Origin of the sequence: Nocardioides sp. YIM 152315 (assembly GCF_029210375.1) — a bacterium.
Lineage (GTDB): Bacteria > Actinomycetota > Actinomycetes > Propionibacteriales > Nocardioidaceae > Nocardioides.
This window is the reverse complement of sequence record NZ_JARGER010000015.1, coordinates 1-113,155: the sequence shown is the minus strand read 5'-3', so window position 1 is coordinate 113,155 and position 113,155 is coordinate 1. Positions and strand designations below refer to the sequence as shown.

At 71.7% G+C, this 113,155-nt stretch carries 112 protein-coding genes (1 of these 112 cut by a window edge); 70 read left to right on the top strand and 42 right to left on the bottom strand.

From position 1 onward, the window contains the following. Positions 1–403: the end of a M1 family metallopeptidase gene (locus PZ894_RS04390; RefSeq protein WP_275742819.1), read on the top strand. Its footprint begins 1,049 nt before the window's first position; 403 of the gene's 1,452 nt are visible here — the last part of the coding sequence; its start codon lies off the left edge, out of view; it ends in the stop codon at positions 401–403. A gap of 1 nt (position 404) precedes the next feature. Here the strand turns inward: PZ894_RS04390 and PZ894_RS04385 are convergent, their stop codons facing one another. Together PZ894_RS04385 and PZ894_RS04380 are read right to left on the bottom strand one after the other, a co-directional pair. Then, positions 405–1,790 (bottom strand): FAD-binding oxidoreductase, encoded by a 1,386-nt coding sequence (locus PZ894_RS04385; protein WP_275743027.1) that lies wholly within the window; start codon positions 1,788–1,790, stop codon positions 405–407. Positions 1,791–1,798: 8 nt separating this feature from the next. Next, positions 1,799–2,272, bottom strand: a complete 474-nt coding sequence (locus PZ894_RS04380; RefSeq protein WP_275742817.1) for an Lrp/AsnC family transcriptional regulator — start codon at positions 2,270–2,272, stop codon at positions 1,799–1,801. 219 nt (positions 2,273–2,491) lie between these two features. On the opposite strand from PZ894_RS04380, the gene PZ894_RS04375 reads away from it, so the two are divergent. The 4 genes from PZ894_RS04375 to PZ894_RS04360 are packed head-to-tail and all read left to right on the top strand — an operon-like array spanning position 2,492 to position 6,650. Further along, a complete protein-coding gene (locus PZ894_RS04375; protein ID WP_275742815.1) occupies positions 2,492–3,742 on the top strand; it encodes a spermidine/putrescine ABC transporter substrate-binding protein in 1,251 nt (416 codons plus the stop codon). Further along, complete coding sequence (locus tag PZ894_RS04370) at positions 3,726–4,886, top strand: ABC transporter ATP-binding protein (protein WP_275742813.1); 1,161 nt, start codon at positions 3,726–3,728, stop codon at positions 4,884–4,886. Before PZ894_RS04375 ends, PZ894_RS04370 begins: the two co-directional genes overlap by 17 nt. After that, positions 4,886–5,788 (top strand): ABC transporter permease, encoded by a 903-nt coding sequence (locus PZ894_RS04365; RefSeq protein ID WP_275742811.1) that lies wholly within the window; start codon positions 4,886–4,888, stop codon positions 5,786–5,788. Before PZ894_RS04370 ends, PZ894_RS04365 begins: the two co-directional genes overlap by 1 nt. Positions 5,789–5,807: 19 nt before the next feature. Then, entirely contained in the window at positions 5,808–6,650 is an 843-nt protein-coding gene (locus PZ894_RS04360; RefSeq protein ID WP_275742809.1) for an ABC transporter permease, read from the top strand. 190 nt (positions 6,651–6,840) lie between these two features. On the opposite strand, the gene PZ894_RS04355 is transcribed toward PZ894_RS04360, so the two are convergent. After that, entirely contained in the window at positions 6,841–8,211 is a 1,371-nt protein-coding gene (locus tag PZ894_RS04355) for an aspartate aminotransferase family protein (RefSeq protein ID WP_275742807.1), read from the bottom strand. 121 nt (positions 8,212–8,332) lie between these two features. Between PZ894_RS04355 and speB the strand changes: the two genes are divergently transcribed. The 6 genes from speB (at position 8,333) to PZ894_RS04325 (ending at position 18,031) form a co-directional block, all read left to right on the top strand. Beyond that, a complete protein-coding gene (gene speB / locus PZ894_RS04350) occupies positions 8,333–9,334 on the top strand; it encodes an agmatinase (RefSeq protein ID WP_275742805.1) in 1,002 nt (333 codons plus the stop codon). Beyond that, positions 9,334–10,962, top strand: a complete 1,629-nt coding sequence (locus tag PZ894_RS04345; protein ID WP_275742803.1) for an amidohydrolase — start codon at positions 9,334–9,336, stop codon at positions 10,960–10,962. Before speB ends, PZ894_RS04345 begins: the two co-directional genes overlap by 1 nt. Positions 10,963–11,032: 70 nt before the next feature. Further along, positions 11,033–12,463 (top strand): gamma-aminobutyraldehyde dehydrogenase, encoded by a 1,431-nt coding sequence (locus PZ894_RS04340; protein WP_275742801.1) that lies wholly within the window; start codon positions 11,033–11,035, stop codon positions 12,461–12,463. A 188-nt stretch (positions 12,464–12,651) separates the two neighbouring features. Beyond that, complete coding sequence (locus PZ894_RS04335; RefSeq protein ID WP_275742799.1) at positions 12,652–13,860, top strand: saccharopine dehydrogenase C-terminal domain-containing protein; 1,209 nt, start codon at positions 12,652–12,654, stop codon at positions 13,858–13,860. Positions 13,861–13,918: 58 nt separating this feature from the next. Then, positions 13,919–14,449 carry a pyridoxamine 5'-phosphate oxidase family protein gene (locus PZ894_RS04330; protein WP_275742797.1) on the top strand — a complete coding sequence of 177 codons (531 nt, stop codon included), beginning with the start codon at positions 13,919–13,921 and terminating at the stop codon, positions 14,447–14,449. A 54-nt stretch (positions 14,450–14,503) separates the two neighbouring features. Beyond that, on the top strand, positions 14,504–18,031 hold the full coding sequence (locus PZ894_RS04325; RefSeq protein WP_275742795.1) for an ABC transporter ATP-binding protein: 3,528 nt from the start codon (positions 14,504–14,506) through the stop codon (positions 18,029–18,031). Positions 18,032–18,188: 157 nt separating this feature from the next. Here PZ894_RS04325 and PZ894_RS04320 read toward each other — a convergent pair whose 3' ends face one another. Together PZ894_RS04320 and PZ894_RS04315 are read right to left on the bottom strand one after the other, a co-directional pair. Beyond that, a complete protein-coding gene (locus PZ894_RS04320) occupies positions 18,189–18,554 on the bottom strand; it encodes a YciI family protein (RefSeq protein WP_275742793.1) in 366 nt (121 codons plus the stop codon). Positions 18,555–18,805: 251 nt separating this feature from the next. Further along, positions 18,806–19,696, bottom strand: coding sequence for a sigma-70 family RNA polymerase sigma factor (locus PZ894_RS04315; RefSeq protein WP_275742791.1), 891 nt, complete (start codon positions 19,694–19,696; stop codon positions 18,806–18,808). Between the two features lie 67 nt (positions 19,697–19,763). Between PZ894_RS04315 and PZ894_RS04310 the strand changes: the two genes are divergently transcribed. After that, positions 19,764–20,114: a DoxX family protein gene (locus PZ894_RS04310; protein WP_275742789.1), complete on the top strand. Its 351-nt coding sequence runs from the start codon at positions 19,764–19,766 to the stop codon at positions 20,112–20,114. A 12-nt stretch (positions 20,115–20,126) separates the two neighbouring features. Here the strand turns inward: PZ894_RS04310 and gabT are convergent, their stop codons facing one another. Further along, positions 20,127–21,446 carry a 4-aminobutyrate--2-oxoglutarate transaminase gene (gabT, locus tag PZ894_RS04305; protein WP_275742787.1) on the bottom strand — a complete coding sequence of 440 codons (1,320 nt, stop codon included), beginning with the start codon at positions 21,444–21,446 and terminating at the stop codon, positions 20,127–20,129. 30 nt (positions 21,447–21,476) lie between these two features. Here gabT and PZ894_RS04300 point away from each other — a divergent pair, with 30 nt between their 5' ends. The 3 genes from PZ894_RS04300 (at position 21,477) to ispG (ending at position 25,156) form a co-directional block, all read left to right on the top strand. Then, the gene (locus tag PZ894_RS04300; RefSeq protein WP_275742785.1) at positions 21,477–22,559 is read left to right on the top strand and encodes a 1-deoxy-D-xylulose-5-phosphate reductoisomerase; all 1,083 of its coding nucleotides are present in this window, start codon (positions 21,477–21,479) and stop codon (positions 22,557–22,559) included. After that, on the top strand, positions 22,559–23,911 hold the full coding sequence (locus PZ894_RS04295) for a site-2 protease family protein (RefSeq protein WP_275742783.1): 1,353 nt from the start codon (positions 22,559–22,561) through the stop codon (positions 23,909–23,911). The genes PZ894_RS04300 and PZ894_RS04295 overlap by 1 nt, the downstream gene beginning before the upstream one ends. Before the next feature lie 93 nt (positions 23,912–24,004). Further along, positions 24,005–25,156 (top strand): flavodoxin-dependent (E)-4-hydroxy-3-methylbut-2-enyl-diphosphate synthase, encoded by a 1,152-nt coding sequence (gene ispG, locus PZ894_RS04290; RefSeq protein WP_275742781.1) that lies wholly within the window; start codon positions 24,005–24,007, stop codon positions 25,154–25,156. Positions 25,157–25,222: 66 nt separating this feature from the next. On the opposite strand, the gene PZ894_RS04285 is transcribed toward ispG, so the two are convergent. Continuing rightward, complete coding sequence (locus tag PZ894_RS04285; RefSeq protein ID WP_275742779.1) at positions 25,223–25,828, bottom strand: hypothetical protein; 606 nt, start codon at positions 25,826–25,828, stop codon at positions 25,223–25,225. 37 nt (positions 25,829–25,865) lie between these two features. Here PZ894_RS04285 and PZ894_RS04280 point away from each other — a divergent pair, with 37 nt between their 5' ends. Next, on the top strand, positions 25,866–26,714 hold the full coding sequence (locus PZ894_RS04280) for a GNAT family N-acetyltransferase (protein ID WP_275742777.1): 849 nt from the start codon (positions 25,866–25,868) through the stop codon (positions 26,712–26,714). Between the two features lie 23 nt (positions 26,715–26,737). Here the strand turns inward: PZ894_RS04280 and PZ894_RS04275 are convergent, their stop codons facing one another. Together PZ894_RS04275 and PZ894_RS04270 are read right to left on the bottom strand one after the other, a co-directional pair. Then, the gene (locus PZ894_RS04275; protein WP_275742775.1) at positions 26,738–27,043 is read right to left on the bottom strand and encodes a hypothetical protein; all 306 of its coding nucleotides are present in this window, start codon (positions 27,041–27,043) and stop codon (positions 26,738–26,740) included. 3 nt (positions 27,044–27,046) lie between these two features. Further along, the gene (locus PZ894_RS04270; protein WP_275742774.1) at positions 27,047–28,381 is read right to left on the bottom strand and encodes a hypothetical protein; all 1,335 of its coding nucleotides are present in this window, start codon (positions 28,379–28,381) and stop codon (positions 27,047–27,049) included. A gap of 125 nt (positions 28,382–28,506) precedes the next feature. Here PZ894_RS04270 and PZ894_RS04265 point away from each other — a divergent pair, with 125 nt between their 5' ends. The 4 genes from PZ894_RS04265 (at position 28,507) to PZ894_RS04250 (ending at position 32,393) form a co-directional block, all read left to right on the top strand. After that, a complete protein-coding gene (locus PZ894_RS04265) occupies positions 28,507–29,031 on the top strand; it encodes a DUF6318 family protein (protein WP_275742773.1) in 525 nt (174 codons plus the stop codon). Next, entirely contained in the window at positions 29,028–29,759 is a 732-nt protein-coding gene (locus PZ894_RS04260; RefSeq protein WP_275742772.1) for a hypothetical protein, read from the top strand. The genes PZ894_RS04265 and PZ894_RS04260 overlap by 4 nt, the downstream gene beginning before the upstream one ends. Positions 29,760–29,910: 151 nt before the next feature. Beyond that, complete coding sequence (locus PZ894_RS04255) at positions 29,911–31,695, top strand: proline--tRNA ligase (protein WP_275742771.1); 1,785 nt, start codon at positions 29,911–29,913, stop codon at positions 31,693–31,695. Beyond that, positions 31,692–32,393: an HAD family hydrolase gene (locus PZ894_RS04250; RefSeq protein ID WP_275742769.1), complete on the top strand. Its 702-nt coding sequence runs from the start codon at positions 31,692–31,694 to the stop codon at positions 32,391–32,393. The genes PZ894_RS04255 and PZ894_RS04250 overlap by 4 nt, the downstream gene beginning before the upstream one ends. Before the next feature lie 166 nt (positions 32,394–32,559). Here PZ894_RS04250 and PZ894_RS04245 read toward each other — a convergent pair whose 3' ends face one another. After that, positions 32,560–32,994 (bottom strand): DUF4439 domain-containing protein, encoded by a 435-nt coding sequence (locus tag PZ894_RS04245; RefSeq protein WP_275742767.1) that lies wholly within the window; start codon positions 32,992–32,994, stop codon positions 32,560–32,562. A 138-nt stretch (positions 32,995–33,132) separates the two neighbouring features. Further along, positions 33,133–33,552 (bottom strand): hypothetical protein, encoded by a 420-nt coding sequence (locus PZ894_RS04240; protein ID WP_275742766.1) that lies wholly within the window; start codon positions 33,550–33,552, stop codon positions 33,133–33,135. A 119-nt stretch (positions 33,553–33,671) separates the two neighbouring features. Here PZ894_RS04240 and rimP point away from each other — a divergent pair, with 119 nt between their 5' ends. The 8 genes from rimP to PZ894_RS04200 all read left to right on the top strand — a co-directional run bounded on the left by rimP (position 33,672) and on the right by PZ894_RS04200 (position 41,758). Then, entirely contained in the window at positions 33,672–34,145 is a 474-nt protein-coding gene (gene rimP, locus PZ894_RS04235) for a ribosome maturation factor RimP (protein WP_275743025.1), read from the top strand. Continuing rightward, positions 34,145–35,116, top strand: a complete 972-nt coding sequence (gene nusA, locus PZ894_RS04230; protein WP_275742765.1) for a transcription termination factor NusA — start codon at positions 34,145–34,147, stop codon at positions 35,114–35,116. Before rimP ends, nusA begins: the two co-directional genes overlap by 1 nt. Before the next feature lie 66 nt (positions 35,117–35,182). Further along, positions 35,183–35,527 carry a YlxR family protein gene (locus tag PZ894_RS04225; RefSeq protein WP_345799136.1) on the top strand — a complete coding sequence of 115 codons (345 nt, stop codon included), beginning with the start codon at positions 35,183–35,185 and terminating at the stop codon, positions 35,525–35,527. Between the two features lie 123 nt (positions 35,528–35,650). Next, positions 35,651–38,422: a translation initiation factor IF-2 gene (infB, locus tag PZ894_RS04220; protein WP_275742763.1), complete on the top strand. Its 2,772-nt coding sequence runs from the start codon at positions 35,651–35,653 to the stop codon at positions 38,420–38,422. A 74-nt stretch (positions 38,423–38,496) separates the two neighbouring features. Next, positions 38,497–38,949: a 30S ribosome-binding factor RbfA gene (gene rbfA, locus PZ894_RS04215; protein WP_275742762.1), complete on the top strand. Its 453-nt coding sequence runs from the start codon at positions 38,497–38,499 to the stop codon at positions 38,947–38,949. After that, a complete protein-coding gene (truB, locus tag PZ894_RS04210) occupies positions 38,942–39,796 on the top strand; it encodes a tRNA pseudouridine(55) synthase TruB (protein WP_275742761.1) in 855 nt (284 codons plus the stop codon). The genes rbfA and truB overlap by 8 nt, the downstream gene beginning before the upstream one ends. A gap of 22 nt (positions 39,797–39,818) precedes the next feature. Next, positions 39,819–40,751 (top strand): bifunctional riboflavin kinase/FAD synthetase, encoded by a 933-nt coding sequence (locus tag PZ894_RS04205; RefSeq protein ID WP_275742760.1) that lies wholly within the window; start codon positions 39,819–39,821, stop codon positions 40,749–40,751. Then, positions 40,748–41,758, top strand: a complete 1,011-nt coding sequence (locus tag PZ894_RS04200) for a hypothetical protein (RefSeq protein ID WP_275742758.1) — start codon at positions 40,748–40,750, stop codon at positions 41,756–41,758. The genes PZ894_RS04205 and PZ894_RS04200 overlap by 4 nt, the downstream gene beginning before the upstream one ends. A gap of 27 nt (positions 41,759–41,785) precedes the next feature. On the opposite strand, the gene PZ894_RS04195 is transcribed toward PZ894_RS04200, so the two are convergent. The 3 genes from PZ894_RS04195 to PZ894_RS04185 are packed head-to-tail and all read right to left on the bottom strand — an operon-like array spanning position 41,786 to position 43,804. Then, positions 41,786–42,043 (bottom strand): HPr family phosphocarrier protein, encoded by a 258-nt coding sequence (locus tag PZ894_RS04195; protein WP_275742757.1) that lies wholly within the window; start codon positions 42,041–42,043, stop codon positions 41,786–41,788. Between the two features lie 37 nt (positions 42,044–42,080). Continuing rightward, positions 42,081–43,040, bottom strand: a complete 960-nt coding sequence (locus tag PZ894_RS04190) for a 1-phosphofructokinase family hexose kinase (RefSeq protein ID WP_275742756.1) — start codon at positions 43,038–43,040, stop codon at positions 42,081–42,083. Beyond that, entirely contained in the window at positions 43,037–43,804 is a 768-nt protein-coding gene (locus PZ894_RS04185; RefSeq protein ID WP_275742755.1) for a DeoR/GlpR family DNA-binding transcription regulator, read from the bottom strand. Before PZ894_RS04185 ends, PZ894_RS04190 begins: the two co-directional genes overlap by 4 nt. 89 nt (positions 43,805–43,893) lie before the next feature. Between PZ894_RS04185 and ptsP the strand changes: the two genes are divergently transcribed. Continuing rightward, entirely contained in the window at positions 43,894–45,573 is a 1,680-nt protein-coding gene (gene ptsP, locus PZ894_RS04180) for a phosphoenolpyruvate--protein phosphotransferase (protein ID WP_275742753.1), read from the top strand. A 101-nt stretch (positions 45,574–45,674) separates the two neighbouring features. On the opposite strand, the gene PZ894_RS04175 is transcribed toward ptsP, so the two are convergent. Both PZ894_RS04175 and PZ894_RS04170 read right to left on the bottom strand, forming a co-directional pair. Beyond that, a complete protein-coding gene (locus PZ894_RS04175; protein WP_275743023.1) occupies positions 45,675–46,271 on the bottom strand; it encodes a response regulator transcription factor in 597 nt (198 codons plus the stop codon). Beyond that, on the bottom strand, positions 46,268–47,440 hold the full coding sequence (locus PZ894_RS04170) for a sensor histidine kinase (RefSeq protein ID WP_275742751.1): 1,173 nt from the start codon (positions 47,438–47,440) through the stop codon (positions 46,268–46,270). The genes PZ894_RS04175 and PZ894_RS04170 overlap by 4 nt, the downstream gene beginning before the upstream one ends. 175 nt (positions 47,441–47,615) lie before the next feature. Here PZ894_RS04170 and PZ894_RS04165 point away from each other — a divergent pair, with 175 nt between their 5' ends. Next, entirely contained in the window at positions 47,616–49,775 is a 2,160-nt protein-coding gene (locus tag PZ894_RS04165) for an MMPL family transporter (protein ID WP_275742749.1), read from the top strand. 217 nt (positions 49,776–49,992) lie between these two features. Then, entirely contained in the window at positions 49,993–50,235 is a 243-nt protein-coding gene (locus PZ894_RS04160; RefSeq protein WP_275742748.1) for a DUF6458 family protein, read from the top strand. 20 nt (positions 50,236–50,255) lie between these two features. Here PZ894_RS04160 and PZ894_RS04155 read toward each other — a convergent pair whose 3' ends face one another. After that, a complete protein-coding gene (locus tag PZ894_RS04155; protein ID WP_275742747.1) occupies positions 50,256–50,981 on the bottom strand; it encodes a L,D-transpeptidase family protein in 726 nt (241 codons plus the stop codon). 172 nt (positions 50,982–51,153) lie between these two features. Between PZ894_RS04155 and rpsO the strand changes: the two genes are divergently transcribed. From rpsO to PZ894_RS04140, 3 genes are all read left to right on the top strand, one after another. Further along, positions 51,154–51,429: a 30S ribosomal protein S15 gene (gene rpsO / locus PZ894_RS04150; protein WP_275742746.1), complete on the top strand. Its 276-nt coding sequence runs from the start codon at positions 51,154–51,156 to the stop codon at positions 51,427–51,429. Between the two features lie 282 nt (positions 51,430–51,711). Next, positions 51,712–53,964, top strand: coding sequence for a polyribonucleotide nucleotidyltransferase (locus PZ894_RS04145; RefSeq protein ID WP_275742745.1), 2,253 nt, complete (start codon positions 51,712–51,714; stop codon positions 53,962–53,964). A gap of 86 nt (positions 53,965–54,050) precedes the next feature. Then, positions 54,051–55,316, top strand: a complete 1,266-nt coding sequence (locus PZ894_RS04140; RefSeq protein WP_275742744.1) for a pitrilysin family protein — start codon at positions 54,051–54,053, stop codon at positions 55,314–55,316. A 4-nt stretch (positions 55,317–55,320) separates the two neighbouring features. On the opposite strand, the gene PZ894_RS04135 is transcribed toward PZ894_RS04140, so the two are convergent. From PZ894_RS04135 to PZ894_RS04125, 3 genes are read right to left on the bottom strand one after another with little or no spacing between them, the layout of a single operon-like run. Then, positions 55,321–55,893, bottom strand: coding sequence for a hypothetical protein (locus tag PZ894_RS04135; RefSeq protein ID WP_275742743.1), 573 nt, complete (start codon positions 55,891–55,893; stop codon positions 55,321–55,323). Next, complete coding sequence (locus PZ894_RS04130) at positions 55,890–56,492, bottom strand: sigma factor-like helix-turn-helix DNA-binding protein (protein ID WP_275742742.1); 603 nt, start codon at positions 56,490–56,492, stop codon at positions 55,890–55,892. Before PZ894_RS04130 ends, PZ894_RS04135 begins: the two co-directional genes overlap by 4 nt. 55 nt (positions 56,493–56,547) lie before the next feature. Further along, entirely contained in the window at positions 56,548–57,063 is a 516-nt protein-coding gene (locus tag PZ894_RS04125; protein WP_275742741.1) for a class I SAM-dependent methyltransferase, read from the bottom strand. Positions 57,064–57,137: 74 nt separating this feature from the next. Here PZ894_RS04125 and dapB point away from each other — a divergent pair, with 74 nt between their 5' ends. Further along, positions 57,138–57,884 (top strand): 4-hydroxy-tetrahydrodipicolinate reductase, encoded by a 747-nt coding sequence (dapB, locus tag PZ894_RS04120; protein WP_275743021.1) that lies wholly within the window; start codon positions 57,138–57,140, stop codon positions 57,882–57,884. A gap of 121 nt (positions 57,885–58,005) precedes the next feature. After that, positions 58,006–59,556: a M4 family metallopeptidase gene (locus tag PZ894_RS04115; RefSeq protein ID WP_275742740.1), complete on the top strand. Its 1,551-nt coding sequence runs from the start codon at positions 58,006–58,008 to the stop codon at positions 59,554–59,556. Here PZ894_RS04115 and PZ894_RS04110 read toward each other — a convergent pair. The 4 genes from PZ894_RS04110 to PZ894_RS04095 all read right to left on the bottom strand — a co-directional run bounded on the left by PZ894_RS04110 (position 59,445) and on the right by PZ894_RS04095 (position 64,206). Next, positions 59,445–60,338: a DUF2306 domain-containing protein gene (locus PZ894_RS04110; protein WP_275742739.1), complete on the bottom strand. Its 894-nt coding sequence runs from the start codon at positions 60,336–60,338 to the stop codon at positions 59,445–59,447. The genes PZ894_RS04115 and PZ894_RS04110 overlap by 112 nt on opposite strands. Then, positions 60,335–60,568 carry a hypothetical protein gene (locus PZ894_RS04105; protein ID WP_275742738.1) on the bottom strand — a complete coding sequence of 78 codons (234 nt, stop codon included), beginning with the start codon at positions 60,566–60,568 and terminating at the stop codon, positions 60,335–60,337. Before PZ894_RS04105 ends, PZ894_RS04110 begins: the two co-directional genes overlap by 4 nt. A gap of 155 nt (positions 60,569–60,723) precedes the next feature. Continuing rightward, a complete protein-coding gene (locus PZ894_RS04100) occupies positions 60,724–63,522 on the bottom strand; it encodes a LuxR C-terminal-related transcriptional regulator (protein ID WP_275742737.1) in 2,799 nt (932 codons plus the stop codon). A gap of 72 nt (positions 63,523–63,594) precedes the next feature. After that, positions 63,595–64,206 carry an XRE family transcriptional regulator gene (locus PZ894_RS04095; protein ID WP_275742736.1) on the bottom strand — a complete coding sequence of 204 codons (612 nt, stop codon included), beginning with the start codon at positions 64,204–64,206 and terminating at the stop codon, positions 63,595–63,597. A gap of 101 nt (positions 64,207–64,307) precedes the next feature. On the opposite strand from PZ894_RS04095, the gene PZ894_RS04090 reads away from it, so the two are divergent. The 3 genes from PZ894_RS04090 (at position 64,308) to PZ894_RS04080 (ending at position 68,034) form a co-directional block, all read left to right on the top strand. After that, on the top strand, positions 64,308–65,318 hold the full coding sequence (locus tag PZ894_RS04090) for an NAD(P)/FAD-dependent oxidoreductase (RefSeq protein WP_275742735.1): 1,011 nt from the start codon (positions 64,308–64,310) through the stop codon (positions 65,316–65,318). Positions 65,319–65,395: 77 nt separating this feature from the next. Then, the gene (locus tag PZ894_RS04085; RefSeq protein ID WP_275742734.1) at positions 65,396–65,689 is read left to right on the top strand and encodes a hypothetical protein; all 294 of its coding nucleotides are present in this window, start codon (positions 65,396–65,398) and stop codon (positions 65,687–65,689) included. Positions 65,690–65,841: 152 nt separating this feature from the next. Next, positions 65,842–68,034: an MMPL family transporter gene (locus tag PZ894_RS04080; protein ID WP_275742732.1), complete on the top strand. Its 2,193-nt coding sequence runs from the start codon at positions 65,842–65,844 to the stop codon at positions 68,032–68,034. A gap of 229 nt (positions 68,035–68,263) precedes the next feature. Here PZ894_RS04080 and PZ894_RS04075 read toward each other — a convergent pair whose 3' ends face one another. Continuing rightward, positions 68,264–69,322 (bottom strand): zinc-dependent dehydrogenase, encoded by a 1,059-nt coding sequence (locus PZ894_RS04075; RefSeq protein WP_275742730.1) that lies wholly within the window; start codon positions 69,320–69,322, stop codon positions 68,264–68,266. 178 nt (positions 69,323–69,500) lie between these two features. Between PZ894_RS04075 and PZ894_RS04070 the strand changes: the two genes are divergently transcribed. Further along, the gene (locus PZ894_RS04070) at positions 69,501–71,465 is read left to right on the top strand and encodes a PTS mannitol transporter subunit IICBA (protein ID WP_275742729.1); all 1,965 of its coding nucleotides are present in this window, start codon (positions 69,501–69,503) and stop codon (positions 71,463–71,465) included. A gap of 4 nt (positions 71,466–71,469) precedes the next feature. On the opposite strand, the gene PZ894_RS04065 is transcribed toward PZ894_RS04070, so the two are convergent. From PZ894_RS04065 to PZ894_RS04050, 4 genes are read right to left on the bottom strand one after another with little or no spacing between them, the layout of a single operon-like run. Continuing rightward, positions 71,470–71,769: an AzlD domain-containing protein gene (locus PZ894_RS04065; RefSeq protein ID WP_275742727.1), complete on the bottom strand. Its 300-nt coding sequence runs from the start codon at positions 71,767–71,769 to the stop codon at positions 71,470–71,472. Beyond that, positions 71,766–72,458, bottom strand: a complete 693-nt coding sequence (locus tag PZ894_RS04060) for an AzlC family ABC transporter permease (RefSeq protein WP_275742726.1) — start codon at positions 72,456–72,458, stop codon at positions 71,766–71,768. The genes PZ894_RS04065 and PZ894_RS04060 overlap by 4 nt, the downstream gene beginning before the upstream one ends. Positions 72,459–72,494: 36 nt before the next feature. After that, complete coding sequence (locus PZ894_RS04055) at positions 72,495–72,713, bottom strand: hypothetical protein (protein ID WP_275742725.1); 219 nt, start codon at positions 72,711–72,713, stop codon at positions 72,495–72,497. A gap of 53 nt (positions 72,714–72,766) precedes the next feature. Next, positions 72,767–73,333 carry a GNAT family N-acetyltransferase gene (locus PZ894_RS04050; RefSeq protein WP_275742724.1) on the bottom strand — a complete coding sequence of 189 codons (567 nt, stop codon included), beginning with the start codon at positions 73,331–73,333 and terminating at the stop codon, positions 72,767–72,769. Positions 73,334–73,420: 87 nt separating this feature from the next. Here PZ894_RS04050 and paaA point away from each other — a divergent pair, with 87 nt between their 5' ends. The 7 genes from paaA (at position 73,421) to PZ894_RS04015 (ending at position 79,061) form a co-directional block, all read left to right on the top strand. Continuing rightward, positions 73,421–74,335, top strand: a complete 915-nt coding sequence (paaA, locus tag PZ894_RS04045) for a 1,2-phenylacetyl-CoA epoxidase subunit PaaA (protein ID WP_275742723.1) — start codon at positions 73,421–73,423, stop codon at positions 74,333–74,335. A 67-nt stretch (positions 74,336–74,402) separates the two neighbouring features. Further along, the gene (gene paaB, locus PZ894_RS04040; RefSeq protein WP_275742722.1) at positions 74,403–74,684 is read left to right on the top strand and encodes a 1,2-phenylacetyl-CoA epoxidase subunit PaaB; all 282 of its coding nucleotides are present in this window, start codon (positions 74,403–74,405) and stop codon (positions 74,682–74,684) included. 68 nt (positions 74,685–74,752) lie between these two features. Continuing rightward, positions 74,753–75,478, top strand: coding sequence for a 1,2-phenylacetyl-CoA epoxidase subunit PaaC (gene paaC, locus PZ894_RS04035; RefSeq protein ID WP_275742721.1), 726 nt, complete (start codon positions 74,753–74,755; stop codon positions 75,476–75,478). Continuing rightward, the gene (paaD, locus tag PZ894_RS04030) at positions 75,478–75,963 is read left to right on the top strand and encodes a 1,2-phenylacetyl-CoA epoxidase subunit PaaD (protein WP_275742720.1); all 486 of its coding nucleotides are present in this window, start codon (positions 75,478–75,480) and stop codon (positions 75,961–75,963) included. The genes paaC and paaD overlap by 1 nt, the downstream gene beginning before the upstream one ends. Before the next feature lies 1 nt (position 75,964). Beyond that, positions 75,965–77,023: a 1,2-phenylacetyl-CoA epoxidase subunit PaaE gene (gene paaE, locus PZ894_RS04025; protein ID WP_275742718.1), complete on the top strand. Its 1,059-nt coding sequence runs from the start codon at positions 75,965–75,967 to the stop codon at positions 77,021–77,023. Positions 77,024–77,036: 13 nt separating this feature from the next. Then, positions 77,037–77,813, top strand: coding sequence for a protein phosphatase 2C domain-containing protein (locus PZ894_RS04020; protein ID WP_275742716.1), 777 nt, complete (start codon positions 77,037–77,039; stop codon positions 77,811–77,813). Positions 77,814–78,056: 243 nt separating this feature from the next. Continuing rightward, positions 78,057–79,061 carry an aldo/keto reductase family protein gene (locus tag PZ894_RS04015; RefSeq protein ID WP_275742715.1) on the top strand — a complete coding sequence of 335 codons (1,005 nt, stop codon included), beginning with the start codon at positions 78,057–78,059 and terminating at the stop codon, positions 79,059–79,061. Positions 79,062–79,098: 37 nt separating this feature from the next. On the opposite strand, the gene PZ894_RS04010 is transcribed toward PZ894_RS04015, so the two are convergent. Further along, positions 79,099–79,686 carry a DUF3043 domain-containing protein gene (locus PZ894_RS04010; RefSeq protein WP_275742714.1) on the bottom strand — a complete coding sequence of 196 codons (588 nt, stop codon included), beginning with the start codon at positions 79,684–79,686 and terminating at the stop codon, positions 79,099–79,101. 135 nt (positions 79,687–79,821) lie between these two features. On the opposite strand from PZ894_RS04010, the gene PZ894_RS04005 reads away from it, so the two are divergent. From PZ894_RS04005 to PZ894_RS03970, 8 genes are all read left to right on the top strand, one after another. Then, a complete protein-coding gene (locus PZ894_RS04005; protein WP_275742713.1) occupies positions 79,822–80,622 on the top strand; it encodes a PspA/IM30 family protein in 801 nt (266 codons plus the stop codon). Between the two features lie 37 nt (positions 80,623–80,659). Then, the gene (htpX, locus tag PZ894_RS04000) at positions 80,660–81,571 is read left to right on the top strand and encodes a zinc metalloprotease HtpX (protein WP_275742712.1); all 912 of its coding nucleotides are present in this window, start codon (positions 80,660–80,662) and stop codon (positions 81,569–81,571) included. A 12-nt stretch (positions 81,572–81,583) separates the two neighbouring features. After that, positions 81,584–82,174, top strand: coding sequence for a hypothetical protein (locus PZ894_RS03995; protein ID WP_275742710.1), 591 nt, complete (start codon positions 81,584–81,586; stop codon positions 82,172–82,174). A 133-nt stretch (positions 82,175–82,307) separates the two neighbouring features. Continuing rightward, positions 82,308–83,483, top strand: a complete 1,176-nt coding sequence (locus tag PZ894_RS03990) for an efflux RND transporter periplasmic adaptor subunit (RefSeq protein WP_275742708.1) — start codon at positions 82,308–82,310, stop codon at positions 83,481–83,483. Further along, positions 83,480–84,202: an ABC transporter ATP-binding protein gene (locus PZ894_RS03985; RefSeq protein WP_345799135.1), complete on the top strand. Its 723-nt coding sequence runs from the start codon at positions 83,480–83,482 to the stop codon at positions 84,200–84,202. The genes PZ894_RS03990 and PZ894_RS03985 overlap by 4 nt, the downstream gene beginning before the upstream one ends. Beyond that, positions 84,199–85,425, top strand: coding sequence for an ABC transporter permease (locus PZ894_RS03980; protein WP_275742706.1), 1,227 nt, complete (start codon positions 84,199–84,201; stop codon positions 85,423–85,425). The genes PZ894_RS03985 and PZ894_RS03980 overlap by 4 nt, the downstream gene beginning before the upstream one ends. Before the next feature lie 27 nt (positions 85,426–85,452). Further along, positions 85,453–86,133, top strand: coding sequence for a hypothetical protein (locus tag PZ894_RS03975; RefSeq protein ID WP_275742704.1), 681 nt, complete (start codon positions 85,453–85,455; stop codon positions 86,131–86,133). Then, complete coding sequence (locus PZ894_RS03970) at positions 86,130–87,737, top strand: HlyD family efflux transporter periplasmic adaptor subunit (RefSeq protein ID WP_275742702.1); 1,608 nt, start codon at positions 86,130–86,132, stop codon at positions 87,735–87,737. Before PZ894_RS03975 ends, PZ894_RS03970 begins: the two co-directional genes overlap by 4 nt. Positions 87,738–87,789: 52 nt before the next feature. Here PZ894_RS03970 and nadA read toward each other — a convergent pair whose 3' ends face one another. Next, positions 87,790–88,974: a quinolinate synthase NadA gene (gene nadA / locus PZ894_RS03965; RefSeq protein WP_275742700.1), complete on the bottom strand. Its 1,185-nt coding sequence runs from the start codon at positions 88,972–88,974 to the stop codon at positions 87,790–87,792. 30 nt (positions 88,975–89,004) lie between these two features. After that, the gene (locus PZ894_RS03960) at positions 89,005–89,886 is read right to left on the bottom strand and encodes a GNAT family N-acetyltransferase (protein ID WP_275742698.1); all 882 of its coding nucleotides are present in this window, start codon (positions 89,884–89,886) and stop codon (positions 89,005–89,007) included. A gap of 34 nt (positions 89,887–89,920) precedes the next feature. Between PZ894_RS03960 and PZ894_RS03955 the strand changes: the two genes are divergently transcribed. Together PZ894_RS03955 and erpA are read left to right on the top strand one after the other, a co-directional pair. Beyond that, positions 89,921–91,003, top strand: coding sequence for a glycerate kinase (locus PZ894_RS03955; RefSeq protein WP_275742696.1), 1,083 nt, complete (start codon positions 89,921–89,923; stop codon positions 91,001–91,003). A gap of 61 nt (positions 91,004–91,064) precedes the next feature. Then, positions 91,065–91,427 (top strand): iron-sulfur cluster insertion protein ErpA, encoded by a 363-nt coding sequence (gene erpA / locus PZ894_RS03950; protein ID WP_275742694.1) that lies wholly within the window; start codon positions 91,065–91,067, stop codon positions 91,425–91,427. A 59-nt stretch (positions 91,428–91,486) separates the two neighbouring features. Here the strand turns inward: erpA and PZ894_RS03945 are convergent, their stop codons facing one another. Next, positions 91,487–91,696 carry a hypothetical protein gene (locus PZ894_RS03945; protein ID WP_275742692.1) on the bottom strand — a complete coding sequence of 70 codons (210 nt, stop codon included), beginning with the start codon at positions 91,694–91,696 and terminating at the stop codon, positions 91,487–91,489. A 143-nt stretch (positions 91,697–91,839) separates the two neighbouring features. On the opposite strand from PZ894_RS03945, the gene PZ894_RS03940 reads away from it, so the two are divergent. Beyond that, positions 91,840–92,823: a carbohydrate kinase family protein gene (locus PZ894_RS03940; RefSeq protein ID WP_275742690.1), complete on the top strand. Its 984-nt coding sequence runs from the start codon at positions 91,840–91,842 to the stop codon at positions 92,821–92,823. A gap of 4 nt (positions 92,824–92,827) precedes the next feature. Here PZ894_RS03940 and PZ894_RS03935 read toward each other — a convergent pair whose 3' ends face one another. Next, a complete protein-coding gene (locus tag PZ894_RS03935; protein ID WP_275742688.1) occupies positions 92,828–93,508 on the bottom strand; it encodes a helix-turn-helix domain-containing protein in 681 nt (226 codons plus the stop codon). 35 nt (positions 93,509–93,543) lie between these two features. Between PZ894_RS03935 and folE the strand changes: the two genes are divergently transcribed. Further along, the gene (gene folE, locus PZ894_RS03930; RefSeq protein WP_275742686.1) at positions 93,544–94,134 is read left to right on the top strand and encodes a GTP cyclohydrolase I; all 591 of its coding nucleotides are present in this window, start codon (positions 93,544–93,546) and stop codon (positions 94,132–94,134) included. Between the two features lie 2 nt (positions 94,135–94,136). Then, positions 94,137–95,300 carry an FAD-dependent oxidoreductase gene (locus PZ894_RS03925; protein ID WP_275742684.1) on the top strand — a complete coding sequence of 388 codons (1,164 nt, stop codon included), beginning with the start codon at positions 94,137–94,139 and terminating at the stop codon, positions 95,298–95,300. Here PZ894_RS03925 and PZ894_RS03920 read toward each other — a convergent pair. Continuing rightward, on the bottom strand, positions 95,293–95,526 hold the full coding sequence (locus PZ894_RS03920; RefSeq protein ID WP_275742682.1) for a sulfurtransferase TusA family protein: 234 nt from the start codon (positions 95,524–95,526) through the stop codon (positions 95,293–95,295). The genes PZ894_RS03925 and PZ894_RS03920 overlap by 8 nt on opposite strands. Continuing rightward, entirely contained in the window at positions 95,527–96,609 is a 1,083-nt protein-coding gene (locus PZ894_RS03915) for an aminotransferase class V-fold PLP-dependent enzyme (protein WP_275742680.1), read from the bottom strand. 246 nt (positions 96,610–96,855) lie between these two features. Between PZ894_RS03915 and coxB the strand changes: the two genes are divergently transcribed. The 5 genes from coxB to PZ894_RS03890 all read left to right on the top strand — a co-directional run bounded on the left by coxB (position 96,856) and on the right by PZ894_RS03890 (position 102,191). Continuing rightward, a complete protein-coding gene (coxB, locus tag PZ894_RS03910; RefSeq protein ID WP_275742678.1) occupies positions 96,856–97,647 on the top strand; it encodes a cytochrome c oxidase subunit II in 792 nt (263 codons plus the stop codon). Continuing rightward, positions 97,644–99,398 (top strand): cytochrome c oxidase subunit I, encoded by a 1,755-nt coding sequence (ctaD, locus tag PZ894_RS03905; protein WP_275742676.1) that lies wholly within the window; start codon positions 97,644–97,646, stop codon positions 99,396–99,398. Before coxB ends, ctaD begins: the two co-directional genes overlap by 4 nt. Further along, positions 99,398–99,796, top strand: coding sequence for a cytochrome c oxidase subunit 4 (locus PZ894_RS03900; RefSeq protein ID WP_275742674.1), 399 nt, complete (start codon positions 99,398–99,400; stop codon positions 99,794–99,796). Before ctaD ends, PZ894_RS03900 begins: the two co-directional genes overlap by 1 nt. A 122-nt stretch (positions 99,797–99,918) precedes the next feature. Beyond that, a complete protein-coding gene (locus PZ894_RS03895) occupies positions 99,919–101,130 on the top strand; it encodes an Ig-like domain-containing protein (protein WP_275742673.1) in 1,212 nt (403 codons plus the stop codon). Between the two features lie 128 nt (positions 101,131–101,258). After that, positions 101,259–102,191, top strand: a complete 933-nt coding sequence (locus PZ894_RS03890; RefSeq protein WP_275742672.1) for a hypothetical protein — start codon at positions 101,259–101,261, stop codon at positions 102,189–102,191. 42 nt (positions 102,192–102,233) lie between these two features. On the opposite strand, the gene PZ894_RS03885 is transcribed toward PZ894_RS03890, so the two are convergent. The 4 genes from PZ894_RS03885 to PZ894_RS03870 form a co-directional block, all read right to left on the bottom strand. Further along, positions 102,234–103,979 (bottom strand): cytochrome bc complex cytochrome b subunit, encoded by a 1,746-nt coding sequence (locus PZ894_RS03885; protein ID WP_275742671.1) that lies wholly within the window; start codon positions 103,977–103,979, stop codon positions 102,234–102,236. 2 nt (positions 103,980–103,981) lie between these two features. Further along, positions 103,982–105,061 (bottom strand): Rieske 2Fe-2S domain-containing protein, encoded by a 1,080-nt coding sequence (locus tag PZ894_RS03880; protein ID WP_275742669.1) that lies wholly within the window; start codon positions 105,059–105,061, stop codon positions 103,982–103,984. Positions 105,062–105,128: 67 nt separating this feature from the next. Further along, positions 105,129–105,995, bottom strand: coding sequence for a cytochrome c (locus PZ894_RS03875; protein ID WP_275743017.1), 867 nt, complete (start codon positions 105,993–105,995; stop codon positions 105,129–105,131). 42 nt (positions 105,996–106,037) lie between these two features. Then, the gene (locus PZ894_RS03870) at positions 106,038–106,685 is read right to left on the bottom strand and encodes a heme-copper oxidase subunit III (protein WP_275742667.1); all 648 of its coding nucleotides are present in this window, start codon (positions 106,683–106,685) and stop codon (positions 106,038–106,040) included. A 65-nt stretch (positions 106,686–106,750) separates the two neighbouring features. Between PZ894_RS03870 and PZ894_RS03865 the strand changes: the two genes are divergently transcribed. From PZ894_RS03865 to trpD, 3 genes are read left to right on the top strand one after another with little or no spacing between them, the layout of a single operon-like run. Then, positions 106,751–107,704, top strand: coding sequence for a cytochrome c oxidase assembly protein (locus tag PZ894_RS03865; RefSeq protein ID WP_275742665.1), 954 nt, complete (start codon positions 106,751–106,753; stop codon positions 107,702–107,704). Positions 107,705–107,714: 10 nt separating this feature from the next. After that, positions 107,715–108,131, top strand: coding sequence for a hypothetical protein (locus tag PZ894_RS03860; RefSeq protein WP_275742663.1), 417 nt, complete (start codon positions 107,715–107,717; stop codon positions 108,129–108,131). A 7-nt stretch (positions 108,132–108,138) separates the two neighbouring features. After that, the gene (trpD, locus tag PZ894_RS03855; RefSeq protein WP_275742661.1) at positions 108,139–109,173 is read left to right on the top strand and encodes an anthranilate phosphoribosyltransferase; all 1,035 of its coding nucleotides are present in this window, start codon (positions 108,139–108,141) and stop codon (positions 109,171–109,173) included. Between the two features lie 109 nt (positions 109,174–109,282). Here trpD and PZ894_RS03850 read toward each other — a convergent pair whose 3' ends face one another. Next, positions 109,283–109,561, bottom strand: a complete 279-nt coding sequence (locus tag PZ894_RS03850; protein ID WP_275742659.1) for an Lrp/AsnC ligand binding domain-containing protein — start codon at positions 109,559–109,561, stop codon at positions 109,283–109,285. Between the two features lie 29 nt (positions 109,562–109,590). Then, positions 109,591–111,399, bottom strand: coding sequence for a DEDD exonuclease domain-containing protein (locus PZ894_RS03845; RefSeq protein WP_275742657.1), 1,809 nt, complete (start codon positions 111,397–111,399; stop codon positions 109,591–109,593). 108 nt (positions 111,400–111,507) lie between these two features. Between PZ894_RS03845 and PZ894_RS03840 the strand changes: the two genes are divergently transcribed. Both PZ894_RS03840 and PZ894_RS03835 read left to right on the top strand, forming a co-directional pair. Continuing rightward, entirely contained in the window at positions 111,508–111,771 is a 264-nt protein-coding gene (locus PZ894_RS03840) for a hypothetical protein (protein WP_275742655.1), read from the top strand. A 10-nt stretch (positions 111,772–111,781) separates the two neighbouring features. After that, the gene (locus PZ894_RS03835) at positions 111,782–113,053 is read left to right on the top strand and encodes an NYN domain-containing protein (protein WP_275742653.1); all 1,272 of its coding nucleotides are present in this window, start codon (positions 111,782–111,784) and stop codon (positions 113,051–113,053) included. Positions 113,054–113,155 lie beyond the last annotated feature (102 nt).

Here is a 113,155-nt window from a genome sequence, read left to right as displayed (position 1 = left end):
GTTCTTCGAGTGGCGCTGGGCGGAGGCGACGACGGGCGCCTCGGGCGCCGACCGGCTGCGCGCGTCGTACGACGCGATCGCGGCCGACGACCCGTTCTGGACGGGTCGGGTCGCCGACCCGTGCCCGCGCGGCGTCGGCTGCGTCAACCAGATCTTCGCGTCCTTCGTCTACGAGCGGGGTGCCATGACGTTCCAGGCGCTGCGCAACCGGATCGGCGAGGCCGCGTTCTCCACGGTCCTGCGGCGCTGGGTCGCCGAGCGCGCGGGTGGGCACGGCACGACGGCCGAGTTCGAGGCGCTCGCCGCCGAGGTCAGCGGGGCCGACCTCGGCGCCTTCTTCGACGCCTGGGTGCACACCGGGAGCAAGCCGGCGGACACGGCCGCGAACGGCCTCGCGGGGTGATTCATCCCAGCAGCGGGCTGACCGCCCTCGCCACGAGGCTCGGCAGTCGCGTGACTCGCTCCTCCGCGTCGGCGAGTGTCATGGCGCGCAGGCCGGCGTTGATGCCGAGCCACCGCAGCGGCTCGGGCTCCCATAGCGGGGAGAGGTGGCCGACCCAGGGCAGTCGGGTCAGCTCGGTGTCGCGGCCGAGCACCAGGTCACGCAGCGTCCGGCCCGCGAGGTTGGTCGTGCTGACCCCGTCGCCGACGTACCCGCCCGCCCAGCCGATCCCGGTCGAGCGGTTCAGCCCTACCGACGCGCACCAGTCGCGCGGGATGCCGAGCGCACCGCCCCAGGCGTGCGAGACGCGGGCGCCCGCGAGCACGGGGAAGAGGTCGACGAGCGTGGAGTAGAGGCTCGCGAAGACCTTCTCGTCGCGGTCGTGCTCCGGGCGGATCCGGGAGCCGAGGTGGTACGGCGCGCCGCGGCCGCCGAACACCAGCCGGTCGTCGGCGGTGCGCTGTCCGTAGACGATCAGGTGGCGGTGGTCGGTGAAAGTCTCGCGCCGGGCGAGGCCGATCTCGTCCCAGACCTCGGGTGCGAGCGGCTGGGTGGCGATGATCAGCGAGTAGACCGGCACCATCGTGCGTCGCTCGCCGCGCAAGGAGGACGTGTAGCCCTCGGTGGCCCGCAGGATCGTGCGGGCGGCCACGACGCCTTGGTCGGTGCGCACCCGGCGTGGCTCGATCGAGCTCACCCGCGTCCGCTCGTGGATCGTCACGCCCCGACGCTCGACCGCGTCCGCCAGTCCGCGCACGAGCCGTGCGGGGTGGAGCGCGGCGCAGTCCGGGGTGTACGTCGCGCCGCGGGTGCGGCTGCCGCGCAGGATCTCCTGCGCCTCCTCCTGATCGAGGAGGCGCAGGTCGTCGTCGCCGCGGTCCCAGGTCCGCGCCTCGGCGACCTCGGCCCTCGCGCGCGCCCACTGCGCACGGCTGCGGGCCAGGGTGATCGTGCCGCCCTTGGCGACCTGGGCGTCGATGCCCTCGGCGGCGGCGACCCGGGCGACCTCGTCGACGGTCTCGCGCATGGCCCGGTGCTGGGCGAGGGCGGCCGCGCGGTCGGCGTACCCGGCGAGCGTGTCGAGCGACGCCGGGAAGAGCGCCGAGCACCAGCCGCCGTTGCGTCCGGACGCGCCGAAGCCGGCGGTCTCGGCCTCGAGCACGACGATGCGGAGCTCCGGGTCCGCCGCCGCCAGGTAGTGGGCGGCCCAGAGCCCGGTGAGGCCGGCGCCGACGATCGCGACGTCGGCCTCGGCGTCGCCGTCGAGCGGCGCGCGCGGGGTCCAGTCGGTCTCGACCGTGTCGTGCCAGAGCGAGAGGCGCTCGTAGTGGGGGTCGACGCCGACGATGTCGCCGTTCAGCGCACCCCCCAGGAGTAGGTCTGCTTGCGCAGGCTCAGGTACATGAACGTCTCGGTGGCCTGGACGCCCTCGATCGCGCGGATCCGGCCGGAGATCAGCTCGAGCAGGTGCTCGTCGCTCTCGCAGACCACCTCCACGAGCAGGTCGTAGCTGCCGGCCGTGACCACGACGTAGTCGACCTCGTCGAGCTCGGCGAGCCGGTCGGCGACCGGCTCGAGCGGACCGGTGACCCGGATGCCGACCATCGCCTGGCGGGCGAAGCCGAGCTCGAGCGGGTCGGTCACGGCGACGACCTGCATGACGCCGGACTCGATGAGTCGCTGGACGCGCTGACGCACCGCCGCCTCCGACAGCCCGACGACCTTGCCGATCGCGGCGTACGACCGGCGGCCGTCCTGCTGCAGCTGCTCGATGATCGCCTTCGACACGTCGTCGAGCGGTTGTGCCGTCCGGCCGGTCCTCCTGCTCATGGCAGGGATGGTTGCGCAGTCCACCGCCGGGGTCAAAGGCCGTCGGCGCGTGGCGCCGTGGAATCCGTCGTCGTGGGTCCGCCGTCCTGCGGGATCGCTCGCCGGGAACGGCGTGCGCGGCCGGTCTGCGTGGTCCGGGGTGCCGGAAGGGTCTGAAAAGCCCGACGGAACGAAGGATTTCGTTGCAATCATGTTTCTGCTCGACTGGATCGCTTGTCGATGGCCGCCATGCGTGGCACGATCCACCCGTCGAGGTGGGGCGCGAAGGGAGTCCGGATGGTGCAGGGGCAACCAGGAGGACGGGGCGGACTGTCCCGCCGCGGACTGCTCAAGGCCGGCGGCGGGGTCGCCTTCGCCGGGGTCAGCATCGCCGCACTCAAGCTGCCGTTCTTCTCCACCGACGGTGCCCAGCAGGACCCGCTCGAGTGCCGGACGGCCGACCTCTCGGCCGAGCAGCGCGAGCTGATCGTCTCCAACTGGCCGCAGTACATCGACCCGCGCAAGAAGGCGACCTCGACGCTGTCGGTCTTCCAGGACCGGACCGGCATCAGCGTCGACTACCACGACGACGTCAACGACAACGCGGAGTTCTACGCCAAGGTGCGCAACCAGCTCGCGAGCTGCGAGCCGATCGACCGCGACCTGATGATGCTGACCGACTGGATGGCGGCGCGGATGATCGGGCTGGGCTGGATCCAGCCGCTGGACCCGAAGAAGATCTCCAACGTCCACGACAACCTGATCGAGCCGCTGCGCAACCGGCAGTGGGACACCGACCTGACCTACCACGCCCCGTGGCAGAGCGGGCTGACCGGCATTGCCTACAACGCCGCGAAGACCTCGGAGATCCGGAGCTTCGAGGAGCTGCTGACCCGCCCCGACCTCAAGGGCCGCGTCACGCTGCTCTCGGAGATGCGCGACACGATGGCGTTCATGCTCCGGGTCGTCGGGGCCGACCCCGACGAGTTCAGCGAGGCCGAGTGGGGCAAGGCGATCGACCGACTCCAGGAGGTCGTCGACAGCGGTCAGATCCGCGCCTTCACCGGCAACGACTACACCCAGGACCTCGCGGCCGGCAACATCCTCGCCTGCGAGGCGTGGTCGGGTGACGTGATCCAGCTCCAGTTCGACAACCCGGACATCAAGTTCGTGGCGCCCGAGGAGGGCCTGTCGCTGTGGAGCGACAACATGATCGTCCCGAACCTCGCGCAGCACCAGGCGAACGCCGAGGAGTGGATCAACTACTACTACGAGCCCGAGGTCGCCGCGAAGCTCGCCGCGTGGGTCAACTACATCTGTCCGGTCGAGGGAGCCCGCGAGGAGATGGAGAAGATCGACCCCTCCCTCGTCGACAACCAGCTGATCTTCCCCGACGACGACCTGCTCAAGACGACGTTCGACTTCATGCCGCTCGACGACCGGCAGACGACTGAGTACGAAGGAGACTGGGCCAATGTCACAGGTGGCTGAGACGGCATCACCCCCCGCCGGCGACACGACGTACGACGGCCTCCGGCTGCGCGGGGTCACCAAGTCCTTCGGTGCCTTCACGGCGGTGCGCGACCTCGACCTCGACGTACCCCGTGGCTCGTTCTTCGCGCTCCTCGGACCGTCGGGTTGCGGAAAGACCACCACGCTGCGGATGGTGGCCGGCCTCGAGACGCCGACCTCGGGGTCGATCACGCTGGCGGGTGACGACATCACCTACGCCAAGCCCTACCGGCGCCCGGTCAACACCGTCTTCCAGAACTACGCCCTCTTCCCGCACCTCGACATCCACGAGAACATCGCCTTCGGCCTCAAGCGCCGCAAGGTCGCCGACGTCGACACCCGGGTGCGCGAGATGCTCGACCTCGTCGAGCTCGAGACCCAGGCCCGCAAGCGGCCGGCGCAGCTCTCCGGCGGTCAGCAGCAGCGGGTCGCGCTGGCGCGCGCGCTGATCAACGAGCCCGAGGTGCTGCTGCTCGACGAGCCCCTCGGCGCCCTCGACCTCAAGCTGCGCCGGGCGATGCAGATCGAGCTCAAGCGGATCCAGACCGAGGTCGGCCTCACCTTCGTGCACGTCACGCACGACCAGGAGGAGGCCATGACGATGGCCGACACCGTCGCGGTGATGAACCGCGGCGTCATCGAGCAGATGGGCGCCCCCGAGGAGCTGTACGAGAACCCGCACACGACGTTCGTCGCCAACTTCCTCGGCCAGTCCAACCTCGTCGAGGGCGCGATCAAGGGCCGGGGCGGCGACGTGGTCACCGTCGACATGCACGGCATCGACGTGTCGATCCCGGCCGCCCGGTCGCACGCCGCGGGTGACCGCGGGTGGATCGGCATCCGGCCCGAGAAGGTGCTGATCGGCGACCCGGGGGAGGACCTCGACGCCCCCGGCAACTCGATCCCCGGCGGGGTCGTCACCGACGTCAGCTTCGTCGGGGTGAGCACCCAGTACCTCGTGCGGATGCCGTGGGGCCAGGAGCTCCAGGTCTTCCAGCAGAACACCGGCCATCGACGGCTCTACCGCACCGGTGAGGCGGTCGAGCTGTCGTGGCGCCCGGAGTACGCCTTCCTGCTCGACATCAGCCAGGACGCATCGGCCGGCGCCGAGCAGGAGGACTGATGGCGAGCACCGCCGGGACGGCGCCCGTCGCGGTCGACGCCAAGCCCGACACCGGCCGCCGCCGCGGGCGGACCGGCTACCTCCTGATCCTGCCCGGCCTCGCCTGGCTGGTGCTGTTCTTCGTCATCCCGTTCTACTCGCTGATCGCGACGAGCCTCTACGACCCGAACGGGTCGGACTTCCGCGGCTACGACATGACCTACCACATCCAGAACTACTGGACGGCGATCCAGGAGTACTGGTCCCCGCTGCTGCGGTCCCTGGCGTACGGCGCGATCGCGACGCTGCTGTGCCTCGTGCTCGGCTACGTGCTGGCCTACGCGATCGCCTTCAAGGCCGGCCGGTGGAAGAACCTCATGCTGGTGCTTGTCATCGCGCCGTTCTTCACCAGCTTCCTGGTCCGCACGCTCTCGTGGAAGCTGATCCTGGCCGACGACGGATTCGTCGTGGACCTCCTCCAGACCGTCCACCTGCTGGGCGAGGACGGGCGCCTGCTGGCGACGCCGGTGGCCGTGGTCGCCGGCCTGACCTACAACTTCCTGCCGTTCATGGTGCTGCCGCTCTTCGCCAGCGTCGACAAGATCGACCCGCGCCTGATCGAGGCGTCCCACGATCTCTACGCGAGCTCGTTCGTCGGGTTCTGGAAGGTCACCTGGCCGCTGTCGCTGCCGGGCGTGGTCTCCGGGACGCTGCTGACGTTCATCCCCGCCGTGGGCGACTACATCAACGCCCAGCTGCTCGGCAGCCCCAACCAGCGGATGATCGGCTCGGTCATCCAGAGCCAGTTCACCGATGCCAACAACTACCCGATCGCCGCGGCCCTCTCGATGATCCTGATGGTGCTGATCCTGGTGATGGTCCTGGTCTATGTCCGCAGGGCGGGGACGGAGGAGCTGCTGTGAGCACCCCACGAAAGCGCGCGTGGGAGCGCTGCGCGCGGAGGCACGCAACCGCTCGGACCCCGGCATGAGGTGGGTGCGCGAGCACCTGGTGCTGATCCTCGGGATCCTGGTGCTGATCTACACGTTCATCCCGATCTTCGTGGTCGTGCTGATGAGCTTCAACGACCCCGCGAGCCGCAACGTCTACCGCTTCGACGGGTTCACGCTCGACAACTGGACGAACTTCTGCGGTGCCGAGGGCATGTGCGACGCGCTCTGGAAGAGCATCCAGATCGGCATCCTGGCGACGCTGGCGTCCACGATCCTCGGCACGTTGGCGGCGTTCGCGCTGGTGCGCTGGGAGTTCACGTTCCGGTCGACGACCAACCTGCTGATCTTCCTGCCGATGGCCGCGCCCGAGATCGTGCTCGGCTCCTCGCTGCTCGCGCTCTTCGTGTCTGCCGGCTTCGCCGGCCAGCTCGGCTTCTGGACGATCCTGATCGCGCACATCATGTTCTGCCTGTCGTTCGTGGTCGTCACCGTGCGCTCGCGCCTGGCGGGCATGAGCGACACCCTCGAACAGGCGGCGGCCGACCTCTACGCCAATCCGCGGCAGACCTTCTGGCGGGTGACCTTCCCGCTGGTCTTCCCGGGCATCCTCGGCGCCGCCCTGCTGAGCTTCTCGCTCTCCTTCGACGACTTCATCATCACCAACCTCAACGCCGGCACCACGACGACCTTCCCCATGTACGTGTGGGGCGCCGCCCAGCGCGGCGTCCCGATGCAGGTGAACGTCGTCGGCACCCTGATGTTCGCCGTCTCGGTGCTGATCGTGGTCGGCGCGGAGCTCAACCACCGGCGCCGGGTCCGCGCCCTGGCCTAGGGTCTGGCTCCCTGGCCGCCGGGTCGGACGAGCACGCGACGCGCCCGGTGCTTCATCACGCGCCCGGTGCTTCATCAAGGGATGCAGGCGAAACCCCGCCTCCCTCGACGAGCTCGTCGAGGGAACCGCGGCTCGACCTTCATCCCTTGATGAAGCGACTGCGAGGCGCGGCGAGGCAGCCCCCGCAGCCTCAGAGGAGCGTGCCGGCCTTGTCGAGGACGGTGCGCAGGATCTGCTCCATCTCGTCGAAGTGCTGCTGGTCGCAGATCAGCGGGGGGGAGAGCTGGATGACCGGGTCGCCGCGGTCGTCGGCGCGACAGTAGAGGCCCTCGGCGAAGAGCTGCTTGGAGACGAAGCCGTAGAGCAGGCGCTCGCACTCGTCGTCGGTGAACGACTCCCGGGTCGCCTTGTCCTTGACCAGCTCGATGCCGTAGAAGTACCCGTCGCCGCGGACGTCGCCGACGATCGGCAGGTCGAGCAGCCGCTCCAGGGTGGAGCGGAAGGCGCCCTCGGTGGCGCGGACGTGCTCGAGGACCTGCTCGGACTCGAAGATCTCGAGGTTCTTCAGCGCGACCGCGGTCGAGACCGGGTGGCCGCCGAAGGTGTAGCCGTGGGCGAACATCTGCCCGTCGGCCAGGAACGGCTCCATCAGCCTGTCGCTCGCGATCATCGCGCCGAGCGGCGCGTAGCCGGAGGTGATGCCCTTGGCGCAGGTGATCATGTCGGGCTCGTAGCCGTAGCGCTCGGCGCCGAACATGTGCCCCAGCCGGCCGAAGGCGCAGATGACCTCGTCGGAGACCATGAGCACGTCGTACTCGTCGCAGATCTCGCGCACGCGCTGGAAGTAGCCGGGCGGCGGCGGGAAGCAGCCGCCGGAGTTCTGCACCGGCTCGACGAAGACGGCGGCGACGGTGTCGGGGCCCTCGTTCTCGATCGCCACGGCGATCTGGTCGGCGGCCCAGCGCCCGAAGGCCTCGGGGTCGTCGCCATGGACGGGAGCCCGGTAGATGTTGGTGTTCGGGACCCGGAACGTCGAGGGCACCAGCGGCTCGAACTGCTGCTTCAGCGGAGGCAGGCCGGTGATCGACAGCGCGCCCTGGGTGGTGCCGTGGTAGGCGATCGCGCGGGAGATGACCTTGTGCTTCATCGGCTTGCCGACGAGCTTGAAGTAGTTCTTGGCCAGCTTCCACGCGGTCTCGACGGCCTCGCCGCCGCCGGAGGTGAAGAAGACCCGGTTGAGGCTCCCCGGCGCGTAGCCCGCGATCTTCTCGGCGAGCAGGATCGCGTTCGGGTGCGCGTAGGACCACAGCGGATGGAAGGCCAGCTCCCTGGCCTGCGCGGCCGCCGCCTCGGCGAGGTCGGCGCGCCCGTGGCCGAGCTGGGAGACGAAGAGCCCGCCCAGCCCGTCGAGGTAGCGCTTGCCCTGCGCGTCGTAGATGTAGGCACCCTCACCGCGCACGATGATCGGCACATCCGCCTCGTCGTACGACGAGTGCCGGGTGAAGTGCATCCACAGGTGGTCCTTGGCGGCCCGCTGCAGGTGGTCGAAGTCCGAGGTCATGCGTCCATGGTGCGCGGTCGAGCCGGAGGAAGGCAAGCGAATCCGTGGCTCACGCATGTGATTTGCGCGGATTTCGTTGTCTTGACTCGGTCGCGCGCCCGATGGCTGGTAGGAATGCGCCATGACCCGGTATGGACCGCAGTTCGGACCCGACGTCACCTTCCTCGGCGTCGAGCGCGTCGACCTCGACGATGACGAGGCCCTCGCCGCGGCGGACGTCGTCGTGGTCGGCGCTCCCTTCGACGGCGGCACGTCGCACCGCCCCGGGACCCGCTTCGGCCCGATGGCGATCCGGCAGACCGACTACCTGCCGCACGACGGCTCGCGTCCGCACCTCGCGCTCCGGGTCGACGCGCTGCGGGACGTGGTCGTGGTCGACGCCGGCGACGTGGAGATGCCGCCCGGAGAGATCGAGCGTTCGCTGGGCGCTCTCGAGGAGGCGGTCCACGCCGTGGCCCGCGCCGGCGCGATCCCGCTGGTGCTCGGTGGCGACCACTCCATCGCGCTGCCCGACGCCACGGGCGTCGCCCGCCACCACGGCTTCGGCCGAGTCTCGATGATCCACTTCGACGCGCATGCCGACACCGGCGACATCGAGTTCGGCTCGCTCTACGGTCACGGCCAGCCGATGCGCCGGCTGATCGAGTCGGGCGCGCTGCGCGGCGACCGCTTCCTCCAGATGGGCCTGCGCGGCTACTGGCCCGGTCCCGAGACGCTGGGGTGGATGGCCGAGCAGGGCATGCGCTCCTACGAGATGACCGAGATCGGCAAGCGCGGCCTGGAGGCATGCCTCGACGAGGCGTTCGAGATCGCGCTCGACGACTGCGACGCCGTCTTCCTCTCGGTCGACATCGACGTGTGCGACCCCGGCCACGCGCCGGGCACGGGCACGCCGGAGCCGGGCGGCCTGTCGAGCCGGCAGCTCCTCGACGCCGTACGCCGCATCTGCCGCGAGCTGCCCGTCGCCGGCATCGACGTCGTCGAGGTCTCCCCGCCGTACGACCACGCCGAGATCACCGCCTTCCTCGCCAACCGGGTCTGCCTCGAGGCGCTCTCCGGCCTGGCCGCCCGCAAGCACGGGATCTCCCACGACCCCGCGGGCCCGCTGCTGGAAGGACGCTGATGACCACGCTGTTCCGTGGTGGCACGGTCTTCGACGGGCACCGGTACGTCGGGCGCGCCGACGTGCTCGTGGAGGACGGGCGGATCGCCGCGGTCCAGCCCGGTGGTTTCGAGACAGGACTTCGCCCTTCCTCAACCACCGTGGTCGACGTGCCGTTCCTCGGCCCCGGGTTCGTCGACGCGCACGTGCACGCGGTGCAGGGCGGGCTCGAGCGCATCCGCTGCGACCTCACCGAGGGCGAGAGCCGCGACGACTACCTGCGGATCGTCGCGGAGTACGCCGACGCGCACCCCGACCGCGAGTGGATCCTCGGCGGGGGCTGGGCGATGGCGGCGTTCCCGGGCGGCACACCGACCGCTGCGGACCTCGACCGGGTCGTGCCCGACCGACCGGTGTTCCTGCCCAACCGCGACCACCACGGCGCGTGGGTCAACAGCCGCGCGCTCGAGCTCGCCGGCGTCGACCGGCACACGCCCGACCCCGCGGACGGCCGCTTCGAGCGCGACGGCGAGGGCCGCCTGACCGGCACGCTCCACGAGGGCGCGATGCACGCCGTCGCCCGGCTGACCCCGCAGACCACCGACGACGAGTACTACGCCGCGCTCCTCGAGGGGCAGCGCCACCTCCACTCCGTCGGCGTGACCGGATGGCAGGACGCGATCGTCGGCGCCTACGCCGGCATGGACGACCCCGGCCCGACGTACCTCCGCGCGGCGCGCGAGGGGGACCTCTCCGCCCACGTCGTCGGCGCCCTGTGGTGGGACCGCACCCGCGGCGAGGAGCAGGTCGGCGACCTGGTCGAGCGGCGCGAGCGGTACACCCACGGCCAGTTCCGCGCGACGAGCGTGAAGATCATGCAGGACGGCGTCGCCGAGAACTTCACCGCGGCGCTGACCGCGCCCTACCTCGACCGCTGCGGCCACACGACCGAGAACGCCGGCCACTCGTTCGTCGACCCCGACGCGCTGCGACGCTACGTCGCGCGCCTCGACGCCGAGGGCTTCCAGGTGCACGTGCACGCGATCGGCGACCGCGGCGCGCGGGAGGCGCTCGACGCGTTCGAGGGCACCGACCGGGACCGCCGTCATCACATCGCGCACCTCCAGGTCGTGCACCCCGACGACCTGCCGCGCTTCGGCGCGCTCGGCGTCGCGGCCAACCTGCAGATGCTGTGGGCGTGCTACGACGAGCAGATGATCGACCTCACGCTGCCGTTCCTGGGGGAGGAGCGCGCCCGGTGGCAGTACCCCTTCGGCGACCTCGAGCGGCACGGCGCGCGGCTGGTCGCCGGCAGTGACTGGCCGGTCAGCACGCCCCACCCGCTCGAGGCGATCCACGTCGCGGTCAACCGCACGGCGTACGGCGAGGGCGGCCGGGCCGGCCGGGACCGCTTCCTGCCCGAGCAGGCGATCGCGCTCGAGTCGGCGTTCGCGGCGTACACCTCGGGGAGCGCGTGGATCAACCGTCGTGGCCCCGGGGACGAGCAGAGCGCGGGCGTCCTCCGCGCGGGCGCGGTCGCGGACCTGGTGGTCCTCGACCGCGACCCGTTCGCGGGCTCGGCCGACGACATCGGCGGCGCTCGAGTGGTCTCGACCTGGATCGACGGAACGTCCGTCTACACGGCCTGATTCAACGAAATCCGTCTTCAAAGTCGGCTGACCCCTACAGATTCCGTTGAGACCTCACTAGGCTCCCCACATGGCCGACCAGACCTTCAAGAACGTCGTCAACGGAGAGCTCGTCGACAGCGCGTCGGGGGAGACCTACGACGTCATCGACCCGACCACCGGCGAGGTGTACGCCCAGGCGCCGCGGTCCGGCGACGCGGACATCGACCGGGCGTACGGCGCGGCGGACGCGGCGTTCGACGGGTGGGGGTATGCGACCCCCCAGGACCGCTCGAACGCGCTGCTCAAGATCGCCCAGGCGATCGAGGACCGCGTCGACGAGATCAACGCCGTCGAGTGCAAGGACACCGGCAAGCCGGTGCAGCTCACGATGGCGGAGGAGATGCCCTACGCCTCGGACCACTTCAAGTTCTTCGCGGGTGCCGCACGGCTGCTCGAGGGCAAGGCGGCGGGCGAGTACATGGCCGACCACACGTCGTTCGTGCGCCGCGAGCCGATCGGCGTGGTCGGCCAGGTGACGCCGTGGAACTACCCGCTGCTGATGATGATCTGGAAGATCGCCCCGGCGCTCGCGGCCGGCAACACCGTGGTCCTCAAGCCGAGCGACACCACCCCGGCGAGCTCCACGCTCCTCGCCGAGATCGCGCAGGAGTTCCTGCCGCCGGGCGTGCTCAACGTGGTGTGCGGCGACCGTGAGACCGGCCGCGCGCTGGTCTCGCACAAGACGCCGCAGATGGTCGCGATCACCGGCTCCGTCCGCGCGGGCATGCAGGTCGCCGAGGCGGCCTCCCACGACGTCAAGCGAGTCCACCTCGAGCTCGGGGGCAAGGCACCGGTCGTGGTCTTCGACGACGCCGACATCGCGAGCGCTGCCGAGGGCATCGCCGGCGCCGGCCTCTTCAACGCCGGCCAGGACTGCACCGCTGCCACCCGGGTGCTCGTGCAGGCGGGCATCCACGACGAGTTCGTCGCCGCGCTGGCCGAGGCCGCGAAGGGCATGCCCACCGGCATGCCCGACGACGAGAACACCTACTACGGTCCCCTCAACAACGAGAACCAGCTCGCCCACGTCACCGGCATGGTCGACCGGCTCCCCGACCACGCGACCGTCTCGACGGGCGGCAGCCGCAAGGGGGACCGTGGCTACTTCTACGAGCCCACCGTGCTCTCCGGCCTCCAGCAGACCGACGAGCAGATCCAGACCGAGATCTTCGGCCCGGTCATGACCGTGCAGAGGTTCACCGACGAGGCGCAGGCGCTCACGTGGGCCAACGACGTGCAGTACGGCCTCTCCTCCAGTGTCTGGACCAGGGACCACGGTCGGGCGATGCGGATGTCGCGCAGGCTCGACTTCGGCGCGGTCTGGATCAACACCCACATCCCGTTCGTCTCCGAGATGCCGCACGGCGGCTTCAAGCACTCCGGCTACGGCAAGGACCTCTCCGGCTACGGCTTCGAGGACTACACACGCATCAAGCACGTCATGTCCTACATCGGCTGAGCGCCGCGATAGCGGCGCGCTGCCTGCGAAGTCGCCACCCCACGAAAAGCGCTCGCTGCGCTCGCGTTTCCGCGGGACCCCGGCCAAGCGGCGCTCGACGGCCCGCTCCGCTCAAAGGCCGCCTTCGCGCCTCCGCCTTGGCATCACACCGCTCTCGCGACGCTCAACTCGATGAGGAGAAACAAGACATGAGGATCCTGCTGGTCGGCGCCGGCGGTGTCGGCGCCGCGTTCGCCGCGATCGCCGCGCGGCGCGACTTCTTCGAGACGGTCGTGGTCGCCGACTATGACCTCGCCAGGGCGGAGAAGGCGGCCGCCACCGACAGTCGGTACGCCGCCGCACGGATCGACGCCTCGTCGGCGCAGGACGTCGAGGCGCTGTGCCGTGAGCACGGCATCACCCACGTGATGAACGCCGTCGACCCGGTGTTCGACATGTCCGTCTTCGACGGCGCGTACGCCGCGGGCGCCGACTACCTCGACATGGCGATGTCGCTGTCGAGGCCGCACCCGACCGCGCCGTACGAGCAGACCGGCGTGAAGCTGGGCGACGAGCAGTTCGCGGAGGCGGACCGGTGGGAGTCGGCCGGGCGGCTGGCGCTGGTCGGCATCGGCGTCGAGCCGGGGCTCTCCGACGTGTTCGCGCGGTACGCCGCCGACCACCTCTTCAGCGAGATCGACGAGCTCGGCACCCGCGACGGCGCCAACCTCGTCGTCACAGACGACGACGGCCTCGAGATCTTCGCGCCGTCGTTCTCGATGTGGACCACGATCGAGGAGTGCCTCAACCCGCCCGTCGTCTGGCAGGACGGCGACTGGCACACCACGCCGCCGTTCAGCGAGCCGGAGGTCTTCGACTTCCCCGAGGGCATCGGCCCGGTCGAGTGCGTCAACGTGGAGCACGAGGAGGTCCTCCTCATGCCGCGCTGGATCGACTGCAGGCGCGCGACCTTCAAGTACGGCCTCGGCGACGAGTTCATCAACATCCTGAAGGTGCTGCACACCCTCGGTCTCGACAGCACCGAGAAGGTGCGGGTGAAGGGCGTCGAGGTGTCGCCGCGCGACGTGGTCGCGGCGGTGCTGCCCGACCCGGCGACGGTCGGGCCGCGGATGACGGGCAAGACCTGCGCGGGCCTGTGGGTCACCGGCACGGGCAAGGACGGCGAGCCGCGGTCGACGTACCTCTACCACGTGGTCGACAACGAGTGGACGATGCGGGAGTACGGCCAGCAGTGCGTGGTGTGGCAGACCGCGATCAACCCCGTGGTCGCGCTGGAGCTGCTCGCGCGCGGCACCTGGAAGGGCGCCGGCGTGCTCGGCCCGGAGGCCTTCGACGCCGTGCCGTTCCTCGACCTGCTCACCGACTACGGCAGTCCCTGGGGGATCAAGGAGCTCTGATGCCGGTCGCGGCCCCCGCGTGCGATGAGTCGGGGCCGACGGCCGGGTCAGCACCTGGATGACCGCAATCAACCTCGACACCCAGGACGGCCAGCCGACCCTCGACCTCGCGACGATCACCGACCGCCTGGATCGTGGCTACGACCAGGCACCCGACGGCGGCGGGCCCGACCGGCACAGCACGTGGATCACGACGCTGAACGTCGACGGCGGGCCGCACACGACCGGGATCGGGTCGTTGTGGGCCGACGGCGCGTTCTGGTTCGAGACCGGCCCGGGCACCCGCAAGGCGCGCAACCTCGCTCGCGATCCCCGGTGCTCGCTCGCCCTCGCGGTGCACGAGTTCGACCTCGTGGTCGAGGGCACGGCGAGTCGGGTGACGGACCCGGACGTGGTGGCGGCCCGATGCGCCGAGTGGGCCGCGGGCGGGTGGCCGTGCGAGGTCGACGCGTCGGGGACCGCCCTCACCGCGCCCTTCACCGCGCCCTCGGGTGGGCCGCCGCCGTGGTGGGTCTTCCGGGTCGAGGCGACCTCGATGGTGGCCCTCCTCACGGTCGAGCCCGGCGGCGCCACGCGCTGGCGGTTCTGACGCCGAAATTCGCGCGACGGCTGTCGGTGCCGCGGCATAGCGTCGTACCTCGACATGACTGCCACCCAGCTCGACGCCGGCCACTCGCTCCGGCCCGCCCCTCCCGGTCCTCCCGCGCCCGCCCGGACCGTCGACTGGCGTCGACTCCGCACGCCCGTGGCGATCGTGGCGATCGTCGCCTGCGCCGTCGCGGCGATCGGCACGTCGCTCGGTTCGCTGGTCAGCGGCTGGCTGGCCGAGGACGCCTCCGACGGGCTGGTGGCGCTGCTCGCGCTGTGCGTCGTGGGCGCCGCCGTGCTCGACACCGTGGGGCGCACGCTGTGGGCGGGCGTCGTCGACCGGGCCGAGGGCCAGCTGCGGGCCGACCTGCTCGACGCCGCGCTCCACCAGCCGCTCGACGCGCTCACCGAGCAGGCCGTCGGCGAGGTCCTCGACCGGGTCGACGACGACACCCACGAGGTCGGCACCCTGCTCCGGCAGAGCGTCTGGATGGCGCTGCGCACGGTCCTGGCCTCCGGGCCCCTGTGGCTGGTGGCCGGGTTCACCTGGTGGCCGGCGTTCCTGCTCTTCCCGCTCGCCGGCGTCGCCGCGTTCGGCGTCGTCCGCCCGATGCTTCCGGAGATCTCGGCGCGCAAGGTCGAGGAGGAAGCAGCGTGGACCGACCACGCGGCCGCCCTCGAGGAGGGTGTCGCCGGGCGCGACGACCTGCGCGCCAGCCTCGGGCAGGCCCACGTGCTGCGGCGTACGACCGAGCTCGCTGCGCGGGTGCACCGGCTGTTCGCGGTCGTGCTCGAGCTCGAGGCCCGGGTCAGCCGCCGCACCGGCACGCTCCTGCACGCCGTCCTCGCGGGCACCGCCGTGGTCGGCGTCGCGCTGGTGGCCAGCGACCGCCTCGACACGGCCTCGCTGGTCACGCTGTTCCTGGTCACGACGATGTTCGTCGGCCAGGTCGACCAGCTGGCGCGCCACCTCCCCGACCTCCAGGCGGGCTTCGGCGCCGTGCTCCGACTCCGCGGCCTGATCGGCGCCGAGCGCGAGCCCACCGAGGGCGCCGAGCTCCCCGCCGGCCGACTCGACGTCTCCTTCCGCGACCTGCACTTCGCGTACGCCGAGGGGCGGTTCGCCCTGCGCCACGTCGACCTGCACGTGCCGGCCGGCACCACGTGCGCGCTGGTCGGCCGCACCGGCTCCGGCAAGTCCACGCTCGCGTCGCTGCTGTCCCGCGCGGTCGAGCCCGAGCCAGGCTCGGTGCTCCTCGGCGGCGTCGACGTCCGTGATCTCGAGCTGCAGCGCCTGCGCGCCGCGGTCGGCGTCGTCACCCAGCGCACCGAGATCCTGGCCGGCACGCTCGCCGAGAACATCGCGCTCTTCTCCGACGTCCCCCGCGCCGACGTGGCGGCCGCCGTCGCCGAGCTCGGCCTCGACGACTGGGTCGCAGGTCTGTCCGACGGCCTCGACACCCTGCTCGGACCGGGTGGCACCACGCTGTCCGCGGGGGAGGAGCAGCTGGTCGCCTTCGCCCGACTGCTGGTCCGCGACGTCCGCGTCGTCGTCCTCGACGAGGCGACCGCGCGCATGGATCCGGTCACCGAGGCCCACGTCGTCCGTGCCTCCGAGCGGCTGCTCTCCGGGCGCACCGGCCTGCTGGTCGCCCACCGCCTCTCGACCACCGAACGCGCCGAGCAGGTCGCGGTGCTCGAGGACGGTCGTGTCGCGCAGCGCGGTCCGCGCGCCCGGCTCGCCGCGGAGCCGGGCCCGTTCCGGACGCTGCTGGAGGCGTCGGCCGAGGACGAACGGGTCGACGCAGCCCGCGAGGTCGAGGACCCGGCGGTCGACACCCGGCAGGTCGGCACCGCTCGCCGCACGGGCGAGCCCCCGGCGCCGCCCGAGCTCGCGCCCGTGCCGGGCCTGGCCCGCGCGACGCTGCGGACGATGCTCGTCGAGCCACGGTGGGGCGCTGTAGCGATCGTGCTGTTCCTCGTCTCCGCGCTCACCGGCGCGTTCGGCGTCTTCACCGGCTGGGCGTGGGGACATCTGGTGGAGACGCTCCAGGAGGACGGCGATCCGACCCGGCTGACCGTCGTCCTCGTCGTGTCGCTGATCGTGTCGCCGCTGCTGCTGGCCGAGGCGATCCGGCGCTATCCGCGCTGGTGGATCGCCGTGATGCTGCGGGTGCGCACGGCCGTGCTGGCCGGCCAGACCGAGCAGCACCGGCTGCGGCGTACCCCGCCCGGCGAGGTCGTCGCCCGCACCATGGACGCCGACCGCCTGGCCCGCTACGCCGACCGCTGGGTCGACTTCGTCAACGGCCTCGCGATCGCCGTGATCACCGCGGCGCTCGCCCGGAGCCTGCTCGCCGGCGGCGTGCTGCTCGCGGTGATGCTGATGTCGTCGCTGGCGTCGTCGTTCGGCCGCCGGGTCGCCGGCCGCTCCGCCGCCGCGTCCGCGGCCGCGCGGGCGCGCTTCGGCCGCTCACTCGTCTCGGCGCTCGACTCCGTGCGCACGGTCAAGCTCGCCGCCTCCACGCCGAGCGTCCACGCCCACCTGCGCGACGTCGACGGCGGGCGGGTCCAGGCCGCGGTGCGTGAGCACCGCGTGCAGGCGTTGCTCGACGGCGTCCCGGTCGTCATGGTCCAGTGCGGCGTGGTCGCCGCCTGGGCGGTGCTGGTCGCCGGCGGCTGGGGTCTGGCCACGGCGCTGCTCGTGGCCGGGGCGGTCAACGGCTTCGACTGGTTCGGCCGGGTAGCGGGCGCCGTCATCACCGAGGCGCCCGGCACCCGCGCCTGGATGCAGACCACGAGCCGACTCGCGGGCGGCGGCGACCTCATGGACCTCCCCGAGGGCGTCGACCTGGTGCACGGCACCGCGCCCGCCCCGGTGGCGGGCGTGCGCGACCCGTTGCGCACCCTCGAGCTGCGCGGCGTCTCGGCCGTCCACGACGACGGCACGATCGGTGTCAGCGACGTCGACCTCACGGTGTCCGCGCGGGAGCTGGTGCTGCTGCTGGGCCAGGTCGGCTCCGGCAAGTCGAGCCTGCTCTCGACACTCGCCGGGCTGGTGTCGAGCACGGGCGAGATCCGCTGGAACGGCGCGCCGGTCGCCGACGCGCAGCCCTTCATGCGTCCGGGACGGGTCGCCCACGTGGCGCAGGTGCCGCGGGTGCTGTCGGGCACCTTCGCCGACAACGTCCACCTCGATCACGCCGAGCGCCCGGTCGTCCCCTCCCTGGAGACGGCCCGGCTCACGCAGGACGTCGCCGCCGCCGGTGGTCCCGAATCGCTCGTCGGACACCGTGGCGTCCGGCTCTCGGGCGGACAGGTCCAGCGGCTCGCGCTCGCGCGTGGCGTCGCCTGCGAGGCCGAGCTGCTGCTCGCCGACGACGTGTCCTCGGCGCTCGACGCCGCCACCGAGATCGAGCTCTGGACCGCCCTGCGCCAGGCCGGCGCCACCGTCGTCGGCGCGACCTCGAAGCGGGCGGCGCTGGCCCAGGCCGATCGGGTGGTGGTGCTGGTCGAGGGCCGCGTGGCGGCGGTCGGACCGTGGACCGAGCTGGCGCCGACGTGGGGGCACCTGGCCGGCTAGTGGCCATCTCCGTCAGTTCGTCGGGGTCGCCGCCGCCCAGGCACGCACATCGCTGCGTTGGCCGCGCTCGGAAGACTCCAGTCTGCCTTCGCGCCGCCGCCTTGCGCTGCACACACCTGAACGACGGCTACCCCCGACGAACTTCCGTCGATGACCACTAGCCCGCCGCCAGCCGCCTGAGCTCGACGTGGTCACCGCCCTCTGCGAACGCGCGGACCAGCTCGAACAGGTCCGGCTCGTCGTCGGACTCCACGAGGTAGAAGCCGACGATCTGCTCCGCGGTCTCGGTGAACGGTCCGTCGGTCACGACGGCCGACCCGCGACCCGTGTTGCGCAGCGAGATCGCCTCGCTCGACGGCTCGAGGGGGCTCGCGAGCACCAGCGCGTGGCCGCGCGCGGCCAGCGCCTCGTGGAAGCGCCGGTGGTTCTCCATGCCGTGCTCGTGCTCCGACTCGGGCAGCTGCGCCCACTCCTCCTCCGGAGCGGGGAGGAGCAGCAGGTAGCGACGACGATCTGCGGACACGGGTTCCTCCTCGGTGTGATGGGTCGTCGTGATGACGGACGAGATGCCACGAGATCGACAGGCATCGCGAGACGACGTCCGACAGGCGATCCGGACGCGGCCGCACGGGACTGTAACGCCGCGACGCGCCCGGACGCTCTGGAGGGTGCGGGGGCGGACGCCCGGCTGAGCCGCAGCGCGGAGCACCGACCGCGTACCGGGTGACTTCCCCTTTCCGCCCCCGCAACCCGGACGTCGCCAGGGCCACGGGCTCAGCGCGGGACCGCGAGCGCACCCGCACGGAGCCGGGCCGGGTCGCCGATGATCTCGATCTCGTGGATCCGGCCGTCGGCCCCGATGGCGAGGAGCATCAGCGCGCGCAACCGCCCGCGCGGCGCGATGGCGATCGCCGGCTCGCCGTCGAGCAGGACGACCGCAGCCGAGCGGGCCCGGACCGCGAAGAGCCGTGTCTCCTCGGCGACGTCGCGATCGCCTCGGACCTCGGTGGCGATCGCGTCCGGGACGAGGTTGCGGTCGACCCGCCGCACGACGTCCGGGGCGAGCAGGTGCATCAGGGTGCGGAGGTCGCCGTCGCGAGAGGCGACCAGGAACGCCTCGACGATGCGGACGTGGCGCTCGGTGCGCTCCCGGTCGGGGGACTCCGCGGCGGACGGACCGTCGTGGAGGCGCCGACGCGCCCTGCTCGCGAGCTTCTTCGCGGCGTCCGGCGACCTGTCGAGGACGGCGGCGATCTCGTCGAAGGGCATCGCGAAGACGTCGTGCAGCACGAAGGCGACGCGCTGGGCGGGCGAGAGCCGGTCGAGGACGACCAGCAGCGCGCGGTCGACCGCGTCCGCCCGCAACACGTCCTCGTCCGCGGCGGGCGCCCAGGAGCCGTGCTGCAGGTCGGCGCGCGCCAGTGCGCCGACCAGGCTCCCGGCGCGCCGCCGCGCACGCAGCTGGTCGAGGGACTCGTGGACCGTGATCGTGGTGAGCCAGCCCGTCGGGTTGTCGATCGCGCGCCGGTCGGCCCGGTCGGCCTTCAACCAGGCGGCCTGGACGGCGTCGTCGGCGTCCTCGACCGACCCGAGCAGGTGGAACGCGACCGAGCGCAGGTGAGACCGGGCCGCCTCGAACTCCTCGGTGAGGTCGTCGGGGTCCACCGGGTCACCTTTCGCGAGCGCCGGGCGTCAGCGAGACAGGACCAGTCGTGGAAGGGGTCGGTCTCACATGGACATCGCCTACGTGACGGTCACCGCCGTGACCGCCGCCTTGACCGCAGCCATCGCCCTTGCGGGCCTCGCCGGCGCGCGCTTCGTCACCGCGAACATGGAAGAGGTCGGCGTACCGACCGCCTGGGTCGGATGGCTGTCGACGGTGAAACTGGCGGGGGCCGTCGGCCTGGGGCTCGGGCTCGCCGGCGCCGGCGTCCTGGGGACGGCCGCGGCGTCCGGGCTGGTGCTGTTCTTCGTCGGTGCCGTGGTTGCGCACGTGCGCGCACGCGTGCTCCACAACGTGGCCTTCCCGGCCCTCTACCTGGGACTGTCCACCGCCTCGTGGGCGCTGGCGATCGGACACTGAGGCAGCGTCGTCTCAGGCGGTCGCCGTGAACGCCTCGGCCACGACGTCGAAGGCCTCGGCGAGGAGCCCGTCGCCGATCGAGAGCGGCGGCAGGAAGCGGAAGACGTTGCCCCAGGTGCCGCAGGTCAGGGTGACGACGCCCTGTTGGTGGCAGTACGCCGAGACCGCGGCGGTCCGCACCGGGTCCGGCTCGACGGTGCCGGGCCTGCAGAGCTCGATCGCCATCATCGCGCCGCGACCGCGGACGTCCGCGATCACGTCGTGCTCGCCCGCCAGCGCCTCGAGCCGGCCCTGCACGAAGGACCCGATCTGGCGCGCGCGGGAGGCGAGGTCCTGGGTGCGCATCTCGTCGATCGCACCGAGCGCCGCGGCGCAGGCGACCGGGTTGCCGCCGTACGTGCCGCCCAGGCCGCCGACGTGGACCGCGTCCATCAGCTCGGTGCGGCCGGTGACCCCGGCGAGCGGCAGCCCGCCGGCGATGCCCTTCGCCGTGGTCACGAGGTCGGGCACGACGCCCTCGTGGTCCGAGGCGAACCAGTCGCCGGTCCGGCAGAAGCCGGACTGGATCTCGTCGGCGATGAAGACGATGCCGTTCTCCCGCGACCAGGCCGCCAGCGCGGGGAGGAAGCCCGGCGCGGGGACGACGAACCCGCCCTCGCCCTGGATCGGCTCGATGACGAGGCAGGCGAGGTTGGCGGCGCCGACCTGCTTGTCGAGCACGTCGATCGCGCGGGCGGCAGCCTCGGCCCCGGAGAGCCCGTCGCGGAGCGGGTACGACATCGGCGCGCGGTAGACCTCGCCGGCGAACGGCCCGAAGCCGTTCTTGTACGGCATGTTCTTCGCCGTCATCGCCATCGTGAGGTTGGTGCGGCCGTGGTAGGCGTGGTCGAAGACGGCGACCGCGTCGCGGCCGGTCGCCACCCGGGCGATCTTCACGGCGTTCTCGACCGCCTCGGCGCCGGAGTTGAAGAGGGCGCTCTTCTTGGCGTGCTCCCCGGGCGTGAGCTCGGCCAGCGCCGCGCAGACGTCGACGTAGCCGTCGTACGGCGTGACCATGAAGCAGGTGTGCGTGAACGCCGCGACCTGCTCCTGCACGTGGCGCACGACGGACGGCGCCGCGTTGCCGACGGTGGTGACGGCGATGCCCGAGCCGAGGTCGATCAGGTGGTTGCCGTCGACGTCGACGAGCACGCCGCCGCCCGCCTCGGCGACGAAGACCGGCAGCGTCGTGCCGACCCCGTCGGCGACGTACGCCAACTTGTGTTCGAGTCGCTCGAGCGAGCGGGGCCCCGGGATCGCGGTGACGAGGCGGCGTTCCTGCGCGATGCTCATGTCAGGAGGGTAGTGCGCGACACTGGGTCCGTGAGAGACGTCGCGATCCTCGGCAGCACCGGCTCCATCGGCACCCAGGCCCTGGAGATCGTGCGCGCCAACCCGGACCGGTTCCGGGTGGTGGCGCTGACCGCCGGGGGCTCGCACCCCGAGCTCTTCGAGCAGCAGGTGGCCGAGCTCCGGCCGTCGTACTCGGGTCTCGGCGAGGACGCCTCCGTCGAGGCCGCGTCGATGGCCTGCGACGTCGTGCTCAACGGCATCACCGGCGCCGTCGGACTGCGCCCGACGCTGGCGGCGCTCGAGGCGGGCAACACGCTCGCGCTGGCCAACAAGGAGTCGCTGATCATGGGTGGCTCGCTGGTGCTCGACCGCGCCAAGCCTGGCCAGATCGTGCCCGTCGACTCCGAGCACAGCGCGCTCGCGCAGTGCCTGCGCGGCGGGACGGCCGAGGAGGTACGCCGGCTGGTGCTGACCGCGAGCGGCGGCCCGTTCCGCGGCCGCACCCGCGACGAGCTGGCGCACGTGACGGTCGCGGAGGCGCTCGCGCACCCGACCTGGGACATGGGGCCGGTCGTCACCATCAACTCCGCCACCCTGGTCAACAAGGGACTCGAGGTGATCGAGGCGCACCTGCTCTTCGGCATCCCGTTCGACCGCATCGAGGTCGTCGTGCACCCGACCAGCGTCGTGCACTCGATGGTGGAGTTCGTCGACGGCTCGACGCTGGTGCAGGCGAGCCCGCCGACGATGCTGATCCCGATCGCGCTCGGGCTGGCCTGGCCCGACCGCGTGCCCGACACGGCACCGGCCGTGGACTGGACCCGGCCGGAGACGTGGGAGTTCCTGCCGCTCGACGACGAGGCCTTCCCGGCGGTCGCGCTCGCGCGGGCTGCGGGGGAGCGCGGCGGCACGGCGCCGGCCGTCTACAACGCGGCCAACGAGGTCTGTGTCGACGCCTTCCGGACCGGCGGGCTCGACTTCATCGGGATCGTCCCCACGGTTCAGGCGGTTCTCAGCCGGCACGACGTACCCTCTGAGGTGGGCATCGAGGAGATCCTCGCCGCCGACGCGTGGGCCCGCGACGAGGCCCGTCAGCTGATCGAAGGACGCTAGTGGACGCGCTGTTCTACCTGCTCGGGGTGGTGATCTTCGCCCTCGCCATCCTGGTCTCGATCGGCCTGCACGAGCTGGGGCACATGATCCCGGCGAAGAGGTTCGGTGGGAAGGTCACCCAGTACTTCATCGGCTTCGGGCCCACCGTGTGGAGCAAGCGGATCGGCGAGACCGAGTACGGCCTGAAGGCGATCCCGCTCGGCGGCTACGTGAAGATCGTCGGGATGCTGCCACCGGGTGCGGCCGAGCTCGCCGACGAGGTGACGACCGACACGGCCGGCAACCAGGTCGTCCGGGTCCGCAAGTCCAACACCGGCATGTTCACCCAGCTGATCTCCGACGCCCGTGCGGCGGAGTGGGAGACGATCACGCCCGCGGACACCGACCGGCTCTTCTACAAGATGGCGTGGTGGAAGAAGGTCATCGTGATGGCCGGCGGGCCCACGGTGAACATCGCCATCGCGTTCCTGATCTTCGGCGGGGTCTTCGCGACCTACGGCAACCTCAGCGACCCGAAGCCGTACACCCCCGTCGTCAGCACGGTCGTCGACTGCGTGCTGCCGGCCACGGAGGCCGACCGGCCGTGCGAGTCGAGCGACCCGGTCGCCCCGGCCAAGGCCGCGGGCATCGAGGTGGGGGATCGGATCGTCTCCTTCAACGGGTCGCCGTTCACCACCTGGGAGGCGCTCCAGCGGGAGATCCGTGCCAACGACGACGGTGCCGCCACGATCGTGGTCGAGCGCGACGGCGAGGAGCTGACGCTCAGCACCAACACGACCGTCACGGCCCGGCCGACCTCCGAGACCGACGCCGACCTCACGCAGGTCGGGTTCCTCGGCGTGAGCCCGACACCCGACGGCCTCAACACCGGCGGGCCGATCTACACGGTCGAGCAGATGGGGCGGATGACCAAGGACACCGTGGCCGCCCTGGGCACACTGCCGATGAAGGTGTGGGACGTGGGCGAGGCGATCGTCGGCCTCGAGGAGCGCGACCCCAACGGGCCCGTCAGCATCGTCGGCGGCGGCCGGATCGCCGGCGAGACGGTCTCCCACGAGGCGTTCCCCGTCAAGGAGAAGACCGTCTTCCTACTGATGCTGGTCGCGGGCTTCAACCTCTTCATCGGCCTGTTCAACTTCATCCCGCTGCTGCCCCTCGACGGTGGCCACATCGCCGGCGCGCTGTGGGAGGCGATCCGGCGTGGGTTCGCGCGGCTGCGCGGCCGACCCGACCCCGGGTACGTCGACGTCGCCCGGCTGCTGCCGATCGCGTACGGCGTGGCCAGTGTGTTGCTCGTCATGGGCGTCGTGCTGATCGTCGGGGACCTGGTCGTCCCCGTTCGGCTGACGTAGCCGCGACACCTAGGATCAGATCATGAGCACCCCACGAAATCGCGTGCTTCCCCCGCTGCGCTCCTCCAGCTCACGATTCCGCCGGGACCCCGCATGAGCGAGATCAGCCTGGGCATGCCCGCGGCGCCGCCGCCGGTGCTCGCACCGCGCCGCAAGACCCGCCAGATCCAGGTGGGCAAGGTCGGCGTCGGCAGCGACCACCCGATCTCGGTGCAGTCGATGACCACGACGGTCACCGCCGACGTCAACCGCACCCTCCAGCAGATCGCCGAGCTGACGGCGTCGGGCTGCGACATCGTCCGGGTGGCCTGCCCCAGCCAGGACGACGCGGAGGCCCTCCCCGAGATCGCCCAGCACTCGCAGATCCCGGTCATCGCCGACATCCACTTCCAGCCGAAGTACGTCTTCGCCGCGATCGACGCGGGCTGCGCGGCCGTCCGGGTCAACCCCGGCAACATCAAGAAGTTCGACGACCAGGTCAAGGAGATCGCCCGCGCGGCGAAGGACCGTGGCACGTCGATCCGCATCGGCGTCAACGCAGGCTCGCTCGACAAGCGCCTGATGGAGAAGTACGGCAAGGCGACCCCCGAGGCGCTGGTCGAGTCCGCGGTGTGGGAGGCGAGCCTCTTCGAGGAGCACGACTTCCATGACTTCAAGATCTCGGTCAAGCACAACGACCCGGTTGTCATGGTGCGTGCCTACGAGCTGCTCGCCGAGCGGGGCGACTGGCCGCTGCACCTCGGCGTGACCGAGGCCGGTCCGGCGTTCCAGGGCACGATCAAGTCGGCGACGGCGTTCGGCGCCCTCCTGTCGCAGGGCATCGGCGACACCATCCGGGTCTCGCTGTCGGCGCCGCCGGTCGAGGAGGTCAAGGTCGGGCTCCAGATCCTCGAGTCGCTGAACCTGCGCCCCCGCCGGCTCGAGATCGTCTCCTGCCCCTCCTGCGGGCGCGCCCAGGTCGACGTCTACAAGCTCGCCGACGAGGTCACCGCCGGGCTCGAGGGCATGGAGGTCCCGCTGCGCGTCGCGGTCATGGGCTGCGTCGTCAACGGCCCCGGGGAGGCCCGCGAGGCCGACCTCGGCGTCGCGTCCGGCAACGGCAAGGGCCAGATCTTCGTCAAGGGCGAGGTCATCAAGACCGTGCCGGAGTCCCTGATCGTGGAGACGCTGATCGAGGAGGCCATGCGGATCGCCGAGGGCATGGAGTCCGTCGATGGCGCGGAGGCGACCGTCACCGTCTCGTGATGACGCTGCCGCTGCTCCTCCTCGCCCTAGCCGCCCTGTTCGTGGTCGCGGGCGTGGTGGCGCTGGTCATTCCTCGTCGAGCTCGGCGTTCCCGATGACGCGGTAGGCGTGCCGCATCCGCTGGACGTGGCGGCTGTCGACCTTGACGCTGCGCGCGTGCCGGACGAAGGCCCGCACGGCGACCGGGTCGCCCGGCTCCACCGCCGGCGCGTTTCGCAGCGCCGGCCGCAGGTCGCGCACCGCTCCCGGCGTGTGCTTCCGGATCGTGCGGAAGGCCGCCCGCAGCTCCGGGCTCAGCTCGTTGCCGAGACCGAGGTAGTGCCGACGGTCCCGCTCGGCCGTCCGGCGGTCGCCGGCGGGGTCGAAGGCGTACAGCTCGTACTGGAAGCTCTCCAGGTCGCCCCACGCGTCGGCGAACTCGTCGAGCACGGCGCCGCAGGTCGCCGGCTCCTTGTCCTCGGCGTACGCCGAGGCCTGCGCGTCGGTCTGCTCCCAGCGCCGGTTGAGCGCTCGCACGGGGCCCCCGGGGTTGCCGTTCTCGCCGTGGAGCTGGACCAGGTCGACCCACTGCTGCCGACAGCTGCGGTCGGTGGCGGGGTCGTCGGCGTACACCCCGGGGGCGAGCAGGGCGATGGCCGCCGCGGCCGCGGCGATGGTCCCGAGGAAACGCATCCCGTCACGATACGAGGTTGTGATCTAGGCTGCCGCCGTGCTCACGACCCGCCACGGTGTCCGCCCGCTCGGGGCCGCGGACCTCGACGCGTTCCTCGCCCTGGCGCGCCGCGAGCCGGTCGTGAACGTCTTCGCGGACTACCGCGCGACGACCACCAACCTCGAGCCGCGCTGGCTCGGCGGTGAGATGTGGGGGCGCTTCGTCGGGGGTGAGCTCGCTGCGGCCTGCCATGTCGGCGCCAACCTGGTGCCGATCTGCGCCACCCTCGACGACGCCGCGGCGTTCGCCGAGCGCGCCCTCGCCCGCGGCCGCACGGTCTCCACGATCGTGGGGCCGCAGGAGCCCGTCCAAGCGTTCTGGAACGGGGTCGCCAGCACCTGGGGCCCGCCGCGGGAGGCTCGCTGGGAGCAGCCGCACCTCGAGATCTCCACCGCTCCGGTCGTCCCGATCGACCCGTACGTGCGGCGGACGACGAAGTCGGACATGGACGAGCTCTATCCCGCGTGCGTGGCGATGTACACCGAGGAGGTCGGCGTCTCGCCGGAGTGGGGCGGCGGCGCCGAGCTCTACCGGGCGCGGGTGGCCCAGCTGGTCAGCCGGGGCTGGTCGTACGCCCGCTTCGACGACTCCGGGCGGCTCGTGTTCAAGGCCGAGGTGGCGTGCGCGACGCCGTACGCCGCCCAGGTCCAGGGTGTCTTCGTGCCGCCCGAGTTCCGCGGACGGGGTGTCGCGACGGCCGGCATGGCCTCGGTGGTGCAGCTGGTGCGGCGCGAGATCGCGCCCGTCGTGTCGCTCTACGTCAACGAGTGGAACACCTCCGCCCGCGCCGTCTACGAGAAGGTCGGCTTCCGCGAGACCGCGCGGTTCGCCACGATCATGTTCTGAGGTCGTCGGGCCCCGCACCTGGATCAGCGCGCAGCGGCGTACACCATGCGCTTGTCGACTCCGGGCCACCCCTGGCGCCAGTCCGGGCCAGACCAGACCGATGACCGAATGATCAGGTCGCCTCCGGTGAGGGCGTCGAGGTCGAAGATGACCTCCTCCATGAAATCCCCAGCGGGCCGGCCCGGGTCTAACGCGACGTGGATGTCCACCCGACGCTCGGCGCGGCTGGTCTCGACTGCGATTGCCTCGACCGACGCGGGGATGGAGCCAAGTAGCGCTTGCACAAGGGCGAGCACCACGTCGTTCTGGAAGGTCAAGTCGTCGTTCATGTCTCACCTGAGTCGGAATAGGGGACTGGTCGGCACGACACTCGGGTGCGCGGATCCCTTGATGAGGAAGACATGCGAGGGCTGATCGATGAAGCCGGCCCCGACGTTGTTGTTGAAGCCTGTCACTCCGTCGTACCGCACGACCAGATGCCCCTGGGCGTTGCGTCCGAGGATCGTCGCCAAACCGTCGTGCACAGCGTCGAGCACTTGCTGCGCCTCAAGCTCGGAGGAGAAGTAGCCGCCTCGGCCCGTCGACCACTCCGACGTCCCGCGAACGTGGCGTGCCTGCCGTTGCACGCTCACGGCGTACGAGAGGTCCTTCGTGCCCTCGAGTCGGCGTGCCGCCATCGTCAGCGCTCGCGCGTCGGACGCGATGACGACGTCCTTGAAGCGTGCGAGGCCGTCTCGGACGTGGGCGAGGGTGGCGCCGACGGTGCGGATGGCGGCGGCGGAGACGGCGGCGGCCGCGCGGACGAGGTCGACGAGGACCTTCAGCTTCGGGGCGGCCTCGCCGATCCGGGCGGCGGTGGCGGCGGTGGCGGCGGCGACGGAACCACCGGCCGTGAGGACGCTGAGGGCGGCGCCTACGCCGGCGATGATGACGGTGTCGCGGACGAGGTCGTGGAGCAGCTCGAGGATGGCGGCGTGCTGCTCCTCGACCTGGTCGGCGTAGTCCTCGCAGGCGGCACCGATGGTGGCGTACTGCTCGGCGGCGTCGCAGACGAGGCCCTTGAGGTCGCGCACCACGTCGATCGCGACCGGGATCTCGGGCGACCGCTCCTCGTGGAGTGCCGCGATGACGGCATCGCAGTGGTCGACGACCGGCTCGAGGCCGGTCGCGGCCGTGCGCCACGTGTCGGCGGCGGCGCGGAGCTTGTCGACGTCGGCATCGGGCCACACGAAGGACTCGACCTGGTCGAGGATCCACGCCAGCTCGCCGGGGAGCGCGGACGGATCGCCACCCAGGCAGGACGGCGGCGTCGCCGGGAGCACGGCCGCGTAGGTGGCGTGGTCGGGGAGATCACCGCCCTCGTAGACGATCGCGCCCGGGAGCACCGATCGCTGCTCCGCGCGGTGGTGGTTGGCCAAGGACGCGTGGGTGAGCCGGCCCACCGTCGTCAGTGCCTCGGCGACGTCGGTCAGGGCCGAGACCGCGGCGCACGCGGCCTCGTCGTACTCAGCCGCGAAGTCGGCGGACGTCGCCGCGTCGCCGGCCATTGCGGCGTACGCCGCGAGCTCGTCCACCAGCACCTGATGACGAAGCGCGACGGCGTGGTTGGCCTCCACGCACGCCTGCTCGGCCGTGGCGTAGCCAGTGCCGTCGACGACGAGTCTCACCCGTCCATCGTCGCTTGCGGACGGCCTCGTCGACAGTGCCCGCGAGACGTCTGTGGACAAGCGGTTGTCCACAGGCGCCGCCGACACCGTTTCGCATCTTCCGCGCTCGGGGAATGATCGGCCGCGTGAGCCGCACTCGGGCCGTCGTCGCCGTGATCGTCCTGTCGGCGCTCGGCCTGGCCGGGTGCTCCGACGACGACCCCGAACCCAAGTTCTCCCCGCCGTCCTCCGAGGCACCTACGTCGTCGAGCACGTCAGCCGCGCCTGTGTTGGACGACCCGTCTGAAGCGTTTCGAGCCTGGGTGGACGCGCGGAACACCGCGGTCCGTACGGGGGACACGACGGATGTGCGCTCGTTGAGCGCTGATGGTTGCCGGACATGTGAAAACTCCATCAGTCCGATTGAAAAGGTCTATGAGGACGGTGGCGAGTACGACACTGAGGGCTGGATCGTCGACTCGTCGATCGTTAAGGAGCGGTCCGAAACGCGAGCCAAGGTGAGCGCGGCCGTGACCTATGCGGCGGGTGAGACAGTGCCGTCCGCGGGGGCTGATCCGGTGCGCTATGACGTCGAGCGGCACATCATGCTCATCGACATGTCAATGGTCGATCGAACCTGGCTAGTGTCCGACATCGGGTACGTGTCGTGATTACGGCGCTGATCGCGTCAGCGTTGCTGTCTTCGACGGCGGTGGTCACGCAGGCTCCGGGCGGGTGCCACCGCGAAGAGACGGTCGAGATGGTGCAGGGCGTAGCCCAGGTCAATGCGACATACGTCTGCGAAGGCACGACGTCACCCACCGGAGAAACTCCAGTCGCTGATCTGCCGCCACGTCAGTCCGGCCTGGACCCCCTCTGCGTGCAGGAGTCGCTGACCCACGGAGTTGACCCGTTCTTGTACTGCGAGCCCGTGGCGGATGGCGATCCCGGCCTACCCGCCGTGACGCCGGGCATAGTCGCTGCCGCACTTAGGCGCATCCCCCTGCCTCCGGTGGACTTGGTGATCCAGCCGCCGAACGGTCGGACGTTGGTGAACTTCGAGACGAACTTCTACACCGAGCAGGGTGAGTTGACGCGGAGCGTGGGGTTGTTGGGGCGCCAGGTGGAGCTGCGGATCTGGCCGGCGGGCTTCGTGTGGCGGTTCGGGGACGGCGAGGTGCGGGAGTCGTCGTCTCCGGGAGCGGCGTACCCGGACCTGGACATCACGCACTCCTACCGGAAGAAGGGCAGGGTGTCGCCGAGCGTCGATGTCACCTACGCGGCGCAGTTCCGGGTCGATGGCGGCCCGTGGCAGGAGGTGCCGGGGGCGGTCACGATCCCCGGCACCCCGCAGGCGTTGCGTGTGGTGACCGCGCGTCCGGTGCTGGTCGGCGGTTGAGGGGCGCGACGCCGTGTCGCGGTGAGTGGGCAACTAAGTGCCAGCGCGGGCCGGTTGCTGGCGCACCTCAGAATGGCCCCCGGATCCATGACGGGCCACCTGCGGCTTACTGGTTCGCAGCAGGCCAGACCCCGCAAGTAGCCTTCTCGCCATGATCATGCGGATGTCGAGCCTGTTCGTGCGGACCCTGCGGGAGGACCCGGCGGACGCCGAGGTGCCGTCGCACAAGCTCCTCGTCCGCGCCGGCTACATCCGCCGTGCGGCGCCCGGCATCTACACCTGGTTGCCGCTCGGCCTGAAGGTGCTGCGGAAGATCGAGAACATCATCCGCGACGAGATGGACGCGATCGGCGCGCAGGAGCTCAGCTTCCCCGCGCTGCTGCCCCGCGAGCCCTACGACGCGAGCAACCGCTGGACGGAGTACGGCGACGGCATCTTCCGCCTGCAGGACCGCAAGGGCGCCGACTACCTGCTCGGCCCCACCCACGAGGAGATGTTCACGCTCCTGGTCAAGGACCTCTACAGCTCCTACAAGGACCTGCCGCTCGCGATCTACCAGATCCAGACCAAGTACCGCGACGAGGCGCGCCCCCGCGCCGGACTGCTGCGCGGCCGCGAGTTCGTGATGAAGGACTCCTACTCCTTCGACGTCGACGACGCCGGCCTGGACACCAGCTACCAGAAGCACCGCGACGCCTACATCCGGATCTTCGACCGGCTCGGGTTCGAGTACGTCATCGTCGAGGCGATGTCGGGCGCGATGGGTGGCTCGAGGTCCGAGGAGTTCCTCGCGAAGGCCGAGGTCGGCGAGGACACCTACGTCCGCTGCACGCGCTGCGACTACGCCGCGAACGTCGAGGCCGTCCGCATCCCGCCGCCGGCGCCGATCTCGTACGACGACGCGCCCGCCGCCCACGCGGAGGACACGCCCGACACGCCCACGATCGACACGCTGGTCGACCACCTCAACGAGCGGTTCCCCCGCGACGACCGGCCCTGGACCGCCGCCGACACCCTCAAGAACGTGCTGTTCTCGGTGCGCTACCCCGACGGCGCGACCGAGGCGCTGGCCGTCGGCCTGCCCGGCGACCGCGAGGTCGACGCCAAGCGGCTCGAGGCGGCGCTGGGCGAGGGCGTGGAGTTCGCGCCGTTCGGCGACGAGGACTTCCGGGCCCGGCCCGAGCTCGCGAAGGGCTACATCGGCCCCGGCGTCCTCGGCGAGAAGCTGCCCGCCGCGATCCGCTACCTCCTCGACCCCCGGGTCGTCGACGGCACCCGCTGGGTGACCGGGGCCGACACGCCGGGCAGCCACGTCATCGACCTCGTCGCCGGCCGGGACTTCTCCGGTGACGGCGCCATCGAGGTGGCCGACGTCCGCGACGGCGACCCCTGCCCCCAGTGCCAGGCAGCGGGGCGCGACGGAGGCGTGCTCGAGACCGCCCGCGGCATCGAGATGGGCCACATCTTCCAGCTCGGGCGCAAGTACGCCGACGCGCTCGACCTCAAGGTGCTCGACGAGCACGGCAAGCTCGTCACCGTCACCATGGGCTCCTACGGCATCGGCCCGTCGCGCGCGGTCGCCGCGATCGCCGAGGGCACCCTCGACGAGCTCGGCCTCGCGTGGCCGCGCGCGGTCGCGCCGGCCGACGTGCACCTGGTCGCCACCGGCAAGGACGAGCAGGTCTTCGCGGCCGCCGAGCGGATCGCCCACGAGCTCGACGCCCGCGGCGTCGAGGTCCTGTACGACGACCGGCCCAAGGTCAGCCCCGGGGTGAAGTTCAAGGACGCGGAGCTGCTCGGCGTCCCGACGATCGTCGTGGTCGGCAAGGGCCTCGCCGACGGCACGATCGAGGTCAAGGACCGTGCCAGCGGCGCCCGCGAGGACGTCGCAGCCGACCACCTCGTCGACCACGTCGTACGCCTCGTCAAGGCATGACCGTCGACGCCGTCATCTTCGACTGGGGCGGCACGCTCACCCCGTGGCACGACATCGACTTCGAGGCGGAGGCGCGCTCGCTCGCCAGTGCCGTCGTAAACGCCGACCACGACGTCGACGTCTCGCTCGAGCGGCTGCGTGCGGCCGGCGACACGGTCTGGGGCCGGTCCCGCGACCACCAGCAGAGCGCCACGGTCGCGGACCTGTTCACCGAGGCCGGCCTCGACCACGATCCCGACCTGCTCATGGCCTACCGCGAGTTCTGGGAGCCCCACACCGCCACGGACCCCGAGGTCGCTCCGCTGTGGCAGCGGCTCCGCGAGTCCGGGGTGAAGGTCGGCGTGCTGTCCAACACGATCTGGCCGCGCGCGTGGCACGAGGACTTCTTCCGCCGCGACGGCGTCCACCACCTCATCGACGCCGACGTCTACACCAGCGAGATCCCGTGGACGAAGCCCTCTCCCCATGCGTTCCGCGCGGCGATGGACGCCGTGGGCGTCGGTGACCCGGCGCGCTGCGTCTACGTCGGCGACCGGCTCTTCGACGACGTCTGGGGCGCCCGCAACGCCGGCATGCGCGCCATCCACATCCCGCTGAGCGCGATCCCGGCCAACCAGATCGGCCACACCGAGGGCACTCCCGACGCGGTCGTGCACCGCCTGTCGGAGATCCCCGACGTGCTCGCGGGCTGGCGCTGAGCGCCCCCGGATCCGACGCCGGAACTGCACGTTTGTGCAATGCACAAACGTGAGGTTGGCGTTCTATCGCGCTGTTCCGGCGCCCTGTTGCATGCTTTTGCAAGAGCGAGAGACCGCCAGTCCCCCCACATCCCGGCGGGATCTCGCTCCCGGGCCAGTCCAGGCCTCAGCGGTCCGCGTGCTCGCCGGCTCCGGGGAACATCTCGGGAGTTCCCCGGAAGGCGAGTTCGCGGACCGCTGTTTCGTTCAGCGCCCCGATCGCCCACCGGCGCGTCTCGTCGACGCTGTTCGCGACGAGCCAGGCGTACGTCGCGGCGCAGGCTCGCTCGGTCTCCAGGGCCACCCGCGCGATGCGGTCGGCGCGCTCGAGGCCCGACGGCACGTCGTAGGCCGCCTCGGCCGCGGCCGGGTCGACGCCCGCGGCGGCGAGCTGCCCGGTCAGTTGGTCTCGGCGGGACCGGTGCGCGGAGTAGGCACCCGAGATCGCGGCGTACAGCTCCGGCATCGCGCTCCGGGACGTGCGGCCGCCGAGGGTGCCGAGGACGAAGACCGCGGCGTGCTCGGCCGCCAGGGTGGTCTGGAGGGCGTCGATCTCGCTCACGCGGGGTCCCCGCGGAATCGTGGGCTGGAGGAGCGCAGCGGGGGAAGCCCGCGACTTCGTGGGGTGCTCACGCGGGGTCCCCGGGGAATCGTGGGCTGGAGGAGCGCAGCGGGGGAAGCCCGCGATTTCGTGGGGTGTTCACGCGGTCTCCCCGGGAAGTGTGGTGAGGTGCTGGCGGACGGAGGCCGACATCGCCGCGAGCAACCGCGCGAGTGGCCCGCTCTCGGCGCGCATCGCGGCCTCGACGAGGAAGTCCTGCAGGTCCCGCTCCGCGCGGCGCACGCGCTTGCGCGACGCCGACGTGACCGCTGGCGCCTCGGCCTCCAATGCCGCCAGGTGGGCGGCGTGCATCCGGGTCAGTGCCGGGACGCGCCCGGTGAGGGCGGCGACCGCCGTGATCCGCGCGACCGCGTCGTCGACGACCGCCTCGTCGGGGTCGCCGTCGGACGCCGGCCGGGGGCGCGGCGCGCCGTCGTCGGCGCACGCGGACGCCGCGAGCAGGCCGCCCGTGGCGACCGCCAACGCGGCGCGTCGGGAGAGGCGCGAGGTGTCGGGCACGGCGCCGACCCTAGACGACCGGCCACCGTGGCGTCGGCGCCCCCCGAAGCCGCTATGGTGGACGATCAACAACAGCACAAGGAGGTCGCCCACCCGTGAGCAGTGCCAACCAGGACGCCATCAGGGAGCGGATCGAGGCTGAGCTCGACGACCCCCTGCGTGCCCTGGGCCTCGACATCGAGGCCGTCGAGATCACCCCGGCGGGCAAGCGCCGGATCCTCCGGGTCGCCGTCGACAAGGACGGAGGCGTGACCCTCGACGAGGTCGCCGAGGCGACCCGCGAGGTCAACCGGACGCTCGACGAGTCCGACGTGATGGGCGAGCAGCCCTACACGCTCGAGGTCACCTCACGTGGGGTCGATCGTCCGCTCACGCGGCCGCGCCACTGGCGACGCAACGCCGGCCGGCTGGTGAAGGTGACGTTCAGCGACGGTCGGTCCGCCACCGGACGGATCGTCGACTCGAGCGACGACGCCGTGACGCTGGAGGTCAGCGGCACGAAGCAGCAGGTCGCGTACGACGACGTCAAGAAGGCGCTGGTGCAGGTGGAGTTCAACCGTCGCGACGACGGTGACGGTGGCGAGGAGGCCTGATGGACATCGACATGAGCATCCTGCGCATGCTGGAGAGGGAGAAGGAGATCTCCTTCGACGTGCTGGTGGAGGCCATCGAGCAGTCGCTCCTCACGGCGTACCACAAGACGGCAGGCGCCCAGGAGCAGGCGCGCGTCGCCCTCGACCGCAAGACCGGGCACGTCACGGTCCTCGCCGCCGAGCTCGACGACGACGGCAACCAGGTGGGGGAGTACGACGACACCCCGGCGGGCTTCGGCCGGATCGCCGCGACGACCGCGAAGCAGATCATGCTCCAGCGCCTGCGTGACGCCGAGGACGACATCCGCTTCGGTGAGTTCTCCGGCAAGGAGGGCGACATCATCTCGGGGATCATCCAGCAGGGACGCAACCCCGACGACGTGATGGTCGACCTCGGCAAGCTCGAGGCGCTGCTGCCGGTGGGCGAGCGCGTGCCGGGCGAGCGCTACGACCACGGCACCCGCATCAAGTGCCTGGTCGTGTCCGTGCGCAAGGGCATGCGCGGCCCGCAGGTCACGCTGTCGCGGTCACACCCCAACCTGGTCAAGAAGCTGTTCGCGCTCGAGGTGCCCGAGATCGCCGACGGCACGGTCGAGATCGCCGCGATCGCGCGTGAGGCCGGACACCGCACGAAGATCGCGGTGCGGTCGGCGGCGTCCGGTGTCAACGCCAAGGGCGCCTGCATCGGCCCGATGGGCTCTCGGGTGCGCAACGTGATGTCGGAGCTCCACGGCGAGAAGATCGACATCGTCGACTGGTCCGAGGACCCCGCCGAGCTGGTCGCCCACGCACTCTCGCCGGCCCGGGTGAGCTCCGTGGAGGTCCTCGACGCCGAAGCCCGCTCCGCCCGCGTGGTCGTGCCCGACTTCCAGCTGTCGCTGGCGATCGGCAAGGAGGGCCAGAATGCCCGCCTCGCCGCCCGTCTCACGGGCTGGCGCATCGACATCAGGAGTGACGAACCCGGTGACTGACGCGCGACGACGCTGCGCGAGGGGCGGTTCGAAATCATTGGCGGGGTCGCGGTAGGGTTGTCAGCAGTGGCGCGTGAACACTTCTCTGCAGCATGCCCGGAACCTTCGGCCCCCCCTGCTCGACCCGGGGGCCCGGTGCGGACATGCGTGGGGTGCCGGGAGCGAGCCGCTAGAGCTGAGTTGTTGCGGGTGACCGTCGGCTCGGATGCGCACGGCCACCCGGCCGTCGTGCCCGATCCGCTGGGCACCGCACCCGGGCGGGGAGCGCACCTGCACCCCACGTCCGAGTGCTACGAGCTCGCGATGCGCCGGCGAGCGTTCGCCCGGGCCCTCCGACACACGGGAGGCGGGGCGGGGCTGGCCAGCGCACCGCTCGGTGAGTACCTCGACTCGCGTGCCGAACCAACCTGACCGTCCGACAGAAACTGGAGCATCCGCTCATGAGCACTCGATGAGTTCTTCGCGATGAGCGTGCACACCCACTAACGGTCTCGATCTACCCCCGGATTCGGGTTCGAGGCCAGAAGGAGAAGCGTGGCTAAGACCCGAGTTCACGAACTCGCCAAGGAGTTCGGAGTCGAGAGCAAGTTCGTTCTCGAGAAGTTCAAGGAGATGGGGGAGTTCGTCAAGTCGGCGAGCTCGACCGTCGAGCTCCCTGCGGAGATGCGCTTCCGCAAGGAGTACGGCGAGAAGCTGAAGGCGGATGCCCCCTCTGCTCCTGCCGAGGCGCCGGCCGCCAAGCCTGCCCCGGCCAAGAAGGCGCCGGCCAAGAAGTCCGCAGCGCCCGCGGAGCCCGAGCCGCCGGCCGAGGCGCCCGCCGCCGAGGCCCCCGCCGCGCCGGCCGAGACGCCGGCTGCCGCCGAGGCTCCGGTTGCTCCCGCTGCCCCCAAGCCCGGCCCGAAGAAGGCCGCCCCGGCTCCCGAGCCTCCCGCCGAGCCGACCGCGCCCGCGGCCTCGGCGACCCCGAAGGCGCCTGCTCCCCGTCCGGTGGGCAAGCCCAGCGGTACGCCCCGACCGGGCAACAACCCGTTCGCGTCCAGCCAGGGCATGGGCCGTCGCCCCGCCCCCGGCGAGCGTCCGGGCCCGTCGACCGGTGGCGGCGACAACCGTCCGCCGCGTCCGCCGGCCTCCGGCGGTCGTCCGGGCATGCCGCGCCCCAACCCGGCGATGATGCCGAAGTCCCCGGCCGCGTTCGGCCAGGGCCCCGGTGGTCGTCCTGCCCGTCCCGGTGCTCCGGGCCGCGGCGGTGCCCCCGGTCGCGGTGGCGCGCCGGGTCGCGGTGGCGCGGGCGCCGGTGCCGGTGCTCCGGGCCGTCCCGGCGGCTTCGGCCCCGGCGGCGGCCGTCCCGGTGGCGGTCGTCCCGGCCAGCGTGGCCAGACCCAGGGCGCCTTCGGTCGTCCGGGTGGGCCCTCGCGCCGCGGTCGCAAGTCGAAGCGGGCGCGTCGCCAGGAGTTCGAGGCCATGGAGGCCCCGACGATCGGCGGCGTGCGCGTCCGCAAGGGCAACGGCGAGACCGTTCGCCTGCCGCGTGGCGCCTCGCTCACCGACTTCGCCGAGAAGATCAACGTCGACGCCGCGTCGCTGGTGCAGATGCTCTTCAGCCTCGGTGAGATGGTGACGGCGACCGAGTCGGTCAACGACGAGACGCTCGAGCTGCTCGGTGAGGAGCTCAACTACGTCGTGCAGGTCGTGTCCCCGGAGGACGAGGACCGCGAGCTGCTCGAGTCGTTCGACATCGAGTTCGGCGACGACGAGGACGTCGACGACGACGACCTTGAGGGACGTCCGCCGGTCGTCACCGTCATGGGTCACGTCGACCACGGAAAGACCAAGCTGCTCGACGCGCTCCGCAGTGCGAATGTCGTGGCCGGCGAGGCCGGTGGCATCACCCAGCACATCGGTGCCTACCAGGTGCACACCGAGGTCGACGGCGACGACCGCCGCATCACCTTCATCGACACCCCGGGTCACGAGGCGTTCACCGCCATGCGTGCCCGTGGTTCGCAGTCGTCGGACATCGCGGTCCTCGTGGTGGCGGCCGACGACGGCGTGATGCCGCAGACCGTCGAGGCGCTCAACCACGCCAAGGCGGCCGGTGTCCCGATCGTGGTCGCGGTCAACAAGATCGACAAGCCGGAGGCGGACCCCACCAAGGTCCGCGGCCAGCTGACCGAGTACGGCCTGGTGCCCGAGGAGTACGGCGGCGACACGATGTTCGTCGACGTCTCGGCCAAGTCCGAGCTCAACCTCGACAGGCTGCTCGAGGCGATCGTGCTCACCGCCGACGCGTCGCTCGACCTCCGGGCGAACGCCGACCGCGAGGCGCAGGGTCTGGTCATCGAGGCACACCTGGACCGCGGTCGCGGCCCGGTCGCCACCGTCCTCGTCCAGCGCGGCACGCTCCATGTCGGCGACTCGATCGTCGCCGGCCCGGCCCACGGCCGCGTGCGGGCGATGCTCGACGAGTTCGGCAACGAGCTCGAGGAGGCCGGGCCGTCGCGTCCGGCGATGGTGCTCGGCCTGTCCGCTGTCCCGGGCGCCGGCCAGAACTTCATCGTGGTCGACGACGACCGGATGGCGCGCCAGATCGCCGAGAAGCGGGAGGCCCGCGAGCGGGCGGCCATGCAGGCGAAGCGCCGCGTGCGTCGTACCCTCGAGGACTTCATGGCGTCCATGGAGAAGGGCGAGAGCCAGGAGCTCAACCTCATCCTCAAGGGCGACGTGTCCGGCTCGGTCGAGGCGCTCGAGGACGCACTGGCGAAGATCGACGTCGGCGACGAGGTCGGCATCCGGGTCATCGACCGCGGCGTCGGTGCGATCACCGAGACCAACGTCGACCTGGCGGCCGCGTCCGACGCGATCATCATCGGCTTCAACGTCCGCCCGCAGGGCAAGGCGACGGAGCTGGCCGACCGCGAGGGCGTGGAGATCCGGTACTACACCGTCATCTACCAGGCCATCGAGGAGATCGAGGCCGCGCTCAAGGGCATGCTCAAGCCGGAGTTCGAGGAGTCGACCCTCGGCCAGGCGGAGATCCGCGCGATCTTCCGCTCGTCGAAGATCGGCAACATCGCCGGCTGCATGGTCACCAGCGGCGTCATCCGCCGCAACGCCAAGGTCCGGGTCATCCGCGACGGCGCCGTCGTCGCCGACCACCTCGACCTCGCGTCGCTGCGGCGTGAGAAGGACGACGCGTCCGAGGTCCGCGAGGGCTTCGAGTGTGGTCTGGTGCTGCGCAACTTCCAGGACATCAAGGAAGGCGACGTCGTCGAGGCCTTCGAGATGCGGGAGATCCCCCGCAGCTGATGCTGCGACAGTGCCGAGTCGGCGCCAGTTTGCGTGCAAACTGGCGCCGACTCGCCGTTTGAGAGAGTAGGAACATGAGCAACCCACGGGTCCGCAAGATCGCCGACCGGATCCAGGTGATCGTCGCGGAGATGCTGGAGCGCCGGATCAAGGATCCGCGGCTGGGCTTCGTCACCGTGACCGACGTCCGGGTCTCGGGGGACAGCCAGCAGGCCACGGTCTTCTACACCGTGCTCGACGACTCCCGCGACGGCAAGGGCCTCGAGAGCACGGCGGCGGCGCTGGAGTCCGCCAAGGGCCTGATCCGCTCCGAGGTCGCCAAGCAGCTCGGCATGCGGCACGCCCCGACGCTGAGCTTCATCCACGACGCGCTTCCCGAGAACGCCCGCCACCTCGACGAGGTGCTCGAGCGCGCCCGGCAGCAGGACGAGCAGGTCGCGGCGCAGCGCGGAGCGACGTACGCCGGCGAGTCCGACCCGTACAAGAAGCCGCGCGAGGTCGACGAGGACGACGACCTGGATGACTGAGTCCGGGTTGGTCGTCGTCGACAAGCCCGGCGCCATGACCTCGCACGACGTCGTGTCCCGGGTGCGCCGGCTGGCCGGCACCCGCAAGGTCGGCCACGCTGGCACCCTGGACCCGATGGCCACCGGCGTGCTGGTGCTCGGCGTCAACCGCGCGACCCGGCTGCTCGGCCACCTGATGCTCACCGACAAGGCGTACGACGCGACGATCCGGTTGGGTGTCGCCACGACCACCGACGACGCCGAGGGCGAGGTCACCGCGACCGTCGCGACCGGTGACCTCGACGAGGCCGAGGTGCGGTCGGCCGCGGCGGAGTTCGTCGGCGACCTGCTGCAGGTGCCGACGGCGGTCTCGGCGATCAAGGTCGCCGGCAAGCGCGCCTACCAGCGGGTGCGCGAGGGCGAGGAGGTCGAGCTCGCGGCCCGGCCGGTCACCGTCCACGAGCTGGTGGTGACCGAGGTCCGCGGCGACGAGCTGGACGTGTCGGTGCGGTGCTCCAGCGGCACCTACATCCGCGCGATCGCGCGCGACCTGGGCGCCCGACTCGGCGTCGGAGGACACCTGACCGCGCTGCGGCGGACCGCCGTGGGGCCCTACGCCCTCGCGGACGCGCGCACGCTGGACGCGCTCGGCGAGCAGTTCGCGGTGCTGCCGATCGCGGCCGCCGCGCGCGCCGCGTTCGCGTCGTACGACCTCGACGAGGCGGGCGCGACCGACGTCCGGTACGGCCGCGCGCTGGACCTCGACCTGCCCGGACTGACCGCCGTCTTCGCGCCCGACGGCGAGTTCCTGGCCCTCTACGAGCCCCGCGACGGTGTTGCGCGGGCGGTCGCCGTCTTCGCCGGCTGACCCGGATCGGTAGTCTTCGCGCGTGCAGATCTGGCGATCCCTCGACGAGGTTCCGGCCGACCTGGGGCCGACGGTCGTCGTCATCGGCAACTTCGACGGGGTGCACCTCGGCCACCGGCACGTGGTGTCGCGGGCCCGGGAGATCGCCGACGAGCGCTCGCTGCCCGTCGTCGCGGTCACCTTCGACCCGCACCCGATGGCGGTGCTGCGTCCCGAGCACGCCCCGACCACGCTGACCACGCTCGAGATCCGCGCCGAGCTGCTCAACGCGGCCGGCGCCGACCACGTGCTGGCCGTGCCGTTCGACCGGGGCGTCGCCGGATGGACGCCGGAGGAGTTCGTCGAGCGCGTGCTCGTCGACAGCCTCCACGCGGCCGCCGTCGTGGTCGGCGCGAACTTCCGGTTCGGCAACCGCGCCTCCGGCGACGTCGCGACCCTGCGGGAGGCCGGGGCGCGGCTCGGCTTCGGCGCCGAGGGCATCCCGCTCGACGGCGGCCCGCAGGTGTGGTCCTCGACGTACGTCCGGATGAGCCTGGCCGCCGGCGACGTCGCCGGCGCCGCCGAGGCGCTCGGGCGGCCGTACGCCGTGCGGGGGGTGGTCGTCCGCGGCGACCAGCGCGGCCGCGAGCTCGGCTTCCCGACGGCCAACGTGCCCACCGACGCGATGACCGCCGCGCCGCCCGACGGCGTCTACGCCGGCTGGCTGCGCCGCCTCGACACCGGCGAGGTCTTCCCGGCGGCGATCAGCGTCGGCACCAACCCCACCTTCGACGGGGTGCGTGACCGCCGTGTCGAGAGCTACGTGCTGGACCGCACCGACCTCGAGCTGTACGGCGTCGAGGTCGAGGTCAGCTTCGTCGAGCGGCTGCGCGGGATGGTCGCGTTCGACTCCGTGGAGGCGCTGGTCGCGCAGATGAAGGCCGACGTCGATCGGGCCCGTGAGCTGCTGACGTGACCCGCGAGGAGGCGCTGCGCTCGGCGGAGGTCTGGTTCCAGCGGCACGGCCTCCCGTACTTCGTGCCCGCGGACCGGGCCGCCGTCCGCGCCGCGCTGCGGCCCGGGCGGACGCTGCCTCTCCTGGTCGCGGTCGTGCTTGTCGCCGTCGCGGCCGGGGTCGGGCTCGCCTGGTTCGCGGACGAGATCACGGCCGGTCCGGCCGTCCTGCTCGCGGTCGTGCTGGTGGCGGCGGTCTGGTACGCGCTGACCGCGCTCCGCTTCCGCCCGATCCTCGGGTGGAGCCTCAGCCGCACGACCGGCACCCTGGTCCGGCTGCTGCCGAACATGTCGCGGGCGCTGCCGCTGCTGCTGGTCTTCGTGACGTTCCTCTTCATCAACGCCGAGGCCTGGCAGATGACCGCCAGCCTCACCCCCGGCCTGCTCTGGCTGACCGTGCTGCTGTTCACGGCGATCGGCGTCGTGTTCCTGCTGGTGCGACTGCCGGAGGAGGTGGACCGGGCCGATGACGAGGTGGACGACGCGTTCCTCGTGCGGGCCTGCGCCCGGACCCCGCTCGAGCAACCCTGCGCCGAGCTGGTCGACGACCCGGAGGCCGATCCGGCGGCGTACGCCCAGGTCACGGGCTTCGAGCGCTGGAACCTGATCCTCGCCCTGGTGATCGTCCAGGCCGTCCAGGTGCTGCTCCTCGCGGCGAGCGTCTTCGTCTTCTTCCTGGTCTTCGGCGCCCTGGTGATGGACGAGGACGTCCAGGTCGCCTGGACCGGGCTGGACGCCGTGCAGAACGTGCCGGGCCTCCCGAGCGTGTCGGTGCAGCTGCTGAAGGTCTCGGTCTTCCTGGCCGACTTCTCCGGCCTCTACCTCACGGTGTCCACGCTGACCGACGAGACCTATCGCGCACAGTTCTTCTCGACCGTGACGCGCGAGCTGGAGCGGGCCGTCGGGATGCGCGCGGTCTACCTCGCGTTGCGCGCCGCCGAGGATGGTGAGCCCCGGCGGACGCCGTAGCGCTCGCCCGGCCTCACGACCCGATCCTCATGCGTCGAGATCCTTCTCGACCAGCGCCACGATGGTGTCGAGGGCGACCTGGTCGTCGCTGCTGACCTCGACCCGGTCGCCGCAGGCGGCCCCGAGGGTCATGATCATCAGCGACGAGCTCGCGTCGACCGGCTCCTGGCCGGAGATGCCGATGAGCACCTCGGCGTCGAGCTCCTCGGCCGCCTCGGCGATGAGCTGGGCGGGACGGGCGTGCAGGCCGACGGAGGAGCCGACGGCGACGGTCTTGCTGGGCATGCTGTTCTCTCCCTGTTGTGTGAGGTTGCCGGCGAGCTCACCCTCCCGGGGCGAGCTGCAGCTGTCGGACCGAGACGAGCTCGGGCTGCACCTGGTGAGGCTGCGGGATGGTCGTGCCCGGCAGGCCGGCGGCGGCGCTGCCGTAGGCGACGGCGAGCGCGAGCCGCCGGCCGGGGTCGAGGCCCTGGAGGTCGCCGAGGAGGTAGCCGAACAGGCTGGAGTCGCCGGCTCCGACCGTGCTCACCACGGTCGTCGGCGGAGGAGCGGCGTGCCACGCGCCGTCACCGGTGACCAGCACCGCGCCGTGCGGGCCGAGCGTCGCCAGCACGGCCTCGACTCCGCGCTCCACCAGGCCGGTCGCGGCCTCCGCGGCCGCGCCGGGGTCGGACTCGAGCACGTCGGGGTCCAGGCCCGTGAACGACGCGAGCTCCTCGCCGTTCGGCTTCATCAGGTGCGGCGCCGCGGTGCCGAGGCCGTCGACGAGGGCCCGCAGGGGCGCGTCCGAGGTGTCGACCGCGACCCGGGCGCCGTGGCCGCGCAGGGCGGCGACGAGCTCGGCGTACCACCCCACCGGCGTGCCGGGCGGCAGCGAGCCGGCGAGCACGACCCAGTCGGCGCTGTCGGCGCGGTGCTGGAGCGACGCGGTGAGCTCGTGCAGCACGTCGGGGGCGAGCGTCGGGCCCGGGCTGTTCAGCTTGGTCGTGGTGCCGTCGGGCTCGGAGACGGTGATGTTGACCCGCAGGGTGCCGTCGATGGTGACCGGCCGGCAGTCGATGCCGGAGGCGAGCAGCTCGTGGACGAACGGATCGTCGTGGGGGGCCGGCAGCACCGCGATGGAGGGGACTCCCGCCGCGACCGAGGCGCGGGAGATGTTGACGCCCTTGCCGCCTGCCTGGGAGAGCACCGACTCGGCGCGGATCACCGCGCCGCGCTCGAGCCGACCCGCCAGCGACACCGTGCGGTCGTGGCTCGGGTTGGCCGTGAGCGTGACGATCATGCGATGACGACCTCGAGACCGGCGTCCTCGAGACCCGCCCGGTCCGCGGCGGTGATGCCGGCGTCGGTCACCAGCGCATCGATCTCGACGAGCCGCGCGAACCGGATGGCCGTCTCGGTGCCGACCTTGCTGGAGTCCGACAGGCAGACCACGCGGCGCGCCGCGCCGACCATGGCGCGCTTGGCCGCCGCCTCGTCGTGGTCGGGGGTGGAGAGCCCGTGATCGACGGTGATCCCGTTCGTGCCGAGGAAGGCGACGTCGACGCGCAGCCGCTCGAGCGCCTCGACGGTGTCGGCGCCGACGGCCGCCTGGGTCGTGGTGCGGACCCGCCCGGGGAGCAGGTGCAGGTCGAGGTGGGGGAGCCCGGCGAGGCGCGCGGCGATCGGCACGGCATGGGTCACGACCGTGAGCCTGTGGTCGCGCGGGAGCAGGCTGGCGAACCGGATGGTCGTCGAGCCCGCGTCGATGAGGACGGTGCCGCCGACCGGGGGCAGCTCGTCGATCGCCGCCTTGGCGATCAGCTCCTTCTCCGCGGTGTTGGCCTGGTCGCGCTCGCCGAGCCCGGACTCGATCACGGCGAGGGAGCTGGCGGGCACGGCGCCGCCGTGGACGCGCCGGACCAGCCCCATCCGCTCGAGCGCGGAGAGGTCGCGCCGCACGGTCTCGGTCGTGACGCCGAACTGCTCGGCGATCGCCGCGACCGACAACCGGCCGCGCTCGCCCACGAGCTGGGCGATCGCCTGCTGGCGCTCTTCGGCGTACATTGATCGCACTCCTTCGGGGATCTGCGTATGTGTTGTTTTATGCCCGAATGTGTTGACGTGTCAAGACCGACGGGCGTTTACTGAGGAGCATGGTCACCGCATCCACCCCGCAGCTGCGCGGCACGCCGGTGGTGGCCGGCGTCGCGTACGGACCGGTCCTCGTCGTCCGCACCGAGGTCGACCCGGCGGCGATCGCGCGCTTCGACGGCGCCGCCTTCGCCGACGCCCAGGCCGCGCTGACGGCGTACGACGCGGCGGTGGGCGCCGTCGCCGACGGGTTCGCCGCCAAGGCCGGTGCGGCCTCCGGCTCCGCCGCCGCCGTGCTCACCGCGAGCGCCGGACTCGCCCGTGACAAGGGCCTGCGCCGCGGGGTGGCGAAGGCACTCCAGTCGGGGGCCGGCCTCCTCGACGCGGTGCACGCCGCGGTCGAGGAGTTCGTGACCATCTTCGACAACATGGGCGGCCTGATGGCCGAGCGGGTCACCGACCTGCGTGACATCGAGCGCCGGGTCGTCGCCCATCTCGTCGGCGAGCCCGAGCCGGGGGTCGACCTGCCCGACAGTCCGTGCCTGGTGGTGGCCGAGGACCTCGCGCCCTCCGACACCGCCGGGCTCGACCCGAGCCGGGTGCTCGCGCTGGTCACCGAGCGCGGCGGACCGACGAGCCACACCGCGATCATCGCCCGTCAGCTCGCGATCCCGTGCGTGGTCGGGCTCGCCGGCGCGACCGACGTGCCGGGTGGCACCTTCGTGCTCGTCGACGGCGCCGCCGGACTGCTCGAGGTCGAGCCCGACGAGGTCGACGCGCGCGAGCGCGTCGTCGCCGACGCGGCAGCGCGCGAGGCGCTCGCCTCGTGGTCGGGCCCCGGCGCGACCGCCGACGGCCGGCCGGTCAAGATCCTCGCCAACGTCGCCGACGGCGAGTCGGCGCGTGCGGCCAGCGGCGCACCGGTGCAGGGCGTGGGACTGTTCCGCACCGAGCTGTGCTTCCTCAACCGCAAGGACGAGCCGCCGGTCGAGGAGCAGGCCGAGATCTACGGCCGCGTCCTCGACGCCTTCGGCGACGAGAGGTACGTCGTGGTGCGCACCCTCGATGCCGGCTCGGACAAGCCGGTCGCGTTCGCGACCCTCGACGGCGAGGAGAACCCAGCGCTCGGCGTACGCGGGCTGCGGCTGTCCTTCGACAACCCCGGTCTGCTCGACCGCCAGCTCGACGGCATCGCCCGGGCCGCCGAGCAGACCGGCACCGAGGCGTGGGTGATGGCCCCGATGGTCGCGACCGTCGCGGAGGCCGAGACGTTCGCCGCGAAGGTCCACCGCCGCGGACTGCGCGCCGGCGTGATGGTCGAGGTGCCGAGCGCCGCCCTGCTCGCGCACCGGATGCTCCAGGTCGTCGACTTCCTCTCGATCGGCACCAACGACCTCACGCAGTACACGATGGCCGCCGACCGGATGGCCACCGACCTCGCGCACCTCACCGACCCCTGGCAGCCGGCTGTGCTGCAGCTCATCGCGATCACCGCCGAGGCCGGTCGTCAGGCCCGCAAGCCCGTCGGCGTCTGCGGCGAGGCCGCGGCCGACCCGCTGCTCGCGTGCGTGCTGGTCGGCATGGGCGTCAGCTCGCTGTCGATGGCCGCCGCGGCCGTGCGCCCGGTCGGCGCTCGGCTGGCCTCCGTCACCTCGGAGCAGTGCGAGGACGCCGCGGAGGCCGCCCTCGCCGCGGCCGACCCGCAGGCCGCCCGCGACGCCGTGCGCGCACTGCTGGGCTGAAGGTTGAGTCGGGACTTCCAGACACATCAATCGGGACTTCTGGACAAGAGAATGTCCTGAACTCCCGACCCAACTGTCCGAAAGTCCCGATTCAACGTCGGTCAGACGCGCAGCCAGGCCAGCACGGCCCGCACGCGGCGGTGGTCGTCCTCGTCGAGCGGCAGGTCGAGCTTCGCGAAGATGCTGTTGATGTGCTTCGCCACGGCCTTCTCGGTCACGTGCAGGTGGGCCGCGATCGCGCCGTTGGAGCGACCCTCGGCCATCAGCCCGAGCACTTCCCGCTCGCGTGCGGTCAACCGGTCCAGCGGCTCGTCGCGCTGGCGGGCCATCACGGTCGCGACCACCTCGGGGTCGAGCACGGTGCCTCCGCCGGCGACCCGGCGGACGCCGTCGACGAACTCCGCGACGTCGGAGACCCGGTCCTTGAGCAGGTAGCCGACCGCGCCCGTGCCGCTGGCCAGGAGCTCGCGCGCGTAGAGCTGCTCGACGTACTGCGACAGGACCATCACCGGGAAGCCCGGCCGCGCCTCGCGCACGGTGATCGCGGCGCGCAGGCCCTCGTCGGTCTGGGTCGGCGGCAGGCGTACGTCGAGCACCGCCGCGTCGGCGTCGGGGTCGCCCAGCGCCTGCGCGAGGGCGGGCGCGTTGTCGACCGCGTGCAGGATCGTGAAGCCGTTGCCCTCGAGCAGCTGGATCATCCCGGCCCGGAGGAGGGCGTGGTCCTCGGCGAGGACGAGCTTGAGTCCGGCGTCGGAGCCAGGCTGCACGGAACCTCCAAGGTGACCAGGGTCGGGCCGCCGGCCGGGCTCGACACCGACATCGTGCCGTCGAACGCCGCCAACCGCCGCATCACGCCCAGCATGCCGGTCCCGCTCCCGGGGTCCGCGCCGCCGCGCCCGTCGTCGCCGACGATCGCGCGCAGCGTGCCGCCGTTGTCGGCCGGCTCGTGCGTGAGGATGATCCAGGCGTGGCGTGCGGCGGCGTGCTTGCCGATGTTCGCCAGGCACTCGGCGACGCCGAAGTAGACCGCCGACTCGACCGGCGCGGGCGGCCGACCGGAGAGCCGGACCTCTACGTGCACCGGGATCGCCATGTCGAGCGCGATCGCCTCGACGGCCCCGCCGAGGCCGCGGTCGGCGAGCACGGGCGGATGGATGCCGCGTACGACGGAGCGCAGGTCGCCGATCGCCGCGGTGGTCGTGGCGCGGGCGTCCTGCACGAGCCGGCGGGCCTGCTCCGGGTCGGCCTCGAACGCCGCATCGGCCATGCCGAGGCTCATCGACAGCGCCACGAGCCGCGCCTGGGCGCCGTCGTGGAGGTCACGCTCGAGCCGGCGCAGCTCGGCGGCGGAGTGGTCGACGAGGTCGGCCCGGCTCTCGGTCAGGTGATGCACCCGCTGCTCGAGCTTCTCGGTGCGGCTGTAGGCGAGGAAGAACCGGTCGAACATCGCCCGGGCCCGCATCAGCGGCGGCGTCACGAACCACCAGATGAAGCCGGTGACCACCCCGAGCAGCAGGATCACCACGACCAGCGAAACCACGATGCCCACGGCCGGGGCGACGAAGACCCAGGCGAGGTCGCGCCACGTCATCGGGTCGGCCAGCACCGCCCGCGCCTTGGCGAAGAAGCCGCCCTGCGGGAGTGGCCGGTAGGGATCCGGGATCGGCTCACCGAGCGTGCGGGCGGCCATCACGCGGTGCAGGTTCGCGATCCACCGGGTCGCGAAGAGGCATCCGGTGACGATGCCGAGCCCGACCCAGATCACGACGAGCACGCCGCCGACGATCCAGAGCACCAGGAGCACGATCAGCACGATGGCGAGGAAGAACTGGGCGACGGCGTACCCGGTCAGGCGCAAGCGATCCACGTCCCCATCCTCTCGGGCCGGCCCGAGTCGCACAGTGGTGCTGGCACCACCCGGGTCCGGGTCCTGGCGCCCCTGATCTTTTCCGCGCGCGACTCGACGCTGGGAGCACCAACCAGACCAGCCATCGAGGACCCGAGGAGAGACGGCCATGGGCAACCCGTTGACAGCAGTACCGATGAGAGCCGCGCGATGGAGCGCGGAACACCCCTGGCGGGCGATCCTGGCGTGGATCGCCTTCGTCGCGTTCGCGGTCGGGCTCGCCGTGGCGATGCCGACGAAGGCCACGACCGACGCCGACTTCCGGGTCGGCGAGTCCGGCCGGGCCGACGCGATGATCACCGAGTCCGGGCTGGTGCAGCCCGACAGCGAGAACGTCCTGATCACCGCCCGCGGCGGCGACCTCGACGAGGAGGCCGCGCAGAGCGCCGTCGCCGACGTCGCGGCGGCCGCCCGCGACGCCGAGCACGTCGCCGAGGTCGCCGAGCCGCAGTGGAACGCGGACCGGTCGGCCGTGCTCGTCCCGATCGAGCTGACGCCCGACACCGACGACGTCACCGACCTCCAGGACGCCGTCTCGGCGGTGGGGGAGCGGCACGGCGAGGTCGACATCCGCCAGGCCGGCGACGTGAGCCTGGACGTCGCCATCGACGACCGGGTCGGCGACGACCTGGCCGCGGCCGAGACCACCAGCCTCCCGGTCACGTTGATCCTGATGCTGCTCGCGTTCGGCGCACTGATCGCCGCCGGCATCCCGGTGCTCCTCGCCGCCTCCAGCGTGGCGGCCACGATCGGCCTGATGGCGCCGCTGTCGCATCTCGTCCCGTCGGACGACACCGTGGCGAGCATGATCGTGCTGATCGGCATGGCGGTCGGCGTCGACTACTCGCTCTTCTACCTCAAGCGCGAGCGCGAGGAGCGGGCCAAGGGGCGCGGCACGCTTGACGCGGTCGAGATCGCGGCGCAGACCTCCGGGCACTCGATCCTGGTCTCGGGTGGCGCGGTCATCGCCGCGATGGCGGGGCTGTTCGTCATCGACGACGCCACGTTCAACTCCCTCGCGGTCGGCTCGATCCTGGTGGTCGCCGTGGCGGTCCTCGGCTCGATCACCGTGCTGCCGGCGCTGCTGGTCAAGCTCGGTCGCTGGTCCGACCGGCCGCGGGTGCCGCTGCTGTGGCGCCTCAACCGGCGCATCGGTCGCGGCGGGATCAGCCGCCGGCTGCTCGGCCCGGTCGTCCGGCACCCGGTCGTGGCCCTCGTGCTGGCCTCGACGGTGATCCTCGGCCTCGCCGTACCGGCTCTCGGCATGAAGACCCATTCCGGCACGCTCGACACGCTGCCGAGCTCGATCCCGCAGGTGCAGACCGTCAAGGACATCAGCACGAGCTTCCCGGCCGACGAGGGCGCCAGCGCGACGGTCGTCGTGCGCGGCGACGCGCGGGAGCAGGCCGACGTGCGGTCGGCGCTCGAGCGGATGAGCGACGACGCCGTCGACACCGGTCACTTCGTCGCCTCGAGCAACGGCGTGCAGACGTCCGAGGACGGTACGACGTCGATGGTCGTGCTCGGCATGCCCTACGACGAGACCGACGAGCGCGTCGACGCCGCGCTGCACGAGCTGCGCGACGACCTGGTGCCGGCCGCCGTCGGTGAGCTCGGCCCCGGGCACGACGTCGAGCACGCCGTCGGTGGGGGCGCCGCGGAGAGCCTGGACTTCGCGGAGAAGCAGGGCAACCGGCTCGGGCTCGTCATCGGGTTCGTGCTGCTGCTGACGATGCTGATCATGGTCACGACGTTCCGCAGCGTGGTGCTCGCCGGCATCTCGACGGTGCTGAACCTGGCCTCGGTCGGAGCGGCGTTCGGCGTCCTGACGTTGGTCTTCCAGCACGGCTGGTTCAGCGGGTCCCTGGACTTCTCGAGCCCGGGCTTCGTCATCGACTGGATCCCGCTCTTCGTGCTGGTGGTCCTCGTCGGACTGTCGATGGACTACCACGTCTTCGTCCTCAGCCGGGTGCGTGAGCACGTCGAGCTGGGCATGCCCACGCGGCTCGCCGTCCAGCGTGGCATCGTCGACACCGCGGGCGTGGTCACCAGCGCGGCCGCGGTCATGGTCTCGGTGTTCGCGATCTTCGCGACGCTGTCGATGCTGGAGATGAAGATGATGGGCGTCGGCCTGTCGGCCGCGATCCTGCTCGACGCCACGCTGATCCGGCTGGTGATCCTCCCCGCCACGCTGGTCCTGCTCGGCGACCGGGTCTGGTGGCCGTGGCGTCCGGTCCGGCCGCGCGGCGAGCCGGTCGTGGAGCGGGAGCCGGCGTACGCCGGAAGCGCCGGGTAGGTGGGATGGCGCAGGGATACCCGGTGCACCGGGTATCCCTGCACTTCTAGGGAAATGTGCAACACCCGAGGAGTCGCGAGGGCGGCTGGACCTGCGAGGCGGTGGTCTCGGAGTCGGTGACACTGGTCTGAGCCAGTGCAGCGACCGGGTTTGCGCCGCAACCTGGCCGGACACCCTTTCGCTGAGCGCCCAGAAGGGCGCGGAGAGAGGGATGGACATGGGCTACGGACTTGGCGTCTTCCTGCTCGCGGTGGGGCTGATTCTCGCCTTCGCCGTGACCGACAACCTCGCGAACGTCGACCTCACGATGGTGGGATACATCCTCACGGCGGCCGGCGTGCTCGTCATCGTCCTGACTGTCGCGACGACCTCGTCACGGCGACGCTCCACGCACGTGACGCAGTACTCCGACGGCCGCCGCGAGGTCACCGAGCGCAGGGACCCGCCGCCGGCGGTCTGAGTCGTCCGGGCCCGGGCCGGTCAGCGCTGCTGCAGGACCCGCGGCTCCGCCGACGGGCGCAGCCAGGTGAGCAGCCACCGCATCTGCCGCGGGTTCCCCACCTGGGTGCAGCCGGCCGTCGGCGCCCAGCGGTGCCCGGGCTTCGACGTGTGGTAGAAGATCCCGCTGCCCCTGCCGGGCACCGGCCGCGTGCCCGCGCCCGGGCGCAGCCGGACGAAGTTGTAGTCCAGCACCCACCCCGACCGCATCGACGGACGGTTGCCCGACCTGACGCCGCGGACCTCGAGCCACGTGTTGTAGTTCGGTCCCGCTGCGGAGGAGACGATCGAGGTCGGCCGACGCTGGCGCCACGGCATCCGGCCGGGGTTGGACGAGCTGGTCGTGAAGGTCACCTCGATGTCGAACACCCCGAGCGGTGACCGGCGGTCGCCCTCGCGCTGCTTGCCCCACCCCCGCGAGCCGATCGTGGACCGGAGCTCGCGGACCTTCTCCCAGCCGCCGTCGCCGGTGCGCTCCCAGGCCTGGGTGACCGTGCACCAGACCTTGTGGCAGTACTTCCGGCTCGACACCGTGCGCACCACCTGCGTGGTCCGCTCCGGGAGGTCCGCCGCCCATGCCGGCTCGTCGGCCGCGGCGTACGACGGGGGCGAGCCGATCGGCAGGCCGGTCGTCGCTCCGGTCACCAGGCCGGTCACCAGGCTGGTGAGCAGCGCGAGGACGAGCACCGCTCCGAGAGGTCGTGGCACGGCCCGATCATCACATGCGGATTCGGCCGCGCGTCACCCTGCGCGTTAGAGTTCTCAGGTTGCCTGCACGAGGCGACACGCCGTCAGAACGGCCGCGGAACCAGAGTGCCCCGGTGAACAGGCCCGGGCGCGCCGCGCAACGAACTGCCCGAGAGGGCCGGAAGGAGCCCGCATGTCGATCGGTACCGACGCGGAGACCAAGAAGAAGATCATCGCCGAGTACGCCATGACCGAGGGCGACACCGGCTCGCCCGAGGTGCAGATCGCGCTGCTGAGCCACCGCATCTCCCACCTCACCGAGCACCTCAAGCAGCACAAGCACGACCACCACAGCCGTCGTGGCCTGCTGCTGCTCGTCGGTCAGCGCCGTCGTCTGCTCAACTACCTGCAGAAGACCGAGATCGCGCGCTACCGCTCCATCGTGGAGCGCCTCGGTCTGCGTCGTTGACCTTCCCCGTCTCCGGGGCGGAGCGGCTGCCCCTTCGCGGGCAGCCGCTCCTCTCGTATCCGGGCCCGACAACGCTAGGCTCGGACGCGTTCGACAACTGAACACCTCAGAAGCACACCAGGAGCGACCCGCGCGTTCTGGCCCGGTCCTCGGTAGTGGCCTTCAGCCCCCGCACTCGCGGGTGGGCTGCGGGCCTCGATCGAAGACCGGCCCGCACCCCATGCACGTGAGGGCAGAACGGGACGCCGTGGATCGCTCCGCGAACGGATAAGGGAACGACCCTTGACTGACACCTCCACCAACGAGCCCGTGATCTCTGCCGTCGAGACCGTCCTCGACAACGGCAAGTACGGCCAGCGCACCGTGAAGTTCGAGACCGGGCTCCTCGCCCGGCAGGCCGCCGGCTCGGTGACCGCCTACCTCGACGACGACACCATGCTGCTGTCGGCGACCACCGCCGGCAAGCACCCCAAGGAGCAGTTCGACTTCTTCCCGCTCACGATCGACGTCGAGGAGCGGATGTACGCCGCGGGCAAGATCCCCGGCTCCTTCTTCCGCTCCGAGGGTCGCCCGGGCGAGGACGCGATCCTCGCCTGCCGCCTCATCGACCGGCCGCTGCGCCCGACCTTCAAGAAGGGCCTGCGCAACGAGGTCCAGGTCGTCATCACCGTGATGGCGCTCAACCCGGACGCGCCGTACGACGTGCTGGCGATCAACGCGGCCTCGCTGTCCACCCAGCTCTCCGGCCTGCCGTTCTCCGGCCCGGTCGGCGGCGTCCGCGTGGCGCTGATCGAGGGCCAGTGGGTCGCGTTCCCGACCCACAGCCAGCTCGAGGACGCCGTCTTCGACATGGTGGTCGCCGGCCGGGTCACCGACTCCGGCGACGTCGCGATCATGATGGTCGAGGCCGAGGCCACCGAGACCGCCTTCGGCAAGGTCCAGTCCGGTGCCCAGGCGCCGACCGAGGACGTCGTCGCCAGCGGTCTCGACGCTGCGAAGCCGTTCATCAAGCAGCTGTGCGAGGCGCAGTCGGAGCTCGCCAACGTCGCCGCGAAGCCGGTCCAGGACTTCCCGGTCTTCCTCGACTACGAGGACGACGTCTTCGAGGCCGTCGAGGCCGCGGTGAAGGCCGACCTCGCCGCCGCGATGAAGATCGCCGACAAGCAGGAGCGCAACGACCGCACCGACGAGCTCAAGGACGAGGTCATCGCGAAGCTCGGCGGCCAGTTCGAGGGCCGCGAGAAGGAGCTCGGCGCGGCGTTCCGCTCGGTCAACAAGGCCGTCGTCCGCGAGAGCATCCTGCGCGACAAGGTGCGCATCGACGGCCGCGGCCTGGCCGACATCCGGCCGCTGCACGCCGAGGTCGGCGTGATCCCCCGCGTGCACGGCTCGGCGCTGTTCGAGCGCGGCGAGACCCAGATCCTGGGCGTCACCACCCTCGACATGCTCAAGATGGAGCAGCAGCTCGACACGCTCTCCCCGGAGAAGCACCGCCGCTACATGCACAAGTACGTCTTCCCGCCGTTCTCGACCGGCGAGACCGGCCGGGTCGGCTCGCCGAAGCGCCGCGAGGTCGGCCACGGCGCGCTCGCCCGCCGGGCGCTGCTCCCGGTGCTGCCGGACCGCGAGGAGTTCCCCTACGCGATCCGTCAGCTCTCCGAGGCGATGGGCTCCAACGGCTCGACCTCGATGGGCTCCGTCTGCGCGTCCACGCTGGCGCTGCTGCAGGCCGGCGTGCCGCTCAAGGCGTCGGTCGCGGGCATCGCGATGGGCCTGGTGTCCGGCGAGATCGACGGCCAGACCCAGTACGTCGCGCTCACCGACATCCTCGGCGCCGAGGACGCGTTCGGCGACATGGACTTCAAGGTCGCCGGCACCCGGGAGTTCGTCACCGCGCTGCAGCTCGACACCAAGCTCGACGGCATTCCGGCCGAGGTGCTCGGGCAGGCGCTGCAGCAGGCGCGCGACGCGCGGATGACGATCCTCGACGTGATGGCCGAGGCCATCGACGAGCCCGAGGAGATGTCGATCCACGCGCCGCGGATCATCACGATCAAGATCCCCGTCGACAAGATCGGCGAGGTCATCGGCCCCAAGGGCAAGGTCATCAACCAGATCCAGGACGACACCGAGGCGTCGATCTCGATCGAGGACGACGGCACCATCTACATCGGTGCCACCAACGGCGAGGCCGCCGAGGCCGCCCGGTCCGCGATCAACGCGATCGCCAACCCGACGATGCCGGAGGTCGGCGAGCGCTACCTCGGCACGGTCGTGAAGACGACGAACTTCGGTGCGTTCGTCTCGCTGCTCCCCGGCAAGGACGGCCTGCTGCACATCAGCAAGCTGCGCTCGCTGGCCGGTGGCAAGCGCGTCGACGCCGTCGAGGACGTGGTCTCGGTCGGCCAGAAGATCCAGGTCCAGATCGCCGAGATCGACGACCGCGGCAAGCTGTCGCTGGTCCCGGTGGTCGAGGAGGGCGCTGCGGATGCCGAGGGGTCCGCGGACTCCGAGGGAGCTGACGACTCCGAGTGACCAAGGCTGCACCGAAGGTGACCCGCCAGAAAGTTTCTGGCGGGTCACCGTCGTCTTCCCGGCCGGCGACGCGCACGCTGCACACCGTGACCGACGCCGGCGGCCAGGTGACCTCGCGGATCCGTCGTACGACGCTGCCCAGCGGCCTGCGGATCATCACCGAGCAGCAGGCGGGCGTCCGCTCGGCGGCGATCGGTGTCTGGGTGGGCATCGGCTCGCGCGACGAGTCGCCCGCCCTGCACGGCTGCTCGCACTTCCTCGAGCACCTGCTGTTCAAGGGCACCGCGGAGCGCTCGGCGCTCGACATCTCGGTGGCCCTCGACGCGGTCGGCGGTGAGTTCAACGCCTTCACCGCCAAGGAGTACACCTGCTTCCACGCGCGGGTCCTCGACGAGGACCTGCCGCTGGCCGTCGACGTGCTCGGCGACATGATCACCAGCTCGACGCTGGCACCCGCCGACGTCGAGGCCGAGCGCGACGTGATCCTCGACGAGGTCGCGATGCACGACGACGACCCCGACGACGTCGTGCACAACCTCTTCGCCGCCCAGGCCTGGGGCGACTCCCCGCTCGGCCGCCCGATCGCCGGCTCGGAGGAGTCGATCGCGGCGCTGACCCGTGCCCAGATCCGGCGCTTCTACAAGCGCCACTACCGGCCCGCCAACATCGTCGTCGCCGCTGCCGGCAACGTCGACCACGCGAGCCTGGTGCGCCAGGTGCGCGCGGCGTTCGGGCGCAACGGCTGGCTCGACGTCGAGGAGTCACCCGTGGCGGCGCGACACGGCAGCCGCAAGCGGGTGGCGCCCGGGCTGATCGAGGCGACGCGTCCCTTCGAGCAGGTCAACCTCGTGCTCGGCATGGAGGGCCTGCGCCGCGACGACGACCGCCGGTTCGCGCTCGGCGTGCTCAACACGGCGCTCGGCGGGGGCACGTCGAGCCGGCTCTTCCAGGAGGTCCGCGAGCACCGGGGGCTGGCCTACTCGGTGTTCTCCTTCTCCTCCCACCACGCCGACTCCGGTCTGGTCGGCGTGTCGGTCGGCTGCCTGCCGAACCGGCTCGACGACGTGCTCGCGGTGGTCCGCGAGGAGCTCGCGAAGGTCGCGCGCGACGGCATCACCGCCGAGGAGCTGGCCCGCGGCAAGGGGCAGCTGCGCGGCGGCCTGGTGCTCGGGCTCGAGGACTCCGCGTCGCGGATGTCGCGCATCGGCAAGGCCGAGCTCGTCCACGACGAGCTGCTCAGCATCGACGAGGTGATGGCGCGCATCGACGGCGTCACGCTCGACGAGGTGCACGAGATCGCGCGTGACGTCTTCGGACGGTCCGAGATCCTCGCGATCGTCGGCCCCGCCTGACCGGTCAGGTCGTCGAGACGAGCGCCACGACACCGGCGGCGGCGCACGCCCACAGCACGCTGGTGAACGTGCCGATGATGAAGCGCTCGGCCGCACCGGTGCGTACGCCGTCCTCGGCCGCGCGGAGCTCGGGATAGCGGCCGAGGCCCTTCAGCGCGAGCACCACCGCCAGTCCCTCGGGCCAGCCGGCGACCAGGGTCGCGAAGGTCGCGAGCCGCTCGAGCGCTCCGATCCAGGCACCGCCGCGCAGCACGTGCCCGGCGCGGTCGAGCGACTCCGTCGGCGGTTCGCGGCGGTCGACCAGGTCGAAGACGAGCGCGGTGGCCGGGCCACCGCCGGCGACCGCGACGGCGCCGCCGAGGGCCATCAGCAGCGTCGCGGCCGCGTTGCCCTCGACGGCGACCCGCTCGGGTGCCGCGGCGACGGCCGCGGCCGCCGCGACCAGCACCAGCGCGGCCGGCACCCAGATCCGGCGGCCGGCCGATGCCCAGGCCGCGAGGCTGCAGGCCAGCGCGAAGGCGAGCAGCACGAGCGTCAGCGCGCCCCAGTTCTGGGCGGTCAGGATGTCAGCGGTCATGCCTTCTCTCCCGTCCCGAGCAGGTGAGTGGTGATCCCGGTGACGAGCTCGTGCGCTCGCCGGGCCTCGACGATGCCCGCCGCCTGGGCGCGCTGGCTCACGGCCGACTGGCTGATGCCGAGGCGCTCGCCGATCTCGGCGTACGACAATCCCTCGGCGGCCAGGTCGGCCACCTCCCACCCGCGGCTGGTGCGGCGGGCGAGCACGGCGGCCCACAGCCAGATCGTGGTCTCGAGCGCGCGGGTCGTCGGCTCGTCGCCGACGACCCGGGTGTGCCACGGGCTGCTCTTCGCGGCGGTCACGGCCGCGCGCGCGTGGACGTACGCCGGCCCGCGGCCGGCGCGGGTGTGGTCGGGCAGCGGCTCCTCGACGGCGCCGACGCCCAGGCCGATGTTCCACGCCTCGGCGCGGAGCAGCATCCCCACCGCGTCGGCGACCGACGTCCCGTCGTCGAGCACGCCCTGCAGCTCGTCGCCCACGGTGCGCTCGAAGGGGAGCCGGACGCGCAGCGGCGCCAGGGCGGCGAGCGCCTCGGGGATCCGGTCCGGACCGGTCCGGCTCCCGCGCTGGTCCACGGTCAGGACCACGGCGGTGGTCATGGGAAGAGCATACTTCAGGAAATAACCTAATGCAAAGGCAATGAAGGCTATTCTCTTATCGGCGGCCGATGATGCCGACCACCGGGGGAGCCTTCTGGTCCACGACCGAGACCCGGAAGCCACCCTCCTGGAGCGCCGCGGACGACTTGCGGACGATGTTGGGCACCAGCTCCGGCCGGTTGGCGTCGAAGAAGAGGTAGACCGCGCCCCCCGGCAGCACCCGTTCGTGGAGCAGGGCGACCTCGTCGGCACAGCCCCGCACCCAGAACAGGTTCACGTTGAACGCGAAGACCTTGTGCAGCCGCTTCACCGGCACCCGCAGCGTGGCGAGGTCGATCTGGCGGACCGTGAGGCGGCCGCTCTCGACGAAGCGCGCGCAGCGCCGCTTGGTGCGGTCGACCCCGGACTCGGAGCGGTCGATGGCGAAGAGCCTGCCGGTCTCCAGCCGCTCGCAGATCATCTCGGCGCCGTACCCGGGGCCGCAGCCGATCTCGAGCACGTGGTCGGCGGGCTGCACATCCATCACGTCGACCGCCCACCGGATCCGTGGTGGGATCGTCTGCAACGCCATGCCCACAGACTGCCAGACGCCCGCCGCCGAGTCAGGGACCGCCGAGCCGGTAGGTTGAGGCCGTGATCGAGGCCGTGACCAAGGTAGGTGTGCTGGGGGCCCGGGGCCGGGTCGGCTCCGAGGTCTGCCGAGGTGTGGAGGCGTCCGACGACCTCGCGCTGGTCGCCGCGATCGACGCCGGCGACGACATCGGCGGGCTGGTCACCTCGGGTGTCCAGGCCGTCGTCGACTTCACCCATCCCGACGTGGTCATGGACAACCTGGAGTTCTGCATCGACCACGGCGTCCACGCCGTCGTCGGCACCACCGGCTTCGACGACGCCCGCCTCGACACCCTGCGGCGCTGGCTCGCGGACGCGCCCTCGGTCGGGGTGCTGATCGCGCCGAACTTCTCGATCGGCGCGATCCTGATGATGCGGTTCGCGGCGGCGGCCGCGCCGTACTACGAGTCCGCCGAGGTCGTCGAGCTCCACCACCCGACGAAGGCGGATGCACCGTCCGGCACGGCCCGGCGTACGGCGGAGCTGATCGCCGCCGCCCGGCGCGACGCCGGGCTCGGCCCGGTCCCGGACGCGACGACCACCGGTCTCGACGGCGCCCGGGGCGCCGACGTCGACGGCATCCGCGTGCACGGCCTGCGGATCCGCGGCCTGGTCGCCCACCAGGAGGTCGTGCTCGGCGGGCCGGGGGAGACCCTCACGATCCGGCACGACTCGCTCGACCGCGCGTCGTTCGTGCCCGGTGTGCTCACCGGTCTGCGCCAGATCGCCGACCGGCCCGGACTCACCGTCGGTCTCGAGCACTTCCTCGACCTCGTCTGACCTGCCGCGCTGCAGGTTCGTGCATTGCACGAACCTGTGCGTGCCCCCAGGTTCCACTCGTCGTTAGGACCGACGAGGCTGCGGTCCCGTAGCCCTCTCCCTCAACGAGTTGGACGGTTTCATGCGCACGCTCTCGGGATCCGCCGCCGTAGCGGCACTCGCCCTCATCGCCGGCCCCGTCGCCGTCGGCGCCACCGCGCCGGTCGCGGCGGCGTCGCCGTCGCTGGAGACGGAGACGACCGCGTACGACGTGGTCGACGTCGTCGAGGACGCCGACGGCACCACCCACACCCGCATGGTCCGCACCTACGAGGGCCTGCCCGTCATCGGCGGCGACCGCGTGGTGCATCGAGGACCGGCCGGCGTCCGGCGGGGCGTGAGCCAGACGCTCGAGGCGCCGCTCGCGCTGGCGACGAAGCCGGTGGTCGGCGCTTCCGCCGCCGCGCGCACGGCGCTCGCGAAGGCGCCCGCCATCCGCGACATCACCGGCGCGAACGAGAAGACGTCGCGCCTGGTCGTCGACGCCACCTCCGGCACCGGCCGGCTCGCCTGGGAGGTCGTCACCGGCGGCACCCAGGCCGACGGCACGCCGAGCCGACTGGCGACGTACGTCGACGCACGCAGCGGCAAGGTGCTCTGGCGCGAGCAGCAGATCCAGGACGTCGACGGCACGGGGCAGTCGCTCTACTCGGGCACCGTCCCGCTCCAGCTGACCCGGTCGGGCGCGGCGTACCAGCTCAAGGACCCGACGCGCGGCAACACCTACACGACCGACCTGAACAACCAGGAAGACCCGCTGCTGTGCCAGCTGTTCGGCTTCCGCTGCCCGACGGGGACGCTGTTCACCAGCCCGGACGCATCGTTCGGGAACGGCGCGGCCGGCAACCGGGAGTCGGCGGCCGTCGACGCGCAGTACGGCACGAACATGACCTGGGACTTCTACCAGACGACGTTCGGGCGCAACGGGATCTTCGGTGACGGCACCGGCTCCTACAATCGGGTCCACTACGGGACCGACTACGTCAACGCCTTCTGGGACGGCACGAAGATGACGTACGGCGACGGCGACGGCACCGACTACGGCCCGCTGGTCTCCCTCGACGTGGCGGGCCACGAGATGTCCCACGGCGTCACCGAGCACACCGCCAACCTGACCTACTCGGGCGAGTCCGGCGGACTCAACGAGGCCACGTCCGACATCTTCGGCTCGATGGTGGAGTTCTTCGCCGCCAACGCCAACGACCCGGGCGACTACCTGATCGGCGAGGAGTTCGACCTCAAGAACCACCTCGGCCTGCGCCGGATGGACGACCCCTCCTCCGACGGCTCGTCGCTGAACTGCTGGACCTCGGGCGCCGGCGACGTCGACGTCCACTACTCCTCGGGCATCGGCAACCACTTCTTCTACCTGCTGTCCGAGGGCTCGGGCGCGAAGACGCTCAACGGGGTCTCCTACGACAGCCCGACCTGCGACGGCTCCACCGTCAGCGGCATCGGCCGCGACGCCGCAGGAGAGATCTGGTACCGCGCGCTCACGGTCTACATGACGTCCAGCACCGACTACCACGGTGCGCGTACGGCCACCCTGGACGCGGCCCGCGACCTCTTCGGCGCCGGGAGCGTCCAGCACAACGCGGTCGCCACGGCCTGGAGCGCCGTCGGCGTGAGCTGACCCTCCGGGAGACCGCGGGCAGGCCCGCACCGGCCAGGTCGGTGCGGGCCTCGCTGTCGGCGGCTCTCGAGTTCAGGTCCCTGGACACCGTCAGCGGCATCGCGACCGCTGCGACGGGACGAGCGACGGACTGGGCGACGGGCTGGGCGGCGGATGAGCCACTCGGCGACGGCGAGGTTGATGACCCAGGCCGCGCCCTTCGCGAGGTCGCCGGCCAGCACGCCGGCGCCGAAGAACGCTTCGCCGAACCCTTCGGTGAGCACCTGCGTGCCCGCGCCCAGGCCCAGCGCGTACGCACGCATCATCCAGGCGCGGTGCGCGGCGAGGTCGCGGCGACGGGCGGCCGTGACCCCGAGGACCAGGCTCGAGGCAGTGCCCGTCACGACGATCAGCCGGAACACGTACAGCAGGTCGCCGGTGCCAGGCTGCGCCGGATAGAACAACGTCAGCCAGAGCGCCGACCCGACGACGAGCAGTCCGTCGACCGCGAGGACGCGGCCCGCCCGCCGGTGCCAGTTCGGGTGCTTGCGGCGGAACCGGGGTACGAACTGGAACGCGCCGACCAGGGCGTACCCGGCCGCACCGACGATGTGAACGACCAGCGCGACCGGGAGGCCGGCGAACCGGTCGTCAGCCGGGATGACCTCGGGTCCGCCGGCGAGCTGGATCAGCCGCAACGCACCCGCGGCGAGGGGAATCAGGCTCAGCACGAGGAGCGGGACGGGGATGATCACCTGCCGGCGACCGGTGGCGGCGACGGTTGCCACGGCGGGTGCGCTCATCGGCCGCTGTCCTCGCCCGTGGGCTTCACCGAGATGAGCGGCACGCCGAGGTCGTGCACGCGTGCCAGAACACCGTGGAGCGCCGCCTGGTCGACGACGGGGCCACGCAGGACGGTGACGCCGCCGGGCGCGGGCTCGATGGTCATTCCGTCGAACCACGCCGCCCAGCGCTCATCGAGCCGCCCCTGCAGGCGGATCTCATACCAACCGGGTCCCTGTGCGGTGCTCACGGTCCTGCTCCTAGCGCTCGTGCCGCGGTGTTGCGGCGATATCGGGACGCTAGGAGCGGAGGTGGTGACCGGTCCTCACATCATGTGGTGACCCGAGTGGTGATTCGTCCGTCGCGGACCGAGCGCGAGGTCGCGACGTGACCCCGTGCGAGCTTTCAACTGCGGCCGGCACGAGAGCCGCGGCCGAGGAGCCCGAGCTGGTGCGCCCGGCTGACGGCCGCCCGACGGCTGTTCACGCCGAGCTTGGAGTAGACGTGCTTGGTGTGAGTACGCACCGTGTTGAGGGACACGACGAGCTCGCGGGCGATGCTGGGACCGTCGAGGTCAGAGGCGAGGAGGCGCAGGACGTCGAGCTCGCGGTCGCTGAGAGGGTCGAGGAGCCTCCCCGGCGGCTCGGAAGCAGCCGGCGTCGTCGGAATCGGCTGGGGGCCGACGGCCGGCCGGGATCCCGTGCTCCGGGCGGCAGGTTCGTCCACTCTCCGCGCGATCAGGTCCCGAACGAACGCCGCGTGCGGTCGACGCCCGGCCAGCATGACGAGCAGCTCACCAACGCCGGGGCCGGAGTCGAGAAGGAACCGGACCCAGCCTTGGGGCTCGGCCAGCTCGACGGCGTGGTCGAGGGACTCCAACGCGGCATCGGTGTCGTCGCCGGAGGCGTGGCGGGCGAGGGCCCGGAGCACCTCGACCTCGAGGACCGTGCCGGTCCGAGATCCTGCCTCGGCAGCTTCGAAGAGGCGGTCGAGGAGCGCTCGGGCGTCCCGGAGCGCGTTCTCGTCGCCGCCAGTGCGGTGCTGGGCGAGGAGGATGCGGGCGAACGTGAGGTGCTCGTACTCGCGCAGGTAGCTCAAGTCGTCCTCGGCGCTCAGCCCGTGCTCGCGGGCCCAGGCCGCGGCCGCATCGAGGTCGCCCGCGGCGGCGAGCAGTCTCGCGCGAGTCGCATGGAGGGGATGGACCGGCGGGGAGAAGTCGCCGACGTAGACGCGCACCGCGTCATCGACGAGCTCGAGCGCGCCGGTCCAGTCGCGTTCGGCGGCGCGGACCCTGGCCATCGCAACCCGCCACCGGTACGGGTTCTGCGGCAGGCCGGCCGCCTCGCCGAGATCGTCGGCGCGACGCACCAGATCGGCCGCGGCCGCCATGTCATCGCGGTGCCAGGCGATGCGACTGAGCGCGACCAGCATGTCCGCGGTGCCGCGCAGGACGCCACCGACCGGCGAGTTCCGTTCGGCGAGCTCGAGCGCGCCGCGCAGAGTCGCCTCCGCGTCGCCGAGCCGACCGAGGGTGAGCTCCATGTCGGCGATGGTCAGCGAGCAGCCCAGGACGTCGGCGACGTACCCGGCGCTTGCCAGCCCCGCGGCCGCTGTCACGTACGACGCGTGCGCCGCGACCACGTCACCCATCGTCCACGACGCGAGCCCGGAGATGCCGGCAGCAGCGGGCGGGGTCAGGTCATCGTCGGCGGGGGCCGCGTCGATCGCTCGTGCGGCTCGCGCGACGGCGGTCTCGGGATCGCCCCCGACGAGCGCGAGCGCCGCCCGATACATCTCGATCGCGGCCGGAATGCGGTCGAACTCAGCCTGATCCACGACCACCAGCTCAGATCCAGGCCGAGTGACGGTCGCTTCGACGGCGCGCAGTCGGTCCTCGACGCCGGCGAAGTCGTTGCTGGCCATCAGGCCGCCGACCAGTCCCATGGCGAGCGCCGGACGGTCCACCAGCACGTCGTCAGGTAGGTCGTCGACCCATCGCCGGATGACGCTCTCGCGGCGCAACCTGCGCAGGTCCGGGACGGCGCGTTCGACCAGGTCAGCGGCCGCGCCCAGGTCACCGGCGGTGAGGGCATGCCGGACGGCTTCCTCGACATCCCCGTTGGCGGCGTACCAGCTGCTCGCACGGCGGTGCAGCTCAGGCACGTCGCCGGGGCGCTCCTGGAGCAGGTGGGCTCGGAGGACGTGGCCGAAGAGGTGGTGGTACCGGTACCAGCGGCGGTGGTCGTCCAGCGGCACCACGAAGAGGTTCTGCCGGTCGAGCAGGTCGAGCATGGCCCGCCCCGCGCCCGGGGAGTTGCTTGCTGCGTCGTCGAGGAGCGCATCACACAACGTGCCGGTGAGCCGCTCGAGGACGGAGGTGTCGAGCAGGAAGCGGCGCACGCTGTCGGGTTGCCGGTCGAGGACCTCATCGACGAGGTAGTCGACGACGAACCGATCATCTCCGGCGAACCGGTCGATGAACCCGGCAGCGTCAGACCGGTCCCGCAACGAGAGGACCGCGAGCTGAAGCGCAGCGACCCACCCCTCGGTGCGCGTCTCCAGCGCTGCGACCGCCTCCGCGGGGAGCCCGAGCCCGTTGAGGTCATTGAGGTACGCCGCGACCTCGTCGCCGTCGAACCGCAGGTCCGTGGCACGGACCTCGACCAGTTCCCCGCGGGCACGCAGTCGCGGCAGCGGCAGTCCCGGATCGGCGCGGGTGCTGACGACCAGATGCAGCTGCGGCGGTAGATGCTCGACGAGGAACGTCATCCCCTCGGTGACCTCCGGGCCGTCGGCGAAGTGGTAGTCGTCGAGGACCAGGACGAGGTCACCGTCGTGGACGCTCAGCTCGTTCACCACCCCGGCGAGCACCGTTTCGATGGCGGCCTGACCGGACCCGAACAGGGCGAGGGCGGCGGCCGCCCCAGAGCCTAGGACAGCCCGATCGAGGGCCGTGAGCACGTACGGCCAGAACGACGCCGCAGCGCGGTCGCGCGCATCGAGTGACACCCACGCAGTCGGAACCTCGGTGGTGGACAGCCAGCTGGCGAGCAGGGTGGTCTTCCCGAACCCTGCCGGCGCCGAGACCACCGTGACCGGGAGATCGGTCGCGTGGCGGAGCAGCGCAGCCAGGCGCGGCCTCTGAACCGCCTCGCGGCGGGGGCGCGGCTGGAGCAGCTTCGTCTCCACGAGCGCGTCGACCATCCGCGCCATCCCTCCCCGTTCGTCGCCAGCGGAGCCCCACTGCCCCGATCCCTTGTCATTGCGACCGCCCGCTCAGTGCGCGGCCTCCATCATGGCCTGCTCGCCGTGGAGGTGCATCCGTTCTCCGGGGCGGCCGAAGATGCTCAGCACCTCGGCGGGCTCCCTGCCGGTGCTGCCGAACCAGTGCGGGACCTGGGTGTCGAACTCGGCGGCCTCGCCGATCCCGAGGACGAGGTCCTGCTCTCCGAGCACGAGCCGCATCCGCCCCGAGAGGACGTAGAGCCACTCGAATCCGTCGTGGGTCCGCGGCTGCGGGTCGGACTGCGTGCGCGGGATGACGATCTTCCAGGCCTGAATGCCCCCGCCCGGGCGGGTCAGTGGGAGCACGGTCCGGCCGTTGACCCGGCGCGGCTTGAGCCGGATCCGTGGGTCACCCACCTCAGGCGCGCCGACCAGGTCGTCGAGCGGGACCCGGTACGTCTGCGTCAGTGGGAGCAGCAGCTCGAGGCTCGGCTTGCGCTGACCCGTCTCCAGTCGCGACAGGGTGCTCTTGGAGATGCCTGACTCGAGTGCGGCGTCGGTCAGGGTCAGGCCGCGTTGCTCCCGCACCCGGCGAAGTCGCGGACCGACCATCTCGAGGGCCGCCGCCAACGCACCGGCCGTCCCGCTCGACTCGTCCGTCATGGTCCCCATTGGACCGCATCTGTACCGGGTCGAGCACCGTCGATTCCCGGGAACGGCAACAACCGTTGTCGGGGACCACTCAGGCCGAGCACTCTCGAGACATGAACGAGAACGAGCCCGTGAACGGAAACGCCGAGGATGTCGGCGACGTCGAGTGCTACGACGTCGTCGTGGTCGGCGGCGGCGCCGCCGGACTGTCCGCTGCCCTAGTGCTCCGTCGCGCCCGCCGCCGCGTCGCGGTTGTCGACGCCGGCGAGCCGCGTAACGCGCCGGCCGCACACATGCAGGGCTTCCTCGGCTCCGACGGCCTCCCGCCGTCCGAGCTCATCGCTCGGGGTCGCGCGGAGGTGGCCGGCTACGGCGTCGACCTCGTCCACGACACCGTCACCGGCATCGCCCCGTGCGAGACCGGGCCGCTGCGCCGCCGCCGCTTCCATCTCACTCTCGCCAGCGGGCGCACCCTGACCACCCGCCGCGTCGTGGTGACCACCGGACTGCGCGACGTGGCACCCGACGTGCCCGGTGTGGCCGACCGGTGGGGCCGCGACCTGCTCCACTGCCCGTACTGTCACGGGTACGAGGTCCGCGACCAGCCACTCGGCGTCCTCGCCGGCGGCGAGACCTCGATCGAGGAGTCCCTCGCGCACACCCACCTGGTCCGGCAGTGGTCCGACGACGTCGTGTTCTTCGCCAACGGCGCCACGCTGAGCGTCGATCAGCGCGAACAACTCGTCGCCCGCGCCATCGGCCTCGTGGACGCACCCGTGACCCGGCTCGTCGTCGAGGACGGCCAGCTCACCGGGGTCGAGATCGCCGACGGGCAGGTCGTGCCCCGGGCCGCGGTGTTCGTCCGGCCGCACTTCGTCGCCAACGACGCCCTGCTGACCGACCTCGGCTGCGCCACCGGGGCGAACGGGTGGGTCACCGTCGACCCGACCGGCGCAACCAGCGTCGCCGGCGTCTGGGCGGCAGGGAACGCGGTCAACCCGCGCGCCCAGGTCATCACCGCCGCCGGCGAGGGGTCCGCTGCCGCGATCGCGATCAACAACGACCTCGTCGACGAGGACCTGCCCATCGCCGTCGCCAACTTCCGGCTCGGCCTGCCCGTCTAGTCCCCGGCACCAAGCCCGCCGCCGGCCTCGGGGCCGCCGGCCGACCCAGCACGCCCCATCCCCGAAGGAGCTCCGCCATGTCCATCCCCCAGAACGCCCCGACCGGCGCGTCCACCGCCAGGGGCCGCCGCGCCGCCGCGCTCAACCCGGTCGGGCCGCCGACCAAGCACCAGCTCGCCCTCATGATCTGGATCGCGGTCTTCCCGACCCTGACCGTCATCAACCTGACCATCGGGCCCCACCTGAAGGACACCAACCCCGTCCTGCGCACCTTCGTCCTCGCGACCATCGCCGTGCCCATCGTCATCTACGGGCTCATGCCGCGGCTGCACCGTGTCCGCGGACGCATCCTCGCCCGCCGCGCCGCCTGAGACCGCTCGGACGGCCGCGCACCGGACTCGTGGTGGAAGGAGCGGACGAATCACCATCCTGCTCACCACGTGTGGTGACGACCGCTCACCACGTCGCTCCCTACGTTCCGGGCCATCAGCCACCCATGGCCACTCTTCCGAGGAGCACGATCATGAACCGCTTCACCCGAGCCATCGCCCTGGCCAGCGCCCGCCACCCATGGCGCACCATCGCCACCTGGGTCGCCGTACTCGCCGGCATGTTCGTCCTCGCCGGCGCGGCTGGCGGCACGTTCGCAGACGACTTCGCAGCGAAGGGCAGCCAGAGCGACCTCGCGATGAACCTGATCAACGACAACTTCCCCCAGGCCGCCAAGGGCAGGGCGATCGTCGTCCTCGAAGCCCAGGACGGCACCACCATCGACCAGGACCGCAGCGACGTCGCCCGGGTCCTCGGCGACGTCGAAGGCCTCGACCACGTCGCAGAGGTCACCGACCCGTACCTGGCCGGCACCGTCTCCGACGACGGCCGCATCGCGTACGCCGAGCTCACCCTCGACGTGCCGGAACGTGACATGGGCAAGCCCGCCTTCACCGCCCTCTCCGACGGCGTCGCCTCCATGGGCACCAGCGACCTGCGCGTCGAGCTCGGCGGCGACGCCGTGTTCCTCAACGCTGAGGACGAGACCTCCAGCCACGTCGCCATCGGGCTCCTGGTGGCGCTCATCGTGCTCCTGGTCGTGTTCGGCACCGCGGTGGCGGCCGTCCTCCCGATCGGCCTGTCCCTGGTGGCGGTCGGCGCCGGCATCGGCGCCATCACCCTCCTGGCGAACCCGATGACCGTGTCGGTGTCCGCCATCCCCGTCGCCGGCCTCGTCGGTCTCGGCGTCGGTGTCGACTACGCGCTGTTCGTCGTCGCCCGCTACCGCGAGAACCGCACCACCGGGCAGGACAACGGCCGCGCTCTCGCCCGTGCCATGAGCACTTCCGGTGCCGCGGTCGTGTTCGCCGGCGGCACCGTCGTCGCCGCCACCGCCGCGCTCGCCATCACCGGCATCGGCGTCCTGACCTCCATCGGGTTCGCGACCGCGCTCATGGTGGCCGCCGCGGTCGCCGCCGCCATCACCCTGCTCCCCGCGCTCCTCGGCGTGCTCGGGGACCACATCGACAAGGGCCGGATCGGCCTGCGCCACCGGGCCGTCAAGGCGGCGGAGGACACCGTCTGGTGGCGGTTCGGACACCGCGTCGCCGCCCGCCCGTGGCCCTACCTGGTCGCCGCCGTCGTCGCGCTCCTCGCGCTGGCTGCCCCGGCCATCGCGATGCAGACCGCGTTCCCCGCTGCCGGCGACGCGCCCGAGCACACCACCCACCGGCAGGCCTACGACCTGCTCACCGACGGGTGGGGCGAAGGCATCAACGCGCCCCTGACGGTCGTCGTCGATCTCAGCGACACGAGCGTCGGCTCCGCCGCCGCGGACGACGTCGCCGCTGTCGCGGCCGACATCGCCTCCGTGCCCGGCATCACCACCGTCGGTGATCCCGCCACCTCCGACGACGGTGACACGGTTGTCTTCGCCGCGACCCCGACGACCGGGCCGGCCGCCCCCGACACCTCGACCACCATCGACCGCGTCCGCGACGTCATCCCGTCCAACGCCTACGTCACCGGGATCACGGCCATCACCGACGACCTGAACGCCCAGCTCAGCCGGACGCTGCCGCTCTTCATCGGCGCCGTCATCGCGGTCTCGTTCCTGCTGCTGATGATGGTGTTCCGCTCGATCGCGGTCCCGCTGAAGGCCGCCGCGATGAACCTGCTGTCCATCGGCGCCGCCTACGGCGTCCTGGTCGCGGTCTTCCAGTGGGGCTGGGGCGCCGAACTCCTCGGGCTCGAGGGACCGACCCCCATCACCTCGCTCATCATCGTCATCATGTTCCCGATCCTGTTCGGGCTCTCCATGGACTATGAGGTGTTCCTGCTCTCCCGCATCAAGGAGGAGTACGACGCGACTGCCGACAACACGGAGTCCGTCGCCCGCGGTCTCGCCGGCACCGGCCGCGTCGTGACGTCGGCGGCGCTCATCATGGTCGCGGTCTTCCTCAGCTTCGTGGCCAGTCCGGTCCCGTCGCTGAAGATGCTCGGCCTCGGCCTGGCCGTCGCGGTCGTGGTCGACGCGACCGTGGTCCGGATGGTCCTGGTGCCGGCCACGATGGTCCTGCTCGGGAAGCGGAACTGGTGGCTGCCGACCTGGTTCGACCGGCTCCTGCCGCACCTGTCCATCGAAGAGCACTCATCGGCCAACGCCGGAGAGCGCGGATCGACCGCTACGGAGACTGCCCCGTCGGAGGAACTCGTCCGGCGTTGATCCGTCTTGCGATCGCACGCTGCGGCGCCTCCTCCTGCCCGCGCGGAACTGCGGACGGTGAGTCAGACGTCGTACGAGCATTCGGGGTGAGCACAGTGCCAACCGTCGGTCTCGACCACCGCGCGATCACGGCTCGACGATGGGTTTCGACGCGCCCGTCGGGGCCTCGCAAGCCCGGACGTGGGGCTTGCTCGACCTCCCCGTCGGACGCCGCGATCGACTTCGTCGATCACGGCTCGACGGTGACCTTGATGGCTTCGCCGGCCTTGACGATCTGGAAGGCGGAGAGCACGTCGTCGAGGGGGATGTGCCGCGTGATCAGGTCCTTGACCGGCACCTGACCGGAGGAGATGTACTCCAGCGCCCGCTTGTTGTGCTCCGGCGCGGAGCCGTTGGCGCCGTGGATGTGGAGCTGGCGGTAGTGCACCAGGTTGGAGTCGCACTTGATGAACGGGTCGTTCTTCGGCAGGCCGCCGAAGAACGAGATCCGGCCGTTGCGCGCCGCCATAAGGATCGCCTGCTCCTGGGTCACGTTCGCCGCGGTCGCGGTGATGACGACGTCGGCGCCGCGACCCCCCGTCAGCTTCATGACCCGCTCGACGACGTCGACCTCGGCGGCGTTGACGACCTCGTCGGGCCGCACCGCGTCGGCCGACATCTTCAGGCGTTCGGCATTGACGTCGACGAGGTAGACCGGACCGGCCCGGTGCACACCGCGGGCGATCCGGATGTGCATGCAGCCGATCGGACCGGCCCCGAAGACCACGACGGTGTCGCCGGCCTCGATCCCCAACAGCTCCTGGGCGTTGATCGCGCAGGCGAACGGCTCTGCGGCCGACGCCTCGTCGTACCCGACGTTGTCGGGGATCCGGTTGAGGCCGTCGACCTTGAGGACCTGCTGCGGCACGATCATGTACTCGGCGAAGCCGCCGTCGTACTGGTAGCCGACCGACGTCTGGTTCTGGCACACCGCCATCCAGCCCTTGCGGCACTCGTGGCACTCTCCGCACGGGACGGCCGCGATCACCTGGGCGCGGTCGCCGACCCGCCAGTCGCTGCCGTACGTCGCGTTGACGTCGGCGCCGACCTCGACGACCTCGCCGGCGATCTCGTGGCCGATGGTGCGCGGGGGAGTGAGGTTCTGGTGGCCGTTGTGGAAGATCTTCACGTCGGTCCCGCAGGTGGAGCAGTTGCGCACCCGGAGCTTGACCTCCCCGGGGCCGCACGCGGGCTCCGCCACCTCCTCGAGGCGGACGTCCTCGGGTGCGTAGAAGCGCAGGGCCTTCATGAAGTCTCCTCCAGGTCATCGGTGCTCTCGGCATCCGACTGTACCGCATTTATGTGGATGTGTGCCCGGTCATGTTGGTTTAGGCCCTTGACAGGCCGGAATCAGGGCGCATATAAACACAATCAAAGATCTACGTGATCGGTGTCACTGCGCATCGGTCCGGTCGAGAGAAGGTGCGATGACCACCACCACGTCAGCTCCCGAGAAGCCCGCCCAGCAGCGGGTCAGCGCGAGGGTCCACGTCCAGCGCGTCGGGACGTTCCTGTCGAACATGATCATGCCGAACATCGCCGCGATCATCGCGTGGGGCCTGATCACGGCGTTCTTCATCCCGGACGGCTGGACGCCGAACGAGAAGATCGCCACGATGGTCGGCCCGACGATCAACTACCTCCTGCCGATCCTCATCGCCTACACCGGTGGGCGCCTCGTCTACGACACCCGCGGTGGCGTCGTCGGCGCCATGTCGGTGATGGGCGTGATCATGGCGACCAGCGACCCGATCTTCCTCGGCGAGGACAGCGGCTCGCCGATGTTCCTGGGCGCGATGATCATGGGGCCGCTGACGGCCTGGGGGATGAAGCGGCTCGACGCGCTCTGGAGCCACAAGATCAAGCCCGGTTTCGAGATGCTCGTCAACAACTTCTCCGCGGGCATCTTCGCCGGGCTGATGGCCATCGCGAGCATGTTCCTGCTCGCGCCGGTGCTGCGCCAGGTCATCGACTGGCTCGGCGACGCCGTGAACTTCCTGGTCGACCACGACCTGCTGCCGCTGACCTCGGTCTTCATCGAGCCGGCCAAGGTCCTCTTCCTCAACAACGCGATCAACCACGGTGTGCTGACGCCGCTCGGCATCCAGGAAGCCACCGAGCAGGGCAAGTCCGTGCTGTTCCTGCTGGAGGCGAACCCCGGCCCCGGCCTCGGCCTGCTCCTGGCCTACACCGTCTTCGGCCGCGGCATCGCCAAGGCATCGGCCCCGGGCGCCGCGATCATCCAGTTCTTCGGCGGCATCCACGAGGTCTACTTCCCCTACGTGCTGATGAAGCCGAAGATGATCCTCGCGACGATCGCGGGCGGCATGACCGGCGTCTTCTGCTTCACGCTCTTCGACGTGGGTCTGCGGGCGCCCGCCGCTCCGGGCTCGATCATCGCGGTCTACGCGCAGACTCCCGGGGGCGACTTCGTCGGCATCACGATCGGCGTCTTCGGGGCGGCGCTCGTGTCCTTCCTCGTCGGTGGTCTGCTGCTGAGGACCGATCGCTCCGAGGACGAGGGTGACCTCGCCGGCGCGACCGGGGCCATGGAGGAGATGAAGGGCAAGAGGTCCGTCGCCTCGGCGATCCTCACGGGGACGGCCGTGGGTGCGGGTCGGGTGCGTTCGATCGTCTTCGCCTGCGACGCCGGCATGGGCTCGTCGGCGATGGGCGCGTCGGTGCTGCGCAAGAAGATCCGCGACGCCGGCTTCACCGACGTCACCGTGGTCAACCAGGCCATCTCGAGCCTTCGCGACGACCACGACATCGTCGTGACCCACGAAGACCTCACCGACCGGGCACGACGACAGACGCCGTCGGCGGTCCATGTCTCCGTCGAGAACTTCATGGCCAGCCCGCGGTACGACGACGTCGTCGAGCTCGTCCGGGCCCGCAACGGGATCGGCGGGATGGCGGCGCCGGACACCGCTGCAGACCTCGCGCCGGACGGGAGCGGCGGCCTGCTGGCGGAGGGGTCGATCGTCCTCGACGGGGGGAGCGCGTCCCGGGACGACGCCATCACCCGCGCCGGCGAGCTGCTCGTCGCATCCGGCGCCGTCGACCCGGCGTACGTCGAGGCCATGCACGAGCGGGAGGGGTCGGTGTCCACGGCGATGGGCAACCTGCTCGCCATCCCGCACGGCACCAACGAGGCCAAGTCCGACGTGCGACGCACGGCGCTCTCCTTCGTGCGCTACCCGGACGGCATCGACTGGAACGGCCGTGAGGTCAAGTACGTCGTCGGCGTGGCCGCGCTCGGCAACGAGCATCTCAAGCTGATGGCCCGACTCGCCGAGGTCTTCACCGATCCCGACCGCGTGCGGCACCTCGAGATCGCCAACTCCCCGCTCGACGTGCTCGAGGTGCTCGGGGAGGTCCAGCCGGCCTGAGGACCTACGCCAGCCGCACGAGGGCCGCAGCCAGCGCAGCGCCGAAGACCACCACCAGGAACGGCGCCCGCAGGAGCAGCAGCACCACCGCGACGGCCAGCCCGAGGGCACGAGCATCGACGACGAGCTCGTGCCCTCGGGCGAACACCTGCACGGCGACCAGCGCCGAGAGCAGCGCCACGGGGATGAGGTCGGCGACCCGCTCGACCAGGGGCCGTTCGAGCACCCGCGGTGGCACCGACAGGCCCGCCAGCTTGAGCAGGTAGCAGCCGATCCCGGTGACGACGACGGCGACCCAGATCATGACGGCCGCTCGCTGCGGGTGAGCACGCCGGCCAGCAGGGCGACGGTGGCGGCAGCGAGGACCGGCACGCCGGCGGGCACGACCGGGACCGTCGCGAGGGCGACGACGGCGGCGGCGACCGCGACCTGGAGGTTGCGGCGCCCGCGCAGCCGCGGCCACAGCAGCGCCAGGAAGGCGGCGCCGACCGCCGCGTCGAGGCCGTAGGTGCGCGGGTCGCCGATGGCATTGCCGGCGACGGCGCCGATGCACGTGGCGAGGTTCCACAGGACGAAGATCGAGACGCCGGTGGTCAGGAAGCCGACCCGCGCGGCGGCCGTCGATCCCCGCGTGACGCCCATCGCGGTCGACTCGTCGATGAGCACGTGGGCGGCCAGGACCCGCCGCAGGCCGGTGAACCGGAGCAGCGGCGCCATCCGCAGCCCGTAGAGCGTGTTGCGGGTGCCGAGCAGGAGGGCCGTCAGCGCACCAGAGATCGGTGCGCCGCCGGCCGCGACCACCCCGATCAGCGCGAACTGGCTGGCGCCGGTGAAGACCAGCAGCGACAGGACGCAGGTCTGGGCGACCGAGAGCCCCGCCGCGACGGAGACCGCGCCGAAGCTCACGCCGTACGCGCCGGTGGCGACGCCGACGCCGAGACTGTCGCGGATGATCGAGCGCCGCTCGCGGGGATCGAGGAGTGCGTCGGTCACCCGGCCGAGGCTAGTGGGGTGGTGCGAGTGGTCGTGCTAGTGGCGGCGGACGCGCACCGGTCGAGCTCGGTGGTGGAAGTCGTGCAGCAGCACGTAGTTGAGGAGCAGGCCCGCGAGCAGGCCCCATCCGATGCCGGCCCCGATCAGCGCCGGGGCGTCCAGCGCCTCGACCATCCACACCCCGGAGAGCAGACCCACCACCAGCGCGGTGAGGATCACGAGCAGGCGGTGCAGGCGCGGTAGAGGTCCGAACACGGGAGTGCTCCGTTCTGGAGTGGGACTCCATCCTCGTCCTGGATCCTGGGAAATCAAGAGGTGACTTCTGTGAGTGCCGTGTGCATCCTGACCTGCTTGACCCGGGTGGCGCCGGAGCCGTCGAGATCGAGCTCACGATGGGCGCCGTCGGCGGCCCATCCGGCGCCGGTCAGGAAGGTGCGCAACGCGTCGTCGGTGGCGACCGTCCAGAGCACGGCGCGCCGGAATCGGTCGGCCGCCATCGTCTCGGCCGCCGCCTGGAGCAGCCGCGAGCCATGACCCTTCCCGCGCTCGGCGGGCTCGACGGTGAGCTCGGCGAGCTCGCCGTCGACGATCGGGTCGCAGTCGGGGTCGCCGGCGGGCGAGCAGATCGCGAACCCGACCACGCGGTTGCGCTCGAGCGCCACGAGCACCCGGTTGCGGGCATCGCCGGGCCGGCCGAGGGACGCCCGCCAGGCGGCCGCCGCGGCCTCGGGATCGTCCGGGATCGCGTCGGGCGGCAGCACGCCGGCGTACGCCGCGCGCCAGGTGCGCAGCTGCAGCGCGGCGATCGCCGGCGCGTCGTCCGCCCAGGCGATCCGCACCGACACGTCGGCGGTGGGGAGGCTCCGCTCGCTCATGCGCACCATCCTGTCAGCCGGTCCCGGCTGTTACAGAACGTCGTTCGTCCGGAAAGAATCTGTCACAAGTCTGCTAGCCTGCCGAACGTGCACTTCGAGGAGCTGCTGGCCGGGGACGGTCGCGTCGAGCCACGCGACGAGATGCCGGACGCCTACCGTCGCACCCTGGTCCGCCAGATCGCCCAGCACGCGCACTCCGAGATCATCGGCATGCAGCCCGAGGGGAACTGGATCAGCCGCGCGCCGTCGCTGCGCCGCAAGGCCATCCTGATGGCCAAGGTGCAGGACGAGGCCGGCCACGGGCTCTACCTGTACGCCGCTGCCGAGACCCTCGGCGTCGACCGGGCCGACCTGCTCGACCAGCTTCACGGCGGCCGGCAGAAGTACTCCTCGATCTTCAACTACCCGACGCTCACCTGGGCCGACGTCGGCGCGATCGGCTGGCTCGTCGACGGCGCCGCGATCGTCAACCAGGTGCCGCTGTGCCGCTGCTCCTACGGGCCCTATGCCCGCGCGATGGTGCGGATCTGCAAGGAGGAGTCCTTCCACCAGCGGCAGGGCTTCGAGATCCTGCACACGCTCGCCCACGGCGCGCCCGCGCAGAAGGCGATGGCCCAGGACGCGGTCGACCGCTACTGGTGGCCCTCGTTGATGATGTTCGGGCCGCCCGACGACGACTCGACCCACTCCGCGCAGTCGATGGCGTGGGGGATCAAGCGGTTCTCGAACGACGACCTGCGCCAGCGGTTCGTGGACATGACGGTGCCGCAGGCGGAGGTGCTCGGCCTGACGCTGCCCGACCCGGAGATCCGGTGGAACGACGAGCGCGGCCACTACGACTTCGGCGCCGTCGACTTCACCGAGCTCTTCGAGGTGATCAAGGGCAACGGCCCGTGCAACCGCGAGCGGATGGCCCACCGGGTCGCGGCCCACGAGGACGGCGCATGGGTGCGCGAGGCGGCCGCGGCGTACTCCGCCAAGCGTGCCGAGGCGGCGGCATGACTACCCCGCGGTGCTCTTCGCTTCCCCCGCCTCGCTCCTCCAGCGAACGACACCGCGGGGACCCCGCATGAACGCGTGGCCGCTGTGGGAGGTCTTCGTGCGCTCGCGGCGGGGCCTGTCGCACGTGCACGTCGGCTCGCTGCACGCCCCGGACGCCGAGCTGGCGCTGCGCAACGCCCGCGACGTCTACACCCGTCGACAGGAGGGGGTCTCCCTGTGGGTGGTGCCGTCGTCGTCGATCGTGGCGTCGGACCCGGGGGAGCGGGACGCGTTCTTCGACCCGGCCGAGGACAAGGTCTACCGGCACCCGACGTTCTACGACGTGCCCGAGGGGGTCGAGCACCTATGAGCACCCCACCGAATTCTTCGTCTCCTCCGCTTCGCTCCTCCGACGAACAATTCGCCGGGGACCCCGCCGTGACCACCTCCTGCGACTACGTGCTCGCCCTGGCGGACGACGCCCTGGTGTCCGCGCAGCGGATGAGCTGGTGGATCAGCCGGGCACCCGAGCTCGAGGAGGACGTCGCGCTCGCGAACATCGGCCTCGACCAGCTCGGCCAGGCGCGGGCCCTGCTGACCTACGCGGGCGCCCTGGAGGGTGCCGGGCGCACCGAGGACGACCTGGCCTACCTGCGCGACGACCGCGAGTTCCGCAACGTGTGGCTGGTCGAGCGGCCGCAACCGGACTTCGGGGTCACCATCGCGCGGCTGCTGATGCTCGCGACGTGGCAGTCGGAGCTGTACGCCGCGCTCGTGTCCTCGTCCGACGCGACCCTCGCCGGCATCGCGGGCAAGGCGGTCAAGGAGGTCGCCTACCACGTCGACCACGCCCGGCTCTGGACGCTCCGGCTCGGCGACGGCACCGAGGTCTCGCATGCCCGGATGCAGGCGGCGCTCGAGAGCGAGTGGCCCCACCTCGAGGAGCTCTTCGCGCCCGTCGACGGCGCGGTCGTGGATCCGCGATCGCTGCGCGACCGGGTGATGGGACGGATCGAGGAGGTCGTCGTCGAGGCGACCCTGTCGGTCCCGCAGGTCGCACCGGCCATCGGGGGAGGCCGGCGCGGCCTGCACACCGAGCACCTCGGGCACCTGCTCGCGGAGATGCAGCACCTGCACCGATCGCACCCGGGAGCGACGTGGTGATGAGCCTCCAGTCCGCCGCATGGAAGATCGCCGCCGACCTCCCCGACCCCGAGCTGCCGGTGGTGACCATCGGCGACCTGGGCATCCTGCGCGACGTCACCGAGGACGACCAGGGACGCGTGCACGTGACGATCACCCCGACGTACTCCGGGTGTCCTGCGATGGAGACGATCAGCGCGGACCTGGTCGAGGCGTTGACGTCCGCCGGCTACCAGAGAGTCGACGTGGAGTACGTGCTGTCGCCGGCGTGGACGACCGACTGGATGACCGAGGAGGCGCGGGCCAAGCTCGCGGCCTACGGCGTGGCGCCGCCGGGCCCGGCCGCGGCCGTCGCCGGTCCGGTCCCGCTGCAGCTCGCGGTGCGGTGCCCGCAGTGCGGGTCGCTCGACACGCGGGAGTCGAGCCGCTTCGGCTCGACCGCGTGCAAGTCCCTGTGGGTGTGCCGGGCGTGCCGGGAGCCGTTCGACCACTTCAAGGCACACTGAGGTGTCGGCGACCTTCCACTCGCTGCGGGTCGCGGCGATCGACGAGCTGACCGACGACGCGGTCGCGCTGACCTTCGAGGTGCCGCCGGCGCTGGCGCCCGACTTCCAGTGGAGCCCCGGGCAGCACCTGAACATCCGCGGCGGCGACGACGTACGCCGCTCCTACTCGATCTGCACCACGCCGACCTCGGGCCGGCTGCGGATCGGTGTGAAGCGGCTCCCGGGGGGCGCCTTCAGCACCGGCGTCCTCTCGACGCTCGCCGTCGGCGACGCCCTCGACGTCATGACGCCCGCAGGGCGGTTCACCACGCAGGTGTGCCCGACGGCCGCGCGGCGCTGCGTGGCGGTGGCGGCGGGCTCGGGGATCACGCCGATCCTCTCGATCGTCACCGCGGTCCTCGAGGGTGAGCCCGACTCGACGGTCACGCTGGTCTATGCCAACCGCACGCACCGGTCGGTGATGTTCCTCGACGAGGTGCACGACCTCAAGGACCGCTTCCCGGCCCGGCTGCAGATCGTGCACGTCCTGTCGCGGGAGACCTCCGAGGTGGAGCTGCTCTCGGGGAGACTCGACGGTGCCCGCCTGTCGCGCCTGGTCACGGCGTTCGGACTCGACGAGGCCGACGACTGGTTCCTCTGCGGCCCCCAGCAGATGCTCACCTCGCTCCGCGACGCCCTCGCCGGGCTGGGGGTGCCGGCCGAGCACGTGCACAGCGAGCTCTTCCACGCCGACCCGGTCGAGCGCGCGCCGCTGGAGGCGCTCGCCGACGCCCCGGACGGCGCGGCCCAGGTGACCGTCCGCCTGGACGGCCGCTCCTCCTCGCTCGACCTGCGTCCCGACGACGTACCGGTCCTCGAGGCCGCGCTCCGGGTCCGCTCCGACCTGCCCTTCGCCTGCAAGGGCGGCGTCTGCGGCACGTGCCGTGCCCGGCTGGTCTCCGGCACCGTCGCGATGGACGCCAACTACGCGCTCGAGCCCGAGGAGATCGCCGCCGGCTACGTGCTCACCTGCCAGGCGCACCCCACCTCGGAGGAGGTCGTGCTCGACTACGACGCGTGAGAGCCTCGGAGGCGTGCGCGTCACGATGGCGACCAGCCCCGGCCACGTCGGGCGGGACAACGAGGACTTCGTCGGAGCCGTCCCGGCCTCCGTGGTGCTCCTGGACGGCGCCGGCATCCCGGGTGCGGAGCAGCTGTGCCGCCACGGCGTCGCCTGGTACGCGCACTCGCTCGGCGCCGCCGTGCTCGGTCGGCTGTCCCGCGGCCCCGGCGTCGACCTCGTCGGCGCGCTCGCCGAGTCGATCGACGAGGTCACGGGTCGGCACCGCGGCACCTGCGACGTCGCCGACCCGAGCAGTCCGCAGGCGACCGTCGCCATGGTGCGGGTGACGGACGGACGCCTCGACCACCTGGTGCTCGGCGACTCGTACGTCGTGCTGGCCGGCGTCCGCCCCGTCGTACTCGCCGATCCACGCGAGCTCGACGTCCGGGCCGCCGTCATCGCGGAGCACGACGACCTGGCGGCGCGGATCGACGCCTTCCGCGCCCGACGCAACCGACCCGGCGGCTACTGGATCGCCAAGGACGACCCGGCGGCCGCGGCCGAGGCGGTGACCGGGAGCGTCCCGCTGGCGTCTCTCGACGATGTGGCAGTGCTCAGCAACGGCGTCCGGCGCCTGGTCGATCCCTACGGCGTCCTGGGCTGGGCCGGTCTCATGGAGCGTCTGCGCGCCGGCGGTCCCGACGACGTGCTCAGCCGGTTGCGTGCCGTCGAGCCCCACCCCGACGGGGCGCCGGACGACGCGACGGTCGCGTACTGCGCTCTCCGGTCCGCCACGCCCCCAGCGTGACGGGGTCGGTGGTTGAGGAGGTTGCGCAGCAACCGACGCTCGAAACCACCCCGGGGGTGCGTAGTTGCGGTGGTTTCGAGGCCGGGCGCGGGGGCGCCTTCCTCAACCACCGGGGTGCCGGGCGCGGGGCGCCTTCCCCGATCACCGTGCCCGAGGGCCGGGGGCGCCGGTGGGCCGGCGTGCGTCGTGTCCGTGTGGCCGGCCTGTCGGGAGCGACCACCAGCGGCTGGCTAGGGTCGAACCATGAAGACTCGCAACCTCGGCGGCAGTGGACTGAAGATCTCGGAGATCGCGTACGGCAACTGGCTCACCCACGGGTCGCAGGTCGAGGAGGACGCGGCGACGGCGTGCGTGCGGCAGGCGCTCGACGAGGGCATCACGACGTTCGACACCGCGGACGTCTATGCCAACACCGCGGCCGAGACCGTGCTGGGCAAGGCGCTCGAAGGTGAGCGTCGCGAGGGGCTGGAGATCTTCACGAAGGTCTTCTGGCCGACCGGGCCCGGCAAGCACAACGACCACGGCCTGTCGCGCAAGCACATCATGGAGTCGATCGACGGCTCCCTCGAGCGCCTGCAGACCGACTACGTCGACCTCTACCAGGCGCACCGCTACGACCACGAGACACCGCTCGAGGAGACGATGGAGGCGTTCGCGGACGTCGTGCGTCAGGGCAAGGCGCTCTACATCGGCGTCAGCGAGTGGCGCGCGGAGGAGATCCGCGCGGCCCACGAGCTCGCGCGTGAGCTGCGGATCCCGCTGGTGTCCAACCAGCCGCAGTACTCCATGCTCTGGCGGGTCATCGAGGCCGAGGTCGTCCCGACCAGCGAGGAGCTCGGCATCGGCCAGATCGTGTGGTCGCCGATCGCCCAGGGCGTGCTGACCGGCAAGTACCTCCCGGGGCAGCCGGCGCCCGAGGGCAGCCGCGCGACCGACGAGAAGGGCGGCGCGAACATGATCGGCCGGTGGCTGCGCGACGACGTCCTCGAGCGGGTCCAGCAGCTCAAGCCGATCGCGGACGAGGCGGGGCTGTCGATGGCTCAGCTCGCGGTGGCCTGGGTGCTGCAGAACGACAACGTCTCGGCCGCGATCATCGGCGCCAGTCGGCCGGAGCAGGTCACCGACAACGTCAAGGCGTCGGGGGTGAGCCTCGACCCGGCGACGATGAGGGCGATCGACGACGTCGTCGGCCCGGTCGTCGAGCGCGACCCCGCGAAGACGCAGTCGCCACGTCGCCGCGACTTCTGACGACAGGTGGGGAGGCCGACCCGCCCGAGCCGCAGCGTCAGCGCCGGTACTCGTCGGGCAGCGCCTGCCCGATCTTCACCTGGGGCTTGGGCAGCCTCATGAACTTCATCTGCATCGCCCGCGTGATCGCGTAGTAGGTCGTGCCCTTCAGCGGCTGCTCGGGGAAGCGCCGCGCCAGCTCGCGGCGCAGGCGGAAGCGCAGCCAGAACATGTCGAAGACGACCACGATCACGATCACCAGCAGCAGCGTGTTGCCCCACTGGGCGAGCGCGCGGCTGCCGGAGTAGCCGAGGACCATCGTGACCAGCAGCAGCGGGATCACGAGCTCGATGAGCGAGAAGCGCGCATCGACGTAGTCGCGGATGAAGCGCTTGACCGGGCCCTTGTCCCGAGCCGGGAAGTACCGCTCGTCGCCGTCGCGCATCGCCTGCCGGACGGTCTTGCTCGACTCCGAGCGCGTCGCACGCTGGGCGGCCGCCAGCTCCTTGCGGGTGCGCGGAGTCTTCGCGCGCGCCTTGGCGGCGGCCTCGGCGTCCTTGCGGGTCGGGGTGGGACGACCCTTGCCGCCGGCCTTGGTGGTGGCGCTGGACTCGGGGGCGGGCTCGGACTTGCTGCGACGGAACAACGCGGGGCCTTCGGTGGTGATCGAGGAGCGGGAACGAAACGTTCCTCTCAGACTACCGGCGGCGTCGCCATGACTTGCCATTGCAGCCTAGGGTTGGGCCTGAGACCGGACCGTATCGAGAGGGACCACGCCGCAATGGGACTCTGGCAGCGCTTCACCCTGATCTTCAAGTCGAAGGCGAGCAAGGCGCTCGACCGCGCCGAGGACCCGCGGGAGACCCTCGACTACAGCTACCAGAAGCAGCAGGAGCTGCTCTCCAAGGTACGCCGCGGGGTGGCGGACGTCGCCACCAGCCGCAAGCGCGTCGAGCTGCAGATCAACCAGCTCGAGCAGCAGTCCACGAAGCTCCAGGGCCAGGCGCAGAAGGCGATCTCGGTGGACCGCGAGGATCTCGCCCGCGAGGCCCTGACCCGCAAGTCCGGGCTGACGACGCAGATCAACGACCTCAAGGGGCAGCACGCCCAGCTGCAGGCGGAGGAGGAGAAGCTCACCCTGGCGCAGCAGCGGCTGCAGGCGAAGGTCGAGGCCTTCCGCACCCGCAAGGAGACGATCAAGGCGACCTACACCGCCGCCGAGGCCCAGACCCGCATCAACGAGGCGATGTCGGGCATCGGCGACGAGCTCGGCGACGTCGGCCAGGCGGTCCAGCGGGCCGAGGACAAGACCGCGCAGATGCAGGCCCGCGCGGGCGCGATCGACGAGCTCATCGCCTCCGGCGCGCTAGACGACGTCACCGCTACCAACAGCGGCGACGACATCGCGCGAGAGCTCGACGCCCTGAGCTCCCAGACCGACGTCGAGGCCGAGCTGGCCGCGCTCAAGGCCGGTGGCTCGAGCGGGCAGCCCGACGCGATCGAGGCCGGCGACGACGGCGACATCCTCGAGCCCGCCCCGGAGAAGAAGGCCCAGGAGAAGGCCGACGGCGAGCAGGCCTGACGCCACCCACGCTTGCGCGATCCCGGAGAATAGGGCCATGGCACGCACGCGCTTCGTCGGCGACCCGGGGCTGACCGCCCGGATGACCACCGTGATCTTCCTGCTCGGCGCGCTCTTCGTCGCCCTCATCGCGATCCTGATCGCCGTCGCGCCCGCCGGCTGGGCGCCGATCATCGCCGTCATCGGCCTCGGCGTCGTCTGGTTCCAGTGGTACAACTCCGACAAGGTCGCCATGAAGGCGATGCGCGCGCGGGAGGTCACTCCGGAGCAGGCGCCCGAGCTGCACGCGATGATCGACCGCCTCTGCGTGCTCGCCGACATGCCCAAGCCGCGGGTCGGCGTCGCCGACACCGACCTGCCCAACGCGTTCGCCACCGGTCGCTCGCCCAGCCACTCGGCCGTGGTCGTCACCACCGGCATCCTCAAGCGCCTCAGCGCCGAGGAGCTCGAGGGCGTGCTCGCGCACGAGCTCTCCCACGTGGCTCACCGCGACGTCCTCGTCATGACCGTCGCGTCGTCGGCGGGCATCGTCGCGGGCATGCTCACGCGCGGCGCACAGTACGGCGCCATCTTCGGCGGCAACCGCCGCGACAACAACAACGGGCTGCCGGTCTGGCTGGTCGTGCTCGTCGTCTCCCTGATCACGTACGCCGTGAGCTTCCTGCTCCTCAAGCTGCTCTCGCGCTACCGCGAGATGTCCGCCGACCGGGCGGGCGCCTACCTCACGATGAAGCCCGAGGCGCTCGCCTCCGCGCTCCAGAAGATCACCGGCGAGATGAACACCATCCCCGATCGCGACCTGCGGGCGTCGAAGGCGATGAACGCGTTCTTCATCGCGCCGGCGGTCAAGGGCGTCTCGCTGCGCACGCTCACCTCCACGCACCCGACGCTCGAGCAACGGCTCGAGCAGCTCGCGAAGATCCGCGCCGAGCTCGACCGGTCGGCCTGAGGGGCCGTCCTGATGGGTTTCTGGGCAGCTGTCACCGGTCGCTCGCGCCCCAAGGCACCCCGTCTCGACGCGCTCTTCCACGTGCCGAGCGCGGCGATCACGCTGGAGACGAGCCTCGGGCTGCGCCCGACCGGCGCCGGCTCGGTCTGCTATCGCGCGGCGACCGGCAACGCCTTCCAGCAGGTGCAGTCGGAGGTCGTCGAGCTGCTGAACGCCGATCCCGACCAGCCCGACGTCGAGCTCTCCGAGGACGAGTACGGCTTCACCTGGCTGGTCGTGCGCGACGAGCGCGCGGGTCTCGACGGGATCGCCGACCTCTGCACCGACCTGCACGCGGTCAACACCTCGCTGGAGGAGCAGGGGTTCGGGCCGGGCCTGCTCTGCTCGCTGATCCCGTTCGAGGGGGCGGACGGCCGGCGGGTCGGCCTGGTCTACCTCTACAAGCAGGCCACGTTCTACCCGTTCGCGCCGCAGGCGGGCACGACGGACCGCCAGCGCGACAACCTGCTCGAGATCCAGCTTCGCGACACCCTCGCCGGCGAGCTCCCGATGGAGCAGGACCTCGGCCGGTGGCTGGCCGTGTGGGGCGCCCCGGGCATGTAGCCCGACGCACAGCCCGACGCACAGCCCCACAGCGCGCAGACAGGTCGGCCCCAGGGGCGGCACAGACCGCGCCGGCAGGGTCTCCCTCGCGGGCCGACCGGTCCCGCATCGACCCACGTCGAGAGGGACCACCGTGCGACTGCCCGCCCGTCGCCGCTCGCGGATCCTGCTGGCTTGCGCCCTGGTGGTGCTGGTCGCGGTCGCGAGCTCCGGCGCCTGGCTGTTGATCCGTGACAGCTCACAGGCCGCGTCCAGCACCACCGCGACCGTCTCCACCGAGACCGTGCGCGACACGGTCACGGCTGACGGGACCGTCGCCGCCAGCACGACGGCGGACGAGTCGTTCGCGGTCGCCGGCACCGTCACCCGCGTCGCGGTCGCCGAGGGCGACAGGGTCCGCAAGGGCGAGGTGCTCGCCGTCGTCGACGACGCCGGCCTCGTCGCCACCCGCCGGGCCGCGCAGTCGTCGTACGACGCCGCGCTCGCCCAGCTCGACGAGGACGAGGACGCCGGCGCCAGCGACGTCCAGCTCGCGAGCGACCGGGCCGCGATCGTCTCGGCCCGTGCCTCGCTCGCCGACGCCCGGCGTGCGGTCGAGGACGCCACCCTGCGCGCCTCGATCAGGGGCACGGTCACGGCGGTCGGGCTGAGCAAGGGCGACACGGTCGGTTCGGGAGCCGCGGGTGCGGACGCCGCAGGCGCGGGCGACACCACCGACTCCACGAGCGGCACGATCTCGATCGTCGCGACCGGCACGTACGTCGTGGACGCCACCGTCGCCGCCGCCGACGTCGACAGCCTGAAGAAGGGGTTGCAGGCCGAGGTCGCCGTCACGGGCGTCACCGACACGGTCTACGGCACCGTCGAGGAGGTCGGGCTCGTCGCCGAGACCAACGACAGCGGCGCCGCGGCCTTCCCGGTGACCATCGGCGTCACCGGCAGGCGGAAGGACCTCTACGCCGGGGTCTCCGCCACCGCCACCATCATCACCAGGCAGCGCCAGGGCGTCCTCACCGTCACCAGCCGGGCGCTCTCGACCGAGGACGGCGCGACGTACGCCACCAGGCTCGAGGACGGCGACGAGACCAGGGTCGAGGTCGAGACCGGCGAGACCTTCGGCATGACCACCGAGGTCCTCTCCGGGCTCGAGGACGGCGACACGGTCGTCGTGCCGGGCTTCGAGCGGATCGTCGGAGGCGGTGGCGACGAGGGCGGACAGCAGGGCGCCCCCGACGGGGGCGAGCCTCCCGCCCTCAGCGAGCTGCCGGGTGGCGGCCAGGGCCCGACGATGGAGGGCCCGGCCCAGTGAGCACGACGCCGATCAGTCCACCCATCATCGCGATCGAGGGCATCCGCAAGACCTACCGCACCGGCAGCCTGGAGTTCGAGGCGCTGTGCGGCATCGACACCACGATCCGCGAGGGCGAGTACGTCGCGGTGGTGGGTCCGTCGGGATCCGGCAAGTCGACGCTGATGAACATCCTCGGCTGCCTCGACAACCCCACCGTCGGCGGCTACCACCTCGCCGGCGAGGACGTGTCGACGATGTCGGAGGCCCAGCTCGCCGAGGTGCGCAACCGCCGCATCGGCTTCGTCTTCCAGCAGTTCAACCTGCTCGCCGGCCTGCCCGCGTGGCGCAACGTCGAGCTGCCGCTGGTGTACGCCGGACTGCCGCGTCACGAGCGACGGGACCGCGCCGTCGCCGCGCTCGAGCGCGTCGGCCTCGGCGACCGCACCGAGAACCGCCCCGGTGAGCTCTCCGGCGGCCAGCAGCAGCGCGTGGCCGTCGCCCGGGCCCTGGTCACCGAGCCCGCGATGATCCTGGCCGACGAGCCGACCGGCAACCTCGACTCGCGGTCGACCGCGGACGTGCTCGACCTCCTGGACGCGCTGCACGACGCCGGCCGCACGATCGTGCTGATCACGCACGAGAAGGACGTCGCCGCGCGCGCCGGCCGCAACCTGGTCATCAGCGACGGCCGGATCGTCTCCGACACCCCGGCCGTACGCGCGGGGGCACCCGCATGAACTGGATCGAGACCCTCCGCGCGGGCGCGGAGGCGGTGCGGGCGCACCGGATGCGATCGCTGCTGACGATGCTTGGCATCGTCATCGGCATCGCGTCGGTGATCCTCACCGTCGGCTTCGGCCAGGGCGCGCAGCAGCAGGTGCGCGACGAGATCGACGCGCTCGGCAGCAACCTGCTGATCGTGTCGCCGGGCAGCGCCACCGACTCCGGCGGCCTGCGCGGCGGCTTCGGCTCGGCGACCACGCTCACCCTCGAGGACGCCACCGCCATCGCCGACGACACCGCAGCGCCCGACGTACGTCGCGTCGCGCCGACCACATCGTCGTCGGTGTCGCTGGCGGCGGGGGAGACGAACTGGACGACCTCGCTGGTCGGCACCACGACCTCGTGGGCCGACGTCCGCGCCCGCACCCTGACCTCCGGGCGGTTCTTCACGGCGGACGAGATCGCCTCCGGTGCGCACGTCGCGGTGCTCGGGCCGGACACCGCGAGCGAGCTCTTCGCCGTCGGCAGCCCGGTCGGACGGACCGTGACGGTGGCCGGCCAGCAGCTGACCGTGATCGGGGTGCTGGACTCGAGTGGTGCCTCCGACTCCGGCAGCTCCGAGGACGACCAGGCGATCCTGCCGATCAGCACCGCCAAGGCACTGACGGGCGCGACGTCGGGCTCCGTCTCGACGATCTACGTCGAGGCGACGTCGCAGGAGACGCTCAGCGCGGCGTACCAGGAGGTCGAGAGCCTCCTGGCGACCCGACACCGCGTGACCGCCGCGGAGGCCGACTTCGGCATCTCGACCCAGGAGTCGCTGGTCGAGACCGCGAACTCCACCAACAAGACGCTGACCGTCCTGCTGACCGGCATCGCCGCGATCTCGCTGCTCGTCGGCGGGGTCGGCGTCATGAACATCATGCTCGTCTCGGTGACCGAGCGGATCCGCGAGATCGGGCTGCGCAAGGCGCTCGGCGCGACCCCGCGGGTGATCGGCCGGCAGTTCCTCGTCGAGGCCTCGATGCTCGGCCTGGTCGGCGGCGTCGTCGGCCTCCTGGTCGGGGTCGTCGGCTCGTGGGTGCTGCCCCCGCTGATCGACCAGCCGATCACGCTCTCGGCGCTGGCGGTGGGCGCCGCGCTGCTCACCTCGCTCGGCCTCGGCGTCGGCTTCGGGGTCTATCCCGCGAGCCGAGCCGCCCGCCTCACGCCCATCGACGCCCTCCGCAGCGAGTGACGCTGCACCACCACGAAAGGCCCTTCCATGAACCTGACCCGCGTCACCCTCGCCACCGCGCAGGTGCAGAGTCGGCAGGGCGGCCAGGTCGCGGTCACCTGGACCGAGGACACGACGTTCACCGAGCAGGTCGACGGCACGCTCGACGATGTCACCGTCGGCGCCTGTGCCGTGGTCACGACCGGCGCGGAGACCTCGCAGGACTCCACGGAGGAGGTCGCCGAGGTCGCCGCCGCGACGGTGCGGGCGACCGAGGCGAACGACGGCGGTGGCTGCGGTTTCGGTGCCGGCGGGCCCGGCCGAGGTGAGCCTCCGGAGGGGACGCCGACGGACCGGCCCAGCGATCGACCCAGCGACCTGCCCGGGGACCTGTCGTCGGATGCGCCGAACGGCCCGCGGGTGCGCGGCGTCGGCACGGTCGGCGAGGTGACCGCGGTGTCCGCCGACGGCTTCACCCTCAGCACGATCACCCCCGACAGCGACGACGCCGCCGAGGTGACCGTGACGGTCGGCGACGACACGACGTACACGACGACGGCGGACGCGAAGTCCTCGGCCGTGAGCGTCGGACGCTGCGTCACCGCGCGCGGCGAGAGCGACGACACCGGTGCGGTCACGGCCGACACCATCAGCGTCTCGGACCCGGTCGACGGCGAGTGCGGTCTCGGGTTCGTCAGGCGCGACCCGGAGGGCGGGGACACCGCATGAACACCCCGCGTCGCGCCATGGCGGGGATCGCGACCCTCGCCGTCGTCGGGGTCGGCTGGGCGGGGTACGCCGCGCAGGCCGACGACCCGTCGTACCGGACCGCTCGAGCGACGACCGGCGACGTCGAGGAGACGCTCGACCTGGCCGGCACCGTCGAGCCGGCCGGTCGGGCCGACCTCGCGTTCGCGACGTCGGGCACGGTCGCACGGGTCGCGGTCGAGACGGGCGAGCGGGTGAGGGCCGGGCAGACGCTCGGGACCCTCGACGACGAGACGCTCCGCAGGGCCGTGCAGGCGGCCCGCGCGACCCTGGCAGGCGCCCGTGCGCAGCTCGAGTCCGACGTCGCCGCCCAGACCGCCGCGGTGTCGGGGGCGGACAGCGGGTCGTCAGAGGCGCCGCAGTCCGACCAGGGTGCGCAGGGTGCGCAGGAGCCGCGGACGCCGCAGGGCCCGACGGTCCCCGCGACTCCCGCGCCGTCGGCGACACCCGACGAGGAGCCCGAGGAGCCCGAGGAGCCCGAGGAGGGGTCGGACGCGCTCGCCGACCTCGCCCAGCAGCAGCGGGCCGTCATCGCCGCGCAGTCGACGGTGTCGGCGTCGCTGGCAGCCGCGCAGCAGGCGCTGGAGGCCCAGCAGGCCGCGTGCGTCGACGTGACCGGCCAGGGCTGCACCGACGCGCTCGCGGCGGTGCAGGCGGCGCAGCGGCAGGTCGCCACGGACCAGCAGGCGCTGCAGGACGCGCTCGACGCCCTCGGGGGCACGCTCTCGGCCGCCGCCGGCGGCGGGTCGGCCGACGCCGTCGCCGCGACGACCGCCCGGGAGCCCGCGATCGTCCTGGTCGCGGAGACCACCCCCACCGGCGGCGCGGGCGGCGGCGTGAGCGGCACCGTCACGGCGGCGACGCTGGCCCGCGACCAGGCGTCGATCGACCAGGCGAGGGCCGACCTGGTCGCCGCCGGGCAACAGCTGGCGACGGCCGCGGTGACCGCCCCGCTCTCGGGGAAGGTCGTCGCCGTCGACGCAGGCGTCGGCGACTCCGTCGCCGCGGGGACCGACGTCTTCGTGTTGGTCTCGCAGGGCACCACGACCGTTCGGGTCGCTGCGACCAGCACCCAGGTGCAGCGGCTCGAGGTGGGTCAGCGCGCCACGGCGACGCCGGCCGGTGCCGAGAAGGCGCTGGCCGGCACCGTCACCCAGGTCAGCTCGGTGCCGGACGACGACGCGACGTACGCCGTGACCATCACGCTGAAGCGCAAGCGTCTGGACATCGCCACCGGCCTCACCGCGACGGTGGCGGTCGTCACCGGCTCGGCCTCCGACGTGGTCACGGTGCCGGCCTCGGCGGTGTCCGACGGCACGGTGACGGTGCTGGAGGACGGCGCGGCCACGCCGACGCCGGTCACGACCGGCGTCACCGGCGGCACCCGCGTCGAGATCACCGAGGGGCTGTCGAAGGGCGACGAGGTGGTCCTCGCCGACCTCGACCGGGCGCTGCCGAGCGGCGACACCCGGACCGGGGAGCTCCGGTCCGGCGGGGGCGGCGCCCCCGGTGGTGGGATGGTCCGGTTCCGCAGCGGTCCCGGCGGCATGCCGATGTCGCAGTGACCCGCTGCCGACGCTGACCCGCCCGAAAGTTTCGGGCGGGTCAGCGTGGAGATCAGTCCTTGGCGGTCTTCCCCGGCAGGGCGAGCATCCGCTCGAGCGCGACCAGCGCCCACTTCTCGGTCTCGGGGTCGACCTCGATCCGGTTGACGACCGTCCCGGCGACCAGCGACTCCAGCGCCCACACGAAGTGGGGCAGGTCGATGCGGTTCATCGTCGAGCAGTAGCAGACGGTCTTGTCGAGGAAGACGATCCGCTTGTCGGGGTGAGCGGCCGCCAGCCGCTTCACGAGGTTGAGCTCGGTGCCGATCGCCCAGCTCGAGCCCGCCGGCGCCGCTTCGATCGTCTTGATGATGAACTCGGTGGAGCCGACCAGGTCGGCCCCGAGCACGACCTCGTGGCGGCACTCGGGGTGCACCAGGATGTTGATCCCGGGGATCTCGGCGCGCAGGTCGTCGACGACGTCGGGGGAGAAGCGGCCGTGCACGGAGCAGTGGCCCTTCCAGAGGATCACCTTCGCGTCGCGCAGCTGCTCGACGGTGAGGCCGCCGTGCGGACGGTACGGGTCCCAGACCACGCAGTCGTCGAGCGAGTAGCCCAGCTTCAGGACAGCGGTGTTGCGTCCGAGGTGCTGGTCGGGCAGGAAGAGGACCTTGGCGCCGCCCTCGACGTCCGCCTTCTGCCCGAAGGCCCACTCGAGCGCGACCTCGGCGTTGCTCGAGGTGCACACGACGCCGCCGTTGCGGCCGCAGAAGGCCTTGATGTCGGCCGAGGAGTTCATGTAGGTGACGGGTACGACGGAGTCGGCGACGCCGGCCTCCGCCATCGCCTCCCACGCCATCTCGACCTGGGTCAGCCGGGCCATGTCGGCCATCGAGCAGCCGGCGGCCAGGTCGGGCAGGATCACCTGCTGGCCGGGACCGGTGAGGATGTCGGCGGACTCGGCCATGAAGTGCACGCCGCAGAAGACGATGTACTCCGCCTCCGGCCGCGCCGCAGCGTCGCGGGCGAGCTTGAAGGAGTCGCCGGTGACGTCGGCGAACTGGATGACCTCGTCGCGCTGGTAGTGGTGCCCGAGCACGAACACCCTCTCACCGAGGGCCTCCTTGGCCGCTCGGGCACGCGCCACCAGGTCGGGGTCCGAGGCCGGGGGCAGGTCACCCGGGCACTCGACGCCTCGCTCGCTGGCGAGATCGGTCCCGCGCCCGAGGGGGAGCAGCGGCAGGTCCACGGTCGTCATGACGGCCATCCTATTTGGTCGGGGCTCCGGTCAGAGCAGCGCACCGTGGTGAACGTACGGCGCGGGCGGCTTCATCCCGCGCAGCCCGAGATATCCCTCCTGGTGCAGCTCGAGCCGAGCGGCGAGGCCGACGTCGAGCACCCACTGGTTGGCGCCGGTGACGTGACCCACGCTCGCGCGCTCCGGCGCCTCGGCCAGCGCGGCCCACAGCAGCCGGGTCGCCGTGCGCCGGTTGGACGCCGCCAGCAGCGCGAGCCGCCCCCGCTCGTCGAGGTAGGCGTAGCCGGAGCCGGTCGAGGTGTCGGACACCAGCAGTCGCCAGGTGCGCAGCATCAGCTCGTGGTCCGGCCCGTGCCCGGCGCCGCGGGCTCCGCGGTCGAGGGAGTCCATCAGCTCGACGTCGCCCGCGCTGCCCTCGCGGACCTTCTCGATCGCCGGCAGCGCCGACCGGTCGACGGTGCCGGTGAGGTGCATCTGCGGGTGCAGCTCGAAGCCGACCTGGTGGTAGATCCGCACCGCCTTGGTGTCCGCCGACGCCGCCAGCATCCACCGGGTGCACGACCGGCCGTGGTTCATCGCGGCGGCCAGCAGCGGCTTGCCGATGCCCCGGCCCTGACGGCCCGGCAGCACGGCGTACGTCGCGAGGCACCACAGCACCTCGCGCCGGAACGACGTCGCGATCCCGACGATCCCGGTGTCGTCCTCGGCGACCCAGCAGCCGCCCGGGTCGGTGCGCACGAGGTGGCGGGTCCGCTCGATCCACACCGCGCGGTGGGTCTCGGAGCGGCGCTCCGGCGCGGGGCCCGCGGTGCGGCGCATCCGGGTGTCGAGCTCGAAGAACCCCTCGTCGCTGATCCGCTCGGCCTCCGGGACGTCGTCGACGGTCATCGGTCGGATCACGAGGTCGGTCACCCGCCCGACCCTAGGGACCCGCGAGGATGGTCGCATGCGCATATTGGTCGCCCCCGACAAGTTCGCCGGCACGCTCACCGCCGTCGAGGCCGCGGACGCCATCGCGGCGGGCTGGCGGCGGCGGGCGCCCGACGACGAGATCGACCTCGCGCCCATGGCCGACGGCGGCCCCGGCTTCGTCGACGTGCTGCACGCCGCGCTCGGAGGCGACCTGCTGGCGGTGACCGTGCGCGGCCCGCACGGGGAGCCGACCCCGGCGACGGTCCTGGTCCACGAGCGGACGGCGTACGTCGAGAGCGCCCAGGCCTGCGGCCTGCACCTCACCGGCGGCGAGGGCGCCGAGACCGCGACGACGTACGGCGTGGGCGAGCTGGTGCGCGCGGCGGTCGACGCCGGGTCGAGCCGGGTCGTCGTCGGTCTCGGCGGCAGCGGCACCAACGACGGGGGAGCGGGGCTGCTGGCCGCCCTCGGCGCCACCGCCGACCGCCCGCTCGACCAGGGGGCCGCCGGGCTGGCCGGGGTGACCCGGATGGAGGTGCCGACGGTGCCGGTGGAGCTGGTCGCCGCCACCGACGTCGACAACCCGCTCACCGGTCTCTTCGGCGCGACCAAGGTCTTCGGGCCGCAGAAGGGGGTCCCCGACGATCGGCTCCCGGTGCTCGACGGCTGGCTCCAGGACCTCGCGGCCGCGACCGACCGCAAGGTCGCCCTGGCCGAGGGCGCCGGCGCCGCCGGCGGGCTGGGCTTCGGGCTGCTGCTGCTCGGTGCGACGCGCGAGCCGGGCATCGGCGTCGTCGCGGCGGCGCTGCGGCTCGCCGACCGGGCCCGCGTCGCCGACCTGGTGGTCACCGGCGAGGGCGCGTTCGACTACTCGAGCCGGGGCGGCAAGGTGCCGTATGGCGTGGCCGAGGTCGCCGGGGCCGTGCTGCGCCCCTGCGTGGTGCTGGCCGGGCAGGTGCACGTCGGCGCGCGGGAGATGCGGGCGCTGGGCGTCGAGTCGGCGTACTCGCTCGTGGAGGTGGTGGGAGAGGAGCGGGCCTTCGCCGATCCGGCCGGGGCGCTCGCGGCGCTCGCGGGGCGCGTGGCGCGGACCTGGTCGCGCGAGTCACCGGAATAACCGCCCGTGTGCGACCATTGGTGTCAGTGAGACCGTTCCATCGACTTCGGGAGAATCGCCCATGACCGAGCAGGTCGAGACCACCACCGAGCGCCGCGCCGACTCCATCAACCTGAGCCCCGTGGCCGCCGCCAAGGTGAAGAGCCTCCTCGAGCAGGAGGGCCGCGACGACCTCTCGCTGCGCATCTCCGTGCAGCCCGGCGGGTGCTCGGGCCTCCGCTACCAGCTGTTCTTCGACGAGCGCAGCCTCGACGGCGACGTCGTGACCGACTTCGACGGAGTGGCCGTCGTCGTCGACCGGATGAGCGTCCCCTACCTCAACGGCGCGATGATCGACTTCGTGGACTCCATCGAGAAGCAGGGCTTCACGATCGACAACCCCAACGCCACCGGCTCCTGCGCCTGCGGCGACAGCTTCCACTGACACAGCTCGACGAAGCCCCCATCCGATCCGGTCGGGTGGGGGCTTCGCCGCGTCTCGGGTCAGTCGCCGTCGAGCTGGAGGTGGAGCGCCCGGGCGAGCCGGGCGGCGGCCTCGGGGACCTCGATGCCCGCGGCCTTGGGCTGCTCTCGGGAGAGCTCTCGGGCCGCGGCGGCCAGGGGCCGGGTCAGCGCCGCCTGCGCGGCGAGGCAGTCGGCGCTCATCTCGGCGGGGCTGGAGAGGTCCTCGTAGGCGAGGCGCTGGCCGCTCATGCGCGTGCTCGCTTCGCTCCGTGCGCGCATGAGACACAGGTCGCGCTGTCCTGCATGATTCGCTCGCTCCGCTCGCTCATGCGTCGAAGGTAGGCGCTACCGATTGGTACCCGTAGCGGTACCGATCGGTAGTGTTCCGTGTCGTGTCCTTGCTGATCGCCGGCTCCATCGCCACCGACCACCTGATGACGTTCCAGGGCAAGTTCCGCGACTCGTTGGTCGTGGAGCAGCTGGACAAGATCTCCCTGTCGTTCCTCGTCGACGACCTCGAGATCCGGCGCGGTGGCGTCGCCGCGAACATGTGCTTCGGGCTCGGCCAGCTCGGGCTGCGGCCGGTGCTCGTCGGCGCGGCCGGCGAGGACTTCGCGGACTACCGCTCGTGGCTCGAGCGCCACAACGTCAACTGCTCCCACGTGCGGATCTCCGACACCCAGCACACCGCCCGCTTCGTGTGCACCACCGACCCGACCGGCGCCCAGATCGCGTCGTTCTACCCGGGGGCGATGAGCGAGGCGCGGCTGATCGAGCTCGGTCCCGTGGTGGCGCGTGTCGGCGAGCCGGAGTACGTGCTGATCGGCGCCGACGACCCCGACGGCATGCTGCGGCACACCGAGGAGTGCCGCCAGCGCGGCTACGCGTTCATCGCCGACCCGAGCCAGCAGCTCGCGTTCAGCGACGGTGCGCTGATCCGCGACCTGATCGACGGGGCCGCGATCCTCTTCTCGAACGAGTACGAGTCACACATGATCGAGCAGAAGACCGGCTGGTCGGCCGACGAGGTCCTCGCGCGCGTCGGCGTCCAGGTCACCACGCTCGGCAAGGACGGCGTCCGCGTGACCCGCAGCGGCGAGGAGCCGATCGTGCTCGCGGCGGCCCGCGACGTCACCGCGGTCGAGCCGACCGGCGTGGGCGACGCGTTCCGCGCCGGCTTCCTCGCGGCGCTGGCGTGGGGGCTCGGGCTCGAGCGGGCCGCGCAGGTGGGCTGCGTGCTCGCGGCGTACGTCGTCGAGACGGTCGGCACGCAGGAGTACGCCTTCACGCCGGCCCAGTTCCTCGCCCGCGTCGAGCACTCCTACGGCCGCGAGGCGGCCGGTGAGGTGGAGGGGCACCTGAAGGCGATGGGCTGACCGGTCACGCGGTGGTCGAGATGCGAGGCGCGATCCGGCCCTTCACGCAGCACCGGCCGGCTTCGGGGTCGAGGCGGGCCGCGACGTCGCAGCCGACCCCGTCCGCGACTCCCTGCACGAAGGAGCGGTTGAGCCCGCAGACCAGGGCGGTGTGGCGGCGGGCCAGTGTGTCGAAGGGGCAGTTGGCGAGCAGCACGGTGTCGCCCTCCACCCGCGGCTCGAAGCCCTGGGCGGCGAGCGCGCGGCTGAACGCCGGGACGTCGTTCCCGTCCGCCGTCGCACCGACCTCGCGCCCGGCGTCCGTGGCCGCCGCGTCCAGCGCGGACGCGAGGGACTCGCCCGACGACGCCCGCTCGACGCCGGCGGCGAGGATGTGCCCGACGAGGTCGTAGGCGCGCTCCGGCAGGGAGACGGCGACCTCTCCGTCGGCGCGCCGGTAGAGCTTGCTGGGGCGACCGGCGCCCGGCCCCCGGCGTCCGCCGAGCCGGCGGTACTCGGTCGCGAGCAGGCCGGTGGTGACCAGCTTGTCGAGGTGGAACTTCACGGTGTGCGCCGGCATGCCCAGCGCGGCGGCCGCCTCCTCGCGCCCGACCGGCGCGGACCGGCCCACGACGTACTCGTAGAGCGCCCGCCGCGTGGGGTCTGCCAGCGCGCCGACTCGGGTCGCGCGAGTGCCGAGGTCCATTGACGAGAGGATCCCACAGTTTCTAAAGTGCAACAATGACGATATTAGAAGCGCGGCGGCCCTCCGTCGACCTCCGGGCCGCGCGGGACGCCGCCGCCGACCTGCTCGCCGCCCTCGGGCTCGATCTCGCCGACGAGGCGATGGCCGCCACGCCCGGGCGGATGGCACGGGCGTTCGCCGAGCTCCTCACCCCGGTCCCGTTCGAGATGACGACGTTCCCCAACGACGAGGGCTACGACGAGCTGGTGCTGGTGCGCGACATCCCGGTGCGGTCTCTGTGCGAGCACCACATGCTGCCGTTCGTCGGCGTCGCGCACGTCAGCTACCTGCCCGGCGACCGCATCCTCGGGCTGTCGAAGCTGGCCCGGCTCGTCGACCACCACGCCCGCGGCGCCCAGACCCAGGAGCGCCTGACGCAGCGCGTCGCCGACCACCTCGGAGACGCGCTCGGCGCGGCCGGGGTCGGGGTCGTCGTGGAGGCGGAGCATCTCTGCATGACGCTGCGGGGCGTCCGGGTGCCGGGCAGCCGCACGGTGACCTCCGCCCTGCTCGGCCGCCTGCGGGAGGACCCGGCCAGCCGCGCGGAGTTCCTGGCGCTGACCCGCACCGGACCCACAGGAGGCTGAGAATGAGCATGCTCGTCGTCGGAGCCGGACTGGCCGGCAACGCCGCCGTGGAGGAGCTGCGCGCCCAGGGGTACGACGGCCACGTCGTGCTGATCGGCGCCGAGCAGCACCTGCCCTACGACCGGCCGCCCCTGTCGAAGGACGTGCTGCTGGGCGACAAGGACGTCGCGGCGACCGGCCTGCACGACGCGGGCTGGTACGCCGAGCGCGACATCGACGTGCGCACCGGCACCGAGGTCAGCCGGGTCGACCCCGTCCGGCGCGTGGTGGTGACGCCCTCCGGTGAGCTCGGCTTCGAGAAGCTGCTGCTCGCCACCGGCTCCGAGCCGCGTCGCCTCCCGGTGGAGGGTGCGCCGGCGGCGTACCTGCGCACCCGCGACGACTCCGCCGCGCTGCGCGCGGCGCTGCTCGAGCAACCCCGGCTGACCATCGTCGGCGGCGGCTGGATCGGGCTCGAGGTCGCGGCCGCGGCCCGCCACGCCGGGTGCGCGGTGACGCTGGTCGAGCCGCAGGCGCGACCACTGCTCGGCGTGCTGGGGAAGCGGATGGGTTCCGCGTTCGCCGACCTGCACCGCGAGCACGGGGTCGACCTGCGGCTGGGCACGACGTTCGAGGGCGCCAGCCCGGTGCCGGCCGATCTCGTGCTGGTCGCGGTCGGCGCGGCGCCACGGCTGGGCCTCGCCGAGAGCGCGGGACTCGACGTCGACGGCGGGGTGCTCGTCGACGCGACCCTGCGCACCTCGCACCCCGACGTCTACGCCGCCGGCGACATCGCGGCCCACGACCACCCGACCCTCGGCAGGCTCCGGGTCGAGCACTGGGACAACGCGATCGAGCAGGGCCGCGCCGCCGCCCGCAACATGCTCGGCGCGGACACGCCGTACGAGCGCTCGCCCTACTTCTTCACCGACCAGTACGACCTGGGGGTGGAGTACGTCGGGCGGGTGCCCCGCGAGCACCTCGACCGGGTCGTGGTGCGCGGCGACCTGGCGGGTCGGCGGGCGGTCGTGCTCTGGCACGACGCGGGCCGCGTGCTCGGCGGGATGCACCTCAACGAGTGGGACAGCACCGACCACCTGCGCGCCCTGGTCGGCCGGACCGTCGACGTGGCTCGCCTGGAGGACACCGGTGTCGACATCGCCGACCTCGCCGCCTCGCTCAGCTGAGGCGGCGTACGACGTAGCGCGGGACGCCGTCGGGAGCGGAGTCCTCGCCGACGTACTCCTGGCCGCGCATGCGGCACCAGGCCGGCACGTCGGTGCGGGCGGCCACGTCGGTGGCGACGACACCGATCAGCCCGCCGATCGGCACCTCGGCGTACCTCGTGCCGAGGCGGATGACCGGCTGCGGGCAGATCATCCCGCGGCAGTCGAGCTCGAGGTGGACGTCCATCTAGAGACCCGCCTCGGCGCGGAGGTCGCGCACCACCTCGGGCAGCGCGGCGAGGAAGCCGTCGACGTCCTCGCCGGTGGTGTCGCGGGTGAGCGAGACGCGCACGTTGCCGTGGGTGAGCACGCCCATCGCCTCGAGCACCCGGCTCGGGGTGAGCGTCGAGGCGGTGCAGGCCGAGCCGCTGGCGACGCCGTACCCGCGCTTGTCGAGCTCGGTGACCAGGGCCTCGCCGTCGACGTAGAGGCACGAGAACGTCACGAGGTGGGGCAGCCGGTCGACGGGGTCGCCGGCCACCTCGACGTCGGGGATGCGTGCGACAGCGGCGCGGATCCGGTCGACGAGCGCGAACTGGCGGGTGTTGACCCGGTCTCGCTCCTCGACGACGGCGCGCAGCGCGGCGGCCGCGGCGAGGGCGGCCGGGACGTTCTCGAAGCCGCCGGCCCGCTCGTCGACGCGGTCGTCCCCGGGGAACGGGTTGGCCCAGCGGGCGCCCTTGCGCACGACGAGGACGCCGACGCCGGCGGGGCCGCCCCACTTGTGTGCGGAGCCCGCGAGCGCGTCCCAGCGGTCCGGCAGCGGGAGTCGACCCATCGACGCGCAGGCGTCGACGAAGAGGGGCGCGGCGGAGTCGAGCCCGGTGAGGCGCTGCAGCGTGCCGACCTCGTGGTTGGCGCTCTGGACGGCGACGACACCCGCGTCCGCGGGCACTGCCGGGTGGACCCGCCCGAGGCGGTCGACGGGGAGCTCGCGGGCCGCACCGGCCCACGTCGCGGCGTGGACCACGGACGAGTGCTCGACCGCCCCGTGCACGACGGCTCCGGCACGACGACGCAGCCCCAGGACCCCGCGGTGCACCGCGTCGGTGCCGGAGGGCGTGAACGTGACCTCGTCGGGTCGGACCTCGAGGCACTCGGCGACGACGGCGCGCGCGTTGTCCAGCAGCAGCCGGGCGTCACGACCCGCGCCGTGCAGGCGGCGCGGGTCGGCGTACCCCCGGTCGTAGGCGGCCAGCAGGGTCTCGCGAGCGGCCGGGTGCAACGGCTCCGAGGACGCCGAGTCGAGGTACGCCGCGGCTTTTCTCACACTCCCCAACTTATTGCACTGTCTACCGGTACCCCACCGGCTCAATAGGGGGGCGATTCCGATAGTGTGCGACGTATCCGTGATCGATGAGAGAGAGGCTCGTTCGTGGGTCTGCAACTCCCCAGGCGTTCGGCCGGGAAGCCGGTGACCGCCCGTCGCGTGGCCGCCCTGACGGCTGTCGGTTTCACCGCTCTGGCTCTGGGCGGCTGCTCGTCCGAGGCCCGGGGCGAGTGGGAGCGGTTCGCGATGCCGGAATCCGCCTCCGTGCAGGGTGATCGCATCCTCAACCTGTGGCAGGGCGCGTGGATCGCGGCGTTGATCACCGGTGCGGTCGTGTGGGGCCTGATCTTCTACGCGATCATCAAGTACCGCCGGCGCAGCGCCGACGAGATCCCGGTGCAGACCCGCTACAACCTGCCGCTCGAGATCCTCTACACGATCGCCCCCGTCATCATGGTGATCGTCTTCTTCGCCCACACCGTGAAAACCCAGAACTTCGTCCTCGACGAGGACCGCCCGGTCGACAACACCATCGAGGTCGTCGGCCAGCAGTGGACCTGGACCTTCAACTACGGCATCGGCGAGATGGACGACAGCGCCAACGACGACGCGGCCGACGACCGGTTCGCGTACTCGTCGTACGCCCACGTCTCCGGCACCGGGTCGCAGATCCCGACGCTCGTGCTGCCGGTCGACCAGACCACGCGCTTCAACCTGCACTCGCCCGACGTGATCCACGACTTCGGCGTCCCCGCCTTCCTGATGAAGATGGACGTCATCCCGGGGCGGGTCAACCACTACTCGATCACCCCGACCGAGACCGGCGAGTTCGCCGGGAAGTGCTACGAGCTCTGTGGTGCCTACCACTCGCGGATGCTCTTCAACGTCCGGGTCGTGAGCCAGGAGGAGTACGACACCTTCGTGCAGCACCTCGCTGACGCCGGCGCGACCTCGGAGCTGCCGCTGCTCGGCGGCGACTTTGCCCGCACCCAGACCGGACTCGAGTCCGGCGACGAGTCCGAGGAGGGGGCGGAGTGACCGCCACGTCCGCACAGCCCACCGGTGCCATCGCGGCACCTCGCCGCTCGCTCGGTGAGCAGGTCGTCCGCATCCTCACGACGACCGACCACAAGCTGATCGGCAAGCTCTACCTCGGCACGTCGTTCGCGTGGTTCCTGGTCGGTGGCCTGATGGCGATGCTGATCCGCTCGGAGCTCGCCTACCCGGGCATGCAGGTCGTCAACGACGAGCTCTACAACCAGCTCTTCACGATGCACGGCACGATCATGCTGCTGCTCTTCGCGACGCCGCTCTTCTTCGGGTTCGGCAACGTGATCATGCCGCTGCAGATCGGCTCGCCCGACGTGGCGTTCCCGCGCCTGAACATGTTCAGCTACTGGCTGTTCCTCTTCGGCGGCCTCATCGCCGCCTCCGGCTTCCTCACCCCGCAGGGCGCCGCCGACTTCGGCTGGTTCGCCTACACGCCGCTCTCCGACGCCGTCCGCTCGCCGGGCGTCGGCGGCGACCTCTGGATCATGGGCCTGTGGATGGCCGGTCTCGGCACCATCCTGGGCGCGGTCAACTTCATCACCACGATCATCTGCATGCGCGCGCCCGGCATGACGATGTTCCGGATGCCGATCTTCGTCTGGAACACGCTCGTCACCAGCCTGCTGGTGCTGATCGCGTTCCCGGTGCTCGCCGGTGCGCTGCTCTCGCTGGAGGCCGACCGTCAGCTCGGCGCCCACGTCTTCGACACCGCCCACGGCGGCGCGATCCTGTGGCAGCACCTCTTCTGGTTCTTCGGGCACCCCGAGGTCTACATCATCGCCCTGCCGTTCTTCGGCATCGTCACCGAGATCCTGCCGGTCTTCAGCCGCAAGCCGGTCTTCGGCTACATCGGCCTGGTCGGCGCGACGCTCGGCATCGCGATCCTCTCCGTCGCCGTGTGGGCGCACCACATGTTCGTCACCGGTGCCGTGGACCTGCCGTTCTTCTCCGGCATGACCTTCCTGATCGCCGTACCGACAGGGGTGAAGTTCTTCAACTGGATCGGCACGATGTGGGGGGGCAGTCTGTCCTTCGACACCCCCATGCTGTGGTCGGTCGGCTTCCTCACCACCTTCCTCTTCGGTGGCCTGACCGGCATCATCCTGGCCAGCCCGCCGCTGGACTTCCACGTCTCAGACTCCTACTTCGTGGTCGCGCACTTCCACTACGTCGTCTTCGGGACTGTCGTGTTCGCGATGTTCGCGGGCTTCTACTTCTGGTGGCCGAAGATGACGGGCCGGATGCTCGACGAGCGGCTCGGCAAGCTGCACTTCTGGCTGCTGTTCGTCGGCTTCCACGGGACGTTCCTGATCCAGCACTGGATCGGCGTGGAGGGAATGCCGCGGCGCTACGCCGACTACCTGCCCGCCGACGACTGGACGGGCATGAACCAGGTCTCGACGATCTTCGCGTTCCTGCTGGGCGCCTCCACGCTGCCGTTCCTCTACAACGTCTACGTCTCGCGCCGGGCCCCGCTGGTCCAGGTCGACGACCCGTGGGGCTGGGGCCGGTCGCTGGAGTGGGCGACCAGCTGCCCGCCGCCGCGGCACAACTTCGTGACCATCCCGCGGATCCGCTCGGAGTCCCCGGCCTTCGACCTGCACCACCCGGAGGTGGCCGCGATCGAGCTCGAGGACAACGAGCTCGCGCGGGTCGGCGGCCCCGCGGACGCCCCCGACATGGAGGGTCGCGAGGAGATGCTGCGTGACCGCAACGACAACCCGGAGGGCAACGCCTGATGAAGTCCGAGGCCTGGATCTTCGCGATCGTCACGATCTTCTTCGTGCTGGTGAGCCCGGCGTACTGGTTCATCACCGGTGACTGGACGGGCACCTCCGCCTTGACCATGACCACCCTGCTCGCGGCGATGGTCACGGTCTACCTCGGCTTCCACGCCAAGAACATGGATCCGCGGCCCGAGGACCGCAAGGACGGCGAGATCGCCGACGGCGCGGGTGAGCTCGGCTTCTTCCCGCCGTACTCGTGGTGGCCGCTGTGGTGCGCGCTGACGCTCGGCGTGTGCGTCTTCGGCGTCGCCGCGGGGGCCTGGTGGCTGTTCATCATCGGCGTGGTCATCGGCGCGCTGGCGCTGTCCGGTTGGATCTTCGAGTACTACCGGGGTGTCCACGCCCACTGAGGCGGGCCGACCGGCGGCGTCGACCTGACGGCGCCGACCTGGCGTCGCGCCGAATCGGCCTGCGTGGTCCCGGCAGTTACGCTGGGCGACGTACGTAGACCACCAGCTCTTCGGGGGAGTCCATGTCCGTGAGTCGCACGCGCCTGTCCGGCGCGGTTGCGGTCCTGCTGGTCGCGAGTGCGGGGCTGTCGGCCTGCAACGCCGACGACGTGCCCGGCGCGTCGGCGGTGACCAGCGACGACGGCTCGTCGTCGGCGGAGCCGACGCCCGAGGCCGCGCCGTTCACCATCTCGGCCAACGTGCGGCGCGGCGCGACCGACGTCCCGGTCGACACCTCGCTCTCGGTGACCGCCTCCGGCGGCACGATCAGCTCGGTCTCGGCGTCCTCGTCGGCGGGCGACATCCCCGGTGACGTGGCGGCGGACGGCACGTCCTGGCAGGCCTCCGGGCTGCTCGAGCCCGGCGCGACGTACGTCGTGAAGGCGACCGGTCAGACCGAGGCCGGCGACCGCGCCACCCGCAAGCTGCGCTTCACCACGCAGGACCTCACGCTCGACGAGCAGACCTACGCCTCGCTCGCCCCGCTCGACGGCGAGACCGTCGGCGTGGGCATGCCCGTGATCGTCAGCTTCGACGTCCCGGTCAAGGACAAGGCGGCCTTCGAGAAGCACATGGACGTGACGTCCACCCCGACCCAGCCGGGCGCGTGGCACTGGCTCAGCGACAACGAGGCACACTGGCGGCCGAAGAAGTACTGGCAGGCCGGCACCGACGTGCACGTCGACATCGACGTCAACAGCATCCCGGCCGGCAACGGCGTCTACGGTCAGGAGAGCCGCGAGCTCGACTTCCACGTCGGCGACGCGCACATCTCCCGGGTCGACATGCAGACCCACCAGATGAAGGTCTTCAGCAACGGCAAGCTGCTGCGCACGATCCCGATCACCACCGGCAAGCAGCCGGCGTTCACGACCCGCTCGGGCGTGAAGGTCATCATCGAGAAGTTCGAGTCCAAGGACATGAACTCCGAGACCGTCGGCATCACCGGCGCCGAGGCCTACAACATCGCCGGCGTGAAGTGGGCGATGCGACTCACCTACTCGGGCGAGTTCATCCACGCCGCTCCGTGGTCGGTCGGCTCCCAGGGCTACGCGAACGTCTCCCACGGCTGCACCGGGATGAGCACCGAGAACGCCGGCTGGCTCTACGCCATGTCCCGCCGCGGCGACGTCGTCGAGTACACCGGCAGCAGCCGCCCGATGACCCTCGACAACGGCTACGGCGACTGGAACGCCTCCTTCAAGGACTACAAGCAGGGCTCCGCGCTCGCCTGACCCCGACCCGCCCGAAACTTCACGCTGACCCGCCCGAAAGTTTCGGGCGGGTCAGCGTCTTTCCACAGGTACGTCGGGCCTAGGTGGCGACCGGGGGGCGGCGGGGCAGACACCGTGGCATGCCCCTGATGCCCCCACTGGACGATCGCGAGCACGACGTGTTGCAGGCGCTGCTGGCGAGACCGGGTCCGTTCGTCACCCAGGACGCCCTCGAGGCCGGCGCGTCGTACACGTGGCTGCGCCGATGGTGTGAGCTGGGGCTGCTGTGCCGTCCGGTGCGAGGCGTGTACCACTCCCCGTGCCTCACCGACGACCTCATGCTGCGGATCGGCGTCCTCCGGCTGGTCGTTCCCGACGAGTGCGTCGTCACTGACCGGACCGCGGGATGGCTCTGGGGCGCGGAGATGGTCCTCGCGCCGGGTGACCACGTGGTGACGCCGGCGGTGAGCGTCTTCTCCCCGCCGGGACACCGCCTGCGCAACGGCCTCGTGGACAGTGGCGAGCGCCGGCTGCGGCCTCAGGACGTGGTCGAGCTCGACGGTCTGCGCGTGACCGTGCCGCTCCGCACCGCGTGCGACCTCGGGCGGCTCCTGCATCGAGACCAGGCGTTCGCAGCGCTGGACAGCCTGGCGCGCCTGGGTCGCTTCACGCTCGACGAGCTGTCGCTGTCCGTGCAGCGCTACCGCGGCTATCGCGGAGTGGTGCAGCTGCGCACGCTCGTGCCGTTCGTGGACGCCGGCGCCCAGTCGCCGGGGGAGAGCATCCTGCGCCTGCGCTGGCTGGACACGGGGTTGCCGCGGCCGAGCTGCCAGGTGCCGGTGCCGTCGCCGTACGGCGGAAGCTACGCGATCGACATCGGAACGGCGGGTGAGAGGTTCGGCGCCGAGTACGACGGTGAGGAGTTCCACGGCGAGGACCGCGCCGCGCACGACGCCGACCGTCGCGCCTGGGCGCGGGACGAGTACGGCTGGACGCTCGTGGTGGCGCGGCGGGGCAACGTGTTCGGCCGCGCGCGGGACATCGAGACCCGACTCCGCCAGGCGTGGGAAGGCCGCAAATGAGGCTGACCCGCCCGAAAGTTTCGGGCGGGTCAGCGTGGACGGTCAGTGGCGCAGGGATTCGTCGTCGACGAGGTGGTGGCCGTCGAACTGGTGGCCGTCGGCGGCGTGCCCCTCCATCGACTCCTGGAGCTCGTGCTCGTGCTCGGCGTGGTGGTGGCCGTGATCGAGCTCGTCGCGGGTCGGCTTCTGCACGTTGTCGGAGTACCACATCGTGCGGATGCGGTGCCGGAGCGCCGCGAGACGACCCTGGCCGGGAGCCGGTACGCCGTTGGCGTCCGAGCCGGCCTCGACACCGTTGACCACCGGGTCGCGGTCGCGAGCGGTGAGCGCGTAGGCCCGGGACTCCGGCAGCGGCAGGTGCCGCTCGGAGTAGCCGCCCTCGGGGGAGCGCATGATGATGCCGGTCTCGTAGCCGTGGAGCACGGTCTCGTTGTCCTTGCGCTGCAGCGAGATGCACCAGCGGCGGGTGATGATGAACGCGATCACCGGACCGATGAACACCGCGCCGCGCAGGAAGTACGTGATCTGGTTGATCGACGCGTGCAGCTTGATCGCGATGATGTCGTTGCCGCCGGCCGCCCAGAAGAGGCCGTACATCGTCATCAGCGCGACCATGAGTGCCGTCCGGGTCGGCGCGTTGCGCGGACGCTGGAGCAGGTGGTGCTCACGCTTGTCGCCGGTGATCCAGGACTCCAGGAACGGCAGCAGCAAGAGGATCGTGAACATCAGCATCGGCAGCACGAGGATCGGGAGCATGACGTTCCAGGAGATCGTGATGCCCCAGATGTGGGTCTCGATGCCGGGCATGATGCGCAGCGCGCCGTCCGGCCAGCCCATGTACCAGTCCGGCTGCGAGCCGGCGGTCACCTTGGACGGATCGTAGGGGCCGTACTTCCACACCGGGTTGATCGACAGCAGGCCGCCGAGGAGCGCGGTGACGCCGAAGACGATGAAGAAGAAGCCGCCGGCCTTCGCGGCGTACACCGGGAGCATCGGGAAGCCCACGACGTTCTTCTCGGTGCGGCCGGGACCGGGCCACTGGGTGTGCTTGTGGTAGACGAGCAGCAGCATGTGGGCCGCGATCAGCGCGAGCAACAGGCCAGGGATCAGCAGCACGTGCACGACGTACAGGCGCGGGATGATCGACTCGCCGGGGAACTCGCCGCCGAAGAGCAGGAACGACATGTAGGTGCCGACGACGGGCGTGGCCTTGATGAAGCCGTCCGCGGCCCGGATGCCGGTGCCGGAGAGCAGGTCGTCGGGGAGCGAGTAGCCGGTGAAGCCCTCGAGCGTGCCCAGCAGGAGCAGCAGGCAGCCGATCACCCAGTTGAGCTCGCGCGGCTTGCGGTGCGCACCGGTGAAGAACACCCGGAGGAGGTGGATCATCATCGCCGCGATGAAGAGCATGGCGGCCCAGTGGTGCATCTGCCGCATCAGCAGGCCGCCGCGGACGTCGAACGAGATCCGCAGGCTCGAGGCGAACGCCTCCGACATGTGGATGCCGCGCAGCTGCTCGTAGCTGCCGTTGTACTGGACCTCGCCCATGCTCGGCGTGAACCACAGGGTCAGGAAGACGCCGGTGAGCAGCAGGACGACGAAGCTCCACAGCGCGATCTCGCCGAGCATGAAGGACCAGTGGTCCGGGAAGACCTTGCGGAGGTTCTTCTTGGCGAGGGTGGCCAGGCCGAGTCGCTCGTCCGCCCAGGTGGCGACCGCGCCGACGCGGTTGGGCTTGCTCGCCGTCGCGGCCGTCGTGCGGTTGCTGTCGGCGACCTTGCTGGTGTCCATGATCAGCCACGCTCCCAGTAGCTCGGTCCCACGGGTTCGGTGAAGTCGCTCTGTGCGATCAAGTATCCCTCGCCGTCGACGGCCAGCGGCAGCTGCGGCAGCGGACGGGCGGCCGGACCGAAGATCACCTTGGCCGAGTCGGCCAGGTCGAAGGTCGACTGGTGGCACGGGCAGAGCAGGTGGTGGGTGGTGCGCTCGTACAGCGAGATCGGACAGCCGACGTGCGTGCAGATCTTCGAGTAGCAGACGATGCCGTCGACCGACCAGTTCTCGCGGCCCGAGCCCGGGATGATCTCGTCGGGCTCCATCCGGACGAGCACCACCGCACCCTTGGACTTGCCGACCTGCAGCGCGACGCCCTCCAGCGGCTCACCGTCCTCGGGGCTCTTGAACAGACCCTCCGGCTCGGCGTTCACGAGGTCGCCGATCTGCAGGTCGCTCGGCTTGATGGGCGTGCCGACGACGTCGCGCACGACGCGCATGCCCTTGTCCCAGATGGTGTTCTCGAGACCCGAGCCGGGGAAGGGCGGGTTGTCGGTGACGTCGGCATTGGTCGGGCCGAGGTCCCACAGCGGGACGATCGCGGTGAGGCCGACCAGGCCCGCGGCGCCGAGCAGCGAGTTGCGCACCATCGGACGCCGACCGATGCCGGACTCGGCCAGGCCGGTGCTGAGCGCCTCGAGCGTCGCGGCCCGGTCCTCGTCGGAGGAGGAGGCCGGGTGCCGGTACTCGATGATCTCCTGATCGGACATCAGCTTGCGCGCCCACTGGATGACGCCGATGCCGATGAAGAGCAGCGCGCCGGCCAGGCTCAGGCCGAATGCCAGGTTCTGCGCGCCGAGGCCGGCGAAGGTGTCGTCCGCGTCGACCGTGAAGTAGGTGACGACGAAGAGCACGGTGCAGATCGCCGACAGCCCGAACAGCGTGGCGACCTGGCGCTCGGCCCGCTTCTCGGCCTTGGGGTCGACGTCGGTCGGCCGCCACTCGTGCTCGTGGAGACCGGGGTTGGCGTACAGGTCGTCGCGCTCGGGCAGGTTCTCGTCCGCCGGCTCGACGTGGCTGTCGCTCGTCGGGGAGCTCATTCGGGGCCCCCTCGGAAGTGTGAGCTGGAGGAGCGAAGCGGGGGAAGTGAGCACTTCCGAGGGGTGTTCACGCGTCCACCTTCTTCTTGTTCGAACGGGTCGTGTGGGCCGCGATCCACACGGCGAAGCCCACGCACAGGCCGATGCCACCCAGCCACGCCGCCATGCCCTCCGGCACCGGACCCAGGCCGCCGAGGCCGAAGCCGCCGTAGTCGGGCATCTCGCGCAGCGAGTAGAGGTAGGCGATGACGTCGCGCTTCTCGTCGGGCGAGAGGTTGCCGTTGCCGAAGTTCGGCATGTTCTGCGGGCCGGTGAGCAGCGCCTCGTAGATGTGCTTGGCGCTGGTCTCGTGCAGGGACGGGGCGTAGCCACCGCGCGGCATCGCCCCGCCGGAGCCCTCGAAGTTGTGGCAGGCCGTGCAGTTGGTGAGGAAGATCTGGCCGCCGCGCGAGATCGCGGCCTCGCGCTCCTCGTCGCTGAGGCCCTCGAGGCTGTAGTCGGACTCGTCCGGGATGGCCGGGCCGGGACCGAGGGAGCCGACGTACGCCGCGAGCGCGGCGATCTCCTCGTCGTCGAACGTCTCGGGCTTGGTGGGCACCTGCGCGCCGGGCTGGGCCATGGGCATGCGTCCGGTGCCGACCTGGAAGTCGACGGCCGCCTCGCCGACGCCGACCAGCGAGGGGCCGAGCTGGTTGCCGTTCTGGGTGCTCACGCCCTCGCCGTTCTGGCCGTGGCAGAAGGCGCAGCTCACGAGGAACAGGTCGCGGCCCTGAGCGACGAGCTCGTCGCTCGAGGCGGTCTCGTCGGCCTGGGCGGTGGTGTTGACGACGGCGGTGAAGAGGCCACCGGACAGCAGCAGGCCCGCGACGATGACGAGCAGGCCCGCCAGGGGGCCACGGCGGTGCCGCGAGAGTCGACCTGCGGATCGATTCAGGAGACGCACATCAAGTCCTTGCGTTGGTAGGTCTGCTCGGGGCTACTGGACGAGGTAGATGGTGGCGAAGAGCCCAATCCACACGACGTCGACGAAGTGCCAGTAGTAGGACACGACGATGGCGCTGACCGCCTGCTCGTGGGTGAACTTCCGCGCGACGAGGGTGCGGCCCAGCACGAAGAGGAACGCGATCAGCCCGCCGGTCACGTGGAGGCCGTGGAAGCCGGTGGTGAGGTAGAACATCGTGCCGTACGCCGAGTCCTGGATCGTCACGCCCTCGTGGACGAGCGCGGCGTACTCGGTGGCCTGGCCGCCGATGAAGATGGCGCCCATGACGTAGGTGAGGACGAACCACTCACGCAGGCCCCAGCCCTTCACGTTGAACACCGACCCGGTGCGGCCCACCTGACCGCGCTCGGCGGCGAACACGCCCAGCTGGCAGGTCAGGGACGACAGCACCAGGATCGTGGTGTTGACGGCGGCGAACGGCACGTTGAGCAGCTCGGTGTTCTGTGCCCACAGGTCGGGGCTCACCGCCCGGATCGTGAAGTAGGACGCGAACAGGGCCGCGAAGAACATCAGCTCGCTCGAGAGCCAGATGATCGTGCCCACCGAGACCATGCTCGGGCGGTCGTGGTGCCCGTGCAGACGGGAGGCCGGAATCGCTGTTGCTGTCGCCACGATCGTCATTATGTCGTGACCGCTCGGGGAGGGCACCCCGACCCCCTGCGTTTCGCCGTCATAAAGTTCACAACGTGCTCATCCCCGCCGTCGGGACCGTGCTGGACGCCGGTGCCGACCTTCCCCGCTTCACCTTCGGCACCGTCTTCACCGGGTGGTCGCTGCAGCCCGTCGCCTTCATCCTGACCGTCTGGATCGCCGGTCTGTACGTGTGGGGAGTCGTCGTGCTCCACCGCCGCGGGGACCGCTGGCCCGTTGGCCGGACCGTCGCCTTCGTGCCCGTCGGGATGGGCTTCTTCTACTTCGCCACCGCCTCCGGCCTCGGGACGTACGACGACACGCTGATCAGCGTGCACATGGTCCAGCACATGATCCTGTCGATGCTGGTGCCGATGGCCCTCGCGCTGGGCGCCCCGGTCACCCTGGCGCTCCGCACGCTGCCCCCGAGGCCGCGCCGGTGGCTCCTGGTCGTGCTGCACTCGCCGGTCGCGAAGGTGCTGTCGTTCCCGCCGCTGACGCTGCTGCTCTACATCACGTCGCCGTGGATGCTCTACTTCAGCGGCTGGTACCCCGCCACGCTGGAGTCGACGTTCCTGCACGAGACCATGCACCTGCACCTGGTGCTGGTCGGCTGCCTCTTCTTCTGGCCGATCGTCGGCGTCGACCCGGTGCCGGGCAAGGTCAGCTACCCGTTCCGGATGCTGCTGATCGTCCTCACGCTGCCCTTCCACGCCTTCCTCGGCATCACGATCATGCAGGAGCAGGAGGTCATCGGCGGCGACCACTACGCCGGCCTCCACGGGGGCCCGATGGGCTCCTGGCTGCCCGACCCGCTCGACGACCAGCATCTCGCCGGCGGCATCCTGTGGGGCTCCGGCGACCTGATCGCGCTCGTGCTCTTCGGGGTGCTCTTCACGCAGTGGGTCCGGCAGTCGTTGCAGGAGGCCGAGCGCGAGGACCGCCGCCTCGACCTGCTCGAGGCACGAGAACGCGCGGCCTCCGCCCGCGCCACCCCCGGGGACGAGTAGCATCCCGGGCGTGAGCGACTCGACCTCCCGGACCGCCCTGCGGGTGCTGGTCTACAGCGACGACGTGAACACCCGCCAGCAGGTGATCCTGGCGCTCGGCCGCCGGCCGCACCCGGACCTGCCCGAGCTCGAGTACGTCGAGGTCGCGACCGAGCCGGTCGTGATCCAGAACATGGACGCCGGCGGCATCGCCCTGGCGATCCTCGACGGCGAGGCCGTGCCCGCGGGCGGGATGGGCATCGCCAAGCAGCTCAAGGACGAGATCCATCAGTGCCCCCCGGTGCTGGTGCTCACCGGCCGCCCGCAGGACGCGTGGCTGGCCACCTGGTCGCGGGCCGAGGCCGCCGTACCGCACCCGCTGGACCCGATCCAGCTCGCGGAGACGGTGGTGTCGCTGCTGCGCTCGCGCGTGCCTGCCGCCACATGAGCAGCCGGTGATCGGGCACCAGTCCAGCTGGCCCGAGGTCCTCGGCACGCTGGTCGCCGGCACCGACCTCAGCGCGGAGCAGACCGCGTGGGCGATGCGCGAGATGCTCTCCGGTGAGGCCACGCCGGTGCAGGTCGCGGGCTTCGCGGTGGCGCTGCGGGCGAAGGGGGAGACGGCCGAGGAGGTGCTCGGGCTCGTCGAGGCGATGTACGCCGTCGCGACGCCGCTCAGCATCCCGGGTCGGCTGCTCGACGTCGTCGGCACCGGCGGGGACCGCTCGATGTCGGTCAACATCTCGACGATGGCGGCCGTCGTCGCCGCCGGGGCGGGCGCCCGTGTGGTCAAGCACGGCAACCGGTCGGCGTCCTCGCAGTCCGGCTCGGCCGACGTGCTCGAGCAGCTCGGCATCCGGCTCGACCTCGCGCCCGCGCGGGTCGCGGCGGTGGCCGAGGAGGCGGGCATCACCTTCTGCTTCGCCGCGACCTTCCACCCGGCCATGCGGCACGCCGCCGTGGCCAGGCGCGAGCTCGGCATCGGCACGACGTTCAACCTGCTCGGTCCACTGACCAACCCGGCCCGGGCGGGCGCCCAGGCGATCGGCTGCGCCGATGCGCGGCTCGCGCCCGTGATGGCGGGCGTGTTCGCCGGCCGGGGCGTCGACGCGTGGGTCTTCCGCGGCGACGACGGGCTCGACGAGCTCACCACCACGACGACCTCGCGGGTCTGGCGCGTGCGCGCCGGCGAGGTCACCGAGTCGGTGGTCGACCCGGCGGACTTCGGGATCCCGCGCGGCACCACCGAGGCGCTGCGTGGCGGCGACGCGGCTCACAACGCGGGCGTCGTGCGCCGCGTGCTCGAGGGCGAGCCCGGCGCCGTACGAGACGCCGTGCTGCTCAACGCCGGCGCGGCGCTCGCCGTCCACGACGAGCCCGGGGCCGAGCCGGCCGCGGCGCTCGCCGCCGGCATCGACAGGGCGCGGGCGGCGGTCGACTCCGGGGCGGCGAAGGCGACCCTGGACCGCTGGATCGCCGCGACCGCCTAACGGTCGAATCGGGACTTCTGGACAGTTGAATCCGGAGTTTCGGACGTCCGTCGCCGGGCCCGGTGTCCGAAACCCCCGACTCGAGTGTCAGGAAGTCCCGACTCAACCTTCAGTCGAGGCCGAGCGAGAACGCCGACTCCAGGTCGTGGCGCGAGTAGGTGCGGAACGCGATGTGCGTCTCGGTGGCGTTGACACCCGGCACCTTGTTGAGCCGGTCGGCGACCACCGAGGCGACGTCGTCGTGGTCGCGCACCCGCACGAGCGCGATCAGGTCGATCTGGCCGGTCACCGAGTAGACCTCGCTCACCCCGTCGAGCGCGGCGATGGCCTCCGCCACCTCCGGGATGCGGGCGACGTCGGCCTTCACGAAGACGATGGCGGTGATCACGGGACGGACACTACTCGGCCCGGCCTCGCTCACCGCGTCGGCTGGTGCACCGGCGTCAGCCCGCGACGGTCGGCGAACGGCACCAGCGACAGCCGGGACTGGTTGACCGCGTCGTGCACGGCGAGGTGGCGGGTCGCGCCGGCCACCGGGCAGGTCCACTCGCCGTCGACGTCGACCAGGCGGATGCCGGGCGACTCCAGCCAGCGCAGCACCTTCTCGGTCTCCTCGGCGGTGGCGGACGGCACCGGGCCAGGCCCGGGGCGGACCGTCTCGGCGGACTGCCGCAGCGTGGCGACGTAGGCGTGGGCGTCGGCACCCGACGGGATCACGCCGGCGGCCGCCAGCCGACCGCGGCGGACCACGTGGACCGCCCACCGGCCGTCGTCCTCGCGGCGCGCCGCGACCACCTCCGGGCACCGCGTAAGTGCGGCGAGCCGCTGCGTGCGGGCCGCCGCCCGCACGAAGGCCGCGAGCCGGTCGCGGTGCACGCCCGCCTCCTCGAACCTCTCGTCGCCGGCCAGCGCGGTCATCCGCGCGTTGATCGCCTCGACCACCTCGTCGGGTCGCCGGAGCAGCGAGTCGCGCAGCTGGCGCACCACCGCGGCGTACGCCGTCTCGTCGACGCTGCCGTCGCAGGGGGAGAGACACCGGCCCATCTCGGCCAGGACGCACGCTGACTTGGCCGCGGCCTTGGGCAGCCGGTCGGAGCACTGCCGGATCGGGAACGTGTCGTGGAGTGCCGCCAGGCACTTCTCCGCGGTCTTCTTCGACGAGAACGGCCCCAGGTAGTCGGCGTCGTCGTCGAGCACCCGGCGCACCAGGGAGAGTCGTGGCCACGGCTCGCGGGTCAGCTTGACGAAGTGGACCTTCTCCGGGAAGCGAGAGCGCCGGTTGTAGCGCGGCTTGTGCTCGGCGATCAGCCGCAGCTCACGGACCTCGGCCTCCAGCGCGGTTGCGCACTCGATGCCGTCGACCGCGCTCGCGATGCCGACCATCTCGCCCATCCGGGACCGCGTCTCGGACGCGGTGAAGTAGGAGCGCACCCGGGTGCGCAGGTCGCGGGACGTGCCGACGTAGAGCACCCGCGCCTGCTCGTCACGGAACAGGTAGACGCCCGGGGCGTGGGGGAGGGCCTCGGCCAGGTGACGCTTGCGGCGCTGGGCGCCGGTGACCCGCGACGAGAAGGTCTGGAGCTCCTCGAGCGTGTGCACGCCGAGCCCGCCCAGGCGCTCCATCAGCCCGTGCAGCACGTCGACCGTCGCGCGGGCGTCCTGGAGCGCGCGGTGGTTGGGCGTGGTCGCGGAGCCGAACGCCTTCGCCAGCGACGACAGCTTGCAGTTGGGCGCGTCGTCGCGCGTGATCACCCGCCGCGCCAGGCGCGCCGTGTCGAGGACCTCGAAGGTCGGCCACGGCCGGCCCTGCTGCTCGGCGAAGTAGCGGAGGAAGCCGACGTCGAACGGCGCGTTGTGCGCCACGAGCACGGAGCCGGTCGCGAACTCGAGGAACGCCGGGAGCGCGGACTCGATCGCCGGCGCGTCGGCCACCATGCCGTTGGTGATTCCGGTCAGCACCGCGATGAACGCCGGGATCTCGGTGCGGGGATCGACCAGCGTCTGGAACTCGCCGAGCACCTCGCCGCCGCGGACCTTGACCGCCCCGATCTCGGTGATCATCGCGCCGCCCTCGGCGGACCCTCCGGTGGTCTCGAGGTCGACGACGCAGAAGGTGATGTCACGGAGCGGACGGCCGAGCTCGTCGAAGCTGCGTTGGGGCTCCCAGCCCGCCCCGGGGCCCCGGGGCGCCGAGGGGGCCTCCGTGGTCCGCGGGGTGAGGTTCATGCTCGCGACGCTAGATGTGGCCACCGACAATCCGGCGGCGGCGCGCGGGGTGCCGCCGTAGGGTGGGGCCACCTTGGTCACCACGCTGGTCACAGGGCAGGAGGTGCGATGTCCGCGACGGTCCCCGACACCGGGCAGCGGTGGCGCTGCGGCGCCTGCGGCAACCTGACCCGCTTCGACGTGACCCGCACCCGGCGCACCACCGAGTTCTGGCACTTCGACCTCGCCGGAGACCACCGGGTCGAGGAGAGCGTCCTGCGGGCGGAGTCGGTCGAGCAGGTCACGTGCCGCTGGTGCGGGCGCTCCGACGCCGTCGAGGTCGTCACGCGGTACGACGCGGCGCCGCTCGAGACGCCCCTCGAGACGAGCTGACGGAGCCGTCGTGTCCGCCTCCGAGCCCCGCGCACTGGCCGGGCTTCCCGAGCCGGTCCGCACCCGCGTCGTCGCCCAGACGGCCGAGGTGCTGCCCGACGTGCCGTCGCTGCCCGCCGCCGTACGTCGCGTCGCCGCCTTCGCCCCGGCCCGGCGCGCCCGCCTCGGGGCGAGCGCCATCACCGACGCGCTCGCCGACGACGAGCTGAGGGAGCGCGTCGGCGTGCAGCTGGCGGCCCGGCCGGAGCCCGAGGACGGCGACGACGCCGCCGTGGCCGCCCGGGTCTGGCTGGTCCGGCCGGAGGGCTGGGAGCAGGTATTCGCCGGTCGGGTCGAGCGGATCGCGGCGCCGAGCCGCGAGGAGGAGGCTCGGGAGCGAGAGCTGACGCGGCTGCGTGGCCGGCTCGCCGACGCGGAGCGGACGGTCCGTGAGCTGCGCGAGGCGCAGCGGGCTCAGGCCGAGGAGCACAAGGCCGAGCACACCTCGCTGCGCCGCAAGGTCGGTGAGGCTCGCGCCGCGGAGCGGGAGGCCCGGGCGCTCGCCGAGTCCGCGACGCAGGAGCTCGACGCCGCGCGGGCCGAGGTCGAGGACCGGGTCGTGTCCCTGGAGAAGGAGAACCGCCGGCTCCGCGCCGAGGTCGAGCGTCGGGACGCCGAGGAGGCGCAGGCGCGCCGGGTCGCGCGCACCGAGCGCGACGAGGTGTCGCTGCGCGCGCGGCTGCTGCTGGACACCGTCACCGACGCCGCGGCCGGCCTGCGGCGCGAGCTGGCACTGCCCACGGTCGAGGGTGCGCCGGCCGACCGGGTCGAGGCCGAGGCCGCGGCGTCCGGCGCGCGTACGACGAGTGGGGCCGGCGCACTGGGTCCGGCCAGTCCGGCGCTCCTCGAGCAGCTGCTGGGGATGCCCCGGTCGCGACTGGTCGTCGACGGCTACAACGTGAGCAAGCGTGCCTGGCCGAGCTCCTCGCTCGAGGCACAGCGCAACCGGCTCGCGGGAGGGCTGGCCGCGCTGGTCGCGCGCACCGGTGCCGAGACCACGCTGGTGTTCGACGCGGCCGAGACCGACCACCGTCCACCGGTGGTCGCGCCGCGCGGCGTCCGGGTGCTCTACAGCCCGCGCGGGGTCATCGCCGACGACGTCGTGCGCGACCTGGTCGCCGTCGAGCCCTCCGGGCGCGTCGTCGTGGTCGTCACCGCCGACCGGGCGGTCGCCGACGACGTCGCCCGCGACGGTGCCCGCGTCGTCGACCCGGAGGCGCTGATCGCGCTCATGAGCCGCTGAGCGATCGACTGAGTTCCTAAGGGAAGTCAAGCGACCTCGGGGGTGGTTATCGTGGTGTTGGCGGGCCGGGATGTTGGAGCGCTCTGCGACTCCTGTGACTCC

Bases quoted from the DNA above. Each gene is read 5' to 3' on its own strand.
- PZ894_RS04380 (WP_275742817.1), bottom strand. From the start codon at position 2,272: ATGAGCAGGAGGACCGGCCGGACGGCACAACCGCTCGACGACGTGTCG.
- PZ894_RS04375 (WP_275742815.1), top strand. From the start codon at position 2,492: ATGGCCGCCATGCGTGGCACGATCCACCCGTCGAGGTGGGGCGCGAAG.
- PZ894_RS04370 (WP_275742813.1), top strand. From the start codon at position 3,726: ATGTCACAGGTGGCTGAGACGGCATCACCCCCCGCCGGCGACACGACG.
- PZ894_RS04365 (WP_275742811.1), top strand. From the start codon at position 4,886: ATGGCGAGCACCGCCGGGACGGCGCCCGTCGCGGTCGACGCCAAGCCC.
- PZ894_RS04355 (WP_275742807.1), bottom strand. From the start codon at position 8,211: ATGACCTCGGACTTCGACCACCTGCAGCGGGCCGCCAAGGACCACCTG.
- speB (WP_275742805.1), top strand. From the start codon at position 8,333: ATGACCCGGTATGGACCGCAGTTCGGACCCGACGTCACCTTCCTCGGC.
- PZ894_RS04345 (WP_275742803.1), top strand. From the start codon at position 9,334: ATGACCACGCTGTTCCGTGGTGGCACGGTCTTCGACGGGCACCGGTAC.
- PZ894_RS04340 (WP_275742801.1), top strand. From the start codon at position 11,033: ATGGCCGACCAGACCTTCAAGAACGTCGTCAACGGAGAGCTCGTCGAC.
- PZ894_RS04335 (WP_275742799.1), top strand. From the start codon at position 12,652: ATGAGGATCCTGCTGGTCGGCGCCGGCGGTGTCGGCGCCGCGTTCGCC.
- PZ894_RS04330 (WP_275742797.1), top strand. From the start codon at position 13,919: ATGACCGCAATCAACCTCGACACCCAGGACGGCCAGCCGACCCTCGAC.
- PZ894_RS04325 (WP_275742795.1), top strand. From the start codon at position 14,504: ATGACTGCCACCCAGCTCGACGCCGGCCACTCGCTCCGGCCCGCCCCT.
- PZ894_RS04310 (WP_275742789.1), top strand. From the start codon at position 19,764: ATGGACATCGCCTACGTGACGGTCACCGCCGTGACCGCCGCCTTGACC.
- gabT (WP_275742787.1), bottom strand. From the start codon at position 21,446: ATGAGCATCGCGCAGGAACGCCGCCTCGTCACCGCGATCCCGGGGCCC.
- ispG (WP_275742781.1), top strand. From the start codon at position 24,005: ATGAGCGAGATCAGCCTGGGCATGCCCGCGGCGCCGCCGCCGGTGCTC.
- PZ894_RS04285 (WP_275742779.1), bottom strand. From the start codon at position 25,828: ATGCGTTTCCTCGGGACCATCGCCGCGGCCGCGGCGGCCATCGCCCTG.
- PZ894_RS04275 (WP_275742775.1), bottom strand. From the start codon at position 27,043: ATGAACGACGACTTGACCTTCCAGAACGACGTGGTGCTCGCCCTTGTG.
- PZ894_RS04255 (WP_275742771.1), top strand. From the start codon at position 29,911: ATGATCATGCGGATGTCGAGCCTGTTCGTGCGGACCCTGCGGGAGGAC.
- PZ894_RS04250 (WP_275742769.1), top strand. From the start codon at position 31,692: ATGACCGTCGACGCCGTCATCTTCGACTGGGGCGGCACGCTCACCCCG.
- nusA (WP_275742765.1), top strand. From the start codon at position 34,145: ATGGACATCGACATGAGCATCCTGCGCATGCTGGAGAGGGAGAAGGAG.
- rbfA (WP_275742762.1), top strand. From the start codon at position 38,497: ATGAGCAACCCACGGGTCCGCAAGATCGCCGACCGGATCCAGGTGATC.
- truB (WP_275742761.1), top strand. From the start codon at position 38,942: ATGACTGAGTCCGGGTTGGTCGTCGTCGACAAGCCCGGCGCCATGACC.
- PZ894_RS04195 (WP_275742757.1), bottom strand. From the start codon at position 42,043: ATGCCCAGCAAGACCGTCGCCGTCGGCTCCTCCGTCGGCCTGCACGCC.
- PZ894_RS04190 (WP_275742756.1), bottom strand. From the start codon at position 43,040: ATGATCGTCACGCTCACGGCCAACCCGAGCCACGACCGCACGGTGTCG.
- PZ894_RS04185 (WP_275742755.1), bottom strand. From the start codon at position 43,804: ATGTACGCCGAAGAGCGCCAGCAGGCGATCGCCCAGCTCGTGGGCGAG.
- ptsP (WP_275742753.1), top strand. From the start codon at position 43,894: ATGGTCACCGCATCCACCCCGCAGCTGCGCGGCACGCCGGTGGTGGCC.
- PZ894_RS04175 (WP_275743023.1), bottom strand. From the start codon at position 46,271: ATGATCCAGCTGCTCGAGGGCAACGGCTTCACGATCCTGCACGCGGTC.
- PZ894_RS04165 (WP_275742749.1), top strand. From the start codon at position 47,616: ATGAGAGCCGCGCGATGGAGCGCGGAACACCCCTGGCGGGCGATCCTG.
- PZ894_RS04160 (WP_275742748.1), top strand. From the start codon at position 49,993: ATGGGCTACGGACTTGGCGTCTTCCTGCTCGCGGTGGGGCTGATTCTC.
- rpsO (WP_275742746.1), top strand. From the start codon at position 51,154: ATGTCGATCGGTACCGACGCGGAGACCAAGAAGAAGATCATCGCCGAG.
- PZ894_RS04135 (WP_275742743.1), bottom strand. From the start codon at position 55,893: ATGACCGCTGACATCCTGACCGCCCAGAACTGGGGCGCGCTGACGCTC.
- PZ894_RS04130 (WP_275742742.1), bottom strand. From the start codon at position 56,492: ATGACCACCGCCGTGGTCCTGACCGTGGACCAGCGCGGGAGCCGGACC.
- PZ894_RS04125 (WP_275742741.1), bottom strand. From the start codon at position 57,063: ATGGCGTTGCAGACGATCCCACCACGGATCCGGTGGGCGGTCGACGTG.
- PZ894_RS04115 (WP_275742740.1), top strand. From the start codon at position 58,006: ATGCGCACGCTCTCGGGATCCGCCGCCGTAGCGGCACTCGCCCTCATC.
- PZ894_RS04110 (WP_275742739.1), bottom strand. From the start codon at position 60,338: ATGAGCGCACCCGCCGTGGCAACCGTCGCCGCCACCGGTCGCCGGCAG.
- PZ894_RS04100 (WP_275742737.1), bottom strand. From the start codon at position 63,522: ATGGTCGACGCGCTCGTGGAGACGAAGCTGCTCCAGCCGCGCCCCCGC.
- PZ894_RS04095 (WP_275742736.1), bottom strand. From the start codon at position 64,206: ATGACGGACGAGTCGAGCGGGACGGCCGGTGCGTTGGCGGCGGCCCTC.
- PZ894_RS04090 (WP_275742735.1), top strand. From the start codon at position 64,308: ATGAACGAGAACGAGCCCGTGAACGGAAACGCCGAGGATGTCGGCGAC.
- PZ894_RS04085 (WP_275742734.1), top strand. From the start codon at position 65,396: ATGTCCATCCCCCAGAACGCCCCGACCGGCGCGTCCACCGCCAGGGGC.
- PZ894_RS04080 (WP_275742732.1), top strand. From the start codon at position 65,842: ATGAACCGCTTCACCCGAGCCATCGCCCTGGCCAGCGCCCGCCACCCA.
- PZ894_RS04075 (WP_275742730.1), bottom strand. From the start codon at position 69,322: ATGAAGGCCCTGCGCTTCTACGCACCCGAGGACGTCCGCCTCGAGGAG.
- PZ894_RS04070 (WP_275742729.1), top strand. From the start codon at position 69,501: ATGACCACCACCACGTCAGCTCCCGAGAAGCCCGCCCAGCAGCGGGTC.
- PZ894_RS04065 (WP_275742727.1), bottom strand. From the start codon at position 71,769: ATGATCTGGGTCGCCGTCGTCGTCACCGGGATCGGCTGCTACCTGCTC.
- PZ894_RS04050 (WP_275742724.1), bottom strand. From the start codon at position 73,333: ATGAGCGAGCGGAGCCTCCCCACCGCCGACGTGTCGGTGCGGATCGCC.
- paaB (WP_275742722.1), top strand. From the start codon at position 74,403: ATGAACGCGTGGCCGCTGTGGGAGGTCTTCGTGCGCTCGCGGCGGGGC.
- paaD (WP_275742720.1), top strand. From the start codon at position 75,478: ATGAGCCTCCAGTCCGCCGCATGGAAGATCGCCGCCGACCTCCCCGAC.
- PZ894_RS04015 (WP_275742715.1), top strand. From the start codon at position 78,057: ATGAAGACTCGCAACCTCGGCGGCAGTGGACTGAAGATCTCGGAGATC.
- PZ894_RS04005 (WP_275742713.1), top strand. From the start codon at position 79,822: ATGGGACTCTGGCAGCGCTTCACCCTGATCTTCAAGTCGAAGGCGAGC.
- htpX (WP_275742712.1), top strand. From the start codon at position 80,660: ATGGCACGCACGCGCTTCGTCGGCGACCCGGGGCTGACCGCCCGGATG.
- PZ894_RS03995 (WP_275742710.1), top strand. From the start codon at position 81,584: ATGGGTTTCTGGGCAGCTGTCACCGGTCGCTCGCGCCCCAAGGCACCC.
- PZ894_RS03980 (WP_275742706.1), top strand. From the start codon at position 84,199: ATGAACTGGATCGAGACCCTCCGCGCGGGCGCGGAGGCGGTGCGGGCG.
- PZ894_RS03975 (WP_275742704.1), top strand. From the start codon at position 85,453: ATGAACCTGACCCGCGTCACCCTCGCCACCGCGCAGGTGCAGAGTCGG.
- PZ894_RS03970 (WP_275742702.1), top strand. From the start codon at position 86,130: ATGAACACCCCGCGTCGCGCCATGGCGGGGATCGCGACCCTCGCCGTC.
- nadA (WP_275742700.1), bottom strand. From the start codon at position 88,974: ATGACGACCGTGGACCTGCCGCTGCTCCCCCTCGGGCGCGGGACCGAT.
- PZ894_RS03955 (WP_275742696.1), top strand. From the start codon at position 89,921: ATGCGCATATTGGTCGCCCCCGACAAGTTCGCCGGCACGCTCACCGCC.
- erpA (WP_275742694.1), top strand. From the start codon at position 91,065: ATGACCGAGCAGGTCGAGACCACCACCGAGCGCCGCGCCGACTCCATC.
- PZ894_RS03945 (WP_275742692.1), bottom strand. From the start codon at position 91,696: ATGAGCGGCCAGCGCCTCGCCTACGAGGACCTCTCCAGCCCCGCCGAG.
- PZ894_RS03935 (WP_275742688.1), bottom strand. From the start codon at position 93,508: ATGGACCTCGGCACTCGCGCGACCCGAGTCGGCGCGCTGGCAGACCCC.
- folE (WP_275742686.1), top strand. From the start codon at position 93,544: ATGACGATATTAGAAGCGCGGCGGCCCTCCGTCGACCTCCGGGCCGCG.
- PZ894_RS03925 (WP_275742684.1), top strand. From the start codon at position 94,137: ATGAGCATGCTCGTCGTCGGAGCCGGACTGGCCGGCAACGCCGCCGTG.
- PZ894_RS03920 (WP_275742682.1), bottom strand. From the start codon at position 95,526: ATGGACGTCCACCTCGAGCTCGACTGCCGCGGGATGATCTGCCCGCAG.
- coxB (WP_275742678.1), top strand. From the start codon at position 96,856: ATGCCGGAATCCGCCTCCGTGCAGGGTGATCGCATCCTCAACCTGTGG.
- PZ894_RS03900 (WP_275742674.1), top strand. From the start codon at position 99,398: ATGAAGTCCGAGGCCTGGATCTTCGCGATCGTCACGATCTTCTTCGTG.
- PZ894_RS03895 (WP_275742673.1), top strand. From the start codon at position 99,919: ATGTCCGTGAGTCGCACGCGCCTGTCCGGCGCGGTTGCGGTCCTGCTG.
- PZ894_RS03890 (WP_275742672.1), top strand. From the start codon at position 101,259: ATGCCCCCACTGGACGATCGCGAGCACGACGTGTTGCAGGCGCTGCTG.
- PZ894_RS03885 (WP_275742671.1), bottom strand. From the start codon at position 103,979: ATGGACACCAGCAAGGTCGCCGACAGCAACCGCACGACGGCCGCGACG.
- PZ894_RS03880 (WP_275742669.1), bottom strand. From the start codon at position 105,061: ATGAGCTCCCCGACGAGCGACAGCCACGTCGAGCCGGCGGACGAGAAC.
- PZ894_RS03870 (WP_275742667.1), bottom strand. From the start codon at position 106,685: ATGACGATCGTGGCGACAGCAACAGCGATTCCGGCCTCCCGTCTGCAC.
- PZ894_RS03845 (WP_275742657.1), bottom strand. From the start codon at position 111,399: ATGAACCTCACCCCGCGGACCACGGAGGCCCCCTCGGCGCCCCGGGGC.
- PZ894_RS03840 (WP_275742655.1), top strand. From the start codon at position 111,508: ATGTCCGCGACGGTCCCCGACACCGGGCAGCGGTGGCGCTGCGGCGCC.